Here is a 113075-nt window from a genome sequence, read left to right as displayed (position 1 = left end):
GCCACCAGGGGCGCCGGGCGCTCATGCGTCGGCCTGCTTCCGCTGGACGCGGATGTAGATCAGGCCGAAGACCAGGGCGAGGATGATCAGCAGGTTGCCGACCGCCGCCGCGGGGCCGAAGTCGGGCAGCATCGAGCCGAAGCCGAGCTGGTAGGTCCAGGTCGCCAGGGTCGTCGACGAGTCGGCCGGACCGCCCTTGGTCATGATCCAGATGATGTCGAACACCTTCAGCGTGTAGACGAGCCCGAGCAGGATCGTGATCGCCGACACCGGGCGCAGCAGCGGCAGCGTGATCCGCCAGAACTGCTGGGCGCCGGTCGCGCCGTCGAGCGAGGCCGCCTCGTAGAGGTCCTGCGAGATGTTCTGCAGACCGGAGTAGAGGATCACCAGGTTGAACGGGATGCCGATCCAGATGTTGGCGATCAGCACCGCGATCAGCGAGGTGGACGGCGAGGTCAGCCAGTTGATCTGCCCGATCCCGAACGACTCGAGGAACGCGTTGACGATCCCGGAGTCGCTGTTCAGCATCCACGACCAGGTCGAGGCCGAGACGATCAGCGGCAGCAGCCACGGCACCAGGAACAGCGCCCGGAGCGTGCTCGCGAGCGGGAAGCGCCGGTAGAAGAAGACCGCGAGCGCGAGCCCCAGCGTGAACTGGAAGACCAGAGAGACTCCCGTGAACACCGCGGTGTGCAGCAGCGCCGGGCCGAAGGTCGGGTCGCGGAAGACCTGCACGTAGTTGTCGAACCAGACGAACGGGGCGTTGCCCTGGACGAAGGAGCGGACCGTGTAGTCCTTCAGGCTCAGCTCGAGGTTGCGGTAGAGCGGGAAGGCGTAGAACACGAGCAGGTAGACGACGAGCGGGGCGAGGAACGCCCACGCCGCGAGCTGCCCGCCCGGCCGCCGCCGCTTCCTCGGCGCCGGAGCCGCGACGGCCGCGACCCCGGGCTCCGCCTCGCGGCGCAGCAGCCGCCCCGTCTCAGTGGCCGTCGTCATCGTTCCTCCCACATGCTGGTCGAGCAGCCCCGCATCGCGCCCCACATGCTGGTCGAGTAGCCCCGCAGGGGCGTATCGAGACCCACCACCGCACGAACCTCGGGCCTGCCGACCGCCCCTCCGACGCCGGCAGATCTCGAGCCGCCCGCTGCGCGGCCTACGCGATCAGCAAGGGGCTCCACGACACTCATCACTGCGTCGCGGACTCGGCCGCCGACTGCGCCGCCTTCAGCGCGTCGGCCGGCGACTGCGAGCCGCTCAGCGCGGTCTGCACCGCGGACCAGAGCTGCTCGGAGATCTTCGGGTACTTCGTCCCGAGGTCGTCCGAGGTGCGGCCCTTCGCGGCCTGGACGGCCTCGACCCAGGGCTCGAGGTCGGCGTTCCCGGCGACCTGCGCCTCCTGCGCCGCGGCCGTCGGCGCGATGTACGACAGCGTGTTATCGGTCGTCACCAGGTTGTCCGTCGAGGTGAGGCACTCGGCGATCGCGGTCGACGTCTCGTAGCGCGCCTCGTCCTTCTGCACGGGCAGGGTGAGGAACTCGCCGCCGGTCGGAGCGGGGGCCGAGCCGCCGTCCTTCGCCGGGATGGTGAGGATGCCGTAGTCGATGCCGGAGGCCTTGGCGTTCGCGAGCTGCCAGGTGCCGTTCTCGCCGAAGGCGTACTCGCCGGTCTCGAACTCCTGCCAGCTGGTGGTCTGCGTGTTGCCGATCACGGAGTTGGGCGCGTAGCCCTTCTCCAGCCAGTCGGTCCAGAGCGAGACCGCGTCCACGGCGGCGTCCGAGTCGAGCTCGGTCAGCTCGGCGCCGGATCCCCAGAACCACGGCAGGAACTGGAAGGTGCCCTCCTCGGTGCCGATGCCCGAGAACGTGATGCCCTTGCCGCCCGAGGCGGTGACCTTCTCGAGCGCGGCGGTGAGGCTCGCCCAGTCGGTGATCGAGGAGACGTCGACGCCGGCCGTGGCCAGCACGGTCTTGTTGTAGTAGAGCGCCAGCGTGTTCGCGCCGATCGGGACGCCGAAGGTGTCGCCGCCGACCTCGCCCGCGGCCAGGATGTTGGCGTCGATGTCGCCGGTCTCGAGGCCGTTCTCGGCGGTGGTGGTCAGGATGCCCGACTCGGCGAGCGTGGAGACGACCGGGTTGTCGACGAGCAGGATGTCGGGCGAGCTGCCCTGCTGCCCGGCGAGGAGTGCCTTGTTGGTCAGGTCGGTGGTGTCGTAGCCGGTGCGCTCGACGGTGACGCCGGCCTCGGTGCCGCAGGAGTCGATGAGCTTCGCCCAGTCGGACGACTCGTCGAACTGGGGGTAGGGGTCCCAGAACGTGTAGGTGCCGCCGGCGGCGGAGGAGTCGCCTCCCGAGCCTCCCGCGCAGCCGGTCAGTGCTGCGGCTGCGGTCCCGAGCAGGACGGCGGCGGCGAGGCCCCGAGTGTGCTTCCTCTTCATCGCGGATGTTCCCTTCGTCGTTGACGGGTGGTGGTGGTCGGTCTCGGCGACCGCCGGACCGAAACTACTTTCTGCGGGTTCAAAGTAGACACGGCGGGAAGGTCGAGTCAAGAGTTGTCGCATTTTCGGTGTTTTCGGTTCGCGGGATCCTGTGCGAGGATCGTCCAGGGCGCACCGGCGTCCCGCGGAAGGAGGACGTCATCGCGCCGCGCAAGCCCACGGGCACCATCACGCTGACCGACGTCGCCCGCGAGGCCGGCGTCTCCATCGCCACCGCGTCGAAGGCGCTGAACGGCCGCGACCAGGTCCGCGCCGAGACCCGCCAGAAGGTGCTCGACGCCGCCGCCGCGCTCTCCTTCACGCCGAACCCGTTCGCGCAGGCCCTCAACTCGCGCCGCACCGGCACGATCGGGATGCTCACCAACGACCTCGACAACCGCTTCGTGCTGCCCGTGCTGCTGGGCGCCGAGGACGCGTTCGGCGCCGGCTCCACCTCGGTGTTCCTCTGCGACGCCCGCGGCGACTCGATCCGCGAGCAGCACCACATCAAGAACCTGCTGGCCAAGCGCGTCGACGGCATCGTCGTGCTCGGCCGGACGACCAACCCGCGCCCGTCGATCACGGCGACGATCCCCGTCCCGGTCGTCTACGCCTATGCGCCCTCCGAGGACGAGCGCGACTCCTCGTTCACCCCCGACAACACGCTCGCAGGCGTGCTCGCCGCCCGCCACCTGATCGAGCGCGGGCGCACCCGCATCGCGCTGATCAACGGCGAGCCCAGCTACACCGCCGCGCACGACCGCGCCCGCGGCGTCCAGCGCGCGCTGACGGAGGCGGGGCTCCCGCTGGTCGGCGGCGACGTGCTCTACGGCCAGTGGTCGGAGAGCTGGGGCCGCCAGTGCGCCGAGTCGCTGCTCGCCGCGCACCCGGACCTCGACGCCGTCATCTGCGCGAGCGACCAGATCGCCCGCGGCGCCCTCGACCACCTGCGCGAGAGCGGCCACCCCGTGCCGCGCGACGTCGCCGTCGTCGGCTTCGACAACTGGGACCTCCTCGTCGAGGCCGCCCGCCCGCCGCTCACCAGCATCGACATGCAGCTCGAGGCCCTCGGCCGCGCCGCCGCCGAGGAGCTCTCCCACGCCATCCACGGCCGCGCGACGCCCGGCGTCCGCTCGATGCCCGTGCGCCTGGTGCCCCGCGAGTCCTCCGGCTGATCGCGTGCGGGTCCGGCGGGGGAGCCCGGCGGGCGGGGTCTCGATACGCCGCGTCCCGCGGCTACTCGACCAGCATGCAGGGACACCCCCGCACACCATGCGGGTCGAGCGGCCCGCCCCCACCATGCTGGTCGAGCAGCCCGCCCCGCGGGCGTATCGAGACCCGCCCACTCCGACCGATCGGAACATGTCGCGCCTGGCCGAAGGGCGCAGCCGACCCACATGGCATCATGCGCTGGTGAGCGCCCCCGACCTGAACGCGGATGTCCTGGCTCCGTTCCGAGACTCCGGCATCGATCGACATGTCACCCTGCTGCTCGGTGCCGGTGCATCGACGTCATCGGGGCTGCCCGGGTGGGACGAGCTCGCCGTTCGGCTTCTCCTGAAGAGCGGGGCCGTCTCCTCGGAGACCGCCGCGCTGGAGCTCGTGCAGCGGCAGGACCCGCTCCTCGTCGCTGAAGCTGCCAAGAACACGCTGGACCGGTGGGACCACCGCGTCAGGGCTGCGCTCTACCAAGGGCTGCAGGATCTGTCGCCCTCATCGCTGCATCTCGCGGCCGCCGGCCACGCCCTCGCCGGGAGAACCGGCGAGACCACGGTGGCGACGTTGAACTTCGATGTCCTCCTCGAGGACGCCATCGACATCGAAGGGACGGCGGAAGGCCGCGTCGACGACGAGGTGTCCTCGACCGCGTACGTCGTGCACCACCTGCACGGGATCGCCTCTCCTTCTCGGAGCAGGGGCGTCGTCCTGACCCTCTCCGACTACAACGAGCTGCTCGGCGACCACGACTGCTGGCAGCAGCGCTTGCTGAGCAGGGCGGCGCAGGAAGGCGCCATCGTCATCGCTGGAACGTCCTACCGCGATCCGGACGTCCGGCGGTGGCTTCACGTCGCTCTCGCCGACTCGCCGGTCGGCAACGCGGCGCTGGTGCTTCTCGCACGCCAGGCCTTCGGCGTCTCGAGAGAGCGATTCGACGAGATCAAGAGCGCCCTCGCCGGGCAGTGGAGAGCTGCCGGAATGCAACCGATCCTTCTCGAGGACTTCACCGATGCTGCGCAGATCATCCGCGAGCTGCGTCACCTGCATCGTCCTCGGTACCGCTCGCCACAGCAGCGGGCGACCGAGCTGTGGAGTCTCCACGCCGCCGACTTCCACGTTCGCCAGCCGGAGTACTCCGATGCGCTCGACGACGACGCGCGGATGCTTCGCGACGCCTTCGACGTCGAGCACGTCGGCGCCAGCCTGTGGCTCGCGGACGGAGCAGGCAGCGTCGGGCGGTACGCGTCCCAGGACCGGACCTACCGTGCAGCGTGCGACATCCGCCTCGTGCCGAGCGGACACGACAGCGCCTGGGTCGCCGGCCGGACCCTCGGTGCGGAGAGCATCGTGTTCCAGAACCTCGACCCGGCCGGAACGAATCGCTGGGGCACGGTGCTCGCCCTTCCGATCAGGGTGTCGTTCGCGGGTCTGCCGGATATCGCAACCGCGGTGCTGAGCGTCGGCCTCCCCGGCACCGCAGAGGCGTTCTCCATGTCGAAGGCGATGTGGTTCGAGCAGGTGCTGGACATCGCGAACGCGTGGAGCGAACGGCTGAGCGACTCCCTCGTGCGAGCTTCCTCACGCAACTACGATCGACAGAGGACAGGGAGACAGCGATGACGAACAGCAGCAGCAACTCGTTCCAGAGCCTCGGCAACGGCGGCTTCCGGGTCAGCGGCGCGCGCATCAGCCCGACCACTGGCCGATACGTCACCCGCAGCAGTGCTTCCGTCGGGAAGTCGGCTGCGTCTCCCTCCCAGCCGAAGACGCAGCCGACTCCGAAGTAGCAGGGTCGGCCGTCCGCGGACGTGCGGACACAGCCCGGCACGAGCGCGACCGCCGACGAAGGCCCGGACGCCGTCAGCGCTGCGACACCGGCGAGATCACCAGCTCGTCGATGCGGACGTGGGCGGGCGAGTCGAGGACGAACTCGACCGCGCGGGCCACGTCGTCCGGCGAGAGCATCGCCGCGCGCGCGACGTCGTCGGGCACCTGCGGCCGGTGGCGGAGGAAGTCCGTCGCGACGTCGCCGGGGCAGAGGTGGCAGGCGCGGATCTCGGAGGCGGCCTCCTGCGCGTTCAGAGTGCGGGCGATCTCGGCCAGCGCCTTCTTGCTCGCGCTGTAGCCGACCCCCGCGATCGGGGCGAACGCCCAGGCCGAGTAGGAGGAGACGAGCACCACCGCTCCGGCGTGCGCCCTCAGCTCGGGCAGCGCCGCGTCGATGACGCCCACCGGCCCCAGCAGGTTGGTGCGCACGATCTCCTCGAGCTCGCTCAGCCGCTGGTCCCCCCAGGTCCGCCGCGGGGAGTTGAGCCCGGCCGCGAGGACCAGCGCGTCGATGCGGCCGGTCGCCGCCAGCACCGCGTCCCGGGCAGCGGGTACCGCCTCCCGGTCGCTCACGTCGAGGGGGACGACGAGGGCGTCCCCGCCGGCACTGCCGATCCGCTCGGCGACGGCGTCGAGGCGCTCGCGGGACCTGCCGCTGAGCGCCACCGTCCAGCCCGACGCCGCCAGGCGCTCGGCCGACGCGGCCCCGATCCCGGAGCCGGCTCCCGTGATCCAGGCGACTCTGCGAGCGACTTCGGTGTCCATGGGGCGTCCCTTCGATGCTACGGTGACGATCGATTAATCATACTAATAGGAGGCTGCCGTGCTCATCGATCTCACCGGTCTGGTCGTCGTGGTCACCGGAGGCGGGCGCGGCATCGGCCGCGCGATCGTCGACCGCTTCCTGGCGGAGGGCGCGCGGGTCGCCGCCCTCGATCTGGCCTTCCCCTCCCCCTCGGGCGACGCGCAGCAGCTGGTCTGCGACGTCACGGATCCGGCGTCCGTGCGGGCGGCGATCGACGCGGTGGTCGAGCGGTTCGGCCACGTCGACGTCCTGGTCAACAACGCCGGCATCAACGTCGAGGGCACCGTCGAGACCCTCGATCCGTCGCGCTGGGACGCCGCGTTCGACGTGAACGTCCGCGGCACCTTCCTCGTCTCGCAGGCCGTCGTCCCGGTGATGAAGGCGCGCGGCGGCGGTCGCATCATCAACGCCGCCTCGTTCGCGGCGATCGTCCCGAGCATCGGCGCCGCCGCCTACGGAGCCTCGAAGGCGGCGGTCGTGCAGTTCACCCGGGTCCTCGCCGGCGAGCTCGGGCCGTGGGGCATCACCGTCAACGCCTACGCGCCGGGGATGATCCCCACCGCGATGAACGGCTTCGCGGACATGCCGGAGGCCGCGAAGGCACGGCTCCTCGACACGCTGACCCTGCGCCGCTGGGGCACGCCCGACGACATCGCCGACCTGCTCTGCTTCCTCTCCAGCGACGCCGCGAGCTACATCACCGGCACGCTCGTCGACGTCAGCGGCGGCAAGCTCGCCACGCAGATCCCCAGTCGCGCGTACGAGGGCCTCGCACCCGCGGAGTGATGCGGTCGGCGCCTGAGGACACCCCTGCCCGCCTCGGCTCAGGCCGTCCCTCGGCCGGTCGACGTCGTCCGGATCTCCTCGGCGGTGTCGCGGACGAGCGTGCGCGCCGCGCTCTCCGCGAGATCGGCGTCCCCGTCGGCGATCGCCGCCGCGAGCCGCCGATGCTGGTCGACCGCACGATCGGTCGCGGCGGTGAAGGTCGGAACGCCGCTCCCGTACCTGCTGTCCAGCGCCGCGGCGATGGTGCCGAGCAGCTGCGCGAGCACCGCGTTGCCCGACCCCTCGACCAGGATCCGGTGGAAGCTCTGATCGGCGCTCGTGAATCGGGGCAGCGATCGCGCCTCGGCCGCGAGGGCCAGCTCCGCCGCCGCGGCCGACAGCTCCTGCTGCCGGGCGGTCCGGCCGCTCGCCGCGAAGAGCCGGGCCGCGGCCGGCTCGACCGCCTCGCGCAGCAGGAGGAGCTCCTGCAGCTGCGTCTCGCTCGCCGGCCCAGCCGCCCGCCACTGGATCACGTCGGGATCGAGGAGGTTCCACGAGCTCTCCGGCTGGACCTGCGTCCCCGCGCGCGGCCTGGCCCGGATCATCCCCCGCGCCTCGAGAGCCCGGAAGGCCTCGCGCACCACCGTGCGCGACACGTCGTACCGGCGGCCGATCTCCTCGGGCACGATCTGCGAGTCCGCCGGCCGGACCCCCGACGCGATCTCCCGCCCGAGCCCTTCGGCGACCCGGCGCTGCAGACGGGTCCCGGAGCCGGCGGCCTCGAGGGCGGAGTCAGCGGGCATGATGCGGCTCACGATACCCGCCCGGTCCGCGCACCCCTGCCGGACGACCAGCCGCAGCCCGCGCACCTCATGCCGGCCGACCAGCCGCAGGCCGCGCGCTTCATGCCGGCCGAGTAGCCGCGGAAGGCGGCGTATCGAGACCCACCCTCCAGGCCACGGTGGATCTACTTGGAAGAGACGCCCGCAGACATGCTGGTCGAGTAGCCCCGCAGGGGCGTATCGAGACCCACCACCGCATGAACGTCGGTCTCCTCCCGCCCTGCGCTGGCGCCGGAGGCGCCCCCTCCGCTCGATACGCCCGCCCCACGGGCTACTCGGCGCCCCTACCGGGAGCAGGCGATGAGCGGCAGCGTGATGCGGATGTCGTCGTTCGCGTCGGTCCTCCGACCTTTCCGCCCCGGGACGACGAAGTGCCAGGTGAGCTGGACGATTCCCGTGGTCTTCGCCACCCAGAGCGAGGAGTAGTCGACGAAGGAGAAGTCCGTGGTCAGCTGCACGGTGCCGTACTGGGTCGTGTCGGTGCTGTAGTCGGGCGACACGGCCGCACCGTCGATCTCGAGCCGTGCGTACTGCGGACCGTGAGTCCTCGGGTCGCGGGTCTGCCCGTACTCGCCGCCGGCCCGATAGAGGAAGGTGTAGGTCGTCCCCGCGACGACGGGCAGCGCGGCCCGGAACCAGACCTCCAGGTTGAGCCCCTCATAGGACGCTGCATCGTCCGCCTGCTGGAGGAAGTAGACGTAGCCGTCCTTCTCCTCGATGCCGGACGCCCCCTGGTAGGCGTAGCCGTTGTCGGTGCGCCGCCACTGGGCGGGATCGGTGACCGACGGGCAGGGGGCAGGAGACGCCGATGCGGCCGGAGCCGCCACCGCCAGGGCGACGACGGGCACCGTCCAGACCCCTCCGGCGACGAGCGTCCGCCGTTCCACTGCGCTTCGACCGTCGGAGGTCGTCGGGCGATCGTCGTCGTGCGCCATCAGTGCGTCTCCCGTGGTGTCGAGGTACGACCGCTGCCACGGTCGGCGACGGCGTACCTGCACACCAGGGTGAGGCCCTCCCGCCGCACCAGAGAAATCGCGGGCGGCGGAAGCACAGCGATGACGGGTTCACGTCGGTGTTGACGGAATCCGTGCCCCCCGACGTCTCGAGTGATCCAGCCGCAGCAACGCTGAACCATGCGTGTCGAGCAGCCCCGCGTCACTCCCCCCGGAGGAGCCCGGCCTGCCGACCGTCGCGCGCGAAGACCGGGACGACCGCGAGCGGCGCCTCGGCGACGATCCACTGCCCACCCTCGTGCTCGGCGCCGGTGCTGATCTCGGTCCAGCGGGAACCGGCCGGGAGGTACACCCTGCGGGAGACCGCGCCGGCCGCCGTGACCGGGGCGACGAGGAGATCCGATCCGAAGAGGTACTGGTCGCCGATGTCCCAGGCGGCGGGATCGCCGGGGAACTCGTGGAACAGCGCGCGCATGACCGGCTGCCCGAGCTCGTGCGCCTCGCGCATCACCTCGCGGGTGTACGGTCGCAGCCGCTCGCGGAGCTCCAGGAGCGCGGTGAGGATCGGGGTGACCTCGTCGCCGAAGCTCCAGATCTCGTTCGCGGCGCCGGTCGCCGCACGCCGCGAACCGTCGGCGGCGTGCACCGGCGCGGACGGCGCGCGGTCGCCGTGCAGCCGCATCACGGGGCTGAAGGCGCCGAACTGGAACCAGCGCACCAGCAGCTCGCGGAACGCCGGATCCGTCGGATCGCCGCCGGCGAAGCCGCCGATGTCGGTCGTGAACCACGGAATGCCCGCGACGCCCATGTGGATACCCGCGGTGATCTGGTGCCGGAGATCCGCGAAGGTCGAGTGGATGTCGCCCGACCACACCAGCGCACCGTAGCGCTGGCTGCCCGCCCAGGCGGTGCGCACGAGATTGACGATCTCGGTCTCGCCGCTCTCGCGCTGTCCCTCGAAGAAGCCGCGGGAGAACGCCTGCGGGTAGAGGTTGCCGACCTGCACGGTGGGGCCCGCCGCGTAGCGGTAGTTGTCGAAGTCGTAGACGCCGTACTCGGGCTCGGCCTCGTCGAGCCAGAACAGCCGGATGCCGTGCTCGGCGTAGTTGCGGCGGCACGCCTCCCAGACGAAGCGGCGGGCGGCCGGGTTCGTCGCGTCGTAGAAGGCGCTCGGGCCCTCGAACTGCATGTGCAGGTCGAGCCCCCGCTCGGCCTTGACCAGCAGGTTGCCCTTCTTCATCGCGACGTAGTTCTCGGACTCGACCGAGACCTGCGGCCAGACGGACACCATCAGCTCGATGCCCAGCTCGCGGAGCTCGGCGACCATCGCGGACGGGTCGGGCCAGAACTCCTCCTCGAAGCGGAAGTCGCCCATGTGCGGCCAGTGGAAGAAGTCGGCGACGATGACGTCCATCGGCAGACCGCGCCGCTTGTGCTCGCGGGCGACCTCGAGGAGCTGCTCCTGGTTCCAGTAGCGCAGCTTGCACTGCCAGAAGCCCAGTCCGTGCTCGGGCATCATCGGCACGTGGCCGGTCGCGTCGGCGTAGGCCCGGGTGATGTCGGCCGGGGTCTCCCCCGCCGTCACCCAGTAGTCGAGCTGCTTCGACGACTCCGCGAACCACTCGGTGCGGTTGGCCGCGAAGGTGGCGCGGCCGACCGCGGGGTTGTGCCAGAGGAAGCCGTAGCCGCGGCTCGACAGCACGAAGGGCACGCTGGACTGCGAGTTGCGGTGCGCGAGCTCGAGCGTGCAGCCCTTCAGATCGAGGATGTCCTGCTGGTACTGCCCCATCCCGTACAGCTTCTCGTCGGGCGCCGTCTCGAAGAGCGCGGTCAGCCGGAAGTCGCCGCCGAGGTGCGGCCGCTGCTCCCGGGCGCGCAGCTTGAGCGCTCCCCCGCTCCCGAGCTCGGAGAACAGCAGATCGCCGCGGCGGTCGTAGAAGGAGAGGGAGCAGGAGAGCTCGTGATAGCCGGTCTGGTAGCCGTAGCCCTCCTGCTGCTCGAGGACGACAGTGAGGCCGCCGGATCGCAGCGTCGCCCGCGCGCCCTCGATCGTCACCTCCGGCTCGATCCTCTCGGGGCTCACGAGCGCCCAGTCGGTGTCGAGCACCTCGCCCGAACGGACCGCGCGGACGCGCACGCTGTCCCTCCCCCACGGCTCGACGACGATCGTCTCGCCGTCCCCCCGCCAGACGAGGCGGACGTCGTCGAGCTCGAACGCCTCGGTATCCATCTGCTCCTGCTTCCTCGAGGCCGTCACGGCGCTCAGTCCTTGACCGCGCCGGCCGTGACGCCGGCGGCGACGTAGCGCTGCGCGACGATCAGCAGCACGGCTGCGGGGATGGAGGCGATCACAGCGGTCGCCATGATCCCGTTCCAGTTGGTGGTGGTGGATCCGATGTAGCGGTAGAGCCCGAGGGTGAACGGCACGATGCCGTTGCCCGAGGTGAGCGAGTTCGCATTGAGGAAGTCGGCCCACGCGAACAGGAAGGAGAACAGCCCGGCGGTCACGATCGAGTTGCGGCTCAGCGGGATCACGATCGAGACGAAGGAGCGCCAGTTGCTCGCCCCGTCGATCCGGGCCGCCTCGATCAGCTCGTCGGGAATGCCGAGCATGAACGCGCGCAGGATGATCACCGCGAACGGGACCGAGGCGGTCGCGTCGGCGAGGATCAGGCCCGGGTAGGTGTTGAGCAGCCCGAGCGCGTTGTAGATCGCGAAGAGCGCCGTGACCAGCACGATGCCCGGGATCATCTGCGCGAGCAGGAAGACGAACATCACGGCACCGGTGCCGCGCACCCGGAACTTCGCCATGGCGAACGCCGCGGGCAGTGCGATCGCGAGGGTGAGGATCACGCAGCCGATCGAGATCACGAGGCTCGTGACCAGGTTCGGCAGCTGGGTCGAGAACGCCTGCACGTAGCCGTCGAGAGTGGGATCGCTGGGGAACAGGCTCGGCGGCGTCTGGATGAGGTTCTGCGGCTTGGTCAGCGAGACGTTGACCATCCAGTAGAGCGGGAAGAGCAGGAATCCGCAGAGCACGATCGCGATGGCGACGTCGATGCCGCGGCGGAGCGGAGTGGTGATCTGGTTCATCCGAGGTCCTCCTTACGCTGGGCGCGGATGTAGATCAGGCCGAAGACGAGGGCGACGATCACGAGGATCTGGCCGGCCGCGGCTCCGACGCCGAACTGCAGGTCGGTGAAGGACTGCTCGTAGGCCCAGGTCGCGAGCGTGTGCGAGCTGTTCGCCGGACCGCCCTTGGTGAGGATCCAGATCACGTCGAAGACCTTGATCGTGTAGACGAGGCCGAGCAGGAGCGTGACCGAGGTGACGGGGCGCAGCAGGGGCCAGGTGATGCTCCAGAAGGTGCGCCAGCGCGTGGCGCCGTCGAGCGCGGCCGCCTCGTAGAGGCTCTCGGGGATGCCCTGCAGTCCGCCGTGCAGCAGCACCATGTTGAACGGGATGCCCAGCCAGATGTTGGCGATGATGACCGCCCAGAGCGAGACGGACGGGTCGGTCAGCCAGCCCACCTGCGTGCCGATCGCGGCGTTCAGGATGCCGAACTGCTGGTCGAAGATCCAGCGCCAGGCCGTCGCCGAGACGATCAGCGGCAGCAGCCAGGGCAGCAGGATCAGCGAGCGGAAGGTGGCCGAGAGCGGGAACCGGCGGCTGAAGAACAGCGCCAGCGCCATGCCGATCGCGAACTGGCCGACGAGCGAGACGACGGTGAAGACCACCGTGTGCCAGGCGATGCTGCCGAAGATCGGATCCGTGACCACGGTGACGTAGTTGCCGAATCCGACGAAGGGCGCGTCGCCCGTGACGAAGGCCGAGGGGCCGAAGTCCTGGAAGCTCAGGACGACGCCGCGGACGATCGGGTAGACGAAGAAGACGGCGAGGAAGATCACCACGGGAGCCATGAAGGCGGCGGCGGCGAGCCTCAGGTGGGAGCGGGGCCGACGGCGGGCGGGCGGCCGGGTGGCCGCCTCGCCCGCGACCGGCGCCGTGAGCACGGCAGGGTCGGTCATGCGCTACTTCTTCAGGCTCGCGGCGGCGTCGTCGAGCGCGGCCTGCGGCGTCTTCGAGCCGGTCAGCGCCTCCTGGATCGCGGTCCAGATCGCCTTGGAGGTGTCGGGGTAGGCGACGCCGAGGTCGCTCGTGCGGCCCTGCGCGACCGAGATCGCCTCGACCCACGGCTGGAGCTCCGGGTTCTCGGTCGCCTGCTCGGCGGCCGCGTCGGCGTACGGCATGATGTACGACTGGCCGGCCGCCCACGCCTTCAGGCTGTCGGGCGCGATGACGCACTGGGCGAACTCCGCTGCGAGCGCCTGCTTGCTCGCGTCACTGGTGACGACCTCGACGAACTCGCCGCCGAGGGGGCTGGGTGCCGCTCCGCCGTCCGCCGCGGGGATCGGCACGACGCCGTAGTCGATGCCGGCCTCGTCGAGGGCCGAGAGCTGCCAGGTGCCGTTGACCATCATGCCGAGCTTGCCGGCGAGGAACTGGTCGCGGACGTCCTGCTGGTTCGCGTTGACGTTGGACTGCGAGGCCGACCCGCTCTTCACGAGGTCGGTCCAGAGCGCGAGAGCAGAGACCGCGTCGTCGGAGGAGATGTCGTCGAGGGTGGCGCCGGAGCCCCAGAAGAACGGCAGGAACTGGAAGGTGCCCTCCTCCGTGCCGACCGCCGAGAAGCCGATGCCGGTCACGTCGCCCGAGGTCAGCGCGGCGGCGGCGGAGGTGAGCTCGGCCCAGGTCGTGGGCGGGGTGACGCCCGCGGCCTCGAACAGCGCCTTGTTGTAGAACAGCGCGAGGGTGTTCGAGCCGATCGAGGAGCCGTAGGTCTTGCCGTCGAGCTGGCCGGCGGCGAGGACGTTGGGCAGGACGTCGGCGGTGTCGAGCCCCGAGGTCTCGTTGTCGACGAGGAGGCCGGTGTCGGCGAACTTCGCGATGTTGGGATTGTCGAGGACGACCAGGTTCGGCGTGGTCTTCGATGCCGCCGACTGCAGCAGCTTGGTGGTCAGGTCCGGGTCGGACGTGCGCTCCAGGGTGATCCCGGTCGAGGCCTCGCAGCCGGCGAGCAGCTGCCCGTACGGCGAGGCTGCGTCGTACTGGGTGAAGCTGTCCCACAGGGTCAGCGACTTCGACGAGGAATCGGACCCTCCCCCGGCGCTGCAGGCGCTGAGGGCGACTCCGGCGAGGAGGACGAGGGAGGCCGCGCCTGCGGCCCGTCGGATGCTGTTCTTCACGGTATTCCTCTCTGAATACGGTCGGGTCGAGCGATGCGCTCGCGCCGGGAAGCCCTCCGGCGGCGCCCGCCGGGGGCGTCCGTCCTGAGATCGTGGCGAGCCTAATCGAGTTGGAGAACCGGTTCAATAGATTTCGGAGAACCGGTTCTCCGACGGCGCGAGAAGGAGGTCGAGAGGACCGGGAGCAGGGTCAGCCGCGGGCGAGGCGCCAGGAGGCGACGACGCTGCGGCCGCCCCCGACGGCGAAGGGAGCCGTCGTCCCGAGGTCGACGAGAACGGCGGGCAGGAGCTCCGTGACCCCCGGCGCGGCCGTGCCGGCCAGCTCGTCGAGCACCAGGTCGACCGCGCGCGAGACCATCTCGTCACCGGGCAGGTCGATGACGGTCACCGGGCGGTCGGCGTGCCGCATCACGGCCTCCGGCGCGATCGTGATGATCGAGCAGTCGCCCGGGACAGCGAGCCCGAGCTCGGACAGCCGCTGCAGGAACGGCTCGAGCACGCCGGGACCGTGCGTCACCACCGCGCTGAGGCCGGGCAGCAGCTCCTGGGCCCGCTCGAACCAGTCGTCGACGTGCTCGGTGCTCGGGATGACCGCCCCGCGGACCCCGCGGATCCGGCACTGATCGAGGAAGCCCTCGCGGAACCGCAGCGCGAAGGCGTAGCCGCTCTCGTAGGCGTCGGGGCCCATCCCGAGCACCGCGATCTCGGCGTGCCCGAGGTCGGCGAGGTGGTCCACCGCCACCCGCGCGGCGCTGTCGAAGTCGAGGTCGATCGCGCTGAACGGGCTGCCCTCGCCGGGATAGCCCACGAGCGCCGTCGGCAGACCGATCCCGGCGAGGATCGGCAGGCGCGGGTCGTCGCGGCGGATGTCCATCACCACGAGCGCGTCCGCGAGCACGTCGCGCGCGAGCTCGCCCTCGCCGGTGCCCATCATCAGCAGGTCGAAGCCGCGCGCTCTGGCCGCGTACATGGCAGCGCGCACGAAGCGCATGAAGACGTCGACGTCGGTCTGCCGTGATTCGGGGTCGACGGAGGCGAAGAAGCCGAGGATGTTCGTCCGCCGCAGCGCGAGGGCCCGCGCCATCGGGTCGGGCCGGTAGCCGAGCCGCGCGACGCTCTCGAGGACGCGCAGCCGGGTCGCCTCCGGCAGCTTCTTGTTGCCGGACAGCACGTACGACACCGTGCTGCGGGCGACCCCCGCATCGGCCGCGACGTCCCGGATGGTCACCATGGCCTCAGCGTATCGAGCGCGGAAACCCGCGCGTCGCGCTCCGAGGAGCGGCCGATCGCGGAGCTACTGTGGGGCGACCACTCCGAGAACACCCGGGGATGCGCGGGCGAGGAGGCGGACATGGCCACGATCGGCGACGTGGCGAAGGCGGCCGGCGTCTCCCGCAGCACCGTGTCGTACGCCCTGTCCGGCAAGCGCTCCATCTCTCTCGACACGCAGCAGCGGATCGAGCGGGCCATCCGCGAGCTCGACTTCACGGTCAACGCCGGAGCCCGCGCGCTGGCCACCCGCCGCACCATGGCGCTCGGGCTGCTCGTGCACTTCGACCCGGACGAGTTCGCCCCCGCGATGCTCGAGTACATCCTCCCGATCACGACGCGGGCGAGGGAGCTCGGCTACGACATCCTGATGGTCACCGAGCCCGACGGCGCCGCCGCGCTGACCCGAGTGGCGAGCTCGGGGATGGTCGACGGGCTGCTCCTGCTGAGCGTCTCGACGGAGGACGACCGTCTCCCGGCGCTGAGGGCGGCGAGGCAGCCGGGCGCTGCGATCGGGGTACCGCTGGACGCCGCGGGCGTCGACGTCGTCGACCTCGACTTCGGCGACGCCGCGCGGGTCCTCGTCGGGCACCTCGCCGGCCTCGGTCATCGCAGGATCGGCGTGATCACCCCGCCCGCCCACGTCTTCGAGCGCGGCGGCACCTACGGCGTCCGCTTCCGGGACGCCGCCGTGCAGGCCGCCGCCGCCCTCGGCCTCGACCTCGCCGTGCAGCCCGCCGGTGCGACCGCGCAGGCGATGGAGCCGATGATCACGCGGTTCCTCGACGAGAACCCGGGTCTCACCGCCCTGGTCGTGCACAGCGACCGGGCCGTCGCGATGCTCCCCTCGATCCTCGGCCGCCGCGGCGTCGCGGTCCCCGAGCAGCTCTCCGTGGTGAGCCTGTACTCGGGTGAGTTCGCCCGGGACTTCTCCCTGCCCTACACCTACGTCGAGACGGGACCGTCCGAGCTGGGCGCCCGCGTCGTGGAGCGCCTGGTCGAGCGGATCGAGCACCCGGAGCACGCGGAGGACCCCGCCGTGCGGCTCCTCGACGCCCGGCTCGTCGACCGCGGCAGCGCCGCCCCGCTCTGAGGCGGGTCTGGACCGTGCCCTTGTGCGTCGACGGGCGAGGACCGTACTGTCGTCGAACCGGTTCGAAGCACTGACGCTCTCGACCTCGGCGAGGCGCACCGCCCTCGCCGGCCGGCCCGCCGCACAGAAAGCGATCACTGTGACAACGATGTCCCTCCGGAGGCGCGGAGCACGCACGCTCGCCCTCTCCCTGAGCGCCGCGACCCTCGCCGCCCTCGCCGTCGCTCTCCCGAGCGCCCCGGCCGCCGTCGCGGCCGACACGTCCATCCCCGCCGAGGCGCTGCTGCTGAAGTACGACTTCGAGCAGGGCCAGGTGAACGGCGCGACCGTCACCGACCAGGGCTCGAAGAAGCTGAACGGCACCGTCGTGAACAGCGCCGGAGCCGCCTACGTCGAGGGCCGGACCCCCGGGACCACGGCGATCGACCTGCCCGGTGGAGCCGCGGACTCGACGACCGCTCCGTACATCACGGTGCCGAACGGCCTCTTCCAGGGCGTGAGCGCGACCACGGTCTCCGCGTGGACGAAATGGTCCGGCAGCGCGGGCTTCCAGTGGCTCTGGTGCCTCGGCATCAGCCCGGACGCCGCCTCCGCCTTCTCGCCCTCGTTCACCGACGGCGACGGCAGCGCCCGCGCGATCGTCAAGCAGCTGCGGGGCGGCGGCGAGGCGGGCGTCTCGAGCACCACCCCGCTGCAGAAGGACCAGTGGGTCAACGTCACCGCGACGATGGACGGCACCTCGATCGTCCTCTTCGTCAACGGCCTGCAGGTCGCGACGGCCCCCGCCTCCGTCGACCTGGCGGCGCAGCTGTTCTCGCCGTCGGCCTCGAAGAGCGGCAACATCGGGCGCGCGCTCTGGAACGTGCACCCCTACTACGACGGCGCCATCGACGACTTCCGCGTCTACGACCGCGTCTTGACCGCCGACCAGATCCGCGGGCTCGCGGGCAGCACGGCGCCGACGCTGACGGGCCTCGTCTCGAGCACCGTCCAGGTCACCACCGCCCTCGGCGTCGCCCCGGTGCTGCCCGGCGTGCCCGGGCGCTACTCCGACGGGATCGACCGGACGGCCCCCGTCACCTGGGACGCCGTCGCCCCCTCCTCCTACGCCGCGCGCGGCTCGTTCACCGTGAAGGGCACGGTGACGGAGACCGGCGACCCCGTCACCGCGACCGTCGCCGTCCGCACCGCCGGCGAGCTGACCGTCGACCTCGGAGCACCGACCGGCGACTTCATGGGCGGCGCCTCCGGCACGCTCTACGGCGTCTACGGCAAGGGCCTCCCCTCCGACAACCTGCTCGAGGGCATCGATCTGCGCACCGTCTCGACGAGAGCGCAGGACGGACCGCAGCACCCCGGCGCCGACGCGCTCGACGTGGCGCGGGCCGTCGCCGACACCTCCGACGGCGACACCTACATCTACATGACGGACATCTACCGCGGCTTCCCCTACGAGTGGCCCGGCAGCACTCCCGAGGCCAAGCTCGACGACTACCTGGGCAAGATCGGCACCCAGGTCGACCAGGTCCTCGCCCTGCCCGAGGAGTACCAGGACAACATCGTCTTCGTGCCGTTCAACGAGCCCGAGGGCAACATGTTCGGCGACGGGCAGTGGAGCTACAACGGGACGAGCTGGCTGAACGATCCGACCGACTTCTTCGCCGCCTGGGACCGCGCGCACGCCCTCATCAAGGGGAAGATGCCGGACGCCCGCATCGCCGGCCCGAACACCAGCGTCCTCTTCAACCAGGTCCGCGGCTTCATCAGCCACACCCTCGAGGCCGGCACCCTGCCCGAGGTGATGACCTGGCACGAGCTCAGCGCGCCCGGCGAGATCCGCAAGAACGTGGACCGCTACCGGGAGTGGGAGGACGAGCTCTTCGCCGGCACCGAGTACGCCGGGAAGCACCTGCCCGTCAACCTCAACGAGTACGCCTTCAATTACCACACCTCCGTTCCCGGGCAGATGATCCAGTGGATCAGCGCGCTCGAGGACAAGAAGGTCGACGGCGACATCGCCTACTGGAACATCGACGGCAACCTCAGCGACTCCGCGGTGCAGGCGAACCGCGCCAACGGCCAGTGGTGGCTGCTGAACGCCTACGCGCAGATGAGCGGTGAGACCGTCGCCGTGACCCCGCCGAAGCCGGGCGAGAGCTACACCCTGCAGGGCGTCGCCACCCTCGACACCGGCCTGAAGCAGGCCAGGACGATCTTCGGCGGCTCCGGCGGGCCGCAGACCGTCGGCTTCGACCGCATCCCGGCCGCGACCTTCGGCTCGAAGGTGCACGTCTCGGTCCGCGAGATCCGCTGGACCGGCCAGGTCGGCGACTCCGGAGCGCCGCAGGCGGTGAAGGAGTTCGACGTCTCGCCCGTGAACGGCAGCGTCGTGCTCGACTTCGGCGGCTCGCTCCCCGCGCTCGACATCGACTCGGCGTACGAGGTCGTCCTGACCCCCGGCGCCCACGCGACCTCCCCCTCCTCGTCGCCGGTCGACTTCCGCCAGAAGTACGAGGCCGAGGCCGCTCCCTTCACGGGTCAGCGCTTCCTCAACGGACCCGAGGGCTCGCCCAGCAACGTCGGCGGCTTCTACACCTCCGGCGGCCGCAACATCGGCGGCTTCCGCACGGGCGGCGACCTGAAGGTGGACTTCCAGGTCACGGTCCCGAAGGACGGCGAGTACGACCTCAGCGTGTTCGGCAACTCGCAGAACACCTTCGCCGCCAACGCGGAGCAGGGCCCGATCAACACGTTCCTCACCGTCGACGGCGCGGCCGAGCAGGAGATCTTCCTCCCTCTCGCGTACAAGTTCGTCGTCTGGGACCACGTGGACACCAAGGTGACGCTCACCGCCGGAACGCACACGATCAGCCTCTCGGCCAAGAACCTCGCCGGGACCAAGGGCACGAAGGGCGACGGAATCGTCGACAAGATCGAGCTGTCGCTGCCCAGCGCCGCGGCCGCCTCGACGATCTACGAGTCCGAGCTGAGCACGCTCGGCGAGGGCGCGACGGCCGACTACTCCCGCACCGGCGTCTCCGGCTCCGGCACCGCGAAGCTCACCACCGGCGCGAGCAGCGTCGTCTGGGCCTACAGCGCGAAGGACGCGCCGTCCGCGGTCACCGTCGACACCCTCGCCGGCGGCACCGGCGACCTCCGGGTCAACGGCGTGAGGATCGGAGCGGTCAGCACCAGCAGCACGAGGCAGATCTTCCTCTCGGGCGGCGTCAACAAGATCGAGGTCGTCGGCACCGGCGGCACACTTCTCGTCGACCGCGTCGTGATCGGGAAGGCCGTCTCGCCCCAGCCGACCGTCTCCTACGAGGCGGAGGCGGCGACCATCACCGGTCCCGCCGTCGTCCGCGATCTCTCGCTGGCCTCCGGCGGAAAGGCCGTCGGCCAGATCGGCGGCGGTCGTGACGGAGCGTCGAAGATCGTCTTCGGCGACGTGCAGGCGGCGGCCGACGGCTCGTACGCCCTGACGCTGCGCTACTCCAACGAGGAGCAGTCCCCCGCGACGCACTACAACCCCGACCCGATCGCCCGCCACGCGGACATCACGGTCAACGGAGTCACGCAGCGCGTCCTGTTCCCGCACACCTTCCACCAGAACCAGCTCTGGGACCTCAGCGTGCCCGTCACGCTGAAGAAGGGCGCGAACAGCATCGAGATCACCTCGAAGGAGCTGCCCGGCTTCGACGGAGTCACCTACCTGTCGGACACCTTCCCCGGCGTCCAGCTCGTCTCGCAGTACGCGCCGAACATCGACAGGATCTCGGTCACCCCGCTCGTCGCCTCCACCGGCGCGCTCTCCGTGGCGACCACGTCGACGACGCGCTGCGTCGCCGGGAAGGTCGTGCTGACGACGACGGCGAAGAACACCGGCTCCTCGCCGATCGACATCGTGATGACGTCGGCGTTCGGATCGAAGACCTTCACCGCGGTCGCGCCGGGCAAGAACGCGACCGGCGCCTTCACCACGCGCCAGGTGTCCCTCGACGCCGGCTCGGTGACGGTCGAGTCGACCGGCGCCGTCGACGGAGCGACGCTCACCGACCAGCAGAAGCCCGCGTACGCGGCGGCGTCCTGCCGCTAGTCGCACCTCGAGCGGGGTGGGGCGCCGGATGCACGGTGCCCCACCCCGCTCGACCCCTCCCGCTCAGCCCGAGACAGGACGGCGACGACGCCGCCTCGAGAACGGAGAACACCCGCATGCAGAACCACACCTCCACCACCCGATCCCTGCTCACCCGCGGCGCCGCCGGACTGGCCGGTGGCCTGCTCCTGCTCGGCGTCGCCGGCACCGCGTTCGCCGACGAGCAGCAGGGCGCCGACGACGTCGACGTCAACGTGCAGATCGCCCCGCTCACCGGTGGCGGCGCCCTCTCGATGACGGTCGCGAGCGACTCCACCGCCCTGACCGAGAACGGCTCCACCAGCGTCGTCCGCCAGTTCACCGGCACCCTGCCCACGGTCACCGTGACCGACACCCGCGACGCCGCGGACATCCCGGCCGGTGCCGGCTGGTACGTCCTCGGCACCGCCAGCGACTTCACCTCGTCGACCGGCGACACGATCGGCGCGGAGAACCTCGGCTGGGCGCCGAACCTGATCGACGGCGGCGACTCCGGCCTCGTCGCCGAGGGCGATGTCGTCGACACCGCCATCGACGGCGGCCCCGACGGCGTCGGCCTCGTCGACCAGGAGCTCCTCGCGATCACCAACGACTCCGCCGGAGTGGCGGAAAAGGGCTCCTGGACCGCGAACGCGGCCCTGACCCTCAAGACGCCGACCACCATCGACGCCGGCGACTACAGCTCGACGCTCACCCTCTCGCTCTTCGAGTGACCCGGCGCACGCCGGCCGAGCAGCCGCCGGCGTGCGCCTTCCATGCTGGTCGAGCAGCCCCGCCAGGGGCGTATCGAGACCCGCCGTCACCAGCAGAGCAGGTCTGCGAACTCAGGTGCAGACGGTGGTGGATCTACTGGGAAGAGACGCCCGCAGACATGCTGGTCGAGTAGCCCCGCAGGGGCGTATCGAGACCCACCGTCCTCAGCAGGGCGGGTCTGCAGACTCGACGTTCCGACGCTGGTGGATCTCGATACGCCCGCTTCGCGGCCTACTCGATCCGCATGCAACAGCGGCGTCTCGAGACCCGCCCCGCTCCCTACTCCGGCATCGAGAAGTCGGCGAAGTCGAAACCCGGCGACACCAGGCAGCTCACCACGGCGTCCTCCGCCGACGGCAGCGTCCGCTGCCACACGTCCGCCGGCACCAGCGCCTGCACCGGCAGCCCCTCGAACGCCGAGCCGAGGACCACGGTCTCGCCGTCCTCCGGCTCCTCGCCGAGACCGCCGTACTGCAGCGCCACCCGGCCGGGCCCGTTCCAGATCCACGTCTCCGCCGAGGACACCCGGTGCCAGGCCGACGCCTCGCCCGCCGGCAGCAGGAACACGATCAGCGTCGCCGCCGGCCGCTCCCGCACCGAGCCGTCCGCGCCGACGAGCGTCAGCCGCTCCGGCGACTCCCACGTCCGCCGGTACCAGCCGCCCTCGGGATGCGGCTCGAGCCCCATCGTCTCGGCGAGCGCCGGACGCCGCACCCGCTCGAGCACCCGCCCGTCCACGCTCAGCCGGTCGACGAACCCGCTCACCTCCGCGCCTGCCATCGGACCTCCCCGGAGATGATCGTGGCGAGGGCGGTCCCCTCGCCGGCCTCGACGACCGCGGCGAGCACGTCGTCGGACGAAGAACCGGACACCCCCAGCACCGCGAGGTCGGCGAGCGCCCCCGGCACCAGCGTGCCGAAGGACCCCGCCGCCCCCATCGCCACCGCGCCGCCGAGCGTCGCCGCCGCCAGCAGCCGCGCGTGCAGATCGCGCCCCACGTATCCCTGCGCCCGCGCGATCCGGCACAGCTCGGCCACATCCCCGAGCAGGTCCAGCGACGGCGTCGACGACAGCGAGTCCGTCCCGACCGCGATCGCGTTCCCCTCGCGCAGGTAGTCGGCGACCGGTGCTTCGTCGAGCCCGATCACCGCGTTCGAGCGCGGACACAGCGCCACAGAGGTCCCGGTGCGCCGCAGCGTCGCGCGATCGTCCGCGTCCACGTAGATCCCGTGCGCGATGTGCACGTCGTCGCCGAGCGCACCGATCGTCTCCGCGTACGCCACCGGCCGCAGCGCGCTGCCGCCGTTGCGCAGCAGGTGGAAGGCGTCGTAACCCCAGCGGCGCCACTGCTCCGCCAGGTCGCCGCGGCCGTGCATCGTGTACTCCGCCTCCCAGGCCGACTCGGCCAGGTGCAGGTGCCGGCGCACGCCGAGCTCCTGCGAGAGCCCGGTCAGGTCGCTCAGCACCGGGGTGTCCAGGGAGTACGGGGCGTGCGGCGAGAGTCCGATGCGCGTCACGCCGGAGGTGCGCACCAGCTCGGCGGTGATCGCGCGCCCGCTGCCGCGCCAGTCGTCCTCGAGGAGGCTCATCAGCTCCCAGTAGGCGATCCCGTGCACCCGGCCGTCCTCGAGCACGCGCAGCGCGTCGAGGTCGGTGACGATGTCGGCGATCGCCGTCGTGCCGGTCGAGACCGCGATCTCCAGTCCGGCGGCCGCCGAGGCGCCCCAGTCGTGCGGCTGCTCGTAGACCTCCTGGAAGGCGCGCGACCAGTCCTCGAAGCCGGCGTACCGGCCCTGGCCGACCGCGGACATGCAGGTGTACTGCAGGTGCGAGTGCGCGTTGACGAGGCCCGGGACGATCGCGCCCGGCCACTCCCGCACCGCCGGCGACTCGTCGCGGAGCCCCTCCAGCACCTCGTCCCGCGCCCCGACCGCGACGATCCGCTCGCCGCGCACGGCGACCGCCCCGTCCCGCACCGGCTCGCCCGCCACCGGCAGCACCCACGGCGCGCTGTGCACGGTGAGCACCGACATCGAGCTCCCGGCGCTCTCGCGCCCGAGCGACACCGCGCCGCTCACGGGATCCACGCCGACGGCATCAGTCCGCTGAGACTCGCCGTGCTCGCCGCGACCGCCAGCAGCACCGCCGCGCCCGTCACCGTCCAGTCGACCGGCGTGTAGCGGATCTCCCGCAGCCAGGTGCGCTTGCGCGTCCCGAAGCCGCGGAGATCGAGGGCGTCCACCGTGTCCTCCGCGTCCACGAACGACGTGATGGTGACCGGCACCATCAGCGGCGCCACCTCGCGCAGGCGCCGGATCGGATTGCGGGTCTGCGTCCGCTCGTAGCCGCGCAGCCGCTGGGCCGCGGCCGTCTCCTGCAGGTTCGAGGCCGCGCTGGGCAGGAACTTGAAGGTGAGGTCGATCCCGTAGGCGAAGCGCGCCGGCACCCCGAGTCGCGCGAACGCGACCGCGAGGTCTCCCGGGCGGATGGCGAACGCGAGCGGGAAGCCGACCGCGACCAGCGTGAGGAAGCGCAGCAGCAGGTTGACCGCGTACGACACCGCCCCCTCCGTGATCGCCAGCCCGACGACCGGCACCGTGAACAGCGTCGCGCCGGCCTCCGGCTCGCCGCTGCCGGTCGCGCCGACGATGAGCCCGTTGATCCCCGCGAAGACCAGCACGAACACGGCCACGACGGCCCAGTTCGAGCGCACCTCGCGGAACGGGATCCGCGCGCTGAGGTAGTACGCGAAGGCGACCACGGCGAGCGCCGCCATCCAGCGCAGATCGCGCACCTGGCTGGCCGTGACGACGAACATCACCGGCACCAGGATCAGCACGCGCGGATCCCGGCGGCCGAGGAAGGAGTCACCGCCGAGGTATCGAGGCGAGACCTCCATCCCGGGCGCCCGTCAGCGTCCGGCGAGGTTCTGCAGCGGCTTCCAGACCCGGTCGAGCACGGGCACCAGGATCACCGCGGTGATGCCGGTGGCGAGGATCGCCAGGAGGTAGGAGCCGAAGAACCAGTACTGGAAGGTCTGGCCGAGGAACAGGAAGTCGGTGGCGGTGAAGAGCAGCCCGACGACGACCGCGGCGACCGCGATGGCGGCGGCCCAGACGAGCTGGCGGCCGGTGGTGCGCGGCTCCTTGGCGTAGTAGCCGATCAGTCCGGCGAGCAGGCCGACGAGGCCGTTCGCGATGCTCCAGTTCCAGTAGGTGAGGAAGCCGTAGCCCATGATCTGGTCGACGATCGCGTTGCCGACGGCGCCGGTGAAGAAGCCGGCGACCGGTCCGAAGCGCAGGCCCACGAAGGGGATGATCGCGATCGCGGGGCGGATCGAGATCATCGTCCCGGGGATCACGAAGCTCAGGGCGCCGAGCGCGCCGTAGAGGGCGGCGCCGACGGCGCCGAAGACGATCGTGCGGGAGGAGACGGCCCAGGGGCCGGTCTTCGCGGCGGTGGAGGTGGTGGCGGTCACGGGTGTGTCCTTTCGAGGGAGGGAGAGGAGCTGCGGGGATCGGCGGTGCGTCCGGCGTGGGGGGTGCTGCCGGAGTCCTGCTGCGCACGGCGGAGGTGCCGGGCGAGGTCGAGCGGGCGCGGGAGGCGGCCGCTCGCGGGTCCGTGGTGCCGGGCGGCGCGCACGAAGTCGGTCTCGCGCAGCACCGCGCGGGAGTGGCCGGGGTCGACGCCCGGGCCGTGCCAGAGCGCCGCGTCGTGCACGACCTCGGCGGGGCTGGCGTCGGCGACGATCCCGCCGCCGTCGACGACCACCACGCGGTCCGCCCGGGCGAGCGCCATGTCGACGTCGTGGGTGATGAAGTACACGCTGTCGATCCCGTCGATCGCCCAGACCGCGTCGAGGAAGTGGCGGGAGGAGCGCTCGTCCTGCCCCGCCGTCGGCTCGTCGAGGATCAGCGTCCGCGGCCGCAGCGTGAGGGCGAGCGCGACGGCGAGCCGGCGCTGCTGCCCGAAGGAGAGCGTCCGCGGCGGCCGCTGCAGGATCCCCGGCACGTCGTCGAGCGACACGGCGCGCAGCGCAGCGTCGGCGATCGCGGGGATCTCCTCCGCCGGCACCCCGAGGTTGCGCGGCCCGAAAGCCAGCTCCGCCTCGACCGTCTCGCTGAAGAGCGCCTGGCCGGGATTCTGGAAGAGGTAGCCGCAGGTCGAGACGAGCTCGGCCGCGGTCAGCTCGTGCACCGGCCGGTCGTCCAGCAGCACGCGTCCGCGCGTCGGCGCGACCAGACCGACGGCCGCGCGCATCAGCGTCGACTTGCCGGCGCCGTTGCGGCCGAGGATCGCCACCCTCTCCCCCGCGTGGAAGCGCCGATCCACGGCGGCCACGATCGTCCGCGCGCCGTAGCCGAGCTCGGCGCCGTCGAAGTGCAGGCGGGCAGCACCGGCCGGGGCCGGACGCGCCTCCTCCTCGGGCGACTCCTCTCCCGCGGCGCCGGCGAGCAGCGCCTCGAACGGAAGCTTCACCGACTCGGGCGACGCGACCTCGAGGAACCCGGCGACGTCGCCCGAGTAGACGACGCGCCCCTCCTCCAGGTACACGACGCGGTCCGGCTCGAGCGCGAGCACCTCGTCGACGCGGTGCTCGACGATCACGGCCGCCCCGCCGCCGTCGACGTAGGCGCGCACCGCCCGCAGCAGCACGTCCGCCGCGTCGGGATCGAGGTTGGCCAGCGGCTCGTCGATGACGATCACCCGCGGATCGAGCACGAGGATCCCCGCGAAGGCGACGAGCTGCAGCTGCCCGCCGGACAGCTCGTGCGGCGGCGTCGCGAGCAGAGCGGTCAGCCCGAGCCGCTCGGCGACCCGGTGCGCGCGCTCGCGGATCTCGGCGGGCGGCGTCCCGCGGTTCTCCAGCCCGAACGCGATCTCGGCGAGCACGCTGTGCCCGACGACCTGCTTGCCCGGATCCTGCAGCAGCGTGCCGACGACCTCCGAGATGTCGCGCAGCGCGAGCGGAACCGCGTCCCGCCCCTCGACCTCGATCCGCCCGGTCACCTCGGCGCGGTAGGAGCGCGGCACCAGTCCGTTCAGCACCCGCAGCAGCGTGCTCTTGCCGCAGCCGGACGGGCCCGCGACCAGGACGACCTCGCCGCTCGACACCGAGAAGCTGGCGTCGACCAGCGACGGATGCTCCGCATTCCGGTAGGTCACGCCGACGCCGTCCAGGCGCAGCAGCTCGGTCACGAGCGCGCCCCGTCCCGCTGCGGCGCGGCCCGGCGGCCGGTCGAGGCCCAACTGCCGAGGAAGTCGCGCTGGGCGCTGCTCGGCGCGTCGATCCGCAGCCCGAGCGCGTCGAGCTTCGCGCGCGCGACCCGGTCGTCCACCTCGGGCGGGAGCAGGTGCACGGCAGGAGCGAGGCTCCCCGCCTCCCGCGCGAGCAGGTCGACGGCGGCCACCTGGACGCCGAAGGACAGGTCCATGATCTCGATCGGGTTCCCCTCACCGGCGGTGCAGTTGATGCAGCCGCCGTCGTCGAGCACCACGATCGAACGGCCGTTGGGCAGCGTGAAGCTCTCCAGCGCGTGGCCGATGCTCTGCCGGGTCGCGCCCGCGGCGAGCGCCGCGTCGATCGCGATCTCCTGCGCGACACCGCCTGAGACGGCCACGGCCGCCCCCTCCGGCAGGGCGAGCAGGTGCTCCACGTCGACGGTGTGCGCGATGCCCGTCGCCGAGATCAGCAGGTCGGCGCTGCCGGCCGCCGACTCCAGGGCGTCGACGTCGTAGCCGGCGAAGACCGCCTCGAGTGCGCGGACCGGGTCGACCTCCGCGATCGTCACGCGGGCGCCGAGCGCGCGGGCGTGCTGGGCGACCCCGCGGCCGACCGGTCCGAAGCCGGCGACGACGACGTGCGCGCGGTCGAGCGGAGTCGCGAGCAGGTCGAGCATGGTCAGGAGCGTCGACTGCCCGGTGCCGTGCCGGTTGTCGAAGAGGGTCTTGCAGCGCGCGTCGTTGACCGCGAGCACCGGGATCCGCAGCGCGCCCTCGCGCTCCATCACCCGGAGCGGGCGCAGGCCGCTCGTGGTCTCCTCCGTCGCGCCGCGCAGGGTCTCGAAGACGGCGGGCCGGTCGGTGTGCGCGAGCCGGGTCACCGACGAGCCGTCGTCGACCAGGATGTCCGGGCGCCGGTCCAGCAGTCCGAGCGCGAACGCGCGGTCGTCGGCGGCGCTCGCGTCCGAACGGGCGAAGACCGCGATCCCCGCGTGCTGCAGGGCGGCCGCGGTGTCGTCGTGGGTGTTGGAGGCGCCGCACATCACGCTGACGTCGGCGCCGGCCGCCGCCAGCTCGAGCGCGAGCGTCGCCGTCTTGGGCTCGAGCACGAGCACCAGCCCGATCCGCAGGCCCCGCACGGCGCCGCTCTCGCGGAGCTGTCCGGCGATCCCGCGGGTCACCGGCATGAAGCGCGCGGCCCAGTCGATCTTGTCCTGCCCCTGCCGCCGGAGCGAGGGGTCCCGGATCGGCGCGGTCATCGGAGCAGCTCCCGCGCGAGGGCGCGGTCGGCGCGCTCGTGCAGATCGCCGGGCGACGGGTCCTGCTCCCGGGCGGCCTCGACCGCGGCCGCGAAGCGCGCGGACAGCTGCTCGCGCGTGCGGCGGACCGAGCCGTCGGCGACGTCGCGCGCCACCAGGAGGAAGAGCTCGCGCCCGGCGTCCGCGATGCGGTCGATCCCGGGGCGGCCGGAGGAGGGGTCGGTGCGGGCGGTCACGGCCGGGCGCTCCTCCGCCGCGTCGACCAGGAGCAGAGGACCGCCGGTGCCGAGCAGCGCCGCGGTGACCGGCGACCGGAGCTCGCCCGTTGCGAACGCGATCGTCGCATCCCGCAGGTCCGCCGAGTCCGCTGTCTGCACCGTCAGCCCGAGCTGGGCCATCTCGACCAGCGCGATCGGATCGTCGCCCACGACGATCACGCGAGCGCCCGTCGCGGCGGTCCTGCTCGCCAGCTCGACGGCGAGCGGCCCGGTCCCGAGAACGGCGACCCGGGTGTGCGCGAAGGAGAGGTTGGAGGCCGCGGCGACCGCGCGGAGCACGGCCTGTGCCCACGCGGTGCGGGTCAGCGCTCGGACGACCCGGGAGTCACCGGACGCGTCGGCCGCCGTCGCGGGCAGCGCGGCGCGGCGCAACGGGGTGAGGGTGGCGTGCATGACGCTCCAGGGGAGTCGGCGGTTCTAAGCGGTTAGCGTGACCATAGTCGCGCCCTGTTTCCCCCACCCGCCCGTTTATTACGCCCATGTGAAACATTCGTCGGCGGGCCGACCACGCCGACCGGCGTCCGGCGCAGATCATGCTGATCGAGCGGCCCGCACATCCCGAGCCGATCATGCTGATCGAGTAGCCCGCGCAGCGGGCGTCTCGAGATTCCCCCACCCCCCTCCCTTAGGCTGACCGGATGTCAGCCCGCCCCCGGCGCCCCACCCTCGCCGATGTGGCCCGCTCGGCCGGCACCTCCGCCACCGTCGTCAGCTACGTCGTCAACAACGGCCCGCGCCCCGTCTCCCCCGAGCTCCGTGCCCGCGTCGAGACCGCCATCACCGCGCTCGGCTTCCGCCGCAACACCCTCGCCGAGGCGCTCAGCGTCGGCCGCTCGAACCTGGTCGGCCTGCTCGTCCCCGACTCCTCGAACGCCTTCTTCGGCGAGCTGGCGCGCGAGATCGAGCACGAGGCCCGCCGTCGCTCGCTGCTGACCCTCCTCGGCAACACCGAGTACGACCCGGAGGTGGAGCGCGGCTACGAGCGCACCTTCGCCGATCTCCGCACCGCCGGCATCCTCCTGATCACCATCGACCCGGCCAGCACCGCCGACACCGCCCCCCGCGTCTTCCTGCACTCCGCGGCCCCCACCGACACCGAGCCGAGCGTCGTCTTCGACGACGAGCAGGGCGTCCGAGCCGCGGTCGAGCACCTGCTCTCCCACGGCCACGAGGACGTGCACTGCGTCACCGGCCCCGACGACTTCGGTCCCTCGGGCCTCCGCGCCCGCTTCTGGGCGGAGGCGAGGGGAGGCGCCGCAGGCCGCCTGCACCGCGTGCCGATGGACCGCGTCTCGGCCGAGGCCGCCCTCCGCACGATCCTGCACACCGAGCGTCCGCGGGCTGTCTTCGCCACCACCGACGAGCACGCCCTCGCCCTCCTCCGCGCCGCCTCCCAGGAGGGGATCCGCGTCCCGGCCGAGCTCGCGATCGTCGGCTTCGACGGCATCCGCGAGGCACTGCTCGGCGGTGTCCGCGTCACCACCGTCGCCGTCCCCGTCCGCGAGATGGCCCGCATCGCCTTCGAGCTCCTCGACGAGACCCTGGCCGACGCCCCCGTCCGCCACGTCCGCCTGCCGACCACCCTCGTCCTCGGCGAGACCTGCGGCTGCACCCCCACCCCCTGACGCCGGATCCACGGGGAAGAGTGGCCCGCGGACACGCTGGTCGAGTAGCCGCGCAGCGGCCCCTCCATGCTGGTCGAGTAGCCGCGCAGCGGCGTATCGAGACCCACCGCCCGATGAAGGCCCGGTCTGCAGACTCGTCCTTCTGGCGCCGGTGGATCTCGATACGCCCGCTCCGCGGGCTACTCGATCAGCATGAAGTGCGCCCGACAGTCCGGATCCGCAGACCACGGCACCCGATCCGGACGCAGAACATCAGCCAGGCGTCACTCTCAGCGCCCCTCGGCGACGACGCACGTCCTCGGCTGATGTACCGCCGCCGCCACTGCGCAGAACATCAGCTGAGACGGGGGCCCCTCCGCTGACAGCGGAGGCCGGGTGCTCTCAGCTGATGTTGTGCGCGCAGCACCCCTCCACGCCAGTCGGCCGGCCACGCAGCGCCCCTTCCACGTCGGCCGGCCGGCCGCGCAGCACCCCTTCCACGTCGGCCGGCCGGCCGCGCAGCACCCCTTCCATGCTGGTCGAGTAGCCGCGCCAGCGGCGTATCGAGACCCGCCGCCCTCAGCCGATCGCCGCCAGCCGCCCCACGACGCCCTCGCCCAGCCGCGCCACGTACCCCTCCGGGTCCGGCCCCTGCGGCGCGAGCTCGACCAGCGAGATCCCCAGCGCCGCGTACTCCTCCATCGCCCGCACGAACCCGTCCGGGTCGCCGACCGGGTCGCCGCCGCCGATGATCGTCTTCGTGATCGCGTCGTAGTCGCGCCCGAGGTCGTCGCAGTGGCGGCGCAGCACGTCGAGCTTGTGCGCGACCCCTTCCGCCCCGATCGCGAACAGGTTGCAGGCGTCGCCGTACTCCGCGACCAGCCGCAGCGTCTTCTTCTCGCCGCTGCCGCCGATCAGGATCGGCGGCCCCGGCCGCTGGATCGGCTCCGGGTGGTTCAGCGTCTCCGCCAGCTGGAAGTGCTTCCCCGTGTACGGCCCGTCGTTCTCGCTCCACATCTGCTTGCAGATCTGCAGCGTCTCCTCGAGCCGCTCGAACCGCTCCTTCAGCGCCGGGTACGGCACGCCGAGCCCGAGGTGCTCCCGCTCGTACCAGGCCGCGCCGATCCCGAGCATCGCCCGCCCGCCCGACAGCACGTCGAGCGTCGTCACGATCTTCGCCAGCAGTCCCGGGTGCCGGTAGGTCACGCCCGTCACGAGCAGCCCCAGCCGCAGCCGCTCCGTCCGCCCCGCGACGAAGCCGAGCGAGGTGTACCCCTCGAGCATCGGATCCTCGCTCGTCGCGAACTGCTCCATCTGGAAGTAGTGGTCCATCAGCGTGAACCACTCGCAGCCGACGTCCTCCGCCGTCCGCGCCGTCGCCCCGAGGATCGGCGCGATCCCGGCACTGCCCCCCGGCAGCGTGAAGTTCATGAAATGAACTCCCACCTTCATGCGAGCCCCTCCGTCCCGTCGCGAGGCGACCTTTGAACCGACTCGATGTGCGTTCCGACCTGCATGCGCGCGCTCCTGACTCCTCGGAGGCGGATGGTGCCCGGCGGGACTCCGCCGTCTCCACGCCCGCTCCCCTGCTGATGACTCGATCCGAGCCTCCCACGCGCCGCCGCCGGTCGGGCCCGCACTCCGCGGACTCCCATCCACGCAGTGGTCGGAACGCGCCACCCGGCGATGACGGCCGCCACGGCGGAGCACTGCCCCCCCTACCGTGGTGAAACGTTCCACGGGTCGGCCGCTCCGCAACCGCAGAAGCAAGGCCCGGCCGCCGCCCGCCCGTCCCCCGCCCGCCCGTCAGTTCCACGTCGACCACAGGAGTTCGCACCATGTCCGCAGAGCGCGCGCGATTCCCAGGACTGCTTCCCGAGACCGTCCGCCGGCGGACCCGCGTCGGACTCGTCGCCGGCGGGCTGGGCGCCTACTGGCCCCAGTTCCCCGCCCTCCTGCCCCAGCTGCAGGAGTCGGCCCGCTACGTCTCCGGCCGCCTGGCGGAGCTCGACGTCGAGGTGACCGATGCCGGCTTCATCAGCGACGCCCACGGCGCGGCCTCGGCGGCGGAGGCGCTGCGCCGGGCCGATCCCGATCTCCTCGTGGTCTTCCTCACCACCTACCTCACCGCGTCGATGGTCCTGCCCATCGCGCAGCGGACGGGCGCTCCCGTCCTGATCATCGATCTCCAGCCCACGGCGGCGATGGACCACGAGAGCTTCGGCACCGGGGAGTGGCTCGCGTACTGCGGGCAGTGCTCGGTACCCGAGATGGGCAACGTGTTCCGCCGCGCCGGCATCCCGTTCCGCTCCGTCTCCGGCCACCTGCGCGACGAGAGCGCGTGGGAGCGCATCGGCCGCTGGATCGGCGCCGCTCACGTCCGCGCCGCGCTGCGCCACGGCAGGCACGGCCTCATGGGGCACCTCTATCCCGGGATGCTCGACGTCTCGACCGACCTCACCACGGTCTCGACGACCTTCGGCTCGCACGTCGAGGTCCTCGAGTTCGACGACCTGCGCGTCCGTGTCGAAGCGGTGACCGACGCCGAGGTGGAGGAGCGCATGGAGCTGGCGCGGTGCGTCTTCACAGTCGACGACACCGTCGAGGAGGAGGACTTCTCCTGGGGCGCGAAGGTCTCGGTGGGCCTCGACCGGCTGATCGAGGACTTCCGGCTCGACTCGCTCGCCTATTATCACCGCGGCCTGAACGGCGAGCAGCACGAGCGACTCGGCGCCGGCATGATCCTGGGCGCGTCGCTGCTCACGGCCCGCGGTCTCCCGGTCGCGGGCGAGTACGAGCTGCGCGCGTCGCTCGCGATGCTGATCGCCCAGCGCCTCGGAGCCGGCGGCTCCTTCACCGAGATCCAGGGCCTGAACTTCGTCGACGGCGTGGTCGAGATGGGCCACGACGGACCCGCGCACCTCGCGATCTCCTCCGGCCCTCCGCTGCTGCGGGGCCTCGGGGTCTACCACGGCAAGCGCGGCTGGGGCGTCTCGGTCGAGCTCGACGTCCGTCCCGGCCCGGTGACCGTCTTCGGCCTCGGGCAGGAGCGCGACGGCTCCTACGTCTTCGTCGCCTCCGAGGGCACCGTGGTGCCCGGCCCCCTGCTGCGGATCGGCAACACCACGTCCCGCGTCGACTTCGGCGGTGATCCGGGGCTCTGGGTCGACGAGTGGAGCGCTTCGGGCGTCGACCACCACTGGGCGCTGTGCGTCGGTCACCGCGCCCGCGACCTCCAGGCCGCCGCCGAGCTCCTCGGCGTGGCCTTCCGCCGGGTTCAGCTCTGACCTCGGCGCCCATCGACGGCGCACGACCACCTCGTTCAAGGGAGAACAGTCCAATGGCACGTTTCGGAGCGACCTCCACCACCGGTTGGAAGGCCACCGTCTCGGTGGCGATGTCGAACTACATCGAGGCCGGCTCGATCATCGCGATCGCCACCAGCCTCGGCTTCTGGCAGGCGGAGTTCGGCATCGACGACACGGCTGTCGGCCTGCTCGCGGCCGTCAGCGCGAACGCGTTCGGAGCCGCGGTCGGCGCGCTGATCGGCGGTCCGCTCTGCGACCGCTACGGCCGCAAGTTCATCTACACCTACGACCTGATCCTCTACATGGTCGGGATCCTGCTGGCGGCGTTCGCCTTCGACGTCTGGATGCTGGGGGCCGCCTTCGTCCTCACGGGGATCGCGGTCGGCGCCGGCGTCCCCGCGTCCTGGACGTACATCGCGGAGGAGGCACCGGCCGGCCGGCGCGCGAAGCACGTCGGTACGGCGCAGCTCGCCTGGTCGATGGGGCCGGTCGTCGGCTTCGCACTGGCGACCGTGCTCGCCCCCCTGGGCCTGCTGGGCAGTCGACTCGTCTTCGTCCACCTGTTCCTCGTCGCGTTCGTCGTCTGGTGGATCCGCCAGGGACTCCACGAGTCGGTCCTCTGGAAGGAGTCGAACAGCCGCGCACTGCGGACCCGCGCACCGCGTCGCGGCCTCCGGGAGCTGCTCTCGAGGCCGACGAACGTCAGGGCCCTGGTCTTCCTCTTCGGGATCTACGGATTCTGGGGGGTGTGCGCCGGTCAGATGGGGATCTTCATGCCCCGGGTCTACGCCACGGCGGGAGTCGCCGACCCCGTCGCCCAGAACCTGCTCCAGGTGCTGCTCTGGAGCTGCACCGTCCTCGCGACCTGGCTGGGCTTCATGCGATTCGGAGACCGGGTGAGCCGCAGGCTGCTCTACACCGCCGGTGCGGCCCTGGGGATCGTCGCGTGGGTCCTGCTCGTGTTCGCCGAGGTCACGCTCCCGGTCCTCCTGCTGTTCGCGGTCTGCTGGGGAGTCTCCGCGGGCACCGGCGCGCAGGCGTTCTACAGCTTGTGGGCGAGCGAGCTGTTCGCCACCCCGTACCGCGCGAGCGCGCAGGGAGTCCTGTTCTTCGCCGCCCGCGTCGCAGTCGGGGTGCTCAGCTACTACTTCCCGACGGTGCTCGCCGCCCACGGCGTCCCCGTGGTCGGTCTCATCATGATCGCGCTGCTGCTGATCGCCCTCACCGTCGGTGCGATCTGGGCCCCGCAGACCAGAGGGAAGACCCTGCAGCAGATCGAGTTCGACCGCTACGGAGAGCTGATCGCCGCCGCCCCCCGCGCCGGCGAGACCGCACGTCCGACCCTCGGCTAGACGCCGTGTCTTCCGACGGACCATCGGCGCTGCGCTTCGACCCGTCTCCTCAGGGAATGTGGTCGTGCTGGTCGTGAGTGGTCTGCGGCGCGCGGAGTCCCCGCCAGAAGGGCTCGTGTGGTGAGTGCTCGATGATGAGCGACGGAAGGATGGCTACGGCGCCTGCACCTCGAAGGAGGATGTCATCAAGCGACGCGACGACGTCGAGCACGGATCTCGGATCGAACTGCCCGGCCAGACGCTTCGCCTTCGTCCGGACGTTGTTCGGCGTCGGTCCGGCGTCGATGATCGAGTGGTTCCACAGCCGACTGTGGTGAGCACACCTGTTGCGCAGATACACGAGCGCCCGAACTCGGTATGCGAATCCCGCCTGAGCGATACCGAGGCTCGAGGCGACTGCGCCGGCCAGCGACCCGGAATCACCGCGTTCGATGCACTTCGACAGCGTGCCGAACGACCAAGCGTCGACTGCAGACCAGATCGGCAGCGCATCGAAGCGTGCAGTCCCCACCTCGCGAGTGTTCGCTGTGAACCGCAGAATGTGCCTCTCCCGACAGCGTTCGATGTCTCGGAGGCACGCCTCCGCGGTCGGCTCCACAGAGGGAGCATCCGAGTAGAAGGCGGCCGAGAGATACGACCTGTAGGGGCCGTGTCGATCGGCGATGACATGAGCGGTGTGGCTGCGGAGGAGGATCTCGGCGTGCGCGAGCTGCGCGCTGAGCGACTGCCTCAGCTCTTCGTCTGCGTCGTAGATCCTCCGGATCCCTTCGAAGGAGGTGTCCTGGACGAACATGTCGTCGCCGTCCTGTGGGGCGCGCTGAAAATACCTGGCATAGCCGGAGAACCGGTAGTAGTTCTGCGCCGCTAGGAATCTCTCGCAGGCCGCTGGGTCACCGATGGCGAGGTCGCGCTGGCGAAGCAACTGAACCTGCTGCGCCCACGAAAGGCTCGGCTTCAGAGCCACTGCAGTACCCCGATACCCATAAAAAAGGCCCCTCCCATTTGAGCTTCAAGGAGAGGCTTGGGAGGGGGTCGATTGGTTCGACTTTACCAGGTGCCCACGCGGCGCGGACTGTCGGACCGGTACCGGCGCGGAACGTCGAGTCCTTGGCGTCCGACGCAACAAGATGCTGCCGCTGCCCGTCACCGCGGCGCGTACCGCGTCAGCACTGCGCCCTCCGGCAGTGGCTCGCTGTCGAGGAAGCGCAGCTCCGGTCGGAACCCCGCAGCGAAGTACGGCGTCCCGCCGCCGAGGACGAACGGCTGCGTGTAGAGCCGGTACTCGTCGATCAGCCCTGCCGCGCCGAGTGCGGCGGCCAGCGTCGGCCCGCTCACCTCGATCGCACCCTCGGTCTCGGCCTTGATCCGCCGGAACGCGTCGACCGCATCGGACGCGATCAGCCTCACGCCCTCGGGCACCTCGGTCACCGTCGACGAGAAGACGACCTTCGGAGTCTCGACCCACGCCTGGGCGAAGTCCTCGGCGACCTCGTCCCACTCCGGATCCGGCCGGCCCCAGTACGCCATCATCCGCCACATGCGGGTGCCGTAGACCGACAGGGCGGCGGCGCGCTGCCCGTCGTTGAAGACCCGGTGCAGCGCGGGCCCTGGCGCGGGGAAACCGGAGATGTCCCCGTCCGCCGCCGCGACGAACCCGTCGACCGACACGAGCATCCCGTAGCTGACGAACCCCATCGGAGCCTCCTGACCGGCGCGACCCCGGCGTCGCACGCCCCGATGCTAGCCACGCACTCGCGGCACCCGGAAGAGGAGACGCCCGGAAGAGGAGACGTGCGAACGAGTCCTACGCCCCGACGCGGAACCGGCGCCCGCCGAACTCCACGACGTCGCCGACCGCCAGCTGCCGCCCGCGCCGCCGGTCCACCTCGCCGTTCACGCTGACGAAGCCGTCCGCGACGGCCTCCTTCACCTCGCCCCCGGAGTCGAGGATCCCCGCGAACTTCAGGAACTGCCCGAGCCGGATGCTCTCCCCGTCGAGCGCGACCTCCTCGACCGGATCCTGTGCAGCCACGAGCGTCAGACCGCCGGGATGTCCGCGAAGCGGGAGAAGTGGCCGTGGAAGCCCACGGTCACCGTGCGGGTCGGACCGTTGCGGTGCTTGGCGACGATGAGGTCGGCCTCGCCCGCGCGCGGGTTGTCCTTCTCGTAGGCGCTCTCGCGGTGCAGGAGGATCACCATGTCGGCGTCCTGCTCGATCGAGCCGGACTCGCGGAGGTCGGAGATCGCCGGCAGCTTGTCGGCGCGCTGCTCCGGTCCACGGTTCAGCTGCGACAGCGCGATGACCGGCACCTGCAGCTCCTTCGCGAGCAGCTTCAGCGCACGGGAGAACTCGGAGACCTCCTGCTGGCGGCTCTCGACCTTCTTGCCCGAGGTCATCAGCTGGAGGTAGTCGATGACGACCATCTTCAGGCCGATGCGCTGCTTGAGCCGGCGGCACTTCGCGCGGATCTCGACGAGCGTGAGGTTCGGCGAGTCGTCGATGTAGAGCGGAGCGTCGTTGATGCGGCCCCGGGTCGAGGCGATGGTCGTCCAGTCGCGCTGGTCGACCGTGCCCTTGCGCATGTGCTGCAGCGGAACGGACGCCTCGGCCGAGAGCAGGCGCATCGCGATCTCGCTGCGCCCCATCTCGAGCGAGAAGAAGATCGTCGCCATGTTGTGCTTGATCGCGGCGGCGCGGGCGAAGTCGAGCGCGAGCGTCGACTTTCCGAGCGCCGGTCGCGCCGCGACGATGATCATCTGGCCGGGGTGGAAGCCGTTGGTGAGGTCGTCCAGGTCGGCGAAGCCGGTCGGCACGCCGGTGAAGGCGCCGTCCTTGTGCGCCGCGGCCTCGATCTCATCGATGGCGACGGTCACCGCGTCGGTCAGCGGGACGTAGTCCTCCGCCGTCTCGGACCCGGTGACGTTGTAGATCTCGGCCTGCGCCGTGTTGACGAGGTCGAGCACCTCGCCCTCGCCCTGGTAGCCCATCTGCGCGATGCGCGTGCCCGCCTCGACCAGGCGGCGCAGCAGCGCGCGCTCGGCCACGATCGACGCGTAGTAGCCCGCGTTCGCCGCGGTCGGCACCATCGCGGTGAGCGAGTGCAGGTAGTCGGCGCCGCCGGCGCGCTGCAGCTCGCCCTGCTTGGTCAGCTCGTCGGTGACGGCGATGACGTCGGTCGGCTCGCCGTGCGAGTAGAGCGCCAGGATCGCCTCGAAGACGATCTCGTGCTTGGGGATGTAGAAGTCGGTCGCCTTGACGCTCTCCACGACGTCGGCGACGGCGTCCTTCGAGAGCAGCATGCCGCCGAGCGCCGACTGCTCCGCGAGCAGGTCGTGCGGGGGCGTGCGCTCGTTGCTGCGCGGGGAGTCCCCTCGGGAGTCCCGCCCGTCTCGTCCGTCCGAGCCGGGAACCGCCAGGTGCGCGATCGTCATGCCTTCGCCTCCTCCTGTCGGGTGCCTCGCGGAACGGGTGGCGACACGGTCGAGCCGCCTGTCGCGAGTGCCGGACACAGGTCTACGCCCGACCTCCGACAGCGGCCGCTCGGCGCCCGCCCCGCTCCCCTCGCGGGGCGCTGCGCCACACTACGGACCGCCCGCCGCCGGGGTCAAACCACCCTGTGGAGAGAACTGTGGAGAACGAGCGGGAAACGCCGCACCCGCTGTGGGCAACATGTGGACAACCCTGTGGGAACTCGACTGTCGGACAAGTTTTTTCGACGACCTGACCAGGCTTTTCCCGCTTTCCACAGGTGTGTGGGGAAAAGAGTCTCCAGACCACATTGAAGGTTGCCCTCCCGCGAGGGTGTATGTGGATGGAGCTGTGGACAACCGCAACGACGAAGGGCGGTGCGAGGGGACCGTGAAGTCCCGTCGCACCGCCCTCCGCGGCGTTCTCGCGGCCTTACTTGGCCGCGACCACCTGCAGCTTCACGGTGGCCTGGATGTCGTCGCGCAGACGCACCACGGCCTCGTGCTCGCCGACGTTCTTGATCGCGTTCGAGATCACGATCTTGCGCTTGTCGAGCTCGCCGTAGCCGGCCGCCGCCACCGCGGTCGCGATGTCGGAGGTCTTGACGGACCCGAAGAGGCGCCCGTCCTTTCCGGCCTTGACGGTCAGCTTCACGCGGTTGGCCTCGAGGACCTGCTTCGTGTGCTGAGCCTCCTCGATGGTCTTGTGCTCACGAGCGGCTCGCGCCGACTTGATCTGCTCGACCTGCTTCTCGCCACCGCGGGTCCACGCGACGCCGAAGCCCTGCGGGATGAGGTAGTTGCGGGCGAACCCGTTCTTCACGTCGACGACGTCGCCGGCGGAGCCGAGCCCGTCGACCTCGTGGGTCAGGATGACCTTGGACATCTTCTACCTACCTTCCGCTGCCGGCGTAGGGCAGGAGCGCCATCTCGCGGGCGTTCTTGACGGCGCGGGCGATGAGGCGCTGCTCCTGGACGGAGACGCCGGTGATGCGACGGGCGCGGATCTTGCCGCGCTCGGAGATGAACTTGCGAAGGGTCGGGACGTCCTTGTAGTCGATGACGCCCACGCGGACCGACTTCGCGGGGGCCGCGTTCTTCGCGCCCTTGCCGCGGATCGGCTTGCGGCGGTCGCCGCTGCTCTTTCCAGCCATAGTGGTTTCCTTAGATTCTGGTTCGCGTCCGTCGGCACCCCTCTCGGGGCGGGGACGCGTGATTCAGGTGAGGGCGCGCTCGAGCCGGAGGCTCAGAACGGCGTCTCGTCGTTGTAGCTGCCCGGCGTGCTCCACACGTCGCCACCGGCCGGAGCGCTGGGCGCCCACGGCTCCTCGGCCTGGCCGCCACCGCGGTTGCCGCCGCCGTTTCCGCCGGAGCCCCCCTGGTTGCCGCCGTTGCCGCCGCCGAAGCCGCCCTGGCTCGCGCCCTGGTTGCCGCCGCCGCCGCCGACCTGACCGCGTCCACCGCCGCCACCGGCTGCGCGCGTGACCTGAGCGGTCGCGTAGCGCAGCGAGGGGCCGATCTCGTCGATCTCGAGCTCGATGCTGGTGCGCTTCTCGCCTTCCTTCGTCTCGTAGGAGCGTTGCTTCAGGCGGCCGGTCGCGACGACACGGCTGCCCTTGGTCAGCGTCCCCGCGACGTTCTCGGCGAACTCGCGCCAGACGGAGGCCCGGAGGAACAGCGCTTCGCCGTCCTTCCAGTCGTTCGCCTGACGGTCGAAGGTGCGCGGCGTGGAGGCGATGGTGAAGTTCGCGACCGCGAGCCCGCCCTGCGTGTAGCGCAGCTCGGGGTCGGCGGTGAGGTTCCCCACCACGGTGATGATCGTCTCGCCGGCCATCAGCGTTACGCCTTGGGAGCGGCCGGAGCCTTGGCAGCCTTGCGGGCGGCCTTCTCGTCGGCGAGCTTCTTGGCGGCGGCGACCTGGGCGATGCCCTCTTCGGCGCGGAGCACCTTGGTCCGCATGACGGCCTCCGACAGCTTCAGCTGACGGTCGAGCTCGTTCGCGGCGGCCGAGGTCGACGTGAAGTCGACGATGGCGTAGATGCCCTCGGACTTCTTGTTGATCTCGTACGCCAGACGACGGCGGCCCCAGACGTCGACCTTGTCGATGGATCCACCATCGGTGCGGATGACGTTGAGGAACTTGTCGAGACTCGGAGCGACGGTGCGCTCATCGATCTCGGGATCCAGGATGACCATGAGTTCGTACTGATGCGTCACTAACCCACCTCCTTCGGACTGAACGGCCACGGTATTTCCGTGACAGGAGGGTATGTAGCATCTGCCCACTCCCGCGGACGCGAGTGCGTCTGGTCATGGACAACCTGACGACCCTACCATCCGCGGGGCTCCGAGCCCAGGGCCGATCCGGCGGGATCCGCGGTCGCCCGCCGGATCCCGCCGTCACCGGGACGCGCTACCGCTGGATGAACGCCAGCAGGTCCGGGTTGATCACGTCCGCGTGGGTCGTCAGCATGCCGTGCGGGTAGCCCTCGTAGATCTTCAGCGTCGAGTCCTGCAGCAGCTCGTGCTGCTTCAGCGCCGCGTCCTGGTACGGCACGACCTGATCGTCGTCGCCCTGCAGCACGAGCACCGGCACGGTGATGGCCTTCAGGTCCTCCGTCTGGTCCGTCTCCGAGAACGCCTTGATCCCCTCGTAGTGCGCGAGCGCACTGCCCGTCATCCCCTGCCGCCACCAGTTGTCGATCACCGGCTGCGAGACCTCCGCGCCGTCGCGGTTGAAGCCGTAGAACGGACCCGACGCGACGGCCTGGAAGAACTCGGCGCGGTTCGCGGCGAGCGCCTCGCGGAACCCGTCGAAGACGCTCATCGGCGTGCCCTCGGGGTTCGCCTCCGTCTGCACCATCAGCGGCGGCACGGAGGAGACGAGGACCGCCTTCGCCACGCGGCCCTGCGGCTGGCCGTACTGCGCGACGTAGCGCGCGACCTGGCCGCCGCCGGTGGAGTGGCCGATGTGGACCGCGTCGTGCAGGTCGAGGTGCCGCACCACGGCGTCGACGTCGCTGGCGTAGTGGTCCATGTCGTGTCCGGTGCCGACCTGGGCCGACCGCCCGTGGCCCCGGCGGTCGGTCGCGATCACGCGGTAGCCGTGTGCGTGGAAGAAGAGGAGCTGCGCGTCCCAGTCGTCCGAGGACAGCGGCCAGCCGTGGTGGAACACGATCGGCTGCGCGTCCGCGGATCCCCAGTCCTTGTAGTAGATCTCGACGTCGTCGTCCGTGGTCACATACGGCATGGTCGTACCTCCGTGCTCGGGTCGGCCCGGGGCACGCCCGAGTCGACGTCAGCGTGCGCTCCTCCCCGAAGCAGGGGAGAAGTGGCTCCACGATAGGCCTGCCGCGTCGCGACACGGAGGGATCGCTCCGAAGTTCGAGAACCGTTCAGACGGTACTCCGGAGGACGGGACGGATCTGGTGCCGGACGGCGCGGAGGGACAAGCTGAGCGCATGACGACGCAGCAGACGATCGACCCCTCCGTCCCGCCGAGCGGCCCCGGCTGCGTCGAGTGCGAGCAGTCCGGCTCGTGGTGGCTGCACCTGCGCCGCTGCGCGCTCTGCGGGCACATCGGCTGCTGCGACGACTCGCTGAACCGGCACGCGACCGCGCACTTCCACGAGACCGGCCACTCGGTCATCCGGAGCTTCGAGCCCGGCGAGGAGTGGTTCTGGGACTACCGGACGGACGACTACGCCGACGGTCCGCGTCTCGCCGACCCGCAGAGCCACCCCGCCGACCAGTCGACGCCCGGACCGGCGGACCGGGTGCCGCGCGACTGGCAGTCCGTTCTCACGGACCGGGACTGATCGGCTACCGATCCCGCGCGACGACGCTCAGCGCGCCGCCCACCACTCCTTCAGCCGCCGGGCGGCCTCCTCCTCGCCGAGCGGTCCCTCCTCGAGCCGCAGCTCGAGCAGGAACTTGTAGGCCAGCCCGACCTCGCGCCCCGGCGGGAGATCCAGGATCGCCATGATCTGCGTGCCGTCGAGGTCGGGCCGCTTCGAGGCGAGCTCCTCCTTCTCGGCGAGCTCCGCGATCCGCTGCTCCAGGTCGTCGTAGGCGTGCGCCAGCCGGTCGGCCTTGCGGGTGTTGCGGGTGGTCACGTCGGCCCGGGTCAGGATGTGCAGCCGCTCGAGCAGCGGACCGGCGTCGGTGACGTAGCGGCGGACGGCCGAGTCGGTCCAGGCACCCTCGGTGTAGCCGAAGAAGCGCAGGTGCAGCTCGATCAGCCGGGCGACGTCCGCGATGGTCTGCTTGTCGAACTTCAGCGAGCGCAGCCGCTTGATCGCGAGCTTCGACCCGACGAGGTCGTGGTGGTAGAAGCTGACCGCTCCGCCCGGCTCCAGCCGCCGGGTGGCCGGCTTGCCGATGTCGTGCAGCAGCGCGGCGATGCGGAGGGTGACGTCCGGCGCCGCGCCGGGGTTCCGCTGCCCCTCCAGCGCGATCGCCTGCTCGAGCACCGTGAGGCTGTGCACGTAGACGTCCTTGTGGTGGTGGTGCTCGTCCTGCTCCAGGCGCAGGGCCGGCAGCTCGGGGAGGAAGTAACCGGCCAGACCGGTGTCGACCAGCAGCTCGAGTCCGGCCCGCGGCGAGGCGGTTACGAGGAGCTTCCGCAGCTCCTCCTGGATCCGCTCCGCGGAGACGTCGTCGATGCGCGGGGCCAGCTCGGCCATCGCCCACTCGACCTCGTCGGTCGTCCGGAAGCCGAGCTGCGAGGTGAACCGCGCGCCGCGCAGCATCCGCAGCGGGTCGTCGCCGAAGGAGAGGTCGGCGGCGGCCGGCGTGCGCAGCCGGCCCGCGAGCAGGTCCTCCACTCCCCCGGCCGGGTCGACGAGCACGATCTCGGGCAGCCGCAGCGCCATCGCGTTGACGGTGAAGTCGCGGCGCACGAGGTCGCCCTCGAGGCTGTCGCCGAACTCGACCTCGGGCTTGCGGCTGACGCCGTCGTAGCTGTCGCTGCGGTACGTGGTGATCTCCACCGTCTCGCCCGCGATCCGCGCGCCGATCGTGCCGAACGCGCGGCCGATGTCCCAGTGCGCCTCGGCGATCGGAGCGACGATCCGCACGATGTCGTCCGGCCGCGCCGAGGTCGTGAAGTCGAGGTCGTGCACGCCGTGGCCGAGGAAGGCGTCGCGGACCGGGCCGCCGACCAGCGCGAGCTCGTGGCCCTGCGCGGCGAACGCCTCCGCGAGCCGGGCCACCGTCGGTGTCGCCGCGAGCGCTCGGAGGGTCTCGAGGGCGGTCTGGACGCTGTGCATCCGGCAGATCCTACCGGGGAGGCGTGACCGGGCCGCGGTGCGCGCCGAGCCGCAACCGCCTCGACCGGTTACGACTGCTGAGCGACTCCGCAGCGCATCCCGCGGTCGATCAGCCGACCGCCGGGGGGCCTGCCCGTAGAATCACCCGCATGGAGGCCGAGTGAGTTCGATGCGTCGGCACGACCTCACCCCCTCCGATCGTCCCCGCCCCCGGCGAGCGGTCCCGCAGCTGCTCCGCTCCGCCGGTGCCGCTGCGCTGTCGATCGCGCTCCTCGGCGGCGCCCTCCCCGCGGCGGCCGCCGCCGAGCGCACGGCCCTCGAGTCCGGGCAGGCCACCGTCACCGCGACGGTCGGCGCCGCGAACGACGGCGTCCTCCTCCCCGGCCAGGACCTCCAGCTCGCGATCTCGGTGCGCAACGGCACCACCGAGTCGATCGACGGCGCACGGGTCGAGGTCGCGATCGACGAGGACACCCTCGACTCCCGGGCCGAGCTGGCGGAGTGGCTCGACGGCGAGTCCGAGGACGAGGGCACGAGCACCGGCGACGGCGCCGACGTGCGACTGCTGCCCTCCAGCTCGGCACAGGTCGGCGTCACCGTGCCGGCCGCCTCGCTCCCCTTCTCGATGGACTTCGGCCGAGACCCCGAGGCCTTCGGCAGCCACGCGATCTCGGTGACCGTCACCAGCCCCGGCGGCACCGTCGCGACCGGCCGGGGCGTCGTCGAGCTGACGACCGGCTTCCCGAGCGAGCAGGAGACCGGCGTCAGCGTCCTCGTGCCGCTCACCGTCCCCGACACCGCCGACGGCCTGCTCTCGGCCGAGACCCTGCAGGACTACACCCAGACCACCGGCACGCTCTCCCGCCAGCTCGACAGCGTCGACGGCCGCGCCGTCACCCTCGGCGTCGACCCGCGCATCCTGGCGTCGATCCGCGTCCTCGGCGACACGGCACCGGAGTCGGCGACCGCCTGGCTGGAGCGGCTCCAGTCGGTGCCGAACGAGGTCTTCGCCCTGCCCTACGCCGATGCGGACGTCGCCGCCCAGGCCCAGGCCGGCCTCTCCACGCTCCTCGCGCCGACCTCGTTCGAGTACGCGCTCGATCCCGCGCTCTTCGCGCCGACGAGCACGGGCACGCCGACCCCCACGGCCGTGCCCGACGACTCGACCACGCAGGACCTCCCCGACCGCCCGACGACGGAGTCGCTCCTCGCCTTCGACTGGTCGCCCACGGTCGGCAGCATCGCCTGGCCGGACGACGGCACGGTCCGTGCGGCGGATCTGGGCGTGTATGCCACGGGCGGCATGACCCGCACGGTCGTCTCCTCCGCAGGCCTCGTCCTGCCCGACGGCGTCTCGACCACCACCCGCGCCACGGTCGACGACCACGACGTGATCGTCGCCGACAGCGCCCTCTCCACCGCCTTCGACGCCGCCGTCAGCGCGAGCACCGACTCGGAGTGGCGCGCGAGCATGGCCGACCTCACCGCCGACCTCGCGCAGGTGCAGCGGGAGGACGAGTCGCCCGACGTGGTCCTCGCACTCGATCGCGGCGCGGCGATCGACGGCGTCCGCCTCGCCCAGACCCTCGACGCCGTCGACGCCCTGCCCTGGGCCGAGGGCTCGTCCCTCGCTGCCGCCCTCACGTCGTCGGCCACGGAGGACGCGACGGTCGTCGACTCCCCCGAGTCGGAGCAGCGCCTCGAGGGCGTCTCGGACCTGCTGACCGCGGCCGCCCGCGTCGAGTCGTTCTCGGCCGTCCTCACCGAGCCGGAGCTGCTCAGCGGCAAGCGCCGCAACGACCTCCTGGCCCTGCTCGCCGTGACCTGGCGCGAGGACGCGACCGGCTGGCAGGAGGCGGTGACCGCGAGCCGCGAGCAGGCCGACACGACGCTCTCCTCGGTCGCCATCGAGAGCTCCGACAGCGTCACCCAGCTCTCGCGCGACTCGAGCATCCCCGTCTACGTCCGCAACGACCTGCCCTGGCCCGTGACGGTGCGCATCCAGGCCTCGACCTCGAACGCCGTCCTCGACATCGACGAGTCCTCGGTCGAGCCGACCGCGATCGACGCCCGCTCCCAGGGCCGCGTCCTCATCCCGGTGAAGGCCCGCGTCGGCAACGGCGAGACCGAGCTGCGCATGCAGCTCACCGCGCAGGACGGCACGCCCATCGGCACGCCCACCGGCATCGTGACCAACGTCCGCGCCGACTGGGAGACCGTCGGCACCCTGGGCATCGGCATCCTCCTCGTCCTCGTCTTCGGCGCGGGCATCCTCCGCAACATCCGCCGGCGCCGCCGCGGCGACACCCCCGGGGAGGACGAGGAGGACCCGAACGCCCCCCTCGCCGTCCAGCCGGGCCTCGACGACGATCGAACGGATCCCCGTGGCTAGCTTCTCCCTCGGTCGCGCGAGCGCCGTCCTCGCCTCCGGCACGATGGTCTCGCGGGTCCTCGGCTTCGTGATGTCGCTGGTCTTCACCCAGACCATCGGCCTCGTCGGCCAGGGCGCCGACGCCTTCACCGTCGCCAACGGCCTCCCGAACACGATCTACGCGATCATCGCGGGCGGTGCGCTCAACGCGGTCCTCGTGCCGCAGATCGTGCGCGCCGGTCTCCAGGCCGACGGCGGTCAGCGCTACATCAACAAGCTGCTGACCCTCGCGCTCCTCGTCCTCCTCGGTGCCGCGGTGATCGCGACGCTCGCCGCACCCCTGCTGATCCAGCTGAACGCCTCGCAGTACGGACCGGAGCAGACCCGCCTCGCCGTCACCTTCGCCTACTGGTGCCTGCCGCAGGTCTTCTTCTACGGGCTGTACACGATCCTCGGCGAGGTGCTCAACGCGCGCGGCTCCTTCGGTCCGTTCACCTGGACCCCGGTCGTGAACAACGTCGTCGCCATCGGCGGGCTCCTGGCCTTCCAGCAGCTCTTCGGCTCCGACGGCGGAGGCGACCGCGTCGCCACGCAGTGGACGCCGGAGATGATCGCCGTCCTGGCCGGCTCCGCGACCCTCGGCGTGGCGCTCCAGGCGATCCTGCTCGTCTTCTTCTGGAAGCGGGTCGGGCTGCGCTACCGTCCCGATTTCAACGTGCGCGGCGTCGGCCTCGGCCGCGCCGGGAGGATCGCCGGCTGGACCTTCGCGACACTGCTGCTGACGGTCGCCGCGGGCTTCATCGAGAACAACACGGTGAGCGGCCCCTCGGGCGACGATGCCTCGGCCACAGCGCTGCAGAAGGCCTGGCTCGTCTTCATGCTCCCGCACTCGGTGATCGCCGTCTCGATCGCCACCGCGTACTACACGAAGATGAGCGGCCACGCCTCGCGCAACGAGATGAAGGACTTCCGGAGCGACATCTCCACCTCGATCCGGGTGGTCGGGCTCTTCCTGTTCTTCGCCACAGCGGCCCTCGTGGTCTGCGCCCGCTCCTTCGCGACGATCTTCGCGCCGACCGATCCCGTCGCCGCTGGGCAGATGGCCATGATCATCACCGCGTACGTCATCGTGCTGCCGCTGTTCTCGACGCTCGCGATCGTGCAGCGCGGGTTCTACGCCCTCAACGACGGCCGCTCGCCGTTCCTCTACACGCTGGTGCAGACCGCGATCATCGTCGTCGGCTGCGGGATCGCCTTCCTCCTCCCCGACGACTCGACCGCGTTCTTCGTCGCGCTCTCGATCTCGGCGGGTGTCGCCGTCCAGGCGCTGATGGCGTGCCTGATGCTCCGGAAGAAGCTCGGCGGCTGGGGAGGAACGCGCATCGCGTTCCGCTTCGCCACCTACGCCGCCGCGACCCTCCCCTCGATCGGCGCCGGCTTCCTGGTGATGTTCGTCCTCGCCCAGGCGGACGACTACCCGGCCGCCGGCTGGCCGCAGGCCCTCATCTCGATGGTGCTCACCGGCGTCGTCATGGCCCTCGTCTACTTCGGCCTGCTCTGGGTCCTCCGCGTCCCGGAGCTGCGCGCGATGGCAGCGCCGCTGCTCCGCCGCCTCGGGCGCTGACGCGGCACGGGACGCCCGCGCGTTCCTGAGAGCCCCCGTCGCGACACTGGGACGTCACCGGACCGGTGGTGCGCCCTCGGGCGCGACGTGGAAGGGTGGGGGCGTCCTCCGGCAGAGCCGCCTCCCCCACCCCCCTCCCGCCGATCCGGAAGGCGCGATGCGCTCCACCTTCGTCCTCCTCCGCGTGCTCGTCGCGGCCGCCGTCCTCACCGCGACCACGGTGAGCTTCCTCGACTCCCACGCCTTCTGGGTCGAGGCCCGCTTCCGCGACCGCGCCACCCTCGCCGCCAACTTCTTCAGCTACATCACCGTCGAGGTCTGCCTGCTCGCGGTGGTCGTCCTGCTGATCGGCGCCGTCGTGCTCGCGCGCGGCGCGCTCCCGGAACCGCGCTGGTTCGCCTGGCTGCGCGCCGGGGTCGTCACCTACATGGTCGTGATCGGAGTGGTCTACAACCTGCTCCTGCGCGGCACGGTGGTCACCGGCGCCGGGGCCGGCCAGGACTGGACCAACGAGGTCATGCACGTCGTGGCGCCGCTCGCCCTGATCCTCGACTGGCTCTTCGCGCCCGGCCGGCGCCGCCTCTCCTGGGCCGCCGTCCCCGCGCTGCTCGCCTTCCCGGTCGCCTGGTTCGTCTACACGATCATCCGGGCGCCCCTCGTCTACGACCAGATGAAGCACGAGCAGGTCTGGTACCCGTACCCGTTCCTCGATCCTCGCCTGGCCGATCCGCCGATCGTCCCCGGCGGCATGATCGCGGTGGTGTTCTACGTCGTCGCGATGACGGCGGTCTTCGCCTCGGCCGGCTGGCTGACGGTCCTGATCTCGCGCCGGTCGATCGGGCAGCGCGGCACTCCTGCGGGCTCGGCGGAGAAAGAGCCGGTCAACGCAGCTTTCTGAGCCGTCCCGCGGAGAGCCGTCCGGCGACCCTGACCGCGGGCCGAGTGCCCCGGACGCCACGGAATAGCCCCCGCCTAGGATGTGTTGTAGCCCCTGGAGCCCGGGAACGACAGAGCGAGCGGGACCGGCTCCGCGGATCCGCTCCCAGCACCGGATCCGGGCAGACCACCCCCTCCGGCGGACCGCCGGTACAGCCCCGCTCAGCACAGACCTCGAGGAGTTGCCGTGCGCGACATCGTCATCATCGGATCCGGCCCCGCAGGCTGGACGGCCGCCATCTACGCGGCGCGCGCCGATCTGCACCCGGTGGTCGTCGCCTCGTCCGTCGAGATCGGCGGCGACCTGATGAACACCACCGACGTCGAGAACTTCCCCGGCTTCCCGGACGGCGTCCTCGGCCCGGAGCTGATGACGGCCATGCAGAAGCAGGCCGAGAAGTTCGGCGCGGAGACGTTCTACGACGACGTCGTCTCCCTCGACCTCGAGGGCGAGACCAAGACGATCCACCTCGGCTCCGGCGAGAGCATCGAGGCGAAGACCGTCGTCGTCGCCACCGGCTCCGCGTACCGCAAGCTCGGCCTGCACGACGAGGACCGCCTGTCGGGACACGGTGTCTCATGGTGCGCCACCTGCGACGGCTTCTTCTTCAAGGGCAAGACCATCGCCGTCGTCGGCGGCGGCGACTCCGCGATGGAGGAGGCGACCTTCCTCACCAAGTTCGCCGAGAAGGTCTATGTCATCCACCGCAAGGACTCGCTCCGCGCCTCCAAGGTCATGCAGAAGCGCGCCCGCGACAACGAGAAGATCGAGTTCGTCTGGAACACCGAGGTCACCGGCATCACCGGTGAGAACCACGTGAACGGCGTCAAGCTGCGTGACACGGTCGACGGCACCGAGTCGAAGCTCGAGCTCGACGGCCTCTTCATCGCGATCGGCAACGACCCGCGCACCCACATCGTCCACGGCAAGCTCGACCTGACGACCGACGGCACCATCGCCGTCACCGGCCGCTCGTCGCAGACCTCCGTGGCGGGCGTCTTCGCCGCCGGCGACGTGATCGACCCGACCTACCGTCAGGCCGTCACCGCCGCCGCGTCGGGCACCGTCGCCGCCCTCGACGCCGAGCACTACCTCGCCGCCCTCACCGATGGCATCGCCAGCACCGAGGGAACCCCGGCCGCCGAGCTCCTCACCCTCTAGTCCTCCCACCACCCCAGCACTCGAGTCGGCGCCGCCGGCTCACGAAGGAGAAAATCGTCATGTCCACCGCGAAGAGCGTCACCGACGCATCGTTCCAGGCCGATGTCCTCGACTCCGAGAAGACCGTCCTGGTCGACTTCTGGGCCGAGTGGTGCGGCCCCTGCCGCATGGTCGCCCCGATCCTCGACCAGATCTCGGCCGAGCACGGCGACAAGATCGAGATCGTCAAGCTGAACGTCGATGAGAACCCGCAGATCGCCGCGAAGTACCAGATCACCTCGATCCCGGCGATGAAGGTCTACCAGAAGGGCGAGGTCGTCAAGACCGTCATCGGCGCCAAGCCGAAGCCCGCTCTCGAGGCCGACCTCGCCGCGTTCCTCTGAGTTCGACTCCCGACGGTTCGACCGTCTGACGAAGCCCCTGCGCCCCTCTGGCGCGGGGGCTTCGTCGTTGCCGGCCGCTCCTCGTGTTTCACGTGAAACGGCCGCAGAAGGCAGGCCACGGGCCGCGCAGTGGCGTCCCGCTCCCCCGGTCCTCCCGGACCCCGCCGAGTAGTCTGGATCGATCCGGCTGACGGTCGGAGACCCTGTCCATCGAGCGGAGCGACATCACCGTGATCAACGCCGGCACCAACCTCGACCCCTGGTACGACTCCTACGCGGAGCGCACGGCCGGCCTCGCGGCCAGCGAGGTCCGAGCACTGTTCGCCGTCGCCTCCCGCCCCGAGGTGGTCTCTCTCGCCGGCGGCATGCCGTTCGTCTCCGCCCTCCCCCAGGACCTCGTCACCGACGCGATGGCCACCGTCATGCGCGAGCAAGGACCCGTCGCGCTGCAGTACGGCTCCGGTCAGGGCGTCCCGGTGCTGCGCGAGCAGATCCTCGAGGTGATGGCGCTCGAGGGCATCTCGGCCAGCGCCGACGACGTCGTAGTGACCACCGGCTCGCAGCACGCCCTCGAGCTCGTCTCGAAGCTGTTCCTCGATCCGGGCGACGTCGTCCTCTCCGAGGGCCCGAGCTACGTCACCGCGATGGTGATCTTCCGCTCCTACCAGGCCGAGATCGAGCACGTGGCGATGGACGAGCACGGCCTGATCCCCGAGGCGCTGCGCGAGCACATCGCCCGCGTGCGCGCCGCGGGCAAGCGGATCAAGTTCCTGTACACGATCCCGACCTTCCACAACCCTGCGGGCGTCACGCTGAGCTGGGACCGGCGTGTCGAGATCCTCGAGATCTGCAAGAGCGAGGGCATCCTCGTGCTCGAGGACAACCCGTACGGCCTGCTCTACTTCGAGGACGTGCCGCCGAAGGCGATGCGCTCCCTCGAGGAGGACGGCGTGATCTACCTCGGCACCTTCTCGAAGACCCTGGCGCCCGGCTTCCGCATCGGCTGGGCGCTGGCACCGCACGCCATCCGTGAACGGCTGATCCTCGCGAACGAGGCGGCGGTGCTCAGCCCCTCGTCCTTCAGCCAGCTCGTGATCTCGCAGTACCTCTCGACGGCGGACTGGCGCGCGCAGATCGACACCTTCCGCGGGGTCTACCGCGAGCGCAAGGAGGCGATGATCCGCGGGCTCGAGACGCACCTCCCCGGGCTCTCCTGGACGAATCCGAACGGCGGCTTCTACGTCTGGGTCACCCTCCCCGAGGAGCTCGACTCCAAGGCGATGCTGCCGCGCGCGGTGAAGGAGCTGGTCGCCTACACGCCCGGCACGGCCTTCTTCGGCGACGGCGACGGCCGGCAGAACATCCGGCTGTCCTTCTGCTACCCGACCCCTGAGCGCATCGGCGACGGCATCCGCCGCCTCGCGACGGTGATCAACGGCGAGCTCGACCTGCTGTCCACCTTCGCCGACGCCCGCGTGCGGAGAAGCGCCGACGTCGATCAACGCGACGCCGTCCTCCCGCCCCAGATCTCCTGACTCCGTGATCCGCGAACGACAGAAGGGCCGGTCATGACCGATTTCTCCACCCTGGACCGCACCCTCGACATCGTCGTGATCAGCGGCGGCATCAGCCACGAGCGCGATGTCTCGCTGCGCTCCGGCCGCCGGGTCGCCGACCGGCTCTCCGCGCTGGGGCACCGCATCACCCACCGCGAACCGGATGCCGCTCTCCTGACGGCGCTGCTCGACCAGCGTCCCGATGTGATCTGGCCCGCGGTCCACGGAGCGAGCGGCGAGGACGGCGCGCTGCTCGGCCTGCTCGAGGCGGCCGGCTTCCCCTACGTCGGCTCTCGCACGGACGCCGCCCGCCTCGCCTGGTTCAAGCCGACCGCGAAGACGCTCGTCGCGCGGGCCGGCATCGCCACTCCCCGCTCGATCACCCTCCCCCGCGAGACGTTCCGCGAGCTCGGCGCCGCAGGCATCCTCGACCAGGTCCGTGCGCACCTTCCCGGCCCGCTCGTCGTCAAGCCGGCGCAGGGCGGCTCCGCCCAGGGCGTGAGCATCGTGACGGAGACCGACGAGCTTCCGCGTGCGATGGTCGACGCCTACACCTACGGCGAGGTCGCGCTCATCGAGCAGCAGATCATCGGCACCGAGGTCTCCGTCGGTGTCCTCGACCTCGGCGACGGCCCCTTCGCCCTCCCCCCGGTCGAGATCGCCCCGGTGGCGGGCCGCTACACCTTCGAGGCCCGCTACAACGCGGGCGAGACCCGCTTCTACACCCCGGCCCGCCTCTCGAACGAGGTCCTCGCCGAGGTCTCTCGCGTCGCGGTCGCCGTCCACGAGCTGCTCGGCCTCCGCCACCTCTCCCGCATCGACTTCATCGTCGACCCCGACGGCCTCCCCTGGTTCTTCGACGCCAACGTCCTCCCCGGCATGACCGAGACCTCCCTCATCCCCCAGGCCATCGAGGCCTCGGGCCGCTACCTCGGCGACGTCTACTCCACCCTCGCCCGCCTGGCCCTCACCCCCTGACCGCCCCGTTTCACGTGAAACATCCGGGCCCGCACCCGCGGTCGTCCGGAGCGTCAGCCATACCGCCGTTTCACGTGAAACGCTCCCCGCACATGCTGGTCGAGTAGCCGCCTGTGGCGGCGTATCGAGACCCACCCGCCTCCCTCCAGAACGTCAGCAGTAGGGGGGGCCGGTCTCGATACGGCACTGCGCGCCTACTCGACCAGCATGCTGCCGCCTGCGAAGTACCGCACGAGTCCAGGCTCTTCCGCAGGCCTCGGTCCTACTGAACATGCTGGTCGAGTAGCCGCCCACGGCGGCGTATCGAGACCAACCTCCTGACAACAGTGGCCACCAGCGTCAGCGGACCGGTGTCGATACGGCGCTGCGCGCCTACTCGACCAACATGTCGCTGACCGCAGTGAGCCGCCGACAGACAGGCTCCTGCCCGGACCTCCGCCGACCGAACGTCCTGATCGCCCTAGCACGGGCGACAACAACATGCTGGTCGAGCAGCCGCCACCGGCGGCGCATCGAGACCCACCCGCCGAGCTGCAACCTCCACTGCAACCGATAGCTCGGTCTCGATACGTCGCTACGCGCCTACTCGACCAGCATGTGCATGCTCTCGGGCAGCCAACCGGGAGAGACGTCAGCGCCCCACGCACGTGCGTCCCACTACCATGCTGGTCGAGTAGCCGCCGACGGCGGCGTATCGAGACCCGGCCCGGCGCTCACACCGTTTCACGTGAAACGGCAACGCACCTTACGGCACCAGCGATACCTCAGTCGGCTCGCCGATCTCCGCCAGGATGCGGTTCAGATCGTGGATCGTCGCGAAGTCGATGACCACCTGCCCCTTGCGGGCTCCGAGCGTCACCTTGACCCGAGTGTTCAGGCGATCGCCGAGGTGGTCCGCCACCGTGCTGAGGTGCCCGGCATGACCGCCCTGCTCCTCCTCCGGCTCGCGCACACTGGCCTTCGGAGCCTTCAGCTGCGCGGCAGCCGCCTCAGCGGCCCGGACCGACAGGTCCTCGTTGACGATCTTGTCCGCGAGCCGGCGCATGAGCTCCGGCGTCTCCACGGACAGCACTGCGCGCGCGTGCCCCGCGCTGAGCACGCCGGCGGCCACCCGTGCCTGCACGTCGGCGGGGAGCCGCAGCAGGCGCAGCGTGTTGGAGATCTGCGGCCGCGATCGCCCGAGGCGCGTCGCCAGTGCCTCCTGCGTGATGCCGAAGTCGCTCAGCAGCTGCTGGTACGCCGACGCCTCCTCCAGCGGGTTCAGCTCGGCGCGGTGCAGGTTCTCCAGGAGCGCGTCCCGGAGCATGTTCTCGTCCGCCGTGTCCTTGACCACCGCGGGGATGGTCTTCAGGCCGGCGGCCTTGGAGGCGCGGAAGCGCCGTTCCCCCATCACCAGCTCGTACTTCGCGCCCTTGCGCCCGGTGACGGGCCGCACCACGATCGGCTGAAGCACCCCGAACTCGCGGATGCTGTGCACCAGCTCGGCCAGCTCGTCCTGGTCGAAGACCGACCGGGGCTGCGACGCGTTCGGCACGATCTCCGACAGCGACAGCTGCGCGAGCCGTGCGCCGGGGACCTGCAGCAGCTCGTCCTCGGCGTTCGCCGCACCGACCTGATCAGGGAAGAAGACGTCGACAGGCCGCGAACTGGTGTCGTCGCTGACCGGGATCAGGGCGCCGATGCCCCGGCCGAGTCCTGTGCGCTTGGTCGCCATCAGCGGTCCTCTCCATCGGGCGTCGCCGCCGGGGTCTTGGGTACGCCGCGGCGCGCGATCTCCGCCGCCGCCTCGAGATACGCGAGCGAGCCGGACGACTGCGGGTCGTAGCTGATCACGCTCTGTCCGTAGGACGGCGCCTCCGAGATCCGCACGTTGCGAGGGATCACGGCGCGCAGCACCTCCTTCGGGAAGTGCTCGCGCACATCCGCCGCGACCTGGTTGGACAGGTTCGTCCGCCCGTCGAACATCGTCAGCAGGATCGTCGAAACCGCCAGGTTCGGATTGAGGTGCCGCTCGATGAGGTCGATGTTCTTCAGCAGCTGACTGAGCCCCTCGAGCGCGTAGTACTCGCACTGGATCGGGATCAGCACCTCGCGTGCCGCGACGAACGCGTTGATCGTCAGCAGCCCCAGCGACGGCGGGCAGTCGATGAAGACGTAGTCGAACGGCTCGTCCATCCCCTTGAGCATCCGGTCCAGCGCCCGGCGGAGCCGCTGCTCGCGCGCCACGAGGGAGACCAGCTCGATCTCGGCGCCGGCGAGATGGATCGTCGCCGGAACTCCGTAGAGCGACGCGAACTCCGGGCTCTTCTGCACGACGTCCGCGAGGGGCGTGTCGTTCACGATCACGTCGTAAACGCTCGCCGTCTCGGCCCGGTGCTCGATCCCGAGCGCCGTCGACGCGTTGCCCTGCGGATCCAGGTCGATGACCAGCACCTTCGCGTCGCCTCGAGCGAGCCCCGCGGCCAGATTGACGGTGGTCGTGGTCTTGCCGACGCCGCCCTTCTGGTTGGAGATCGTGATGACGCGCGTCGTCTCGGGCTTCGGCAGCGGCTGCGCGTTCAGCAGCGCACGCCGACGCGTCATGTCCGCGATCTCGCGAGCGAGCGGGGTCGAGGCGTCGAATCCTCCGGTCAGTCCGGCGGGGTCGGATCGTTTCACGTGAAACCTTCGCTCAGCGGGTGGAAGTGGGGCAGCACCGAGGGACCGACAGTCGAGGATTCAGGGGATCGCGTGCGACGTCGTGGCGATCATCCCACTGTAGCTCGGACGACCCTCGTCACCTCGGAGAGCACGCCGTCGCCGAGCACCACGACCTCGGGCGGGGAGAGCCTGAAGCGGCGGATCTGCTTCGCCGCGGCCTCGATCTCCTTCTCGGCGTTGATGCCCTTCAGCAGGACGAGCTCGCCGCCCGGCCGCAGCAGCGGCGCCGTCAGCGGAATCAGCTTCGAGAGAGCGCTGACCGCTCGCGCCGTGACCTGATCCAGCGGCTCCGCCAGCCGGACCTCCTCGGCGCGGGCCCGAAGAACCGAGACATTCTCGAGTTCGAGCGCGTCGACCTGCTCCTGCAGCCACAGCACCCGGCGCTCCATCGGCTCGATCAGCACGAACCGGACGTCCGGCCGCACGATGCCCAGCACGACGCCGGGAAGGCCGGCACCACTCCCGACATCACCCACGAGCCCCGGACGCAGGAGAGGGGCCACCAGGGCGCTGTTGAGCACGTGCCGCGTCCACAGGCGCGGGAGCTCCAGCGGACCGATGAGGCCGCGCTCCTCCCCCTCGCTGGCGAGCGCCTCCGTGAAGCGCCGCAGGACGGGCAGTCGCTCACCGGCGATCGCGGCGGCGGCAGCGGGCTCCGGCTCGAGGGTCGGCTCCACGGCGCTCAGCCGCGGGTGATGACGGTGTGGCGCTCGCGGGCCTCGCCGCGCGACTCCGACACGAAACCGCGCTCGCCGACCATGTCGTGGACCAGCTTGCGCTCGTAGGACGACATCGGGGGCAGCGACGCCGACGTCGCGCCCTCCTCGATGCGCTCGATCGCCCGGTCGACCAGCTGGGCCAGCTCGGCCTCGCGGGCGTCCCGGGAGCCGCCGATGTCGAGGATGAGCCGCGAGAAGCCGCCCGTCTTCGTCTGCACCGCGAGACGCGTGAGCTCCTGCAGCGCCTGGACCGCGTCCGGGCGGGAGAGCACGCGCAGGTTGGTGTCGCCGGACGCCGTGACCGACAGGTAGGCCCGGCCGTTGCGGACCTCGATGTCGATGTCGCCGTCGAGGTCGCAGATGTCGAGGAACTCCTCGATGTAGTCCGCGGCGACGTCGCCCTCCTCCTCGAGCTGGGACAGCGTCGGCGCGGCACCGCCGTCGGCGGAGGAGGCCCGCGGAGCGAGCTCCTCGTCGGCCGGAGCCTGCGCGTCCGGGGCCGCCGGAGCACCGGTGAACATCTGCGTCGAATCGGTCATTCTGGGGGCCTACTTCTTTCCGGCTTGCTTCTTGGAGCGGTTCTTGCTGACGGGCTGCGCGCGCTGCACGACCTTCTTCTCGACGAGCGTGACGGTGCCGGCGTCGGTCGTCTCCTCGACGAGCTTGCCCTTGCGGCGCAGACGCTCCTCGCGGGCCTTCGCGGCCTCGCTGCCGGGGGTCGGCATGTTCCGGATGACGATGAACTGCTGGACCATCGTCCAGATGTTCGAAGTCAGCCAGTAGAACATGACGCCGAGGGGGAAGGCGAAGCCCGAGAAGGCGAAGACGAGCGGGAGGATGTAGAGCAGGATCCGCTGCTGCTTGAACGTCGGCGAGGCCTTGGCCTCGGGCGACATGTTCTTCGAGACGATCTGCAGCTGGGTGATGAACTGCGAGGCGGTCATCAGGACCACCATGACGACGGCGATGACGACGACGAGCTCCTGGCCGCCCTCCGCGAGCGCACCCTGGATCGACTGGTGCAGCGGGGCGATGCCGAAGAGGTTGGCCTCACCGAACTGGCGGGCGAGGACGTCGTCCAGCGGACCGACGCCGCGCTGGCTGTGCTGCGCCGAGTTCAGCACCGAGAACAGGCTGAAGAAGATCGGCATCTGGATCAGCAGCGGGAGGCACGAGGCGAGCGGGTTGGTGCCCGTCTTCTTGTAGAGCTCCATCGTCTCGCGGGACATCGCCTCGCGGGACAGCTGGTCGCGCTTGCCCTTGTACTTGTCCTGGATCTTCTTGAGCTGCGGCGCCACCTCCATCATGCGGCGCTGGCTCTTGATCTGCTTGACGAAGATCGGGATGAGCGCGGCGCGGATGACGAGGACCAGCCCCACGATCGACAGCACCCAGGTGATGCCGGCCGCCGCATCGAGGCCGGTGAAGGTCAGCAGCTGGTGGAAGGCGACGAGGAGCAGCTCGACCACCCACTTGAGGGGCCAGAGAATCGTGCCGAGGAGGTCCATGGGAGGGGGTCAGTCCTTTCGAGGGCCCGCGACGAACCCGAATCGCGTCACGGCGAAGCGGGTCCGGCCGGGAGCCGGTCGGTGCAGGGGGATCGAGGTCGGCACGTCGTCGACGCCGCCGGCCGCCCACGGGTGGCAGCGGAGGAGTCGGCGGGCACCGAGGACGGACCCGAGGACGAGCCCGTGGAGCTGGACCGCCTGGAGTGCGTAGGAGGAGCACGACGGGTAGTAGCGGCAGACGTCGCCGTACAGCGGCGAGATCACCGCCCGGTACACGACGAGCAGCAGGATGCCGATGTTGCGCGGCAGCAGGAGGAGGAACCAGCCCAGGCGGGCGGCCCAGGAGGCCGCGCGCGACGATCCGGGAGCGGTGGCTACCGGCGCGGTCGTCGACGGAGCGGCCGTCACCGGAGCGCCTCGCCCGTGCGGACGGCGCGCGCACGGGTGACGGCGGCGACCACGTCCTGCCGCAGCGCGGACCACGGAGCGTCGGCGCTGCCGGGCAGCGCCCGCACGACCACGTCGGTCCCGGACTCCAGCTGCGGCACGAGCTCGAAGGCGACGGCCTTGAGCCGGCGCCGCACGGTGTTCCGCTTCACGGCCGTCCCGACCGTCTTGGCCACGATGAAGCCGAACCGCACCGGTGCGTCGCCGGAGGACCTCCGGACATACGTGACGGTGTGCGGTCCTGTGGACCGCACACCGCGACGGACGACTGCCCGGTACTCGCCACCGAGGACGATGCGATGGGCTCTGGCCAGCACCGCTGGACGGAATCGCTAGGCGCTACGCCGAGAGCTCGGTGCGGCCCTTGGCGCGGCGAGCGCTCAGGATGCCGCGACCGGCACGCGTGCGCATGCGCAGACGGAAGCCGTGCACCTTGGCGCGACGACGGTTGTTCGGCTGGAAGGTTCGCTTGCTCATAGTCAGATCTCCACGTACGGGTTCCGCGGTGCGAGCGGGGCTCCACGCCGGTGGCGGGGGCTCCGGTTCGTCCGGGAAGAGGGGGTGCCCGGGTGCCGATCGGCCCGATCCGCGAGGACCGTGCTCCCGACGCCGGGCAGGCGTCAACTGACTTAAACTACGTCCTCCGCCGCCACCGGTCAAATGTGCGCCGGGCGAAACCTCGATTCTGCACACGGGACGCGGTGTTCCGCGCATTGACACGCGGATGTCGCTGTGGTGGATTTGTCTCCCGTCGGCTCCGTTGGCTACGGTGTTGAGCCGCAGTTATCCACAGGCGCGAACCGCCCCCTCCCGCGTGATCGCGGGGATCCGGCGAGGCCTGTGGAAGCGCCTGTGCAGGGATCGGGCCCCGGATCTCCGCTGGAACCGAGGGTCCGCCGTGACGGACGACAGCCCGAGGCGGCGGCCAGGATTTCGAGAGCGACCGAGGACCGGAGACAGATGCCTGACGACACGTCGATGATCGACGCGTGGAACGTGATCCGCGGCGAGCTGTCGCGGGACGAGCGCATCACCGCGCCGATGTACGGCTTCGTCTCGCTGGTGGAGCCCAAGGGCATCATGGCGGGCACCTTCTATCTCGAGGTCCCGAACGAGTTCACCCGCGGGATGCTCGAGCACCGCGTCCGCGTGCCGCTGCTGAGCGCGATCGGCGCCCTCGACGACTCCTTCGGCGTCTCGACCTTCGCCTTCGTGGTGAACCCCGACATCGAGCACGAGCCGATGAACTCCCCGTCGTCTGAGTCGCTGAACCCGTTCGAGCCGGTCACCGGCTCCTCCGCCACGGTCGCTCCCCCGGTGCGGGTGGTCGAGGAGCTGCGGACCGTGCCGGCCACCGACACCCGGCTGAACCCCAAGTACAGCTTCGACAACTTCGTCATCGGCGGCTCCAACCGATTCGCCCACGCCGCCGCGGTCGCCGTGGCCGAGGCGCCGGCGAAGGCGTACAACCCGCTCTTCGTCTACGGCGACTCCGGCCTCGGCAAGACCCACCTCCTGCACGCCATCGGCCACTACGCGATGAGCCTCTACCCGGGCATCCGCGTGCGGTACGTGTCGAGCGAGGAGTTCACCAACGACTTCATCAACTCGATCGCGAACAACCGCGGCAACGCGTTCCACGGCCGGTACCGCAACGTCGACATCCTCCTCATCGACGACATCCAGTTCCTGCAGGGCAAGGCGGAGACGCAGGAGGCGTTCTTCCACACCTTCAACCAGCTGCACGACCACAACAAGCAGGTCGTGATCACCTCCGACCTGCCGCCGAAGGCGCTGACCGGCTTCGAGGACCGCATGCGCTCGCGGTTCGAGTGGGGCCTGATCACCGATGTGCAGGCGCCCGACCTCGAGACCCGCATCGCGATCCTCCGCAAGAAGGCCGTCAGCGAGAAGCTGCTCGTCCCGGACGACATCCTCGAGTTCATGGCGTCGAAGGTGTCCAGCAACATCCGCGAGCTGGAGGGGACGCTGATCCGCGTCACCGCGTTCGCGAGCCTCAACCGCACGCCGGTCGACATGGCCCTGGTGCAGACGGTGCTGAAGGACCTGATCACGCTCGACGAGGACAACGTCATCTCGCCGGTCGACATCATCAATCACACCGCGGACTACTTCAAGCTGACGGTCGACGACCTGTACGGCTCGTCGCGCTCGCAGGCCGTGGCCACCGCCCGTCAGATCGCGATGTACCTCTGCCGCGAGCTGACCAACCTCTCGCTGCCCAAGATCGGCCAGCTGTTCGGCAACCGCGACCACACCACCGTCATGTACGCGAACAAGAAGATCTCGGAGCTCATGAAGGAGCGCCGCAGCATCTACAACCAGGTCACCGAGCTGACCACCCGCATCAAGACCAACCGCTGACGCCCGAGCCGCGGCTGCTCCCTCTCTCTCCGGTCGAGCAGCCGCGCGCGCACGCCGGCCGAGTAGCCGCGCAGCGGCGCTTCCATGCTGGTCGAGTAGCCGCGCAGCGGCCCCCATGCTGGTCGAGTAGCCGCGCAGCGGCGTATCGAGACCCCCGGTGACGCCGGATCTCGATACGCGCCCTCCGGCCGCTACTCGATCAGCATGGGACGCCCACCGCTCCCCTCTCTCCACCACCCGCACAGCGGCCCCCACATGCTGGTCGAGTAGCCGCGCAGCGGCGTATCGAGATCCACCCTCCCGGTGACGCCGTCTCCCCCTACGCCCCCGCACCACCCCGCCACGCCCGCCCTCGTTCGCCACATCGAACGATTCCGGTCGATTTCCACACGTGTGAGCAACCTGTGGATAACTGTGGACAACCGCCCTCGACCTGTGCGCTCCGAGCCCCCGCCTGTGCACTCGCGACCACCCGCCCGGATCCCTCCACAGGCCGTCCACGACCGCGCTCACACTCCGTCCACAGGTCGACTCCCTCCGCATCGCAGTCGTGAGTAGGGCTCCCGGACGTTTTCCACAGTTTCCACACGTGTTAACACTGTTAACGCAGTTCTCTCTTTAATCAGGGGCGGACCGGCAACCTCTCCACAGGGCTCGGCTGCGCCGGGAGGGCGTCGTGCTTCCGGGCACGTCGAAGCTGACGAGTACGATGGGCGTCGGTCTTCGTCCACGACTCGTCAGGGGTGTTCTCGTGAGGTTCCAAGCCAACCGCGATGTCTTCAGCGAGGCGGTGTCGTTCGCGGTCAAGCTGCTGCCGCAGCGCACGACCCTGCCGATCCTCTCGGGCATCCTCATCGAGGCGACCGCCGAGGGCCTCACGCTCTCCTCGTTCGACTACGAGGTCTCCGCGCAGACGCAGATCGCCGCCGACGTCGAGGAGACCGGCACGGTCCTCGTCTCCGGCCGACTGCTCGCCGACATCGCCAACCGCCTCCCCAACGCCCCGGTGCGCGTCGCGACGGAGGAGTCGCGCGTCTCGGTCTCGGCCGGCTCCGCGCACTTCACGCTCCTGCAGATGCCCGTGGAGGAGTACCCGAGCATCCCCGAGATCGACGCCTCCACCGGCCTCGTCCCCGCCGACGCGTTCTCCGCCGCGATCTCGCAGGTCGCCGTCGCCGCCTCCAGAGACGACGTCACCCCCGTGATCACCGGCGTGCAGCTCGAGATCACCGAGAACACCATCGGCCTGGTCGCCACCGACCGCTACCGCGTCGCCGTCCGCGAGATCGACTGGGACAACGGCGACAACGCCGCCCCCAGCCAGCCGCTGACCGCGCTGGTCCCCGCGCGCACCCTGCAGGAGGTCGGCAAGACCTTCAGCCACTCCGGCACCGTCTCGGTCGCGATCACCCAGCGCGACGAGCGCGAGCTGATCGCCTTCACCGCCGACCGCAAGACGGTCACGTCGCTCCTGATCAAGGGCAACTTCCCGCCCGTGAAGCGCCTCTTCCCCGCCTCGGTCGAGAACTACGCCGTGATGGCGACGAGCGACCTCATCGAGGCCACCCGCCGCGTCTCGCTCGTCCTCGAGCGCGAGGCCGCCCTGCGCTTCAGCTTCAGCAGCGACGGGCTCACCCTCGAGGCCATCGGCTCCGAGCAGGCTCAGGCGTCCGAGAGCATCGACGCCATCGTCACCGGAGTCGACGTCGTCGTGTCGCTGAAGCCGCAGTTCCTGCTCGACGGCCTCGCCGCCGTGCACTCGGAGTTCGTGCGCATCGCGTTCACGAAGACCGAGAACCCCAACAAGCCCGGACCGGTCCTGATCACGGCGCAGACCTCGCGCGAGCAGCCCGGGAGCGACAGCTACCGCTACCTGCTCCAGCCGAACCTGCTCCTGCGCTGACCGCTCCTCCCCGATCGCAGCGCCGCGACCGCCCTGCTCCCGACGAGCACCCGCCCGCCGGACATCGAATCCCAGGAAGGTTCACCATGCACATCGGACTCGTCGGACTCGGCAAGATGGGCGACAACATGCGCTCCCGCCTGCGGGAGAAGGGCGTCGAGGTCACCGGTTACGACCGCAACCCGGACGTCTCGGACGCCGCCTCGCTCGACGAGATGATCGCCGCCCTCCCGGCGCCGCGCATCGTCTGGGTCATGGTCCCCGCCGGCGCCATCACGGACGCCGTCGTCACGGACCTGTCCGAGAAGCTCAGCGAGGGCGACCTGGTCATCGACGGCGGCAACTCCCGCTTCACCGAGGACTTCAAGCACGACGCGCTGCTCAAGCCCAAGGGCATCCACTACATCGACGCCGGTGTCTCCGGCGGCGTCTGGGGCCTCGAGAACGGCTACGGCCTGATGGTCGGCGGCCCGAAGGAGCTCGTCGAGTACGCGATGCCCGTCTTCGACGCGCTGCGCCCCGAGGGCCCCCGCGAGGAGGGCTTCGTCCACGTCGGCGAGGTCGGCGCGGGCCACTACGCGAAGATGGTGCACAACGGCATCGAGTACGCGCTGATGCAGGCGTTCGCCGAGGGCTACGAGCTCCTCGACACCCGCAAGGACATCATCAAGGACGTCACCGGCACCTTCAAGGCGTGGCAGCGCGGCACGGTCGTCCGCTCCTGGCTCCTCGAGCTGCTCGTCCGAGCGCTCGAGCAGGACCCGGAGTTCGAGCACATCGAGGGCTACGTCCAGGACTCCGGCGAGGGCCGCTGGACCATCGAGGAGGCCATCAACAACGCCGTCCCGGTCCCCACGATCAGCGCCTCGATCTTCGCGCGGTTCGTCTCCCGCCAGGAGGACTCCCCCGCCATGAAGGCGGTCGCGGCGCTCCGCAACCAGTTCGGCGGGCACAGTGTCAAGGCGGTCGACTGAGCGCAGCTCAGTCGACCGGTGAGGCCGGTCCCTGCCCGGCCTCACGGCGGTCGGCTTCTCGAAGCTGTGGCGTCATGCAGAGCCGGTCGCGGACGGCGACCTGCGGCCCGCCGCCACCGTGAGGCAGGGATGCTCTCACGGCGGCGGCGGGCCTCCGGCCGCCTGCACCCTGCGCGGGGGAGTTCGTCGACTCCTGGTGTGCTCGGTGGGGGACGCGCGTCCTTCGGGCGACGCGGTGGCTTGCTGGGTCGCGTCCTACGGACGGCGGAGTTCCATGCTGGTCGAGTAGCCGCGGAGCGGCGTATCGAGACCCACCGTCGCAGGGACGGCGGCCGCCCGAGTCGCCGTTCTCGGGGCCGCGGTCATCGCCCCCGGCATGCTGGTCGAGTAGCCGCGCAGCGGCGTATCGAGACCCTGCGTCGTCGAGACGGAGGTCGTCGGGCCGCCGTCAGCCGGTGCTGCGGCCATGGTCGCCCTGCATGCTGGTCGAGTAGCCGCGCGGCGGCGTATCGAGACCCCGCGCCCGGCGCAGGAGCATCGGGCAGAGTGGAGACGGAGGAGGTGAGCGCGTGCAGGTGACGCAGCTGGCGTTGAGCGACTTCCGCAACTACGCCTCCGTGGACGTCGCGCTCGCGCCGGGCCCGAACCTCTTCGTCGGGCGCAACGGCCAGGGCAAGACGAACCTGGTCGAGTCGCTCGGCTACCTCTCCACCCTCGGCTCGCACCGGGTGTCCACCGATCAGGCGCTGATCCGCGCGGGGCAGGACAGTGCGGTGATCCGCGCCCGCCTGCGCAACGGGGACCGCGACCTGCTCGCCGAGGTGCAGATCAACCGCTCCTCCGCGAACCGCGCGCAGATCAACCGCGGCGGCATCAAGCCGCGCGAGCTGCCCCGCTTCTTCTCGAGCGTCCTCTTCGCGCCGGAGGACCTCCTCCTCATCCGCGGCGACCCGTCCGCGCGCCGCCGCTTCCTCGATCAGCTGGTCGTCCTCCGCTCCCCGCGGATGAGCGCCGTGCAGGCGGACTACGAGCGGGTGCTCCGTCAGCGCAACTCGCTCCTCAAGTCCGCGCGGGCGAGCGGCGTCCGCGATCCCGCGAAGCTCGGGACGCTCGACATCTGGGACGAGCGCCTCGTCGCCCTCGGCACCGAGATCATCCAGTCGCGGCTGACCCTGGTCGACGAGCTGAGCGGCCCGGTGCGCGCCGCCTACGAGGCGGTCGCCGGAGCGGACCAGCGCCCGGTCCTGCGCTCGCGCCTGAGCATCGAGGGAGCGGTCGACGACGACGAGGAGCCCGTCGCGACGGCCGAGGCCTCCGCGGCGCCGGCGGAGCTGGCCGCGGCCTTCTCCGCGGCCCTGCTCGCCGTGCGCCGACGAGAGCTCGACCGCGGGATCTCGCTGGTCGGGCCGCACCGCGACGACGTCCAGTTCGAGCTCAACGACCTCCCGGCGAAGGGCTACGCCAGCCACGGCGAGAGCTGGTCGTTCGCTCTGGCGCTCAAGCTCGGCGCGGCCGAGCTGCTCCGGCGCGACTCCCCCATGGGCGACCCCGTGCTGATGCTCGACGACGTCTTCGCCGAGCTCGACGCCCGCCGCCGCGAGCGGCTCGCCGCCGTGGTCGCCGACTACGAGCAGGTGCTGATCACGGCCGCGGTCTTCGACGACGTGCCCGCGGCGCTGGCGGCGCACACGGTCCGGATCGAGGCGGGCCGCATCGTCGAGTCCGACGCGGTCGTGGTCCCGGAGACGCCTCTGACCGCGCCCGAGACGGCCGCGCTCGAGTCGGCCGCCGCCGAGTCCGCGGCCGAACCGGACCCCGAGCCCGCGCGGAAGCCGGAGCAGGACTCGGTGCCCGAGCCTGCGCCGGTGCCCGTCTCCGAGCCCACCCCGGACCCCGACCGTGGCTGACTCCCCCCGCCGCGGCGCTCCCTCCCCCGCTCCCGACTCCGAGGCGGCGCGCGTCTACCAGCACCTCAAGGAGGTCTTCGGCGGCGACGCCCCCCGCCGGGTGCGCAAGACCGTCGACCGCGCCGAGCCGAAGGGCGACGCGGCCTCGTTCGGCGGGGGCCGCGATCCGCACGACCTCGGCGACGTGCTCTCCTCCCTCACGGTGAAGCTCGGCTGGACCGCTCCCCTCGCCCAGGGCGATCTGATGTCGTCCTGGACGGCCATCGCCGGCGAGGAGACGGCGAAGCACTCCACTCCGGTCGGCGTGGTGGACGGCGTGCTCACAGTGGCGTGCGAGTCGACGGCCTGGTCGACGCAGCTGCGTCTGATGCGGATCGAGATCATGAACCACATCGCGGTGAACCACCCGGACGCGGGGATCACCGCGATCCGTTTCCAAGGGCCCGACGTCCCGAACTGGAAAAAGGGCCCCAGGTCGATTCCAGGGCGTGGTCCGCGCGATACCTACGGCTGAGGACGCATTTTCGGTCGACCCCGGAGAAATCGTTCGTCAGATCGCCACTGAGCGCCGCGCGACCGGCCGCCGCGCGATAGAATGGAGGGCCGCCGAACCGCAGCGTCGACCCCGTGCGCGAGATCTCCAGATCCGCCTGCGCGCCGCGACGGACCGTCAGAGGAGAACTCCACAGCTATGACACCCGAGCCGACCGACTCCACGTCAGCCCCCGCAGCGAACGACCTGGACGCGAACGGCTCCACCGGCCCCTCCGCTCCGGTCGCGGCCGCTCCCGCCGAGGCGGCACGGGGCGAGGGGATGTCGACGAAGTCCTCCGGCGACTACGGCGCGAACCAGATCCAGGTCCTCGAGGGCCTCGAGGCGGTCCGCAAGCGCCCCGGCATGTACATCGGCTCGACGGGCCCGCGCGGTCTGCACCACCTGGTCTACGAGATCGTCGACAACGCCGTCGACGAGGCGCTCGCGGGCTACTGCGACAACATCGAGGTCGTCATGCGCGCCGACGGCGGCCTGACCGTCGTCGACAACGGCCGCGGCATCCCGGTCGACATGCACCCCACCGAGGGCATCTCGACCGTGGAGCTCGTGCTCACCGTCCTGCACGCCGGCGGCAAGTTCGGCGGCGGCGGCTACGCCGTCTCCGGTGGTCTGCACGGCGTCGGCTCGTCCGTCGTCAACGCCCTCTCCACCCGACTCGAGGTCGAGGTGAAGCGCCAGGGCGCTTCCTACAGCATGACCTTCGCGGACGGAGTGCCGGAGGCGCCGCTCGCGAAGGGCGGGCCGAGCGACGAGACCGGCACCACCATCACCTTCTGGCCGAACGCCGAGATCTTCGAGACCGTCGAGTTCGACTACGAGACCCTCCGCGCCCGGTTCCAGCAGATGGCGTTCCTCAACAAGGGCCTCCGCATCGCGCTGACCGACGAGAAGGAGATCGAGTTCGACGGCGAGGGGGAGAACGAGACCTCCGGCCCGCGCAGCGACGTCTTCCTCTACGAGAAGGGCCTCGTCGACTACGTCGAGTACATCAACTCGCTGAAGAAGTCCGATCTCGTGCACTCCGAGATCATCGACTTCGAGTCCGAGGACACCGAGCGCCGCATCTCGCTCGAGGTCGCGATGCAGTGGACGACGGCGTACACCGAGAGCGTGCATACCTACGCGAACACGATCAACACGCACGAGGGCGGCACGCACGAGGAGGGGTTCCGGGCGGCGCTGACGACGCTCGTCAACAAGTACGCGCGCGCGAACAACCTGCTCAAGGACAAGGACGAGAACCTCTCGGGCGACGACATCCGCGAGGGCCTCACCGCCGTCGTGTCGATCAAGCTCGGCGAGCCGCAGTTCGAGGGCCAGACCAAGACCAAGCTCGGCAACACCGAGGCCAAGGCGTTCGTGCAGCGGGTCGCCGGCGAGCAGCTCGCCGACTGGTTCGACCGCAACCCCAACCAGGCCAAGGACATCATCCGGAAGGCGATCCAGGCGGCCTCCGCGCGGATGGCCGCCCGCAAGGCGCGGGAGACCGCGCGTCGCAAGGGCCTGCTCGAGGGCGGCGGCATGCCGGGCAAGCTCAAGGACTGCCAGTCGAAGGACCCGTCGATCTCCGAGATCTTCATCGTCGAGGGCGACTCGGCCGGCGGCTCCGCCGTCCAGGGCCGGAACCCCGAGACCCAGGCGATCCTCCCCCTCCGCGGCAAGATCCTCAACGTCGAGAAGGCCCGCCTCGACCGCGCCCTCGGCAACAACGAGGTCCAGGCGATGATCACGGCCTTCGGAGCCGGCATCGGCGAGGACTTCAACCCCGACAAGGCGCGGTACCACAAGATCATCCTGATGGCCGACGCCGACGTCGACGGCCAGCACATCACGACGCTGCTGCTGACGCTGCTGTTCCGCTACATGCGCCCGCTGATCGACCTCGGCTACGTCTACCTCGCGCAGCCGCCGCTCTACCGCCTCAAGTGGTCGAACTCGCCGCACGAGTACGTCTACAGCGACCGCGAGCGCGACGCGCTGCTCGCGCACGGCGCCGCGTCGAACAAGCGCATGCCCAAGGAGAACGGGATCCAGCGCTACAAGGGCCTCGGCGAGATGGACTACAAGGAGCTGTGGGAGACCACGATGGACCCCGCCACGCGGACCCTCCTCCAGGTCACCCTCGACGACGCGGCCGCCGCCGACGAGATCTTCTCGACCCTGATGGGCGAGGACGTCGAGTCCCGCCGCTCCTTCATCCAGAAGAATGCGAAGGACGTGAGATTCCTCGACATCTAGAAGATGGCGAGGAATCTCACGTCCTTCGAAAGGCGGCAGCCCGGCGGTCCAGTGGACCGCCGCCGCGACCACTTCGAAGACGTGACGGCGACCCTCAATGGGTCGCATTCCCGAGAAGCACCACGCAGCGGCCTCAGCGGCCGACGACGAGAACACTGACACCCAGCGCGACCCGCCCCCGTCACGACCCGGGGCCCGGACCCACCTGAGAAGACAGAGATCATGGCAGACGAATCAGACACCCCCACCGGACCGGACGACGGCGAGGACATCGTCACCGAGACCGGTGTCGTGATCCACGGGCACGACAAGATCGAGCCGGTCGACCTCCAGCTCGAGATGCAGCGCTCCTACCTCGACTACGCGATGAGCGTCATCGTCGGCCGCGCGCTGCCCGAGGTGCGCGACGGCCTGAAGCCCGTGCACCGCCGCGTGATCTACGCGATGTACGACGGCGGCTACCGCCCCGACAAGGCGTTCTCCAAGTGCTCCCGCGTCGTCGGCGACGTGATGGGCCAGTTCCACCCGCACGGCGACTCGGCGATCTACGACGCACTCGTCCGGCTCGTCCAGCCGTGGAGCCTCCGCTACCCGCTGGCGCTCGGCCAGGGCAACTTCGGCTCCCCCGGCAACGACGGCGCCGCGGCCCCCCGCTACACCGAGACCAAGATGGCGCCGCTGGCCCTCGAGATGGTCCGCGACATCGACAAGAACACCGTCGACTTCCAGGACAACTACGACGGCCGCACCCGCGAGCCGGCAATCCTTCCTGCGCGCTTCCCCAACCTGCTGGTCAACGGCTCGGTCGGCATCGCGGTGGGCATGGCCACCAACATCCCGCCGCACAACCTCCGCGAGGTCGCCGCCGGCGCGAAGTGGGCGCTGGAGAACCCGGAGGCGTCGCGCGAGGAGCTGCTCGAGGCGCTGCTGCAGCGCATCAAGGGCCCCGACTTCCCCACCGGGGCGCAGATCCTCGGCGTCCGCGGCATCCAGGACGCGTACCGCACGGGCCGCGGCTCGATCACGATGCGCGCCGTCGTCTCGATCGAGGAGATCCAGGGCCGTACCTGCCTCGTCGTCACCGAGCTGCCGTACCAGGTGAACCCGGACAACCTCGCGATCAAGATCGCCGAGCTGGTCAAGGACGGCCGCGTCTCCGGCATCGCCGACATCCGCGACGAGACCTCGGGCCGCACCGGCCAGCGCCTCGTCGTCGTGCTCAAGCGCGACGCGGTCGCGAAGGTCGTGCTGAACAACCTCTACAAGCACACCCCGCTGCAGGAGAACTTCGGCGCGAACATGCTCGCGATCGTCGACGGCATCCCGCGCACGCTCTCGCTCGACGGCTTCATCCGCGCCTGGGTCGACCACCAGGTCGAGGTCGTCGTCCGCCGCACCCAGTACCTGCTCGACGAGGCCGAGGCGCGGATCCACATCCTGCGCGGCTACCTCAAGGCGCTCGACGCGCTGGACGAGGTCATCGCCCTCATCCGCCGCTCCCCCACGGTGGAGGAGGCCCGCGACGGCCTGATGGAGCTCCTCGACATCGACGAGGTGCAGTCGCGCGCCATCCTCGACATGCAGTTGCGCCGGCTCGCCGCGCTCGAGCGCCAGAAGATCATCGACGAGCACGACAGGATCCAGGCCGAGATCGAGGACTACAAGTCGATCCTCGCGAGCCCGGAGCGCCAGCGGACGATCATCTCGGACGAGCTCGACGAGATCGTCGACCGCTTCGGCGACGACCGCCGCACTGAGATCCTCTTCGGCTTCGACGGCGATATGAGCGTCGAGGACCTGATCCCCGAGGAGGAGATGGTCGTCACCGTCACCCGCGGCGGCTACCTCAAGCGCACCCGCAGCGACTCCTACCGCGCCCAGCACCGCGGCGGCCGCGGCGTGCGCGGCGCTCAGCTCAAGGCCGACGACATCGTCGAGCACTTCTTCGTCACCACGACGCACCACTGGCTGCTGTTCTTCACGAACACCGGCCGCGTGTACCGCGCCAAGACGTACGAGCTGCAGGAGGTCAGCCGCGACGCGAAGGGCCAGCACATCGCGAACCTCCTCGCGCTGGAGCCCGGCGAGCAGATCGCGCAGATCCTCGACATCCGCGACTACGAGGCGGCCCGCTACCTCGTCCTCGCCACCCGCGACGGCCTCGTCAAGAAGACGGCGCTGATGGAGTACGACACCAACCGCTCCGGCGGCATCATCGCGATCAAGCTCCGTGAGGGCGACGAGCTCGTCTCCGCGCTCCTGGTCGACGAGGACAGCGACGTGCTGCTCGTCTCGCGCAAGGGCATGTCGATCCGCTTCACCGCGTCCGACCAGGCCCTTCGCCCCATGGGCCGCTCCACCTCCGGAGTGATGGGCATGTCGTTCCGCGGCGACGACCGACTGCTGGACGCCAACGTCGTCAGCGACGAGGGCTACGTCTTCGTCGTGACCGAGGGCGGCTACGCGAAGCGCACCGCGGTCGACCAGTACCGGCTCCAGGGCCGCGGCGGTCTGGGCATCAAGGTGGCCAAGCTCGAGGAGAAGCGCGGCGACCTGGTGGGCGCCATCATCACCGGGGAGGACGACGAGGTGCTCGTCGTCCTCGCCAGTGGCAAGGTGGTACGCTCTGCCGTGGCCGAGGTACCGGCCAAGGGTCGCGACACCATGGGAGTCGTCTTCGCACGATTCGCAGACGACGACCGCATCATCGCACTCGCCAAGAACACCGAACGCAATCTCGACGCCCAGGACGAGGATCCCGACGCCGCGGCGTCGGCCGAGTCCGAAGCGGTGTCGGAGGAGGATGAGTCCGTCGATGAGTAGCACGGTCGCCGAGAAGCTCGCCAAGAAGTCCGCGAAGAGCCCGGCGGCGAAGCAGGTCAGACTCAAGCTGGTGTACGTCGACTTCTGGTCGGCCGTCAAGCTGTCGTTCCTGCTCGGTCTGACGCTGGCGATCATCACGATCGTCGTCGTCTACCTCGTCTACACGGTGCTCGCGCAGACCGGCGTCTTCGACGAGGTCAACGGCCTCGTCCAGGACATCGCCGGCGCGGAGGCGTTCGACCTCAACACGATCATCTCGCTGCCCCAGATCATGGGCTTCGCGGTCGTCGTCGCGGTGCTGAACACCATCGTCACCACCGCCCTCGGTGCGATCGTGGCGCTGCTGTACAACCTCAGCGTCAAGATCACCGGCGGCCTGCTGGTCGGCTTCACCAACCAGTAGGGCGGAGCGGCCGATTGGGATTCTGACCCGGTGTCGGGTAGAGTCACATCTGGCCATTTCGGGGGTATAGCTCAGGCGGTTAGAGCGCTTCACTGATAATGAAGAGGTCCCAGGTTCAAGTCCTGGTACCCCCACGTGCCGAACGGCCCGACATCGCGAGGTGTCGGGCCGTTCCACTCTCGCCGGCGTTCCATCGCCGGTCCGGGGCCTTAGCTCAGTTGGTAGAGCGCCTGCTTTGCAAGCAGGATGTCAGGAGTTCGAATCTCCTAGGCTCCACACTCGAACCCGTCCGCGGGTCCTCCTCACCCGCTGTGCGTGCCGTGCCGCGGTCGGCGTGCTCTGGCGGCGAAGTCGTCGAGAGCCGCCAGGACCTCCACGGCCTCGAACGATCGGTTCCTGCGTCCCGCTCGCGACGGGGTTCGGCGGTCAGTGGGCGATGACGCAGATCAAGGGATAGCCGGGTAGCCCTTGATGAGAGCTCTCCGAACTGCGAGCAACCCGTCCTCCGGCGGGAGGCGGCGGGGTCAGCGGGGCTGGCAGGCCAGGCCGAGGAAGTTCTCGACGGAGAGGGTCTCGGAGGTGCCGTCGCGGATGTCGCCGACGATGATCTCGCCGACGGACAGGGTGTCGAACTGCTCGGCGGTGAAGACCACGGGGCGCCCGATGACCGAGCCGCCGACCGCGTAGGCGCCGAGGGTGAGGTCGACGCCGAGAGGGAAGCGCTCGATCTCCCGGTCGGCGGGCCAGACGGTGCGGCCGGCGAGGTCGGTGGCGCCGATGTCGTCGACGGGCTCCGGGGCGACCCAGCGGGTGATCCGCCGCGCGCGATCACCGATCAGCAGGGGAGCGGTGTCCTCGACGGCGAGGTCGAGGCCGTCGACGGCTCCGGAGCAGACGACGACGACGCCCAGGACCTCGGCGCGCTGTCCGCCGCGGCCGATGCCGACGGTCGCCTCGGAGACGGGCTCCGTCGCGCAGCCGGACAGCGCCAGCGACGCCGTGGCCGCCAGCACGACCGCGACGCTGGCGACTCGACGACGATGCGGCACGAGGTCACCCTACGGCGAGGGCGAGCGCGGAGAGCGCCTGGGGGAGTGACGGCGCCCCCTCCGCACGGAAGACCGCGCGGCCGTCGGCGTCGCGGACCACGACCGTGGGGGTGGAGCGGATGTCCGCGGCTTCCGCTGCCTCGGGCGCGAAGGCGACGTCGAACTCGCGGATCTCCGCAGCGGGGACCAGCTCCGCCGCGCGCTCGAGCACACTGCGGCCCGCGTTGCAGGCGCCGCAGAACGCGGACGTGTAGAGCTCGACGATCACAGGGGAGACAACGCCGGGCGGCACCGCGCGATTCCCGGGATGGATCTCGATACGCCCGCTGCGCGGGCTACTCGATCAGCATGGAGGTCGATCCACATCGGATGTGACGCCGTGAGGCGCTCTGCATGCTGGTCGAGTAGCCGCCGGAGGCGGCGTATCGAGACCCGCCGCGGTCAGCGCAGCGTCCAGGCCTCGTTCATCGTCAGCGCGACGTCGATCAGCTCGACCCGCTCGAGTCCCTCGACCTCGGCCAGCGGGAACCACGCCGCGGCGTCCGTCGAGCCATCGACCTCGTGGGTCAGCTCGCCGCCGGTCACGCGGGCGCGGTAGACGACTCGGATCGCGTGCAGCGGGCCGGCGTCGGGGTCGCTTCGGCGGTGCGCGGGGATCACGTGCGAGTCGACGCCGATCAGCCCCTCGAGTTCGGCGTGGTAGCCGGTCTCCTCGAAGATCTCGCGGACGGCCGCGTCGGCGGGCGACTCGCCCTCGTCGATGCCTCCGCCGGGAAGCGTCCACGCCTCCCAGGGTCCCTGGCTCCAGTGCGCGAGGAGCATGCGCTCGCCGTCGATGATCACGCCGTACGCGGCGACCCGGATGTCCACCTCAGCAGCCTAACCGCGGACCGCGCACCACCGGACACGCGTGAGGCCCGGACCCGCAGTGCGGTGTCCGGGCCTCACGCGGCGACTCAGGAAGCGGTCGACGCCGGCGACTGCGCGGCGCTGGCCGGCTCGTCCTCGGCGACCCACAGCTCGTCGTCGGCGCGGAACGTCTGCCAGACGGCGTAGCCGATGCCGCCCACGGCGACGAGGGCGGCGCCGATCGCGAAGACCGTGCCGACCTTGTTCTTCTTCTTCGGGGGGGTGGTGAGCTCCTCCCAGCGCGCCTTCGAGATCTCGGCGAGCTTCGCGCGGTTCTTCGAGTCCTTGGCGGCCTCGAACGCGGCTGCGGCGGTGCCGCCGACAGCGGCGAAGGTCGGGAGGACCTTGTGCTTGTAGGCGTCGCGTGCGGAGGAGTACGTGCCCTCGACGGCGGAGACCCCGTTGTCGTAGACGGGCTTCACCCGGCTCGAGTAGGCGTCCTTGACGGCCGGCACGACCTCCTTCTTCGCGTACTTGGTCGCGTGGCGGCGGCTCTTCTCGAGAACGGAGGCGGCGTGCGCCAGCACCTCCTGCTGCTCACTCCAGACCGCCTCGGCGTTCTTGCGGAGGCGCTTGAGATCCTTCTTGTGCTTACGTGACAGACCCACTTGGTCCTCCATCGGCTACGAGCGGCGAACAACGGCTCAATACTGCCACTCATCCCGCGGCCCGCGCATCGCGCACCCAGCGCATTGACACCCGGCGTTGCGGAGCCCTACAGAGCCGCTGTGCGAGAATCCACCCATGCCTTTGCACACCGCAGTCGCGACGTTCCACACGACCAAGGGCGACATCGTCGTCAACCTCTACGGCAACCACGCGCCGAAGACGGTCCGCAACTTCGTCGGTCTCGCGACCGGCGACATCGAATGGACCCACCCGGCGACGGGCGCCAAGACGAAGGAGCCGCTCTACAACGGCACCGTCTTCCACCGCATCATCCCCGACTTCATGCTCCAGGGCGGCGACCCGCTCGGCCAGGGCATCGGCGGCCCGGGCTACCAGTTCGACGACGAGATCAACTCAGAGCTCGACTTCACCCAGCCCTACATCCTCGCGATGGCGAACGCCGGCAAGCAGGCGGGGCGCGGCACCAACGGCTCGCAGTTCTTCATCACCGTCGCGCCGACCACCTGGCTCCAGGGCAAGCACACCATCTTCGGCGCCGTCGCCGACGACGAGTCCAAGAAGGTCGTCGACGCCCTGTCGGCCGTGGCGACCGACGGTCGCGACAAGCCCCTCGAGGACGTCGTCATCGAGAGCGTCGAGATCACCGAGGTCTGACCGCCTCTCCACCACTCATCGAGGGTCGGGTCCGTCTGGGCCCGGCCCTCGTTCTCTCTCCCGGAGGAACGTCCGTGACCCAGGTCCCGCCGAGCAGCAGCACCTACACCTGCTACCGCCACCCCGATCGCCAGAGCTTCGTGCGCTGCCAGCGGTGCGGTCGCACGATCTGCGGCGAGTGCCAGACCCCGGCCCCGGTCGGCGTCATCTGCCCGGACGACATGGCGCAGCAGCGCAGCGAGGCCCCGCGCGTCCGCGGACCGCTCGTGTCGCGGGTCCGGGCGATGACACGGGCCGACCAGCCGACCGTCACCTACGCGATCATCGCGCTCTGCGTCCTGGTCTGGATCCTCGAGGTGCTCCCCTTCATCGGGAACACCGTGCTCAACGCGATCGCCTACTTCCCCGCGTACACGCTGCCCGGCTTCGGTGCGGGCTTCGAGCCCTGGCGGATGATCACGTCGATCTTCGCGCACAGCACGTCCCTCTTCTTCGTGGTGCCCTTCCACCTCCTGCTGAACATGTACACGCTGTGGGTCTTCGGCATGGCGCTCGAGCGGATGCTCGGCCGCGGGCGCTACCTGACGCTGTTCCTCCTCAGCGGCTTCGCAGGCTCGGTCGGCGTCCTGCTCCTCTCCAGCCCGCTGACGCCGGTGATCGGTGCCTCGGGCGCCATCTTCGGGCTGATGGGCGCGTACCTCGTGATCCTTCGCCACCTCGGCGGGCAGGCCTCGCAGCTGCTGGTGCTGGTCGGGCTCAACCTCGTGATCGGCTTCCTGCCGGGGATGAACGTCGCCTGGCAGGCGCACGTCGGCGGCCTGGTCGCCGGTGCTCTCATCGGGCTGGTCTTCACCCGGACGCGGCAGCGCTCGCAGCGACGCACCCAGAACCTTCTCGTCGGGCTGATCGGCGTCGGCCTCGTGGCGATCACCGTCGGGGCGTACGTCCTGGCCTGAGGCCCCGCGGCACGGGCCGGGAGCCTGTCCACAGGGCGTTCTCCACTGTCCACAGCAGCTGTCCACAGCTGGGGACGAAGTTATCCACAGAGTTGTTAACACTGGGGAGAACTACGCCGTTGTCATTCGGAGCGGCCGGTGAGACGGCCTCCGGATCGGCGATCCCGCCCCGTCCCGCCGCCGATGCGCGCCCGATCACGCTCCGCATCCGCGGACTGGCGCGGGGTCCGAAGTTGTCCACAGGAGTTTCAACACCTGGGGATAATTACACGCGTGTAGTTCGCCGTCGAGGGGCGGAGACGACCGTGGCGTCGAGGTCCTCGTCGAGGAGGATCGACGGGTCGAATCCCACGTCCGCGAAGAGTGCCGCCGTCCGCTCCGCCTGCTCTCTGCTCGTCTCGATGACCACCGCGCCGTCGTCGCTCAGCCAGGGCAGGACCTCCGCCGCGATCCGGCGGTGCAGCGCCAGGCCGTCGCCCCCGCCGTCGAGAGTCGACGCCGGCTCGTGCAGGCGCGCCTCCGGTGGCATCAGGGCGATCGCGGCGGTCGGCACGTACGGCGCATTGACCACGACGAGGTCGATCCGACCCCGGAGATCCTCGGGGAGGGCGGCGAACAGGTCGCCTCGGTGGACCGTCGCGAGTCCCGCCAGGGTTCGCCGGGCGCACGCGACCGCGGCGGGGGAGAGGTCGGCCGCGTGGAGGGTGAGGCCGTCGCGCTCCTCGAGAAGGGCTCGCCCGATCGCTCCGACACCGCAGCAGAGGTCGAGGACGGTCGCGGGCCCCCGCCCGTCCAGCAGCGCGAGCGCCGCGTCGACGACGGCCTCGGTGCGCCGTCGGGGGACGAAGACGCCGGGCGAGACCGGGATGCGCAGCCCGCGGAAGGCGACCCAGCCGAGGATCTGCTCGAGCGGCTCCCCGGCCTCACGGCGACGCAGGAGCGCGTCGAGGCGGTCGGAGCCGGCCGCCGCCTCGTGCAGGAGCTCCGCCTCCTCCTCCGCGAAGACGCAGCCCGCCGCACGCAGGCGCGCGACCGACGATGCGAGGGCCGGCGGGAGACCCGATCCCGGGGACGACGAACGCCCCGTCGGCGGACCGGACGGGGCGTCGTTCATGCGGGCGTGATCAGCGCCAGCGCGTCGTCATGAGGAAGCCGATGAAGGCGATTCCGAAGCCGATGAGGATGTTGGCGTTGCCGAGATCCGGCACGGGGAGCGTGCCCTGGCTCACGTAGAAGACGATGATCCACGCGAGGCCCAGCAGCATGAACCCGAACATGACGGGCTTGAACCACACCGGATTGGGTGCATCCTCACCGGTCCGGGCCTCGTCGCGCTCGGGCTTCGGGCTCTTCGTCGCTCGTGCCATGCCTTCCACTGTACCGGGAGACGGCCGCCGACCGGGAGCGCGAGGCCGGGGGATGCCGTGCAGGCGCGCAGGAGCGGCTGTGCGGAACGCGCCAGGGGCCGCGGAGCCCGTCGGACGGGCGCGCCCCGCGCCTAGACTCGTCGCATGAGTGCCCCGTCGCCCGCCGCCGCCCCGCTGCGACCGCGCGACCGACGAGAGCGCACACGGCGACCGCGCCGCCGCCTGACGTTCTTCGGCGTCCTCGGCGAGCTGCTCATGACCGCCGGAGCGCTCGTCCTGCTCTATCTGGGCTGGCAGCTCTGGTGGAACGACGCGGTGATCGCCGGCCAGCAGACCTCCGAGGCCGCGGAGCTCCGGCAGAGCTGGGGTGACGCCGCCCCCGCGCCGGAGCCCTCGACGGCGCCGAGCGAGACCCCCGCCGGCTTCGGCGATCCGGTGATCGCTCCGGTGGCGGCACTCGACACCTCCTTCGGCAACCTCTACATCCCGCGCTACGGCGAGGGCTGGGTCCGCACCATCGCGGAGGGCGTGGACGCCGAGAACGTCCTCGACGAGGGCAGCATCGGTCACTACCCGGGCACGCAGATGCCGGGCGAGGCGGGGAACTTCGCCCTCGCGGCGCACCGGAGCGCCTACGGCGGCGGCATGCACTTGATCGACCAGCTCCAGCTCGGCGATGCGATCTACATCGAGACGGCGGACGGCTGGTACACCTATCGGTTCCGGAACCTCGAGTACGTGCAGCCCTCGGAGATCCAGGTCATCGACCCCGTCCCATGGACGACGGGCGCTGTCGCGACCGACCGGCTGATCACCCTGACGAGCTGCAACCCGCTCTACTCCACCGCCGAGCGGATCATCGCCTACGGCGTCTTCGAGTCCTGGCAGCCGCGCTCCGCGGGTGCGCCGGCCGAGATCGCCGCGTCTCTCGCGCAGGAGGGCTGACCGTGTACGCGGCACTCTGGCGGGTCCTGCCCGGACCCTGGTGGCTCCGGCTGCTCCTCGTGATCGTCCTGGTGGTGGCGGTGCTCGCCGCACTCGCCGAGTGGGTCTTCCCCTGGGTGCAGTCACTCGTGCTCGATCAGAACGTCACCGTCGGGACGTGAGCCGGCCCCCGAGGCGGTCGCCGCGATGACGCGGGTCCTGGTCGTCGACAACTACGACAGCTTCGTGTTCACACTCGTCGCCTACCTGCGCGAGGCGGGGGCGGAGGTCGACGTCGTCGAGGGAGCGGAGCTGTCTCCGCGCGACGCGATCGAGCGCGCGGCGGGGAGCGACGGGATCGTGCTGTCGCCCGGGCCGGGCCGACCGGAGGACGTCCCCACGTCGGTGGCGCTCGCGCGGCACGCCCTGGCCGAGGCGCAGCCGCTCCTCGGGGTCTGCCTCGGGCACCAGGTGCTCGCGCACGCCCTCGGTGCGCGGGTCCGCGAGGCTCCGGAGCTGATGCACGGCCGGACCTCGGCGGTCGTGCACGACGGCGATCCGCTGTTCTCCGGGATCCCGTCGGGGTTCACGGCGATGCGCTACCACTCGCTCGCCGTCCAGCGCTCGACACTGCCTGCGGAGCTCGCCGTCATCGCGGGGACCGCCGAGGGGGTCGTGATGGCGCTGCGCCATCGGACCGCCCGCGCGGTCGGCGTCCAGTTCCACCCCGAGTCCGTCCTCACCGAGGGCGGTCGTCGGCTGATCTCGAACTGGCTCCTCGAGACGGAGCTGCCCCGTCCGACCCGATAGGCGCGGGAGCGGAATGCGGAGCCCGGTCGTTCCGAGCGCTCGGCGCACCGCTTATCGGACCGGGTGATCAGGCCCATTCACCGCTTATCGACGCCCCATTCACCCCTCCCGGTCCGAGAGATCACCTGTGCGGGTCACCCCCTGATGGGGGGCTGAGATGAGCGTCAGAAGGGGTGCGATCCGCGCCATCGACGCGCTATGAGAGCGCGCACTCTTTTGGAGATCGGCGCCACGACAAGGAAGTGCCGCTCGCGGGCCTTCGCGATCCCCCCGAGCGGGTGGCGTGATTTGACGGAGCACTGGCGGATGATGCGAGGGGCATGACGGGCATAATCGGAGGGCGCCGGTTAGGGGACCGGTGCCGTCGAGAAGAGAATTCCGAGGCATCACATGGTGGAATCGATTTCTTGGGCTTATTCCGGAATTCGCGAGCTCGAGACACTGGGCCCACGCATCGTCGTCAAGCCGGGCACTGTTCCGCGCATGGCGGGCTCCGGTTTCACCGCGGCCGGCATCAGCGTCGTGCTCCTGACGACCTCGCCTCTGCGGGTCCTCCGGGGGACCTGGGGCGCCGACGACACGTCGATCCTGAGCTTCAGCTTCCTGATCGAGGGCGCGGTCCGGCTCGTCGGGCCGGACCGGACGGTGCTCCTGCGGCCCGGCTCGATCGCCTATCAGCCGGGGACGACCACCTTCACCACCGAGTCGACGATGCCCGTCACCTCCCTCCAGATCACCATCCGCGCGGACGAGATGCGCCGCTACGGCTTCGACCTCGGCTCGAACGTGTACGCGCTCGATCCGGACGCCCGGTCCACCCGGGCGGCCTTCGCCTTCACGACGGCGTTCGCGCTCGCGGCGGAATCGGGCACGGGACTCCCGTCCGACCACGAGGTCGACGGCTTCGGTCACGTGGTCAAGCAGCTGCTCGTGAGCGCCTTCCTCGCGTCGGCCGGCTCCCAGCCCGGGGCGACGAGCGTGCGCGCGGCGACCCTCGGCCGAGCGCGGACCGTGATCGACCGGACCCACCGGACCCCGCGCTGCACCCCGGAGGCGGTCGCGGACGCGGTCAACGTGTCCACGCGCTCGCTGCAGCGGCTCTTCGAGGATGCGGGGACGACGGTGGCGAGCGAGATCGAGCGCGCCCGGGTCGCCAGCGCCGTCGAGCTGCTCCGCCGCCGCCCGCGCGAGGTGCCGCTCGAGGCCATCGCTGCGGCGTCGGGCTTCTCGTCCGCCGACCACCTCCGCCGGGCCCTAAAGCGCCGCGAGGGTCTCACCCCGAGCGACATCCGCGGGCGGGTGGGGACGCCGATGGAGGCCGGCTCGCCGGACGAGGGTGTGCTGCGGCTCGCGCCGCCGCTCGCGGACGCCGCCCGGCGCGCGTAGGACGCCCGAGTCCGGCGCCCACCGCCCGGGCCGTCCTTGCTGATCGAGTAGCCCGCGCAGCGGGCGTGTCGAGATCCACCAGCGCCGGAAGGGCGAGTCTGCGGACCTGTCCTGCTGACGACGACGGGTCTCGATACGCCCCTGCGGGGCTACTCGACCAGCATGTACGCCCGTGCGGGGTTACTCGACCAGCATGGGTGCGGGCGTCTCTTCCACGGTGGGTGCCCCGCGAGATCCCCTTGTCGGGGCTGGCGGGTCTCGATGCGCCCCTCCGGGAGCGAGGGTCAGCCGGCGCAGAAGCCGAGCTCGACGGTCGAGCCCTGGGGGACGTCGCCCGGGGCGATCGACTGGGTGGTGATCGGCGGGTTGGCCCGGACGGACTCGCAGGTCTCGTCGGGAGCCTCCTCGCCGATCAGCTGGAGCTGCTCGGACGCCAGGGTCGCGAGGGCGGTGCTCAGCGTCTGGCCGACGAGGTCGGGCAGGGTCACCTGGCCCGAGGAGACGACGAGGTCGACCGGCGTCCCCGGGGCGAGTTGCTGGCCGCCGGCAGGAGTGCTGGAGAGCACCACGTCGCCCGGCACGGTGGGCGAGTTCTGGCGCGTCTGCGATCCCTCCGAGAAGCCGGCCCCGGTGAGGGCGGCGATCGCCTCCTCGAGGGTCGACCCCGCCGTCTCCGGGACGGCCACCGGCTGGGCGCCCTGGGAGACGTAGACCCGGATGACCGTCTCGGGCGCGACGATGGTGCCCGAGCCGGGGTCGGTGCGGATCACCTCGCCGGCCGGGACCGTATCGCTGAACTCGGCGAGCTGACTCGCCACCAGGTCGAGCTCGGTGAGCGTCGACTGCGCGCTGTCGTAGCTGGTGCCCGTCAGCACGGGGACCTCGCGCGACTGCGAGGGCAGCGTGGTCGTCGGCTGGAGCGTGAGCACCCAGATCACCAGCGCCGCCACGATGACGGCGAGCACGACGATCGACGACCAGATCCAGAGCACCGGCGGGCGGCGCTGGGTGCGGACGATCGAGTTGTCCTCCGCGAGCTGGCGCAGCGCGAGCTCGGAGTCGTTCATGCCGCCGCCGCTGCGTGCGGCGAAGAGAGACGTGGTCAGCTCGTCGATCGGGCGGTGGTCGGGGAGGCGGCCGGCCGCGGCGTCGCGCAGGTCGTCGCGGAACTCGGCCGCTCCCTGGAAGCGCTCGTAGCGGTCCTTCGACAGCGCTCGGGCGACGACGCCGTCGAGGGCGGGCGAGACGGCGGGATTGATCGAACTGGGCGCCGGGGGCGTCTCGCTGACGTGCTGGTAGGCGACGGCCACCGGAGTGTCCCCGCGGAAGGGAGCGCGGCCGGTGAGCAGCTCGAAGAGGACGATGCCGGCGGAGTAGAGGTCGCTGCGCGCGTCGACCTGCTCGCCCTTCGCCTGCTCCGGCGAGAAGTAGGCGGCGGTGCCGAGGATGGCGGTGGTCTGCGCCACGGTCGCGGCGGAGTCGGAGACGGCGCGGGCGATCCCGAAGTCCATCACCTTCACCTGGCCCGAGGGGGTCAGCATGATGTTGCCGGGCTTGATGTCGCGGTGGACGACCCCCGCGCGGTGCGAGTACTCGAGCGCGGTGAGGATGCCCTCGGTGATGCGGACGGCCTCGTCGACCTCGACGGGTCCCTCCGCGATGACGTCCTTCAGCAGGCGCCCCTCGATGTGCTCCATCACGATGAACGGACGGCGCGACTCCGCGCCGGTGTCGTCGAGCGAGACCTCCTCGCCGGCGTCGAAGACGCGGACGATGGTCGGGTGCGACATGCGGGACGCGGACTGCGCCTCCTGCCGGAAACGCAGGCGGAACGCGGAGTCGGAGGACAGCGAGAGCTTGAGCTCCTTGATCGCGACCGTGCGCCCCAGGCGGGTGTCGGTGCCGAGGTAGACCTCGGACATCCCACCGCGACCGAGCCGGGGCCCGACCTGGTACCGTCCTGCGATCAGGCGTCCCTCATCCGTCACGCGCACGCTCCCGCCCTGTACTTCCGTGTGGCACGGCCCCCGGGGAGCCACGGCAAGTGTACCCGGGCGCCTCCCGGCAGCCCGGCGCGCGGCGCCGGGTCCTCGATGCGCAGACCGGAAGGCCGCTGAAAGCGAGGAGCCCGCCCTCCGGTGCCGCGGTCGCGGTCGGAGGGCGGGCTCATTCGAGCGGTAAGGGTCAGCGCTCGTCGGGGGCGTTCGAGGCCGGCGCCGACGAGGTCGGGGTGGCCGTCGCCGTCGGGGTCTGCGTCGGGGTAGGAGCCACGACGGGGACCGAGAGGGTCGGCGAGGCGGGGGACTCGGGCTCGCCGCAGAGCACCGTGTAGGTGATGTCGATCGTGCCTGCGGACTCGCCGGCCTGGATCGTCGCGGTGGTCGACGTCGACGGGTTGGTGCTCGTCACTGTCGCGCCCTCGCCGGAGACTGTCACCCGGTAACCGGTCACGGAGGTTCCGCTCGGGCACTGGTTGTAGTTGCTCCAGGTGACGTTGAACGTCTCGCCGGGCTCGACGCTCGACGCGGCGGGGGTGACCGTCGGGACGGCGGTCGGAGCGCCGGGGACGGCGACCTCGGTGTAGGTCGTGACGACGATCGTGGTGCCCTTGATCACGTTGGCGGTCGGGTTGACCTCCTCGACCGTGCCGATCTGGTCCGAGCTGGGAGCGCTGGAGCCCTCCTCGCGCTGGACGCCCATCCCGAGCTCGGTGAGCTCGGCCTCGACCTCGTCGAAGGGGCGGCCGACGTAGTCGGAGGAGTTGATGACCACGATGTTCGAGCTCGGCGTCGCCGACGGCGTCTGCGAGGGGGACGGCGCCTGCGACGGGGGCTGGCTCACCGTCGGGCTCGGCGTCGGCTCGGCCTCGGTGCCGCCGTTGCTGGTCAGCGCGAAGATCGTGCCGCCGATCACCACGGCGAGGATCACGATCAGGGCCACGAGCGGCCAGGTCCAGGGGCTGCGCTTGCGCGGCTCCTCGGCCTCGATCGTCTCGTCCAGGGCGCCCGTCGGCGGGTTCGCCGCGAAGGCGGTCGTCGCTCCGGCGCCCAGGATCGTCGTCGCCTGGGTCGTGTTGCCCGCCGCGGACGGAAGGACGGTGGTGGCCTGCGTGTTGGGCAGGTCGGCGGCGACGGCCGGCACCGCGAGGGCGGCACCGCGGACGTCGCCCGAGCGCAGGGCCTGCGCGGCGCGGGCGAGGTGCGCGGCGGTCGCCGGCCGGTCGACCGGCTTCTTCGCGATGCAGGAGTAGACCAGGTTGCGCACGGGCTCGGCGACCGTGACCGGGAGCTCCGGCGGGGTGTCGTTGATCTGGGCCATCGCGATGGCGACCTGCGACTCGCCGGTGAACGGCCGGCGGCCCGCCAGGCACTCGTACGCGACGATGCCCAGCGAGTAGATGTCCGTCGCGGGGGAGGCGGGCTGTCCGCTCGCCTGCTCCGGGGAGAGGTACTGAACGGTGCCCATGACCTGGCCGGTCGCGGTGAGCGGGACCTGATCGGCGATGCGGGCGATGCCGAAGTCGGTGATCTTGACGCGGCCGTCGGGCGTGATCAGGAGATTGCCGGGCTTCACGTCGCGGTGCACCAGTCCGGCGGCGTGTGCTGCGTGCAGGGCCAGCGCGGTCTGCGCCACGATGTCGAGGACCTTGTCCGTCGACAGCACGCGCTCGCGCTCGAGGACCGTGGAGAGCGCCTCGCCGGGCACCAGCTCCATCACGAGGTAGGCCGAGCCGTCCTCCTCGCCGTAGTCGTAGACGTTGGCGATGCCCTCGTGGTTGACGAGCGCGGCGTGCCGGGCCTCGGCGCGGAAGCGCTCGAGGAACCCGGGGTCGCCGAGGTACTCGTCCTTGAGGATCTTGATCGCGATCGTGCGGCCGATGACGAGATCCGTCGCCTGCCACACCTCTCCCATGCCGCCGATGGCGATCCGGGACTGCAGTTCGTAGCGTCCCCCGAAGGTGAGGCCTGATGTGGGTCTCATTTGTTCAGCACCGCCTCTAGTACCTGTTGTGCGATGGGTGCGGCGATCAGGTTGCCGTACCCGGTCTGGCCGAGCCCCCCGCCGTCCTCCACGAGGACGGTGATGGCGTACTGCGGATCGTCCGCAGGAGCGAATCCGGTGAACCAGAGGGTGTACGGGTCGTCCCCGCCGTTCTCAGCGGTGCCGGTCTTACCGGCCACCGTGACGCCACCTATTGTTGCATTCGTCGCCGCGCCGCCCTGGACGCTGGCGACCATCATGGCCTTCACGGCGTCCGCCGTCTCGGTGCTCACGGCCCGGCCGAGCGACTTCTCCTCGAAGCGCTGCAGCACGCTGAGGTCCTGCGAGCGGATGACGTCGACGAGGTTCGGCTGCATCACCTCGCCGCCGTTCGCGATCGCCGCGGAGACCATCGCGATCTGCAGCGGGGTCGCCCGCACCTCGTACTGGCCGAAGGCGGTCAGCGCCGTCTGCGCGTCGTCCGTGGTCTGCGGGTAGGTGCTCGCCTCGACCGACATCGGGATCTCGAGCTCGGTGTCGAAGCCGAACTTCTCCGCCTGCGCGCGGATCGCGGCGGCACCCAGCTCGACCCCCATCTCGGCCATCGGCACGTTGCAGGAGAGCGAGACCGCCGTGGCGAGGGTCACCGTGTCTCCGGAGCCGCAGAGGCCGCCGCCGGAGTTGGTCACCTGCGAGCTCGAGCCCGGCAGGGTGTACGCCTGGACGTTCGGGAAGCTGGAGTCGGGCGTGAAGCGGCCGGACTCGAGGGCGGCCGAGGCGACGACGAGCTTGAAGACCGAGCCGGGCGGGTTGAGCGAGCCGCCGATGGCGCGATTGATGAGCGGATCGGTCGGGTCGTCGTTCAGCGCGCGGTACGCCGCGAGGACGTCATCGGTGTCGTGCGACGCCAGGGCGCTCGGGTCGAAGGTCGGCTTGGAGACCATCGCGAGGATGCGGCCCGTGGCCGGCTCGGTGACCACGACCGCTCCGGTGTAGTCGCCGAGGGCGTCGAACGCGGCCTGCTGCGCGACCGGGTCGATCGAGAGCTCGACCGAGGCGCCCTTGGGGTCCTGGCCGGTGACGAGGTTGTTGATCTCGTCGAAGAACTGCGAGTTCGAGGTGCCGGAGAGGTAGTCGTTCAGCGAGCGCTCGATGCCGGTGGTGCCCTGGTTCAGGGTGAAGTAGCCGGTCACCGCCGAGTAGAGCGGTCCGTTCGCGTACTGGCGCTGGAACTTGTAGATGTCGTCCGACGGCGTCGAGGAGGCGATCGGCTCCCCGCCGGCGAGGATGACGCCGCGCTCCGTCGAGAAGCTCTCGTACAGCGTCCGGGTGTTCCGGGAGTCCTCGGAGAGGGTGTCGGCCTGGAGGACCTGGATGGTGGAGGTGGACACGAAGAGGGCCACGAACATCGCCAGGACGACGAAGCTCACGCGCTTGAGTTCTCGGTTCATCGGGGAGTCACACCACCAGACGCGGCTGATTGCGCACTGTGTCGGACAGGCGGAGCAGGACGGCGACGATCATCCAGTTCGCGACGAGCGACGAGCCGCCGGCCGCGAGGAACGGCGTCGTGAGGCCGGTGAGCGGGATGACGCGGGTGACGCCGCCGATGACGATGAAGCACTGCAGGGCGATCACGAAGGAGAGCCCGACGCCGAGGAGCCGGCCGAAGTCGTCCTGGCCGGCGAAGCCGATCCGGAAGCCGCGCGAGACCAGCAGGAGGTAGAGGCCGAAGATCGCGAAGAGGCCGGCGAGGCCGAGCTCCTCGCCCAGGCTCGCAATGATGTAGTCCGACTGCGGGACCGGGGTGATGTCGGGCATGCCCTGGCCGAGGCCGGTGCCGAGCAGGCCGCCGTGCGCGAGGCCGAACAGGCCCTGCACGAGCTGGTAGCTGCCGCCGGGGTCGGCGCCGTAGCGGTCGGAGCTGAAGGCGTCGAGCCAGTTCGCGAAGCGGTTGCCGACGTAGCCGAGGGTCTGGCTGGCGAGGATCGCGCCGCTGAGGAAGAGCCCGACGCCGATCAGCACCCAGCTGGTGCGGCCGGTCGCCACGTAGAGCATCACGAGGAACAGGCCGAAGTAGAGCAGCGCGGTGCCGAGGTCGCGCTGGAAGACGATGACGCCCATCGTCACGGCCCAGACCACGAGGATCGGACCGAGGTCGCGCAGCCGCGGGAAGCGCATCCTCAGGAAGGTCTTCCCGACCATCGAGAGCGAGTCGCGGTTGCGGACGAGGTAGCCGGCGAAGAAGACCGCGAGCGCGATCTTGGCGATCTCGCCGGGCTGGAAGCTGAAGAAGTCGCCGATGCCGATCCAGACGCGGGCGCCGCTGACCTCCTTGCCGATGAACGGCAGGAGGGGGAGCAGGAGCAGCACGATCGCCGCGAATCCGGCCACGTAGGTGTAGCGGAAGAGGACGCGGTGGTTGCGGATCACCAGCAGGACGACGATCGCGGCGACGATCGCCAGGCCGCTCCAGATGATCTGCCGGACGGCGACCGACTCCCAGCCCGTCGCGCCGTCGGCGATGTCGATCCGGTAGATCTCGGCGACGCCGAGCCCGTTGAGGACGGTGGCGATCGGGAGGAGGAAGGGATCGGCCTCGGGCGCCGCGAAGCGCAGCACGACGTGGACGACCAGCACGAGACCGGAGAGGCCCGCGCCGAGCGAGACGAGGGTGGTGTCGACCGCGCCGAGGGCGCCGAGCTGGACCAGGACGATCGCCGACGCGTCGATCAGGCACGCGCCGATCAGCAGCAGCAGCTCGAGATTGCGCAGGCGCTGGCGGAGGAAGCGCGGGCGCTCCCGGGTGGCGGGGGGAGTGGCGGTGGCGGTCACGGTGCTCCGTTCGCGTCCGTCAGGCGCTCGACGATGTCGACGGCGCCGGCGTAGGAGTCGGCGCTGATCGTCTGCTCGAGCTGCTCGACGTCGTAGTCGCGGAGGGAGTCGAGGGGGATCCCCGTGTCCTCCTTCACTCCGGAGAGCGAGAGCGGCCCGACCGACTGCTGGATGCCCTGGTAGATGATGACGTTCTGGCCGTCGGTGCCGACGTAGAAGCGCGACTGCGTCCAGTCGTAGGCGAGCAGGACGCCGAGGAAGCCGGCGATCAGCACGAGCGAGAGGCCGACGAGCCAGGTAATCCGGCGGCGCAGGTGCCGGCGGCGGTCCTCCTCGATCAGCTCGTCGAGGTAGTCCTCGGACGCGGGCTCGAAGTGGGTCGGGCCCTGGGCGGCCGGGGCGCGGGTGTGCAGGCGGAGGCCGGGGATGCGGATCCGGTTCTGCGAGTCGTCCGTGCTGAGCGGCGTCGGCGCGGCGGCGGAGCCGACGATCACGGGCTCGGCCGTCGGCGCGAGGATCTGCGCGGTGTCGCCGGCGCCCGGGACGTCGAGGATGACGACGGTCACGTTGTCCGGTGCGCCGTGCGAGAGGCTGTCGCGGATCAGGCGGTCGGCGACCTGCTGCGCCGTCTCGTCCCGGGAGAGCTCCTTCTGGATCTCGTCGTGCGGGACGACGCCGGAGAGGCCGTCGGAGCAGATCAGCCAGCGGTCGTTCGGCTCGGTCTCGAGGGTGAGGGTGTCGATCTCGGGATTCGTGTGCACGTCGCCGAGGACCCGCATCAGGACGGAGCGGCGCGGGTGCGTCATCGCCTCCTCCTCGGTGATGCGGCCGGAGTCGACGAGGCGCTGGACGAAGGTGTGGTCCGTGGTGACCTGCTCGAGCTTGCCGTCGCGCAGCACGTAGATCCGGGAATCGCCGATGTGCGCGATGGCGACCGACTCGCCCACGCGGACGATCGCGCTGACGGTGGTGCCCATGCCGGTGAGCTCGGGGTGGTCGACGACGGCGTCGGCCAGCATCGTGTTCGCGGCGAGCAGCGTGCGCTTGAGCTCGTCCTCGGCCTCGTAGGTGGAGGCGTAGGTGCGGTCGGCCTGCGCGATGCGCTTGATCGCGATGGAGGAGGCGACGTCGCCGCCCGCGTGCCCGCCCATCCCGTCGGCCACGACGAAGAGCTGCCGGCCCGCATAGCCGGAGTCCTGGTTGTTGGAGCGGATGCGGCCGACGTGCGAGACGGCGGCGCTCTCGCGCGTGACGCCCGTCTCCGCGGCGCTGTCGGGTGTGGCTGCCACGCGCTACGACCGCCGCAGCTCGAAGGTCGTCGTGCCGACCTTGACCGGGGTGTTAAGCGGCACCTTGGTGGGGGCGCCGACGCGGCGGCCGTCCAGGAACGTGCCGTTGGTGGAGTCGAGGTCCTGGATCATCCACTCGTCGTTCCAGATCAGCAGGCGCGCGTGGTGCGTCGAGGTGTAGTCGTCGCGGATCACCAGCGCCGACTCCGAGGAGCGGCCGATCGTGAGCGGCTCGCCGTTGAGCTCGAGCTCGGTGCCGCGCTTGGGGCCCGAGGTGATGACGAGGCGCTGCGCGGTGTGCACGGTGGCGACGCCGCCGGAGTCGGTGCGCTCCTCGCGGGGGCGCCGCGCGGAGGGGGCCGACGGCTGGGGCGCGGGGGCGGGGACCGCCGCGGCGGCCACGACGGGCTGCGCGGCGGTGACGAACGGAGCGGCGTCCTGCCCGGCCGCGGGCTGCTGGCCCGCGGGCAGCTTGCGCACCCGCTGGCCGAACAGGTCGGAGCGCAGCGCGTAGACGATGCCGAACACGAAGAACCACAGCAGCGCGAGGAACGCGATGCGCAGGAGGAAGAGAGTGAGCTCGCTCATAGCCGGTCGTCCCAGAATCCCTCGGAGGAGCGCCCGGACGGACCGGACGGCGAGCGGTCGGCGCGCGCGGGTGCGGCGCCCTGGACGACGCGGAAGACGATCCGCGTGCGTCCGATCGAGATGGTCTGCCCGGGCGAGAGCGGCGCCTGGGTGACGGGCTTGCCGTCGAGCTTGGATCCGTTGGTGGAGCCGAGGTCGTGGACCTGGGCGCGGACGCCGTCCCAGAGGATCTCGACGTGCTTGCGCGAGGTGCCGGAGTCGTCGACCGTGATGTCGGCGTCGCTGCCGCGCCCGATGACCGTCCTGGACTTCGTGATCGGGTAGCGCTTGCCGTCGATCTCGAGCGCGGGCGTGGAGGCGACGACGCCCTTGACGCTGCGCGAGTCGACCTCGACCATCCCGGCGCTGAGCGACTCGTCGGCGGCGAGCGAGATGTCGATCGGGCCGGAGAAGCGGAAGCCCTGCTTCTTGGCGTGCTCGGTGGCGACCGTGGTGAGCTCGTCGATGAGCGTCGGGCCCATCCGCTCCATCCGGTCGAGGTCGGCGGCGGACATGCGCAGGGTCAGCTGGTTGGGCACGAGGATGCGGTCGCGGGTGACCACGGCCGCCGTGGTGTCGAGCTCGCGGCGGAGAGCGGAGGCGAGCTCGACCGGCTGCAGACCCGACTTGAAGGTCCGAGCGAAAGCGCCGTTGACGACGCGCTCGAGTCCCTTCTCGAAGTTGTCCAGAATGCCCACAGTCTTCCGATCTTCCGTTTCTTCGCCTCTCGGCGGTCGCGTTGGGATCGAGGTGTCTGCGCGCCCGGTCCGCTTCCGATCTCGTGTCTGCGCCGCGCACGGCTACGGGCATGTTACTGGGATGCTCTGGATACGGCCTCCCCGAGCGGGATTCGGGGTGCGGACCGCGCCCGTCCGGACGCAGGGCTCCGGCTCGCGGGACGTCGTCCGGCACGCTCGAATGCGCCGATCTCGCGAGCCGAGGACCGTTCCGCGAGCCCGAGGTGGCCTGCGACGGCCGTGCTCGCACGGCCCGGTTTCCGGTGTCGGCCGCGGGGGTGCTAGTCTTTCTCGTCGGTGCTTCGGTGCCGTTGGTGAGCGCGAGTGGCGGAATAGGCAGACGCGCACGGTTCAGGTCCGTGTGCCCGAAAGGGCGTGGGGGTTCAACTCCCCCCTCGCGCACCAGAGACACAGCCCCCGATCGGAATCCGGTCGGGGGCTGTGCTGTTCACCGGGGGCTGTGTCGTTCCCGCGGGCCGTGTCACTTCCGGGCTGTGGTCAGGCACGGCTCGACGACGCGACGCGGGCCGGTCATCGCGCGCCGGGATCGCCTCCACCGCGGCATGAGCTTGATCCGAGATGCCGACCATGGCAGTGTGACCGGTGCGTCAAGCGTCCGCCGCACTCAGTGCGGCAAGTCCTACAGCCATCTCGTCCGCGAGGTGGCTGTAGTTGTTTCCGCGTCGATGGTTCCAGGGAAGGAATCGCTTGCTGCTCTGCTGCATCGACGAGTCCGGGGATGAAGCGGCGCTCAGGACGTCGACGGATCCGCCTGTACTGGTGATCGCCGGCCTGGTCGTCGAGCATCGGATGGCGAAGTCCTTGATCTGGCGGTTCCTCCAGATCAAGAAGAAGTACAACACCAGTCTCAGTGCCGACGAGGCGAAGCTCTCGGACGTCATCCGCTTCGAGATGAAGGGGAGCGAGCTCCGGAAGGACATCCGCTCCGGGTCCAGGCGCCCGCGTCGTCGCGCCTTCGGAGTTCTCGACGATGTGCTCGAGCTGCTGGAGGAGCACCACGTGACGATCGTCGGCGATGTGAGCGTGAAGGGCGAGAAGCCTCTGCGGCGGTGGGTGTACTCGGACTCCATCGCGTGGATCACGGAGCAGTTCGAAGTCGCCTTGCGAGCTGCGGAGACACCGGGACAGGTGATCCTCGACGCCCGCACGAAGAGCAAGAACGTGCCGAGTGTTCACCGGATCACGACCAAGCGCTTCAAGTCGGGCGGAGACTCCTTCCCGCACCTGGTGGAGTCGCCGCTGTTCGGCCACAGTGATGCGCACGTCGTTCTGCAGCTCTCGGACATCGTCGTCTCCGCTCTGCTCTTCCCCATGGCCTGCGCGGGGTACTGCTCCTCCCTCCTCGACAACGTCCACATCACCCCGGAGTTCGAGGCCGTTCGCCTGCGGTACGGAGCGCGATTGAGGCTGTTGGAGCACCGCTACCTCGGACCGGCAGGTGAACGGGCTGGGGGCGTGCGAGTGACCGATCACATGAACCGGCAGCCGACCCTGGGTCTGTACCAGGAGGTGCCTTTCTCCTACCGGGGTCGTGCATTCGCCTCCTCGTCCGCGGACACGTCGGACGATCCCGGTTCCGTCGAGACCACAGGGCGATCGGGGGAGCAGGGCGAAAGCCGATGACGGCCGTCAGGGAATGCCGACGACGCCGGGACACCGGGGGAGGGGCGCGTGTTCACCGGGCGGATGCCGCGGGCGGGCACTGTCGGCGCATGATCGCTCTCCGCGCCGACGTCGGCGGCCTCGACTCGAGGGCGCTGCCCGAGCTGCTGCGCCGACTCCGCCGGCACCGGCACGTGCAGGTGGGCGGGCGTCAGTGGATCGCGGTGCTGCCCGAGGTCGGCTCGGTGCTCCTCACGGACGGCGCCGAGCTGGTGCTCGACGTGCTGGTGGAGCGCCGCGCGCTGCTGCCGATCGTCATCGACGCCCTCGAGGCGGAGCTGCGGCGCGACGGCTTCCGCGAGCGGCTCGCCCTCCGCTGGTCGACCCCCGACGCGGTCCCGGTCCCCTTCCGCTGACGCCCGGCGCCCCCCGCGAGATGCCACTTGTGCACGCTTTTCACGGCGTGTCGCGTGCACAAGTGGCATCTCGCGAGAGGGAAGGACGGGGTCAGCGGCGGGTGAGTTCGACGACGGGGATGGTGCGGGTGGTCTTGGCCTCGTAGCCCTTGAAGCCTTCGGAGGCGTCGGTGAAGCGCTTCCAGCCGGCGTCGCGCTCGGCGCCCTCGAGGGTGCGGGCGCGGACGGGGACGGTGCCGTCGTCGGGGGTCTCGATCACGGTGTCGGGGTTCGCCTCGAGGTTGTGGAACCAGGCCGGGTGCTTCGGGGCGCCGGCGGCGGAGGCGGCGATCAGCCAGACGTCGTCGGAGGGGTGCAGGCCCATCAGCGGGGCGATGCGCTCCTCGCCGGATCGCGCGCCGGCGTGGTGCACGAGGACGAGGCTGCGGCCGAAGCCCGCGGTCGTCACCGTCCCGCCGTTCGCGCGGAACTCCGCGATGATCTGCTCGTTGAAGTCGGCCATGCTCGTGCTCCTCGACGTCGGTGTCAGGCGCGGGCGCCGAGGGCGTCCGTCCGCGAGCCGGGGCCGGACGCGGGAGGCGGCTCCGAGCCGCCGACCGCCGCCGCGGGATCCGCGAGCGCGCGACGCCAGGGTAGCTCCGCGGCCCCCACCAGCTCCAGCCTCGAGCGCAGCGCCGCGCGCTCGATCCGGACGCCGCGGGCGAGGTCGCTGAGGGCGCGCGCCGAGACGCGGGCCGCCAGGCGCTCGCGGTCGACGGTGAGCAGCGAGCCGAGGAAGCCGCCCAGGACGACCGCGGTCGGGTTGAAGAGGTTGATGTAGGTCGAGAGGCCCTCGGCGAGCAGGTCGACCTGGCGGGCCACCTCGCCGAGGACGGCGGGGTCGCGGGAGGTGCCGAGCGCGATGTCGAGCTCGTCCTGATCGAGGACGCGGGCGCCGAGCACGTCGAGGAGGGAGCGCATCCGGACCTCGGCCTCGAGGCAGCCGTGCCGACCGCAGCCGCAGAGGCGGCCGTTCGCGGCGACGAGGGTGTGGCCGAGCTCGGCGGCGAACCCCGAGGAGCCCTGCAGGGGGACGCCGCCGATGATCACGCCGCCGCCGATGCCGCTGGCGCCGCCGGTCACGTAGACGACGTCGGCGACGCCCCGTGCGGCTCCGAACAGCGACTCGCCGATCGCGCCGAGCGTGGCGTCGTTGCCGACCGAGACGGGGAGGTCGAGCGCGCGGCTGAGCTGCGACGCGAGGTCGACGTCGCGCCAGCCCAGGTGCGGCGCGCGGTGCACGAAGCCCGAGTCGGCCTGCACGAGGCCCGGCACGGCGACGCCGGCGCCGAGGAGGACGCGATGGGTCTCCCGCTCGGCGCGGAAGCCGGCCACGATGCCGCTGACCACGCGGACGACGGTCGCCGGGCTCGCCGGCTTCGGGGTGTCGAAGCGGACGCGGCGGAGGAGGTCCCCGTGCAGGCCGACCAGGCCGACGATGATCGCGTCGGTGTCGAGGTGGACGCCGACCATCGCGAAGGTGAGGCCGGGGACGACGGTCGCGCTCGGGCGGCCGATGCGGCCGTCGGAGGCGGTGGTCTCCTCCTCCACCCAGCCGATCTCGCTCAGCTCGCCGACGAGGTTGGCGACCGCCGAGCGGTTCAGGCCGGTCAGGCGGCCCAGCTCGGCGCGGCTGATCGGTCCGGAGCGGTGCACCAGGGTCGCGATGGCGGCGAGGTTGTGCCGACGGAGCAGAGCGTTGCTCGATGCTCCGACTGCTCCTGCCATGCTGCTCAGCCTCTCGTCGGCGCGATGGGGCACCGGTCCGGGGATGCGCTCGGGCGCGGGCCCTCCGTGGAGAGAGCACGCGCCCGAGCACGGTGCAGGGAGGAGAGAAGGCTAGCGCCCGCCCGCCCTCCTCTTGTTGAAGATGTCGAACGCGACGGCCAGCAGGAGCACGAAGCCCTTGATCGCCATCTGCCACGCGGCGTCGACGGAGAGGATCGACAGGCCCATGTTGAGCACGCCCATCACCAGACCGCCGATGACCGCGCCGACCACCGTGCCGACGCCGCCCTGGACGGCCGCGCCGCCGATGAAGACCGCGGCGATCGCGTCGAGCTCGTAGTTCTGACCGGCGGAGGCGACGGCGCCGCCCGCGCGGGCCGTGCTGACGATGCCGGCGACACCCGCCAGCGCGCCCATGTTGACGAAGATGAAGAAGTTGACCCACTTCGTCTTCACGCCCGACATCATCGCGGCGAACAGGTTGCCGCCCATCGCGTAGATGTGGCGGCCGAAGACCGTCCGGCCGAGCACGAAGCTGTAGGCGAGGATCAGCACCGCGAGCACGATCAGGATGATCGGCGTGCCGCTGTAGCCCGCGAGCAGCCAGGCGAGGGCCATGATCGCGACGACCGCGACGACAGCCTTCACATAGAAGGACGCGATCGGCTCGCGCGGGAGCTCGAGACGGCGCAGCGTGGCGCGGGTGCGCACCTGCTGCACGACGAGGGCGACGCAGACGAGCAGCCCCAGCACCAGGGTGAGCGCGTCGCGGCCGGCGATGCCGCCGAGCACGCCCGGCAGCCAGCCCGCGCCGATCGCGGTGAACTCGGTCGGCAGGCCGTTGATCGTGCCGCCGGTGAGCAGGACCAGGGTGAAGCCGCGGAAGATGAGCATGCCCGCGAGGGTCACGATGAACGCCGGTATCCCGACGAAGGCGACCCAGAAGCCCTGCCAGGCGCCGACGGCGGCGCCGGTGACCAGGGCGACGATGACGGCGGCCCACCAGGGCAGGCCCCAGTTGTTCATCGCGATCGCGGAGATGGCACCGACCATGGCGACGACCGAGCCGACCGAGAGGTCGATGTGGCCGGCGATGATCACCATCACCATGCCGATCGCGAGGATCAGCACGTAGGCGTTCTGCTGGATCAGGTTGTTGACGTTGCCCGGCAGCAGCAGCCGGCCGTTCGTCAGGACCTGGAAGAGCAGGATGATGATCGCGAGGGCGGCGAGGATGCCGTACTGGCGGAGGTTGATGTTCAGTCGGCGCGCCCGCTTGGGCGGCGTCGACGGCGTGCTCGCCGGCGTTCCGCTCGGGGCTGTCGTGGTCGTGGCGCTCATCGGGCCTGTTCCTTTCCGGCGGTCATGTAGTGCATGAGGTGCTCCTGAGTGGCGTCGGCACGGTCGATCTCGCCCGTGATGCGCCCCTCGGAGATGGTGTAGATCCGGTCGGCCAGCCCGATCAGCTCGGGCAGCTCGGACGAGATGACGACGACCGCCTTGCCCTGGGCCGCGAGCTCGTTGATGATGCCGTAGATCTCGTACTTGGCCCCCACGTCGATGCCGCGGGTGGGCTCGTCGAGGATCAGCACGTCCGGGCCCGAGAAGATCCACTTCGAGAGGACGACCTTCTGCTGGTTGCCGCCCGAGAGCTTGCCGGTGACGGCGGAGACGCTCGGGGCCTTGATGTTCATCTTCGAGCGGTACGAGTCGGCGACCTTGTACTCGCGGTGCTTGTCGATCACGCCGAGGCGGGCGAGTCGCGAGAGCGCCGCGGCCGACACGTTGACGGTGATGTCGCCGATGAGGTTGAGGCCGTAGCGCTTGCGGTCCTCGGTCGCATAGGCGAGGCCGTTGCGGATCGCCTCCTCGACGGTGCGCGTCTGGATCTCCTTGCCGTCCTTGAAGACGCGGCCGGAGATGCCGGTGCCGTAGCTGCGGCCGAAGATGCTCATCGCGAGCTCGGTGCGCCCGGCGCCCATCAGCCCCGCGAAGCCGACGATCTCGCCGGCCCGCACGGTGAAGGAGGCGTCCTCGACGACCACGCGGTTGATGTCGACCGGGTGGTGCACGGTCCAGTTCTCGACGCGGAGCTTCTCCTCGCCGATCTGCGGATCGCGCGGCGGGAACATGCTGTTGAGGTCGCGGCCGACCATCGCGCGGATGATCCGGCTCTCCGAGGCGTCCTCGCCGGCCATCGCGAAGCTCTCGATGGTGCGGCCGTCGCGGATGATCGTCACCGTGTCCGCGATGGCGCGGATCTCCTTCAGCTTGTGGCTGATGATGATGCAGGTGATGCCCTGGCGGCGCAGCTGGTCGATCAGGCCGAGCAGGTGGTCGCTGTCCTCGTCGTTGAGCGCGGCGGTGGGCTCGTCGAGGATGAGGAGCTTCACCTCCTTCGCGAGGGCCTTGGCGATCTCGACGAGCTGCTGCTTGCCGACGCCCAGCTCGAGGATCTTCGTCGCCGGGCTCTCGGCGAGGCCGACCCGTGCGAGCAGCTTGGCCGCCTCCGCGTTGGTGGCGTTCCAGTCGATGACGCCGCGGGTGGACTTCTCGTTGCCGAGGAAGATGTTCTCGGCGATCGAGAGGTAGGGGCTCAGCGCGAGCTCCTGGTGGATGATGACGACGCCGTCGGCCTCGCTGTCGTTGATCGAGCGGTACTGCGCCTGGTGGCCCTCGAACTCGATCGAGCCCTCGAAGCTGCCGACGGGGTAGACGCCCGAGAGGACCTTCATGAGCGTCGACTTGCCGGCGCCGTTCTCGCCGCAGATGGCGTGGACCTCGCCCGGCTGGACCGAGAGCGAGACGCCGTCGAGGGCGCGGACGCCGCCGCCGAACTCCTTGACGATGTCGCGCATGATGAGGATGGGACTGGCCAACAGGGCCTCACTTCACTGTGCAGAGGATGGGCTTCGAGGGGAAGAAGGGGGAGAAGGGCGGGGTGGGGGAGGATCACTCCTCCCCTGCCCCGCCCGACCGATCAGAGTCCGACGTCGCCGGCCTTGAGGAAGCCGGAGTCGACGAGGACCGACTGCACGTCGTCCTTGACGACGACCTGCGGCTCGAGGAGGTAGGACGGGACGACCTTCTCGCCGTTGTCGTACGTCTCGGTGTCGTTGACCTCGGGCTCCTCGCCCGCGACGATCGACTGCACCATCTGGAAGACGCGGTCGCCGAGGGTGCGGGTGTCCTTCCAGACCGTCATCGACTGCTCGTCGGCGAGGATCGCCTTGACGTTGGCCTTGTCGGCGTCCTGCCCGGTGATGATCGGGTAGTCGGCGCCGGGCGCGTAGCCGGCGGACTTCAGCGAGGCCTCGATGCCGATCGCCAGGCTGTCGTTGGGGGAGAGCACCACGTCGACCTTCTGGTCACCGGTGTAGAAGGAGGAGAGGCGGTTGTCCATCTCGGACTGCGCCTTGTCCGAGGCCCAGCCCTGGATGCCGATCGAGGCCCAGTCGTCGTCCGAGGCGGGGGACTTGCCGGACGGCACGACGAGCTTGCCGCTCTCGATGTAGGGCTGCAGGACGTCCCAGGCGCCGGAGAAGAAGAACTTGGCGTTGTTGTCGTCGGGGCTGCCGGCGAAGGGCTCGAGGGTGAAGGGACCCGCGGCGTTGGCGAGGTCGAGGGTCGACTCGATGTACTGGCCCTGGAGCTGGCCGACCTTGTAGTTGTCGAACGTCGCGTAGTAGTCGACGTCGGCGGTGCCGTTGATCAGGCGGTCGTAGGCGATGACGGTCGCGTTCTGCTTCTTCGCCTCGGCGAGGACGGGGGCGAGCGCCTCGCCGTCGATGGCCGCGACGACCAGGATCTTCGAGCCGCCGGCGATCTGGTTCTGGATCTGCGAGATCTGCTGGTCGGTCTTGTTGTCGGCGTACTGCAGGTCGACGGTGCAGCCGTCGCCCTCGAGCTGGGACTGGAGGCCCTCGCCGTCGTTGATCCAGCGCTCGAGGCTGCGGGTGGGCATCGAGATGCCGACGGTGCAGTCGCCTTCGGCGCCCGCGCCGGCAGCGGCGCCACCCGAGTTGGCGGGGCTGGCGGAGCAGGCCGCGAGGCCGAGGGAGATGATGCCGGCGGCGGCCAGCGTGGTGATGCTGCGGGAGAACTTCATGGAGTGCATTCCTCTCTGAAAGCAGTGTCCGAGGATGAGGACGGCGCGAGAGCGTGCAGGTGGGAGCACGTCGTCGTGTCGTCGCCCGGGAGGGGCGGGGAGCCCCGAGGGGCTTTGTCCACGGAGACAACATATTGCGCGTGCACCGGTCTGTAAAGCGCGACGGGAGATCGATCCGCGGCGTTGCCGAACCGTGACCTTCCCCCGGTGCCTCCGCGCCAGTGCTGGGTGAGACCGCTCTCAGGAGGAGACATGAAAGAGGGGACCCCGGGCACGAGCCGAGCTCGTTCCGGGGTCCCCGTGTTCTGCAGCGCCGTCGTCAGAGCCAGCGGCGCAGGCCCGGCCGCTCCAGGACGCCGGCCAGGGTGCGGTTCCGGGTCCGCAGGATGCGGACGAGGAGACCGGTCGCGGAGATCTGCGAGCAGGTCGCCGCGAAGGCGAGGACGAGGCCCGAGAGCAGCGCCATCACCGGGTACTCGTCGATGAGCTGATCGGCCGACCAGTACATCAGCAGCGTCGCGAGCGAGGCGAGCGCGGCCGGCGCGGTGAGGATCCCTGCGATCAGCGCGACGCCCAGCCCGATCTCGACGAGCGGCGTGACGAAGCCGAAGAGGCCGGCCTGAGCGTGCAGGATCGTCGACGCGAAGAGCTGGAAGTAGTCGGGCACCCGCCCGTTCTCCGCGGCGCCATCGGCGACGAGGAGGATGTCGGAGGCCCCGAATCCGGATCGCAGCTTGATCGCGCCCTCGTTGATCCAGAGCAGGCCCAGAGCGACGCGGACGGCGGTGCCCAGGGCCGCGGCCGCCCAGCGCCACCCGGGCCGCGTCACGAGAGCTTCGCCGCGCCGAAGACGGCCTTCGCCTTGTCGCAGTGCACGACGACGTAGGTGTAGTCGGCGGCGTCGCCCACGTCGAAGCTCTGGGTCTTCGTGTCGTAGGAGACCGGGCCCAGCTCGACACCGGCGCTCACGGCCTTCTCGTCGGTCCCGTTCGTCAGGTAGAGGTGCAGGTCCGGGCCCTCGTCGGAGGAGAAGCCGCTGAGGTCGACCGTCTTTCCCGACACGGTCGCGGTGCCGGCGACCTTCTTGCCGTTGAGGCCCTCGAACGCGCCTTCGCGGCTCTCGCCGGCCGGCGCGACCGTCGACGGCGCCGTGGTCTTCGCGGCGGCGGAGCTGGAGCTCGTGGACGACTGCGAGGCGGTTCCGGTGGCCGGCGCGCAGCCGGTCAGGACGCCGGCCACGAGGACGACTCCGGCGATCGCCTTGGGGAGCAGGTGACGGGACATGGGGTGTTCCTCTCGTTCTGGCTCTCCGGGTCGGGGTGACCGGGAGAGCGGAAGGGCGACCGGAGGGGAGCCGGTCGCGACCTCGGACGGGCCGCAGCGGAGTGTGGGAACGGCGCGGCCCGCCCGAGGAGTGCGGGAAGGGTCAGTTGACCTTCGAGATGGCGCAGGACTTGAAGCCCGAGTTCGCGTTGACCTGCACGTTGTAGGAGTGCCCGGCCTCGAACGTGTAGCCCGATCCGACCGGGCAGGCGTACTGCTCACCCGGTGAGGCGACGTCGCTCTGCGCGGAGTAGCCGTTGATCAGCACCTGCGAGGTGGTGAAGGACTTCTTCCCGCCGCTGAAGATCGAGTCGAGGCTGCTGCTGTTGATCACGTACGGGGTCGCGGGGTTCTTGGCGGACGCCGAGGTGCCGAACGACTCGTTGGCGCCCGGGCTCAGTGCCGAGCCCCACTTGTTGCCGAAGATCCAGTACTGACCGTCGACCACGAGCGTGGCCGAGGCGTAGGCGCCCGAGTCGGGGCTGTCCGGGCCGGTGTTGCTCACCTGGAGGAGGAAGTACGGAGCCGGTGCCGGCGCGGCCGCCCCGAAGAGCGCGACGCTGAAGGCGCCGGGGACGGCCGAGGCGTCGCCCCAGGCCGCGGGCGCGTAGTCGTTGTTGAGCGACCACTGCATGACGCCGGTCACGTGACCGTAGAGCTCGGGCTTCGCCTTCATCGCCTTCCACTGCGCGGCGAGGTCGGCGAGCACCGCGGCCTGGTCGTAGGCGGCGGCGCCGGATCCGCCGAAGACGTTGTTCGCGGTCCCGCTGGCGCCGGCGTTGCTGACCTGGCCGATCACGATCTCGGTGCTCTCGCTGATGCACAGCGAGGTGGCGGCGGAGCAGTCGGGCCGGACGGCGCTGTTGAGCGCGTGGCTGATCGTGCTGAAGAAGCCGGGGTCCTTCTCGGCGGCGCCGCCGACCGTCCAGCCGCCGGTGTTGTAGGTCTGAGCGAGCAGGTAGTCGACCGTGCCGCTCTTCAGGAGCGGACCGAACTGGTCGTTCGCGCCGTCGTGGACACCGGAGGTGAGGGTCAGGTTCGTGGGCGCGGCCGGGTCCACCTCGGTCCCGCTGCTCAGGTAGACCTGCGGCGCGACGGCGAGGGAGAGGCCCGCGCCCTTCACGGTCGCGCCGAGGGCACTGATCGTCGGGGCGTCGATGCCGTTCTCGAGGTCGAGGTCGACGCCCGTGATGCTCCCGCCGGAGAGCTTCGCGTTGTAGTCCTCGATCTGCGCGAGCAGCCGGGAGCCGACGGCGCTCGCCGTGCCGGTGTTCACGGTGTCCCGGGTGACGGTCTGCCCGCCGAGGCTGAGCAGGTTCACCGTGCCCTTCGCCTCCTGGTCGATGACCTTCTGCATCGCCGCGAGGGTCGCGGGATCGGCCGTGCTGCTCGCCGGGTCGGCGAAGGCGAACACGATCACGTTCGAGGCGGCGATGCCGGCCGGATCGATCTGCGCCAGCGAGCCGGTCGCTCCGAGCTGGAGGTAGGAGACGCGGAGGTCGGGGACGGCGCTCGCGGTGTCGGCGACGGCGGCCGGTGCGGCACCGCCCACGGCGACGGCGCTCGGAACGGCGACCGCGGCGGCGAGGGCGGCGGCGGCCAGGAGGCGGCGGCGGAGTCGTGGTCTCATTCTCGGGTGTCCCTTTCGTGGGTGGGGAGGGCGAGCGACGGTCGCGGCGGACGACGATCTGAACCGGCCTCGTGGGCGGCAGAGCGGTTTCGCGGGGTCGACATCGATGGTGAGCCGACCGCGCGGCGTCCCGAAATCTCTGGCACGGATCATCGGAGATGGCGGGAACGGCTGATGAGGCTCAGTGATCCATGTCCGGAACCTGAAAGTGCTCTTCGTTCATGAGGACGTATATAAAGGTCGATGCTTGCGTATAGAAAGACATCCATCCGCGGAAAGACGGGGAATCGAAGATGGCGGAGATCAGCTGATTCGGCGGGGAATCACTCAATTGGCGCCGGACTTGAATTCGGCGCCCTCTCTCCTGTTACACTCACCGCTCGGTCACCCCGCAGCAGTCCCCGTTCACCGTGCGGATGAGCAGGTGGTGGCTTTGAGAATTCACATGTCCTGCCGTCGCGGACGTGTGGCGAGCGGATCCCGTTCCGGGGCGCTCGTAGCCGATCCTCGAGATGGAACAGCAGTGATGAAAGAGACCCTCCCGTCCACGGACTCCCCCCTCAGGCCGAGCTCGCCCTGCCGCATCGATCGGCAGCGCTTCAGCGGTCCGGGCGCCGAGAAGGCGATCAGCGAGTGGATGGGAGTCGGTGAATTCCATCCGCGCAGTCGAGAGGCGTTCGAGGCGGAGTCGGAGCGCGTGATCATCGATCAGGTGAGTGCTCAGCGGCTGACTGCCCGCGCCAATTACTTCACCTCTCCGGATTCGAGCTCCCTCGGATTCCCGAGAAGCAATCGCATCGAGATCGTGGCCCTCATCGAGGGCGAGTGCTTCATCTCCGTCGGCACTCAGCGCTATCGCCTCACCAGGGGCTCCATCGCCATCGCGGGCGGCGGCGAGCCCGTGTCCTCGGAGACCTACGACGTGACCGAGTGCGTCTTCATCAGCATTCCGGTCGATCAGCTGAGCGAGCGCTTCCGGGCCTCGGTCCCGCTCTACGGAGTGGAGGTGATCTCGCCGCCGCGACTGATGCGCCTGTTCCAGACGCTCTCGCACGAGCTCGCCTCGCACGACTCGATCTCGCCGGACGCGTTCCGCACGCAGCTCGCGCAGCTGACCGGGCTGATCGAGGCGTCGCTGGCGAACCGGTCGCACCTCGCCGTCGGCGACCTCGATCGCATCAAGCTCTCCCGGGAGCACGTCGAGGGCTACGTGCGCGACCACCTCGCCCAGCGCGATCTCACCGTCGGCACCCTGGCCGAGGTCTTCCACACCAGTCCCCGCACGATCCACCGGCTCTTCGCGAGCGACGGACCGACCCTCTCCGAGTACATCCGGACCAGTCGCCTGACGGCGCTCGCCGCGGAGATCAGTGCGGCCGACAACCCCGACGGCTTCGAGGTGCTCGCCGCCCGGTGCGGACTGCACGAGTACGTGACCGCCGCACGGCTGTTCCGCAAGGAGTACGGCCTGACCATGCGCCAGTTCTGGAAGGCGTACCGCCTGCGCTGAGGCTCGCGGCGCACCTCGGGCTCGTAGAATCACCTTCGGCTCGCCGGAACGCCGCGATCGTGCGTGCCGGAGCCGATCTCGCGAGCCGAGGGTGGGGGCCGGAGCATGACGAAGGGCCGCCTGCGCGTGCTGCTGGGAGCGGCGCCCGGCGTCGGCACGACGTCCACGATGCTCGAGGAGGGCGGCCGGCTCGCCGCCGAGGGCCGCGACGTCGTGATCGCGGTCGTCGAGACGCACGGCCGCGCCGAGACCGCCGCGAGGATCGCGGGCCTCGAGGTCGTCCCGCGGCGCGCGGTGCTGCACCGCGGTGCGCGACTCGAGGAGATGGACCCGGCGGCGGTGCTCGCCCGCCGACCGGACATCGCGCTGGTCGACGAGCTCGCGCACACCAACGCTCCCGGCTCGTCGCACCGGAAGCGCTGGGAGGACGTGGCGGAGCTCCTCGACGCCGGCATCACCGTGCTCACGACCGTCGACATCCAGCACATCGCCTCGCTGAACGACGTCGTCGAGGCGATCACCGGGGCGCGGCCGCACGAGACGATCCCCGACGCCGTGCTCCGCGCCGCCGACCGGATCGAGCTCGTCGACCTCGCTCCGCAGGCGCTGCGCGACCGGCTCGCCGCGGGCCGCGTCTTCCCGCCCGAGCGGATCGACGCCGAGCTCTCGCACCGCTTCCGCCTCGGCACGCTCACCGCGCTGCGCGAGCTGGCACTGCTCTGGCTGGCGGACGAGGTCGACAGCGCGCTCCGCGACTACCGCGGCGAGCACGGCATCGACAGCACCTGGGCCGCCCGCGAGCGCGTGGTCGTGACGCTGACCGGCGGCTCGGAGGGCGAGACTCTGCTGCGGCGCGGTGCGCGGATCGCCGCGCGCGCCTCCGGCGGCGACCTGCTCGCCGTGCACGTGCTGACGCCGGACGGACTGCGGACGCCGCGCCCCGAGGTGCTCGCGGCGCAGCGCGCGCTCGTCGAGTCGCTCGGCGGCAGCTACCACCAGGTGGTCGGCGAGGACGTGCCGCGCACCCTCGTCGCGTTCGCCCGCTCGGTGGACGCCACGCAGCTGGTGCTCGGCGTGAGCCGGCGCAGCCGCCTCGCCGCGGCGCTCACTCCGGGGATCGGCGCGACCGTGATCCGCGAGTCGGGTGACATCGACGTCCACATCGTCAGCCATTCGGCCGCCGGTCGCGCGGCGGTGCTGCCGCGCCTCGGCGGAGCCCTGACGCTGCGGCGCCGGCTCCTCGGCACGGCCCTCGCGCTGGTCGGCGGGCCGCTGGTCACCTGGCTGATGGCGAGCCTGCGGAGCGATGAGTCGATCACCAGCGACGTGCTCTCGTACCAGCTGCTCGTCGTGCTCGTCGCGCTGGTCGGCGGGCTCTGGCCCGCGCTGTTCGCGGCCGTCCTCTCGGGGCTGACCCTCGACTACTTCTTCGTCGATCCGCTCTACACGGTCTCCGTCGACGAGCCGCTGCACGAGCTCGCGCTCGCGCTCTACGTCCTGAACGCGGTGCTGGTCAGCGCCGTGGTGGACAGGGCGGCCCGGCGCTCCCGCGCGGCGAAGCGGTCCGGAGCCGAGGCGGAGCTGCTCGCGACGATCGCGGGCGGGGTGATCCGCGGCCAGGGTGCGCTGCAGGCGATCCTCGAGCGCGCGCGCGAGGCGTTCGGCCTCACCGGCGTCCGGCTGGTGCGGGACGGCGCGGTGGTCGCCGCGGACGGCGAGCCGGCCGCCGCGGGCGAGCCCGTGCGGATCCCGGTGGGCGCGCAGGCGGAGCTCGAGCTGCACGGCCGCGAGCTGGAGGGCAGCGAGCGGCGGCTGCTGCAGGTGGTCGCCGCGCAGCTCGACTCCGCGCTCGAGCGGGAGGCGCTGAGCGAGACGGCGAGCTCGCTGGCTCCGCTGGCCGAGACCGACCGGATGCGCAGCGCCCTGCTCTCGGCGGTCAGCCACGACCTGCGCCGGCCGCTGGCGGCCGCCACCGCCGCCGTCTCGGGGCTGCGCTCGCGCGACGTGGAGTGGAGCGAGGGCGACCGGGCGGAGCTGCTCGCGACCGCGGACGAGAGCCTCACCACCCTGGGCGCGCTGGTGACCGACCTGCTCGACGTGACCCGGCTCGAGGCGGGAGTGCTCGCCGTGTCGCTCGCGCCGCTGGACGCCGCCGATGTCGTGCTGCCCGCGCTCGACGAGCTGGGGCTCGGTCCGGCGGAGGTCGACCTCGACCTGGATCCGGACGGGCCGGAGCTGCTCGCCGACGGCGTGCTGCTGCAGCGGGTCGTGGTGAACCTCCTGGCGAACGCGGTGCGCCACGCGCCGGAGGGGACCCGGGTGCGCGTGTCGACCAGCGTCTTCGGCGGCACGGCGCAGATCCGGATCGTCGACCACGGCCCCGGGATCGAGCCCGAGCGCCGGGAGGAGGTCTTCGTGCCGTTCCAGCGCCTGGGCGACGACGACAACACGACCGGGCTGGGGCTGGGGCTCGCGCTGTCGAAGGGGTTCACCGAGGGGATGGGCGGGACGCTCGAGGCCGAGGACACCCCGGGCGGCGGGCTGACGATGGTGGTGACGCTGCCGGTGGTGGCGGACGACGCGGCCGCCCGGACCGATGCCGCCCGGAACGATGCCGCCGAGCCCGATGCCGCCGAGCGGCGGGCCGCGGGAGCCGATGCTTCGGGAGGAGCCGCATGAAGATCCTGATCGCCGACGACGACCCGCAGATCCTGCGCGCGCTGCGGATCACCCTGACCGCCCGCGGTTACGACGTGGTCACCGCGGGCGACGGGACCGAGGCGATCAACCGCGCCATCGACGAGCGGCCGGACCTCTACATGATCGACCTCGGCATGCCGCGGCTCGACGGGGTCGAGGTGATCCAGGCGCTGCGCGGCTGGACGAGCGCGCCGGTGCTGGTCGTCTCGGGGCGCACCGGCTCGGCGGACAAGGTCGGCGCCCTCGACGCGGGGGCCGACGACTACGTGACCAAGCCGTTCTCGATGGACGAGGTGCTCGCGCGCATCCGGGCCCTGTCGCGACGCGTGCAGCCGGCCGAGGGCGAGCCGACGGTGCGGATCGGCGACGTGACCGTCGACCTCGCGGCGAAGAGCGCGATGCGCGACGGCGCCGCGGTGCGGCTCACGCCGACGGAGTGGCAGGTGCTGGAGATCCTCGTGCGGAACGCGGGCAAGCTGGTCACCCGGCGCTCGCTGCTCGACGAGATCTGGGGGCCGACCCACGTGACCGACACCGGCTACCTCCGGCTGTACCTCGCGCAGCTGCGCAAGAAGCTCGAGCCCGATCCCGCGCACCCGCGGTTCCTGCTGACGGAGGCGGGGATGGGCTACCGCTTCGTGCCGGGCGAGGACGCGGCGGCGCGGTAGCGGTGTCGGCGACGCCGGATCAGGACGCCTCGACGTAGGCGGCAGCGGCCTCGCGGAGGATCTGCGACGTGCTGACGCCGCGGCTCTTCGCGAGCCGGCTCACCTTCTGGTCCAGCCCTCTGGTCGAGCGCACCTTCCACACCGGGCCGGCGGGCTCCCCGCCGTCGAGCCGTGGCCGACCCCTGGCGATGGTCACGGCGTCCTCGAGCGTTGCGGCGCCGATCGCCGCCAACAGTGCGGCCCGTGCTCCGGTCCGCTGATCGACCGCGTCCGTGCTCGACGCGGCGCGTGCGCCGTCGATCTCGAGGGAGTGAGGCGGTGGGGAGTCGGACGGGGGACGCCGACGAGACAGACTCCTCAACAAGGTCCGGAACCAGGAACTCTCCTCCGATCGGCGTCCCGGAATCGTCCTCGCCCGAAGAACGGCGGCACGCTTGCGGGAGTCCACTTCGCGGAAGGAGCAGCTCATGGTCGTCCCCGACAGCGCCATCGGCGTGGCGATCCTGCTCGCGCTGGTCGTGCCGGGCGTGCTCTACGCAGCGGTGCGGCTCTGGCTCAGGGGCTTCCGATGGACCGACCAGAACGTGAGCACTCGCGTCTTCGATGCGGTCCTCGTGAGCGTCGTCCTCGATGCGGTGTACCTCGTCGTCCTCGGCGACGATCTGGTGGCCTTCGCGAGCGACCCACGCGCCTCCTTCGAGCGGGAGCCCCGGCTCGTCGGCGGCTACCTGCTGGGGCTCGGGGTACTGATCCCGTCCGCGGCGGCGTTCGTTCTGCACTTCAGGCCGCGGTGGTGGCGCCCCGACTGGCGATGGCTCGCACGCCCGCAGTGGCGCTGGATCCGCTTGCCGGTCGGACGGGCTACGGCGTATGAGAGCATCCCGACGGCATGGGACAAGGTCGCGCAGACCATGGTCGATACCTGGGTGAAGGTGCAGCTTCCCGACGGTCGCCGAGTCGGCGGATGGATGTCGGTGAAGAGCTTCGTCTCGACCTATCCGCAGTCTCGCGACATCTTCGTCGAAGTGCAGTTCGAGGTCCTGGCCGACGGGACCTTCGGTGGAAGGATCGAAGGGAGTCGCGGCGTCTGGGTATCGGTCCCGGAGGGAGCCGTCGTCGAATGGCTCGACGCCGCTCGTCCTCAGCAGAAGGAGGGATCGCATGTCGGATCGGACCACGACCACTGAAGGGGCGCTCGCCAGGGGTCAAGCACCTGTGCACGGCCACCCCGCACCCGCGGTGGCACCGAAGACGCCGTCGGGGATCTACACGCCGCCGGCGCTGCTCGGCATCCCTTCGCCGCCGATGCCGACAGGCGCTTCCTCACCTCGATAGCAGTGGATCGGCTCGCGGGCTGCTGTCGGAGGCGCGGGGGACAATGGACGGACCCCAGGAGAAGGAGACCACCGTGGATCAGCCGCGCATGAACGTCGAGTCGTTCAACCTCGATCACCGCACCGTCGCCGCGCCCTACGTGCGCCTGGCCGACGCGAAGACGCTCCCGGCCGGGGACCACCTCGTCAAGTACGACGTGCGCTTCACTCAGCCCAACCACGGCCACCTCGAGATGCCGACCGTGCACTCGCTCGAGCACCTGTTCGCGGAGAAGTCGCGCAACCACTCCGACCGCGTCGTCGACTTCTCGCCGATGGGCTGCCAGACCGGCTTCTACCTGATCCTGCAGGGCGAGCCCGAGCTCGCCGAGGTGCTGGACCTGGTCGAGTCGACCCTCCGCGACATCACCGAGGCCACCGAGGTCCCCGCCGCCAACGAGACGCAGTGCGGCTGGGGAGCGAACCACTCACTCGAGGGCGCTCAGGACGCGGCGCGCACGTTCCTCGCGCGGCGCGACGAGTGGGAGCAGGTCACGGCGTGAGCGCGGTCGAGGCGATCGTCCTCGTCGCGATGGACGAGGAGGCCGAGCCGTTCCTCGCGGCGGCGGGCGCCGCCCCGGAGCCGGTCGCGGTGGGCAACGCCCTGCAGTGGTCGATCGAGGTCGGCGGCCACTCGGTGCTGCTCGTGCGCACCGGCGTGGGGCTCGTGAACGCGGCCGGCGGGCTGACGGCGGCGGTCCTCCGGGTGGGGGGCGCGCCGCTGGTGATCAGCGCCGGATCGGCGGGCGGACTCGGTGCCGAGGTGCGCGTCGGCGACGTGGTCGTCGGCGACGAGTACGTGCAGACCGATGCGGACGCGCAGGCGTTCGGCTACGCGATGGGGCAGGTGCCGGGGATGCCGGCGCGCTACTCCGGGCACGCGCCGGCGCTCGCCGCGGACCTCGACGCGGCGATGCCGGGCGGTGCAGCGATCACGGTGCGGCGCGGGCTGATCGTGTCGGGCGACGTCTTCGTCTCGGGCGACCATGTGGCGCGGGTGCGCGGACTGTACGACGGGGCGCTGGCGACGGACATGGAGTCCGTGTCGCTCGCGCAGACCGCGTACGTGCACGGGCTGCCGTTCGTGTCGGTGCGCGGCATCTCGGACCTCTGCGAGCCCGGGTCGTTCGAGGCGCACGTGGACGACGCGGCGGACCGCTCGGCCGCCGTGGTGCGGGTGCTGCTGGACGCGGTGGGGTGACCTGCGGCGCGGGGTGGTCTGCGGAGCCGGGGTGCTGGGGGTGGTGGGTCTCGATACGCCCCTCCGGGGCTACTCGACCAGCATGATGACGGCAGTCCGGGGCTGCTCGACCGGCATGATGACGGCAGTCCGGGGCTGCTCGACCGGCATGATGACGGCAGTCCGGGGCTGCTCGACCGGCACGATGTCAGCACTGCGGGGCTGCTCGACCAGCACGGGGGCATCGACTCGTTCGGGTTTCTTTCACGGGGATGTCGATGTGGGCGGGCGCCGTTCGACGGGATAGTAGGAGGGCGCAGAGGGCGCCCGCGAATCCCGAGGAGAACACCGTGAAGTACATGCTGATCATGCGCGCGACCGATGCCGCCAAGGCCGCCTACGAGGCGATCCCGTTCGACGAGATCATCACCCGGATGGGGCAGTACAACGAGGCGATGATCACCGCCGGCGTCCTGCTCGCGGGCGAGGGGCTCGCCGACGACGTCGCGACCTCGGGGTTCGTCGTCGACTTCGCCTCCGAGCCCGCCGCGATCACCGACGGCCCCTACGGCGAGACGCACGAGCTGTTCAACGGCTTCTGGATCATCCAGGTGTCCTCGAAGGAGGAGGCGAAGGAGTGGGCGCTGCGCTGCCCGCTCGTCCCCGGCAACAAGCTGGAGGTGCGCCGCGTCACCGACGAGAGCGACTTCGCGGACTTCGCCGACAACGAGTACCTCCAGAAGGAGGCCGGCTGGCGCGAGGACGAGAAGGCCCGCGCCGAGAACGGCTGACATGACGCCGGCGCCTCCCGGGGAGGAGACCCGGGCGCGGGTCGACGCCGTCTGGCGGATCGAGAGCGCGCGCATCGTCGGGACGCTCGCCCGGGTGACGGGCGACGTCGGCCTGGCCGAGGACCTGGCGCAGGAGGCCCTCGTCGAGGCGCTCGAGCAGTGGCCCACGACCGGCGTCCCGTGCAACGCCGGGGCCTGGCTGACGGCCGTGGCGAAGCGCCGGGCGATCGACGGCTGGCGGCGGCGGACGGCGCTCGACGAGCGCTACCGCCTCCTCGCGCGCACCCTCGAGGAGAGCGTCGACGACGAGTGGCGGCCGATCGAGGACGACGTGCTCCGGCTGGTCTTCACCGCCTGCCACCCCGTCCTCTCGCGGGAGGCGAGCATCGCGCTCACGCTCCGGCTCGTCGGCGGGCTCGGCACGGAGGCGATCGCGCGGCTGTTCCTGGTGCCGGTCGCGACCGTCCAGCAGCGCATCGTCCGGGCGAAGAAGTCGCTCGCGGCGTCGGGCGTGCCGTTCGAGGTGCCGGACCCGGCGGAGTGGCGGGCGCGGCTCGACGCGGTGCTCGGGGTCGTCTACCTGATCTTCACGGAGGGCTACGCCGCGACGTCGGGCGATCGCTGGCTCCGCACGGAGGTGGCGGGGGAGGCGCTGCGGCTCGGGCGGGTGCTCGCCGCACTGCTCCCGCGCGAGCCCGAGGTGCTGGGGCTGCTCGCCCTGATGGAGCTGCAGGCCTCGCGGTTCGCGGCGCGGACGGCGCCCGACGGCTCGCCGGTGCTGCTCGAGGATCAGGACCGCACCCGCTGGGACCGCGGGCAGATCGAGCGCGGCCGGGAGGCGCTGCGCCGCGCCGACCGCGTGGGCAAGGGCCGCGGGTCCTACGGGCTGCAGGCGGCGATCGCCGAGTGCCACGCGGTCGCGCCGAGTGTCGCCGCGACCGACTGGGAGCGCATCGTCCTGCTGTACGAGATCCTCGGGCGGGTGTCGCCGAGCCCGGTCGTCGAGCTCAACCGCGCCGTCGCGGTGTCGATGGCGACCGGTCCGGCCTCCGCGCTGCTGATCGTCGACCGGCTCGCGTCCGAGGGCGCTCTGCGGGCCTCGCACCTGCTGCCGAGCGTGCGGGGCGAGCTGCTCGCGCGCCTCGGCAGGCGGGAGGAGGCGCGTGCCGAGCTCGCGACGGCCGCCGCGCTGGCCGGCAACGAGCGCACCCGCGCCCTGCTGCTGGCGCGCGCGGCGTCGCTCTGACGCCGGGCGCACCGACTCCTCAGAAGTCGTCGTAGCGGAGGGTCGAGTACGACGACTTCTGGAGAGCGGAGGAACGGTCAGCGCTCGGTGACGACGCCCGCCTCGACGTGCCAGTGGCGGGTCAGCTGCACGGTCTCGAGCATGCGGCGGTCGTGGGTGACCAGCAGCAGCGTGCCCTCGTAGGCCTCGAGCGCCTGCTCCAGCTGCTCGATCGCGGCGAGGTCGAGGTGGTTGGTCGGCTCGTCCAGCACGAGGAGGTTCGTGCCGCGCGCCTGCAGCAGCGCCAGGGCGGCGCGGGTCCGCTCGCCGGGCGAGAGCTCGCCGACGGGGCGCGAGACGTGGTCGGCCTTGAGGCCGAACTTCGCCAGCAGGGTGCGCACCTCGGCGGTCGGCCACTCCGGGACGAGCGCCTCGAAGGCGTCGGCGAGCGGCACGTCGGCGGCGAGCATCCCGCGCGCCTGGTCGATCTCGCCGATCGCGACGCTCGCGCCGAGCGAGGCGCCGCCCTCCTCCGGGGCGGAGCGGCCCAGCAGCAGTGACAGGAGCGTCGACTTGCCGGCGCCGTTGGGGCCGGTGATTCCGATGCGGTCGCCCGCGTCGACCTGCAGCGAGACCGGGCCGAGGGTGAAGGTGCCGCGCCGGGCCACGGCGCCGTTCAGCGTCGAGACGACCGAGCTCGAGCGCGGGGCGCTGCCGATCGTGAAGGCCAGCTGCCACTCCTTGCGCGGCTCCTCCACCTCCTCGAGCCGGGCGATGCGGCTCTCCATCTGGCGGACCTTCTGGGCCTGCTTCTCGCTCGACTCGGCCGAGGCCTTGCGGCGGATCTTGTCGTTGTCGGGCGCCTTCTTCATCGCGTTGCGGACGCCCTGGCTCGACCACTCCCGCTGGGTGCGGGCGCGCGAGACGAGGTCCTCCTTCTTGTCCGCGAAGTCCTCGTACTTCTCGCGGCGCTGGCGGCGCGCGGTCTCGCGCTCCTCCAAGAAGGCGTCGTAGCCGCCGCCGTAGACGGTGGTGGTGCCCTGGGCGAGGTCGAGCTCGAGCACGCGGGTGACGCTGCGGGCGAGGAACTCGCGGTCGTGGCTGACGAGCACCACTCCGCCGCGCAGACCGCGGACGAACGCCTCGAGCCGCTCGAGGCCGTCGAGGTCGAGGTCGTTGGTGGGCTCGTCGAGCAGCACGACGTCGAAGCGGGAGAGCAGGAGGGCGGCGAGGCCGACGCGAGCGGCTTGGCCGCCGGAGAGCGAGGTCATCAGGGAGTCGGCGGCCACACCGCTCGTGCGCCCGGTCGCGTCGAGCGCGAGGCCGAGGTCGGCGAGGACGACGGGGGTCCGCTCGTCGAGGTCGGCGGCGCCGCTCGCGAGCCAGCGGTCGAGGGCAAGCGCGTATCGGTCGGCGATGCGGCCGTCGGGGTCGGGCTCGGCCAGCGCGGAGGCGGCCTCGTCGAGCTCGGCCGAGGCCTCCGCGGCGCCGGTGCGCCGGGCGATGTAGGCGGCGACGGTCTCGCCCTCGCGGCGCTCGTGCTCCTGCGGCAGCCAGCCGACGAAGGCGTCGCCGGGCGCGAGCACGACGCTGCCCTCGAGCGGGGCGGTCTCGCCGGCGAGGATGCGCAGGAGGGTGGACTTGCCCGCGCCGTTCGCGCCGACGACGCCGACCACGTCGCCCGGGGCGACCGTGAGATCGAGGCGGTCGAACAGGGTGCGGTGCGCGTAGCCTCCGGAGAGGCCCTTGGCGACGAGGGTGGCGGTCACCGCTCCAGCGTAGGCGGGCGGGCCGCCGGCACCGGCCCCCGGTCGCTAGACGGTCTGATTGCACGCGAGTCTAGGATGGCCGGATGAGCGAGACGACGGTCCGGGGCGGCGCCGGCTACTGGTACCCGGACGAGTCCTCGACGCGTCGTGCCGTCGAGGTGCTCAGCGCGATGCGCGGGTACCGCGTCTCCGAGGTGGCGATGCGCCGCCGCACGCGCGAGAAGATGGCGATGGGCGAGACCGACCTGATCGCGATCCAGTTCCTGCTGCGGCGCCAGCGGGAGGGCGACCTCGTCAGCGCCAAGGACCTCGCCGCGCACCTCTCGATCTCCTCCGCGTCGACCACCGTGCTGATCGATCGGCTCGTCCGCAGCGGGCACCTGGTGCGGAAGCCCCACCCGAGCGACCGCCGCGGCATCGTCGTCGAGGCGACGGTCGACAGCGACCAGGAGGTCCGCGAGACGCTGCAGGAGATGCACCGCCGGATGCTCGAGATCGCGGAGGACCTCGATGCCGGCGAGGCCGAGGTCGTCGTCAACTTCCTCCGACGGATGGGTGCCGCGGTCGACGAGATCGACGCCGACGCCACGGCGGACGACGAACCCGGGAAGTAGCTAGACCTTCTAGTAAAGAGCCGGACTAGGGATAGGCTGGCGGCATGGGTCAATTCCTCTACGGCACACCGCCGGCCGTGATCGAGATCGAGGACCGGACCCTCGCGCACCTGCAGATCGTCGTCTACGCGAAGTTCCGGCGCGACGAGCGCTTCAGCCTCACCCTCGACTCGATGCCCGAGGGTGCTCGCGGCCGCCACTCGTTCTGGATGAACCCGAACATCGCGCTGCAGTTCCACTTCGCCGGCAGCCGCCAGCCCACGATCAACCCGTCCTGGGTCGAGGTGCTGATGGACGCGGCGAACGGCGGCGGCGGGCTGCGCCTGCTGCCCGAGCCGCACGCCTGACCCGCGCCGCGGATCCGCTCCCGGCGGCGTCCGGCGACCTCCCGCCCCGCGCGTCTCCTAGGGTGGATCCGTGCGCCCGGGGGTGGGCGCGACGAGGGGGAGCACATGCGCGCACGAGTTCTGGGAGGCGCACTGCTCGCGCTGGTGGCCGCGGGGGTGCTCACCGGCTGCTCTGCGCCGACTCCGGCGCCCACGGTGACGGTCTTCGCCACCGCGACGCCGACGCCTGATCCGACCGTCACGGCCGCGCTCCCGCAGTCGACCGCCACGGTCTTCGTGCCGGTGCCGGAGGCGACCGTCACCTTCACTCCGAACGACGTGCCGGTGATCCCGGAGACGGCCTTCGCCGTCGACAACGGCGCGGTCCCGGGAGCGACCGGCGAGCCGGCCACGAACGGCGCGGGGGAGATCATCACCTACACCGTGGTCGCGGGCGACTCGTTCTTCGACATCGCCCAGCGCTTCGGGATCCCCGTGCAGCAGCTGCTGCGGATGAACCCCGGGGTCGCGGGGGCAGGCGAGGCGGTCTACATCGGCAACGTCATCAACCTCGACGCGAACTCCCTGGGCTGAGCGCCGACGCCGGGGCGGTCGCCGGCCGGTCGCCCGGGGCCGCTCCGGCTGCCGGCGAGGCGCCGGCCGCTACTCCGACTTCGGCAGCAGGTGGAAGGCGAGCGCGAGCGACGCCGAGATCATCAGGATCCCGCCGAAGAAGAGGAACCCGGCCAGGTCGGGCAGCAGGAACGAGTTGCCGAGCACCAGGATGCCGCCGAGGAAGAGCACGAAAGAGAGGACGACGCCCAGACCAGTCATGCCCTCATCGTACGGGGCGCAGGACGGGAAGGGCGCCCGGCCTCAGGGCAGCAGGAGCGCTCGCAGCTCGCCCGCGCCCGAGGCCACCGCGATGGTGCCGACCGCCTCGAGCGGGGAGCCGTAGCCCCACTCGACCATGATCGTCGGCACCCCGTGCGCGGCGGCGCCGTGCACGTCGTGCTCGCGGTCGCCGACCATGACCGGCGTGGAGAGGTCGACGCCGATCTCGCGGAGGCGGCGCAGCGCCTCCTCGACGACGTCCGCCTTGGCGCTGCGGACCTCGTCCTCGGAGGCGCCGCAGATGATCGTGAAGTACTGCGCGAGGCCGTAGTGCTCGAGGACCCGGCGCG

Annotated in this window: 108 protein-coding genes and 3 tRNA genes (2 of these 111 only partly in view); 48 read left to right on the top strand and 63 right to left on the bottom strand. The window is 70.9% G+C overall.

Features of this window, described 5'->3' with window-relative positions; all coding sequences use genetic code 11:
* From EDF22_RS17800 to EDF22_RS17790, 3 genes are all read right to left on the bottom strand, one after another.
* A protein-coding gene (locus EDF22_RS17800; RefSeq protein WP_123447302.1) for a carbohydrate ABC transporter permease crosses the window boundary here: on the bottom strand, window positions 1-25 show its 5' end (the start). The gene continues 794 nt to the left of window position 1, outside the view; 25 of the gene's 819 nt are visible here — the first part of the coding sequence; it begins with the start codon at window positions 23-25; its stop codon lies off the left edge, out of view.
* On the bottom strand, window positions 22-996 hold the full coding sequence (locus EDF22_RS17795) for a carbohydrate ABC transporter permease (RefSeq protein WP_123706153.1): 975 nt from the start codon (window positions 994-996) through the stop codon (window positions 22-24). The genes EDF22_RS17800 and EDF22_RS17795 overlap by 4 nt, the downstream gene beginning before the upstream one ends.
* Before the next feature lie 190 nt (window positions 997-1186).
* On the bottom strand, window positions 1187-2434 hold the full coding sequence (locus EDF22_RS17790) for an extracellular solute-binding protein (protein ID WP_123706152.1): 1248 nt from the start codon (window positions 2432-2434) through the stop codon (window positions 1187-1189).
* A 128-nt stretch (window positions 2435-2562) separates the two neighbouring features.
* Between EDF22_RS17790 and EDF22_RS17785 the strand changes: the two genes are divergently transcribed.
* The 3 genes from EDF22_RS17785 to EDF22_RS20985 all read left to right on the top strand — a co-directional run bounded on the left by EDF22_RS17785 (window position 2563) and on the right by EDF22_RS20985 (window position 5478).
* On the top strand, window positions 2563-3648 hold the full coding sequence (locus EDF22_RS17785; protein WP_311316361.1) for a LacI family DNA-binding transcriptional regulator: 1086 nt from the start codon (window positions 2563-2565) through the stop codon (window positions 3646-3648).
* A 238-nt stretch (window positions 3649-3886) separates the two neighbouring features.
* Window positions 3887-5311: an SIR2 family protein gene (locus tag EDF22_RS17780; protein WP_185039088.1), complete on the top strand. Its 1425-nt coding sequence runs from the start codon at window positions 3887-3889 to the stop codon at window positions 5309-5311.
* A complete protein-coding gene (locus EDF22_RS20985; protein ID WP_185039085.1) occupies window positions 5308-5478 on the top strand; it encodes a hypothetical protein in 171 nt (56 codons plus the stop codon). The genes EDF22_RS17780 and EDF22_RS20985 overlap by 4 nt, the downstream gene beginning before the upstream one ends.
* Window positions 5479-5551: 73 nt before the next feature.
* Here the strand turns inward: EDF22_RS20985 and EDF22_RS17775 are convergent, their stop codons facing one another.
* A complete protein-coding gene (locus EDF22_RS17775; RefSeq protein WP_123706149.1) occupies window positions 5552-6283 on the bottom strand; it encodes an SDR family oxidoreductase in 732 nt (243 codons plus the stop codon).
* A gap of 58 nt (window positions 6284-6341) precedes the next feature.
* Between EDF22_RS17775 and EDF22_RS17770 the strand changes: the two genes are divergently transcribed.
* A complete protein-coding gene (locus EDF22_RS17770; RefSeq protein WP_123706148.1) occupies window positions 6342-7109 on the top strand; it encodes an SDR family NAD(P)-dependent oxidoreductase in 768 nt (255 codons plus the stop codon).
* A 38-nt stretch (window positions 7110-7147) separates the two neighbouring features.
* Here the strand turns inward: EDF22_RS17770 and EDF22_RS17765 are convergent, their stop codons facing one another.
* The 7 genes from EDF22_RS17765 to EDF22_RS17735 all read right to left on the bottom strand — a co-directional run bounded on the left by EDF22_RS17765 (window position 7148) and on the right by EDF22_RS17735 (window position 15360).
* Window positions 7148-7891 (bottom strand): FadR/GntR family transcriptional regulator, encoded by a 744-nt coding sequence (locus EDF22_RS17765; RefSeq protein ID WP_148059230.1) that lies wholly within the window; start codon window positions 7889-7891, stop codon window positions 7148-7150.
* Between the two features lie 323 nt (window positions 7892-8214).
* Complete coding sequence (locus EDF22_RS17760; RefSeq protein ID WP_148059229.1) at window positions 8215-8817, bottom strand: hypothetical protein; 603 nt, start codon at window positions 8815-8817, stop codon at window positions 8215-8217.
* A 268-nt stretch (window positions 8818-9085) separates the two neighbouring features.
* Window positions 9086-11113, bottom strand: coding sequence for a TIM-barrel domain-containing protein (locus EDF22_RS17755; protein ID WP_123706145.1), 2028 nt, complete (start codon window positions 11111-11113; stop codon window positions 9086-9088).
* A gap of 32 nt (window positions 11114-11145) precedes the next feature.
* The gene (locus EDF22_RS17750) at window positions 11146-11976 is read right to left on the bottom strand and encodes a carbohydrate ABC transporter permease (RefSeq protein ID WP_123706144.1); all 831 of its coding nucleotides are present in this window, start codon (window positions 11974-11976) and stop codon (window positions 11146-11148) included.
* Entirely contained in the window at window positions 11973-12911 is a 939-nt protein-coding gene (locus tag EDF22_RS17745; protein WP_123706143.1) for a carbohydrate ABC transporter permease, read from the bottom strand. Before EDF22_RS17745 ends, EDF22_RS17750 begins: the two co-directional genes overlap by 4 nt.
* A gap of 3 nt (window positions 12912-12914) precedes the next feature.
* Entirely contained in the window at window positions 12915-14129 is a 1215-nt protein-coding gene (locus EDF22_RS17740; protein ID WP_123706142.1) for an extracellular solute-binding protein, read from the bottom strand.
* Window positions 14130-14319: 190 nt separating this feature from the next.
* Window positions 14320-15360, bottom strand: a complete 1041-nt coding sequence (locus EDF22_RS17735; RefSeq protein WP_123706141.1) for a LacI family DNA-binding transcriptional regulator — start codon at window positions 15358-15360, stop codon at window positions 14320-14322.
* Between the two features lie 120 nt (window positions 15361-15480).
* Here EDF22_RS17735 and EDF22_RS17730 point away from each other — a divergent pair, with 120 nt between their 5' ends.
* From EDF22_RS17730 to EDF22_RS17720, 3 genes are all read left to right on the top strand, one after another.
* Entirely contained in the window at window positions 15481-16491 is a 1011-nt protein-coding gene (locus EDF22_RS17730) for a LacI family DNA-binding transcriptional regulator (protein ID WP_123706140.1), read from the top strand.
* A gap of 148 nt (window positions 16492-16639) precedes the next feature.
* A complete protein-coding gene (locus EDF22_RS21370; protein ID WP_123706139.1) occupies window positions 16640-20587 on the top strand; it encodes a LamG-like jellyroll fold domain-containing protein in 3948 nt (1315 codons plus the stop codon).
* Between the two features lie 116 nt (window positions 20588-20703).
* Window positions 20704-21339 carry a hypothetical protein gene (locus tag EDF22_RS17720; protein ID WP_123706138.1) on the top strand — a complete coding sequence of 212 codons (636 nt, stop codon included), beginning with the start codon at window positions 20704-20706 and terminating at the stop codon, window positions 21337-21339.
* Window positions 21340-21658: 319 nt separating this feature from the next.
* On the opposite strand, the gene EDF22_RS17715 is transcribed toward EDF22_RS17720, so the two are convergent.
* Genes EDF22_RS17715 through EDF22_RS17685 form a run of 7 tightly spaced genes read right to left on the bottom strand, consistent with a single transcriptional unit; the run spans window position 21659 to window position 28532 of the window.
* Complete coding sequence (locus EDF22_RS17715; RefSeq protein WP_260303539.1) at window positions 21659-22144, bottom strand: cupin domain-containing protein; 486 nt, start codon at window positions 22142-22144, stop codon at window positions 21659-21661.
* Complete coding sequence (locus EDF22_RS17710; RefSeq protein WP_260303538.1) at window positions 22141-23466, bottom strand: amidohydrolase family protein; 1326 nt, start codon at window positions 23464-23466, stop codon at window positions 22141-22143. The genes EDF22_RS17715 and EDF22_RS17710 overlap by 4 nt, the downstream gene beginning before the upstream one ends.
* Complete coding sequence (locus EDF22_RS17705) at window positions 23454-24278, bottom strand: energy-coupling factor transporter transmembrane protein EcfT (protein ID WP_123706136.1); 825 nt, start codon at window positions 24276-24278, stop codon at window positions 23454-23456. Before EDF22_RS17705 ends, EDF22_RS17710 begins: the two co-directional genes overlap by 13 nt.
* A gap of 12 nt (window positions 24279-24290) precedes the next feature.
* Window positions 24291-24857, bottom strand: coding sequence for an ECF transporter S component (locus EDF22_RS20980; protein ID WP_123447291.1), 567 nt, complete (start codon window positions 24855-24857; stop codon window positions 24291-24293).
* Entirely contained in the window at window positions 24854-26578 is a 1725-nt protein-coding gene (locus tag EDF22_RS17695) for an ABC transporter ATP-binding protein (RefSeq protein ID WP_185039082.1), read from the bottom strand. The genes EDF22_RS20980 and EDF22_RS17695 overlap by 4 nt, the downstream gene beginning before the upstream one ends.
* The gene (locus EDF22_RS17690) at window positions 26575-27861 is read right to left on the bottom strand and encodes an adenosylhomocysteinase (RefSeq protein WP_123706134.1); all 1287 of its coding nucleotides are present in this window, start codon (window positions 27859-27861) and stop codon (window positions 26575-26577) included. Before EDF22_RS17690 ends, EDF22_RS17695 begins: the two co-directional genes overlap by 4 nt.
* Window positions 27858-28532 (bottom strand): hypothetical protein, encoded by a 675-nt coding sequence (locus EDF22_RS17685; RefSeq protein ID WP_123706133.1) that lies wholly within the window; start codon window positions 28530-28532, stop codon window positions 27858-27860. Before EDF22_RS17685 ends, EDF22_RS17690 begins: the two co-directional genes overlap by 4 nt.
* 245 nt (window positions 28533-28777) lie before the next feature.
* Here EDF22_RS17685 and EDF22_RS17680 point away from each other — a divergent pair, with 245 nt between their 5' ends.
* Complete coding sequence (locus tag EDF22_RS17680) at window positions 28778-29764, top strand: LacI family DNA-binding transcriptional regulator (protein WP_123706132.1); 987 nt, start codon at window positions 28778-28780, stop codon at window positions 29762-29764.
* Between the two features lie 558 nt (window positions 29765-30322).
* On the opposite strand, the gene EDF22_RS17675 is transcribed toward EDF22_RS17680, so the two are convergent.
* The gene (locus EDF22_RS17675) at window positions 30323-31195 is read right to left on the bottom strand and encodes an LLM class F420-dependent oxidoreductase (RefSeq protein ID WP_123706131.1); all 873 of its coding nucleotides are present in this window, start codon (window positions 31193-31195) and stop codon (window positions 30323-30325) included.
* 386 nt (window positions 31196-31581) lie between these two features.
* Here EDF22_RS17675 and EDF22_RS17670 point away from each other — a divergent pair, with 386 nt between their 5' ends.
* The gene (locus EDF22_RS17670) at window positions 31582-33030 is read left to right on the top strand and encodes an L-fucose/L-arabinose isomerase family protein (protein WP_123706130.1); all 1449 of its coding nucleotides are present in this window, start codon (window positions 31582-31584) and stop codon (window positions 33028-33030) included.
* A 53-nt stretch (window positions 33031-33083) separates the two neighbouring features.
* Window positions 33084-34403, top strand: coding sequence for an MFS transporter (locus EDF22_RS17665; RefSeq protein WP_123706129.1), 1320 nt, complete (start codon window positions 33084-33086; stop codon window positions 34401-34403).
* Window positions 34404-34452: 49 nt separating this feature from the next.
* On the opposite strand, the gene EDF22_RS17660 is transcribed toward EDF22_RS17665, so the two are convergent.
* From EDF22_RS17660 to EDF22_RS17620, 9 genes are all read right to left on the bottom strand, one after another.
* On the bottom strand, window positions 34453-35367 hold the full coding sequence (locus tag EDF22_RS17660) for an Abi family protein (RefSeq protein ID WP_260303537.1): 915 nt from the start codon (window positions 35365-35367) through the stop codon (window positions 34453-34455).
* 179 nt (window positions 35368-35546) lie between these two features.
* On the bottom strand, window positions 35547-36098 hold the full coding sequence (locus EDF22_RS17655) for a dihydrofolate reductase family protein (RefSeq protein ID WP_123706128.1): 552 nt from the start codon (window positions 36096-36098) through the stop codon (window positions 35547-35549).
* 109 nt (window positions 36099-36207) lie between these two features.
* Window positions 36208-36435: an RNA-binding S4 domain-containing protein gene (locus EDF22_RS17650; RefSeq protein WP_123706127.1), complete on the bottom strand. Its 228-nt coding sequence runs from the start codon at window positions 36433-36435 to the stop codon at window positions 36208-36210.
* A 5-nt stretch (window positions 36436-36440) separates the two neighbouring features.
* The gene (gene dnaB / locus EDF22_RS17645; protein WP_123447283.1) at window positions 36441-37835 is read right to left on the bottom strand and encodes a replicative DNA helicase; all 1395 of its coding nucleotides are present in this window, start codon (window positions 37833-37835) and stop codon (window positions 36441-36443) included.
* A gap of 469 nt (window positions 37836-38304) precedes the next feature.
* Complete coding sequence (gene rplI, locus EDF22_RS17640; protein WP_123447282.1) at window positions 38305-38757, bottom strand: 50S ribosomal protein L9; 453 nt, start codon at window positions 38755-38757, stop codon at window positions 38305-38307.
* A gap of 7 nt (window positions 38758-38764) precedes the next feature.
* On the bottom strand, window positions 38765-39025 hold the full coding sequence (rpsR, locus tag EDF22_RS17635; protein WP_056039813.1) for a 30S ribosomal protein S18: 261 nt from the start codon (window positions 39023-39025) through the stop codon (window positions 38765-38767).
* 92 nt (window positions 39026-39117) lie between these two features.
* Window positions 39118-39705, bottom strand: a complete 588-nt coding sequence (locus EDF22_RS17630; protein WP_123706126.1) for a single-stranded DNA-binding protein — start codon at window positions 39703-39705, stop codon at window positions 39118-39120.
* A gap of 5 nt (window positions 39706-39710) precedes the next feature.
* A complete protein-coding gene (gene rpsF, locus EDF22_RS17625) occupies window positions 39711-40088 on the bottom strand; it encodes a 30S ribosomal protein S6 (RefSeq protein ID WP_123447279.1) in 378 nt (125 codons plus the stop codon).
* 196 nt (window positions 40089-40284) lie between these two features.
* Entirely contained in the window at window positions 40285-41121 is an 837-nt protein-coding gene (locus EDF22_RS17620; RefSeq protein WP_123706125.1) for an alpha/beta fold hydrolase, read from the bottom strand.
* A 211-nt stretch (window positions 41122-41332) separates the two neighbouring features.
* Here EDF22_RS17620 and EDF22_RS17615 point away from each other — a divergent pair, with 211 nt between their 5' ends.
* Window positions 41333-41689 (top strand): UBP-type zinc finger domain-containing protein, encoded by a 357-nt coding sequence (locus EDF22_RS17615; RefSeq protein WP_123706124.1) that lies wholly within the window; start codon window positions 41333-41335, stop codon window positions 41687-41689.
* Window positions 41690-41716: 27 nt separating this feature from the next.
* Here the strand turns inward: EDF22_RS17615 and EDF22_RS17610 are convergent, their stop codons facing one another.
* On the bottom strand, window positions 41717-43141 hold the full coding sequence (locus tag EDF22_RS17610) for a CCA tRNA nucleotidyltransferase (protein ID WP_123706123.1): 1425 nt from the start codon (window positions 43139-43141) through the stop codon (window positions 41717-41719).
* A 169-nt stretch (window positions 43142-43310) separates the two neighbouring features.
* Here EDF22_RS17610 and EDF22_RS17605 point away from each other — a divergent pair, with 169 nt between their 5' ends.
* From EDF22_RS17605 to EDF22_RS17575, 7 genes are all read left to right on the top strand, one after another.
* Entirely contained in the window at window positions 43311-45533 is a 2223-nt protein-coding gene (locus tag EDF22_RS17605; RefSeq protein ID WP_123706122.1) for a DUF6049 family protein, read from the top strand.
* Window positions 45526-47136, top strand: a complete 1611-nt coding sequence (murJ, locus tag EDF22_RS17600; protein WP_260303536.1) for a murein biosynthesis integral membrane protein MurJ — start codon at window positions 45526-45528, stop codon at window positions 47134-47136. The genes EDF22_RS17605 and murJ overlap by 8 nt, the downstream gene beginning before the upstream one ends.
* A gap of 157 nt (window positions 47137-47293) precedes the next feature.
* On the top strand, window positions 47294-48034 hold the full coding sequence (locus EDF22_RS17595; protein ID WP_123706121.1) for a Pr6Pr family membrane protein: 741 nt from the start codon (window positions 47294-47296) through the stop codon (window positions 48032-48034).
* Window positions 48035-48259: 225 nt separating this feature from the next.
* Window positions 48260-49234: a thioredoxin-disulfide reductase gene (trxB, locus tag EDF22_RS17590; RefSeq protein WP_123706120.1), complete on the top strand. Its 975-nt coding sequence runs from the start codon at window positions 48260-48262 to the stop codon at window positions 49232-49234.
* A 59-nt stretch (window positions 49235-49293) separates the two neighbouring features.
* Entirely contained in the window at window positions 49294-49617 is a 324-nt protein-coding gene (trxA, locus tag EDF22_RS17585) for a thioredoxin (protein ID WP_123447267.1), read from the top strand.
* Between the two features lie 233 nt (window positions 49618-49850).
* A complete protein-coding gene (locus EDF22_RS17580; RefSeq protein WP_185039115.1) occupies window positions 49851-51152 on the top strand; it encodes a PLP-dependent aminotransferase family protein in 1302 nt (433 codons plus the stop codon).
* A gap of 33 nt (window positions 51153-51185) precedes the next feature.
* Window positions 51186-52151: a D-alanine--D-alanine ligase gene (locus EDF22_RS17575; RefSeq protein ID WP_123706118.1), complete on the top strand. Its 966-nt coding sequence runs from the start codon at window positions 51186-51188 to the stop codon at window positions 52149-52151.
* Window positions 52152-52896: 745 nt separating this feature from the next.
* Here EDF22_RS17575 and EDF22_RS17570 read toward each other — a convergent pair.
* From EDF22_RS17570 to rpmH, 8 genes are all read right to left on the bottom strand, one after another.
* The gene (locus tag EDF22_RS17570; protein ID WP_123706117.1) at window positions 52897-53865 is read right to left on the bottom strand and encodes a ParB/RepB/Spo0J family partition protein; all 969 of its coding nucleotides are present in this window, start codon (window positions 53863-53865) and stop codon (window positions 52897-52899) included.
* A complete protein-coding gene (locus tag EDF22_RS17565; RefSeq protein WP_123706250.1) occupies window positions 53865-54734 on the bottom strand; it encodes a ParA family protein in 870 nt (289 codons plus the stop codon). The genes EDF22_RS17570 and EDF22_RS17565 overlap by 1 nt, the downstream gene beginning before the upstream one ends.
* Window positions 54735-54898: 164 nt before the next feature.
* A complete protein-coding gene (rsmG, locus tag EDF22_RS17560; protein WP_123706116.1) occupies window positions 54899-55528 on the bottom strand; it encodes a 16S rRNA (guanine(527)-N(7))-methyltransferase RsmG in 630 nt (209 codons plus the stop codon).
* A 5-nt stretch (window positions 55529-55533) separates the two neighbouring features.
* Entirely contained in the window at window positions 55534-56109 is a 576-nt protein-coding gene (locus EDF22_RS17555; protein ID WP_243732904.1) for a R3H domain-containing nucleic acid-binding protein, read from the bottom strand.
* A 9-nt stretch (window positions 56110-56118) separates the two neighbouring features.
* Window positions 56119-57078, bottom strand: coding sequence for a membrane protein insertase YidC (yidC, locus tag EDF22_RS17550; protein WP_123447263.1), 960 nt, complete (start codon window positions 57076-57078; stop codon window positions 56119-56121).
* A 9-nt stretch (window positions 57079-57087) separates the two neighbouring features.
* Window positions 57088-57486 (bottom strand): membrane protein insertion efficiency factor YidD, encoded by a 399-nt coding sequence (yidD, locus tag EDF22_RS17545; protein ID WP_397460176.1) that lies wholly within the window; start codon window positions 57484-57486, stop codon window positions 57088-57090.
* The gene (rnpA, locus tag EDF22_RS17540; protein WP_123447262.1) at window positions 57483-57842 is read right to left on the bottom strand and encodes a ribonuclease P protein component; all 360 of its coding nucleotides are present in this window, start codon (window positions 57840-57842) and stop codon (window positions 57483-57485) included. Before rnpA ends, yidD begins: the two co-directional genes overlap by 4 nt.
* 22 nt (window positions 57843-57864) lie before the next feature.
* The gene (gene rpmH, locus EDF22_RS17535; protein ID WP_055784512.1) at window positions 57865-58002 is read right to left on the bottom strand and encodes a 50S ribosomal protein L34; all 138 of its coding nucleotides are present in this window, start codon (window positions 58000-58002) and stop codon (window positions 57865-57867) included.
* A gap of 483 nt (window positions 58003-58485) precedes the next feature.
* On the opposite strand from rpmH, the gene dnaA reads away from it, so the two are divergent.
* The 10 genes from dnaA to EDF22_RS17485 all read left to right on the top strand — a co-directional run bounded on the left by dnaA (window position 58486) and on the right by EDF22_RS17485 (window position 70990).
* On the top strand, window positions 58486-59910 hold the full coding sequence (dnaA, locus tag EDF22_RS17530) for a chromosomal replication initiator protein DnaA (protein WP_123706115.1): 1425 nt from the start codon (window positions 58486-58488) through the stop codon (window positions 59908-59910).
* A gap of 751 nt (window positions 59911-60661) precedes the next feature.
* Entirely contained in the window at window positions 60662-61813 is a 1152-nt protein-coding gene (dnaN, locus tag EDF22_RS17525; protein WP_123447260.1) for a DNA polymerase III subunit beta, read from the top strand.
* A gap of 86 nt (window positions 61814-61899) precedes the next feature.
* Complete coding sequence (gene gnd, locus EDF22_RS17520; protein WP_123706114.1) at window positions 61900-62787, top strand: phosphogluconate dehydrogenase (NAD(+)-dependent, decarboxylating); 888 nt, start codon at window positions 61900-61902, stop codon at window positions 62785-62787.
* A gap of 569 nt (window positions 62788-63356) precedes the next feature.
* Window positions 63357-64694 carry a DNA replication/repair protein RecF gene (gene recF / locus EDF22_RS17515; protein WP_123706113.1) on the top strand — a complete coding sequence of 446 codons (1338 nt, stop codon included), beginning with the start codon at window positions 63357-63359 and terminating at the stop codon, window positions 64692-64694.
* The gene (locus tag EDF22_RS17510; protein ID WP_123706112.1) at window positions 64687-65208 is read left to right on the top strand and encodes a DUF721 domain-containing protein; all 522 of its coding nucleotides are present in this window, start codon (window positions 64687-64689) and stop codon (window positions 65206-65208) included. The genes recF and EDF22_RS17510 overlap by 8 nt, the downstream gene beginning before the upstream one ends.
* Before the next feature lie 300 nt (window positions 65209-65508).
* Entirely contained in the window at window positions 65509-67488 is a 1980-nt protein-coding gene (gene gyrB / locus EDF22_RS17505) for a DNA topoisomerase (ATP-hydrolyzing) subunit B (RefSeq protein ID WP_123706249.1), read from the top strand.
* A gap of 222 nt (window positions 67489-67710) precedes the next feature.
* The gene (gene gyrA / locus EDF22_RS17500; protein ID WP_123447256.1) at window positions 67711-70311 is read left to right on the top strand and encodes a DNA gyrase subunit A; all 2601 of its coding nucleotides are present in this window, start codon (window positions 67711-67713) and stop codon (window positions 70309-70311) included.
* Window positions 70304-70714, top strand: a complete 411-nt coding sequence (locus EDF22_RS17495) for a DUF3566 domain-containing protein (protein WP_123447255.1) — start codon at window positions 70304-70306, stop codon at window positions 70712-70714. The genes gyrA and EDF22_RS17495 overlap by 8 nt, the downstream gene beginning before the upstream one ends.
* Before the next feature lie 60 nt (window positions 70715-70774).
* Window positions 70775-70848: transfer RNA gene (locus EDF22_RS17490), tRNA-Ile, on the top strand.
* A gap of 69 nt (window positions 70849-70917) precedes the next feature.
* Window positions 70918-70990, top strand: a tRNA-Ala gene (locus tag EDF22_RS17485).
* A gap of 248 nt (window positions 70991-71238) precedes the next feature.
* Here EDF22_RS17485 and EDF22_RS17480 read toward each other — a convergent pair.
* The 4 genes from EDF22_RS17480 to EDF22_RS17465 all read right to left on the bottom strand — a co-directional run bounded on the left by EDF22_RS17480 (window position 71239) and on the right by EDF22_RS17465 (window position 73280).
* Window positions 71239-71763: a hypothetical protein gene (locus EDF22_RS17480; protein WP_133961335.1), complete on the bottom strand. Its 525-nt coding sequence runs from the start codon at window positions 71761-71763 to the stop codon at window positions 71239-71241.
* Between the two features lie 4 nt (window positions 71764-71767).
* Window positions 71768-72055, bottom strand: a complete 288-nt coding sequence (locus EDF22_RS17475) for a thioredoxin domain-containing protein (RefSeq protein WP_260303534.1) — start codon at window positions 72053-72055, stop codon at window positions 71768-71770.
* 149 nt (window positions 72056-72204) lie between these two features.
* Window positions 72205-72633 (bottom strand): NUDIX hydrolase, encoded by a 429-nt coding sequence (locus EDF22_RS17470; protein ID WP_123447252.1) that lies wholly within the window; start codon window positions 72631-72633, stop codon window positions 72205-72207.
* Between the two features lie 86 nt (window positions 72634-72719).
* Window positions 72720-73280, bottom strand: coding sequence for a hypothetical protein (locus EDF22_RS17465; RefSeq protein ID WP_123706109.1), 561 nt, complete (start codon window positions 73278-73280; stop codon window positions 72720-72722).
* Window positions 73281-73416: 136 nt separating this feature from the next.
* Between EDF22_RS17465 and EDF22_RS17460 the strand changes: the two genes are divergently transcribed.
* Window positions 73417-73956, top strand: a complete 540-nt coding sequence (locus EDF22_RS17460) for a peptidylprolyl isomerase (RefSeq protein ID WP_123447250.1) — start codon at window positions 73417-73419, stop codon at window positions 73954-73956.
* Window positions 73957-74030: 74 nt separating this feature from the next.
* Entirely contained in the window at window positions 74031-74912 is an 882-nt protein-coding gene (locus EDF22_RS17455; protein ID WP_123447249.1) for a rhomboid family intramembrane serine protease, read from the top strand.
* A gap of 265 nt (window positions 74913-75177) precedes the next feature.
* Here EDF22_RS17455 and EDF22_RS17450 read toward each other — a convergent pair whose 3' ends face one another.
* Window positions 75178-76026, bottom strand: coding sequence for a putative protein N(5)-glutamine methyltransferase (locus EDF22_RS17450; RefSeq protein ID WP_123706108.1), 849 nt, complete (start codon window positions 76024-76026; stop codon window positions 75178-75180).
* 10 nt (window positions 76027-76036) lie between these two features.
* Window positions 76037-76279 carry a cell division protein CrgA gene (locus tag EDF22_RS17445; protein ID WP_123447247.1) on the bottom strand — a complete coding sequence of 81 codons (243 nt, stop codon included), beginning with the start codon at window positions 76277-76279 and terminating at the stop codon, window positions 76037-76039.
* Between the two features lie 144 nt (window positions 76280-76423).
* On the opposite strand from EDF22_RS17445, the gene EDF22_RS17440 reads away from it, so the two are divergent.
* The 4 genes from EDF22_RS17440 (at window position 76424) to EDF22_RS17430 (ending at window position 79399) form a co-directional block, all read left to right on the top strand.
* Window positions 76424-77224: a class E sortase gene (locus EDF22_RS17440; protein ID WP_123447246.1), complete on the top strand. Its 801-nt coding sequence runs from the start codon at window positions 76424-76426 to the stop codon at window positions 77222-77224.
* 2 nt (window positions 77225-77226) lie between these two features.
* The gene (locus EDF22_RS20975; RefSeq protein ID WP_164874570.1) at window positions 77227-77385 is read left to right on the top strand and encodes a hypothetical protein; all 159 of its coding nucleotides are present in this window, start codon (window positions 77227-77229) and stop codon (window positions 77383-77385) included.
* 25 nt (window positions 77386-77410) lie between these two features.
* Window positions 77411-78013: an aminodeoxychorismate/anthranilate synthase component II gene (locus EDF22_RS17435; RefSeq protein ID WP_123706107.1), complete on the top strand. Its 603-nt coding sequence runs from the start codon at window positions 77411-77413 to the stop codon at window positions 78011-78013.
* 483 nt (window positions 78014-78496) lie between these two features.
* Entirely contained in the window at window positions 78497-79399 is a 903-nt protein-coding gene (locus EDF22_RS17430; protein WP_123706106.1) for a helix-turn-helix domain-containing protein, read from the top strand.
* Window positions 79400-79683: 284 nt separating this feature from the next.
* Here the strand turns inward: EDF22_RS17430 and pknB are convergent, their stop codons facing one another.
* The 7 genes from pknB to EDF22_RS17395 form a co-directional block, all read right to left on the bottom strand.
* On the bottom strand, window positions 79684-81321 hold the full coding sequence (gene pknB, locus EDF22_RS17425) for a Stk1 family PASTA domain-containing Ser/Thr kinase (protein ID WP_243732903.1): 1638 nt from the start codon (window positions 81319-81321) through the stop codon (window positions 79684-79686).
* Window positions 81322-81583: 262 nt separating this feature from the next.
* The gene (locus tag EDF22_RS17420) at window positions 81584-83380 is read right to left on the bottom strand and encodes a protein kinase domain-containing protein (RefSeq protein ID WP_123706105.1); all 1797 of its coding nucleotides are present in this window, start codon (window positions 83378-83380) and stop codon (window positions 81584-81586) included.
* A complete protein-coding gene (locus EDF22_RS17415) occupies window positions 83377-84831 on the bottom strand; it encodes a penicillin-binding protein 2 (protein WP_123706104.1) in 1455 nt (484 codons plus the stop codon). Before EDF22_RS17415 ends, EDF22_RS17420 begins: the two co-directional genes overlap by 4 nt.
* Before the next feature lie 7 nt (window positions 84832-84838).
* Complete coding sequence (locus EDF22_RS17410) at window positions 84839-86215, bottom strand: FtsW/RodA/SpoVE family cell cycle protein (protein ID WP_123706103.1); 1377 nt, start codon at window positions 86213-86215, stop codon at window positions 84839-84841.
* Entirely contained in the window at window positions 86212-87504 is a 1293-nt protein-coding gene (locus EDF22_RS17405; protein ID WP_123447238.1) for a Stp1/IreP family PP2C-type Ser/Thr phosphatase, read from the bottom strand. The genes EDF22_RS17410 and EDF22_RS17405 overlap by 4 nt, the downstream gene beginning before the upstream one ends.
* Window positions 87505-87507: 3 nt before the next feature.
* Window positions 87508-88092, bottom strand: a complete 585-nt coding sequence (locus EDF22_RS17400) for an FHA domain-containing protein (protein ID WP_123706102.1) — start codon at window positions 88090-88092, stop codon at window positions 87508-87510.
* A complete protein-coding gene (locus EDF22_RS17395) occupies window positions 88089-88829 on the bottom strand; it encodes a DUF3662 and FHA domain-containing protein (protein ID WP_123447236.1) in 741 nt (246 codons plus the stop codon). The genes EDF22_RS17400 and EDF22_RS17395 overlap by 4 nt, the downstream gene beginning before the upstream one ends.
* A gap of 357 nt (window positions 88830-89186) precedes the next feature.
* Here EDF22_RS17395 and EDF22_RS17390 point away from each other — a divergent pair.
* From EDF22_RS17390 to EDF22_RS17380, 3 genes are all read left to right on the top strand, one after another.
* Window positions 89187-89273, top strand: a tRNA-Leu gene (locus EDF22_RS17390).
* Window positions 89274-89576: 303 nt separating this feature from the next.
* Complete coding sequence (locus EDF22_RS17385) at window positions 89577-90512, top strand: DUF3800 domain-containing protein (protein ID WP_185039079.1); 936 nt, start codon at window positions 89577-89579, stop codon at window positions 90510-90512.
* An 89-nt stretch (window positions 90513-90601) separates the two neighbouring features.
* Window positions 90602-90907 (top strand): hypothetical protein, encoded by a 306-nt coding sequence (locus EDF22_RS17380; protein WP_123706100.1) that lies wholly within the window; start codon window positions 90602-90604, stop codon window positions 90905-90907.
* A 91-nt stretch (window positions 90908-90998) separates the two neighbouring features.
* Here the strand turns inward: EDF22_RS17380 and EDF22_RS17375 are convergent, their stop codons facing one another.
* The 8 genes from EDF22_RS17375 to EDF22_RS17340 form a co-directional block, all read right to left on the bottom strand.
* Complete coding sequence (locus EDF22_RS17375) at window positions 90999-91409, bottom strand: nitroreductase/quinone reductase family protein (protein ID WP_123706099.1); 411 nt, start codon at window positions 91407-91409, stop codon at window positions 90999-91001.
* 23 nt (window positions 91410-91432) lie between these two features.
* Entirely contained in the window at window positions 91433-92674 is a 1242-nt protein-coding gene (locus EDF22_RS17370; RefSeq protein WP_123706098.1) for an ROK family transcriptional regulator, read from the bottom strand.
* Window positions 92675-92785: 111 nt separating this feature from the next.
* Window positions 92786-94015 (bottom strand): multiple monosaccharide ABC transporter permease, encoded by a 1230-nt coding sequence (gene mmsB / locus EDF22_RS17365; RefSeq protein ID WP_123447231.1) that lies wholly within the window; start codon window positions 94013-94015, stop codon window positions 92786-92788.
* Entirely contained in the window at window positions 94012-95532 is a 1521-nt protein-coding gene (mmsA, locus tag EDF22_RS17360) for a multiple monosaccharide ABC transporter ATP-binding protein (RefSeq protein WP_123706248.1), read from the bottom strand. The genes mmsB and mmsA overlap by 4 nt, the downstream gene beginning before the upstream one ends.
* A 122-nt stretch (window positions 95533-95654) precedes the next feature.
* Window positions 95655-96782 (bottom strand): multiple monosaccharide ABC transporter substrate-binding protein, encoded by a 1128-nt coding sequence (gene chvE, locus EDF22_RS17355; protein WP_397460175.1) that lies wholly within the window; start codon window positions 96780-96782, stop codon window positions 95655-95657.
* 319 nt (window positions 96783-97101) lie between these two features.
* The gene (locus EDF22_RS17350; protein WP_185039076.1) at window positions 97102-97611 is read right to left on the bottom strand and encodes a DoxX family membrane protein; all 510 of its coding nucleotides are present in this window, start codon (window positions 97609-97611) and stop codon (window positions 97102-97104) included.
* A complete protein-coding gene (locus EDF22_RS17345) occupies window positions 97608-98066 on the bottom strand; it encodes a DM13 domain-containing protein (RefSeq protein ID WP_123447228.1) in 459 nt (152 codons plus the stop codon). Before EDF22_RS17345 ends, EDF22_RS17350 begins: the two co-directional genes overlap by 4 nt.
* Before the next feature lie 142 nt (window positions 98067-98208).
* Complete coding sequence (locus EDF22_RS17340) at window positions 98209-99735, bottom strand: hypothetical protein (RefSeq protein WP_123706096.1); 1527 nt, start codon at window positions 99733-99735, stop codon at window positions 98209-98211.
* A 445-nt stretch (window positions 99736-100180) separates the two neighbouring features.
* On the opposite strand from EDF22_RS17340, the gene EDF22_RS20970 reads away from it, so the two are divergent.
* The 3 genes from EDF22_RS20970 (at window position 100181) to EDF22_RS17325 (ending at window position 104613) form a co-directional block, all read left to right on the top strand.
* Entirely contained in the window at window positions 100181-101245 is a 1065-nt protein-coding gene (locus EDF22_RS20970; RefSeq protein WP_123706095.1) for a helix-turn-helix domain-containing protein, read from the top strand.
* Window positions 101246-101350: 105 nt separating this feature from the next.
* Window positions 101351-103924 carry an ATP-binding protein gene (locus tag EDF22_RS17330; RefSeq protein WP_123706094.1) on the top strand — a complete coding sequence of 858 codons (2574 nt, stop codon included), beginning with the start codon at window positions 101351-101353 and terminating at the stop codon, window positions 103922-103924.
* Window positions 103921-104613, top strand: a complete 693-nt coding sequence (locus tag EDF22_RS17325) for a response regulator (RefSeq protein WP_123447224.1) — start codon at window positions 103921-103923, stop codon at window positions 104611-104613. Before EDF22_RS17330 ends, EDF22_RS17325 begins: the two co-directional genes overlap by 4 nt.
* A 19-nt stretch (window positions 104614-104632) precedes the next feature.
* On the opposite strand, the gene EDF22_RS20965 is transcribed toward EDF22_RS17325, so the two are convergent.
* A complete protein-coding gene (locus tag EDF22_RS20965; protein ID WP_185039073.1) occupies window positions 104633-104809 on the bottom strand; it encodes a ribbon-helix-helix protein, CopG family in 177 nt (58 codons plus the stop codon).
* A gap of 271 nt (window positions 104810-105080) precedes the next feature.
* On the opposite strand from EDF22_RS20965, the gene EDF22_RS17315 reads away from it, so the two are divergent.
* The 3 genes from EDF22_RS17315 (at window position 105081) to mtnN (ending at window position 107187) form a co-directional block, all read left to right on the top strand.
* Window positions 105081-105800, top strand: coding sequence for a DUF6338 family protein (locus EDF22_RS17315; protein WP_123706092.1), 720 nt, complete (start codon window positions 105081-105083; stop codon window positions 105798-105800).
* Window positions 105801-106036: 236 nt separating this feature from the next.
* Window positions 106037-106489, top strand: coding sequence for an S-ribosylhomocysteine lyase (locus EDF22_RS17310; protein WP_123706246.1), 453 nt, complete (start codon window positions 106037-106039; stop codon window positions 106487-106489).
* Window positions 106486-107187: a 5'-methylthioadenosine/S-adenosylhomocysteine nucleosidase gene (gene mtnN / locus EDF22_RS17305; protein ID WP_123706091.1), complete on the top strand. Its 702-nt coding sequence runs from the start codon at window positions 106486-106488 to the stop codon at window positions 107185-107187. Before EDF22_RS17310 ends, mtnN begins: the two co-directional genes overlap by 4 nt.
* Window positions 107188-107256: 69 nt before the next feature.
* On the opposite strand, the gene EDF22_RS20960 is transcribed toward mtnN, so the two are convergent.
* A complete protein-coding gene (locus EDF22_RS20960) occupies window positions 107257-107403 on the bottom strand; it encodes a hypothetical protein (RefSeq protein WP_185039070.1) in 147 nt (48 codons plus the stop codon).
* A 113-nt stretch (window positions 107404-107516) separates the two neighbouring features.
* On the opposite strand from EDF22_RS20960, the gene EDF22_RS17300 reads away from it, so the two are divergent.
* Both EDF22_RS17300 and EDF22_RS17295 read left to right on the top strand, forming a co-directional pair.
* Window positions 107517-107957: a YciI family protein gene (locus EDF22_RS17300; RefSeq protein ID WP_123706090.1), complete on the top strand. Its 441-nt coding sequence runs from the start codon at window positions 107517-107519 to the stop codon at window positions 107955-107957.
* 1 nt (window position 107958) lies between these two features.
* Window positions 107959-109203 carry an RNA polymerase sigma factor gene (locus EDF22_RS17295; protein ID WP_123706089.1) on the top strand — a complete coding sequence of 415 codons (1245 nt, stop codon included), beginning with the start codon at window positions 107959-107961 and terminating at the stop codon, window positions 109201-109203.
* 77 nt (window positions 109204-109280) lie between these two features.
* On the opposite strand, the gene EDF22_RS17290 is transcribed toward EDF22_RS17295, so the two are convergent.
* Window positions 109281-110951, bottom strand: coding sequence for an ABC-F family ATP-binding cassette domain-containing protein (locus EDF22_RS17290; RefSeq protein WP_123706088.1), 1671 nt, complete (start codon window positions 110949-110951; stop codon window positions 109281-109283).
* An 83-nt stretch (window positions 110952-111034) separates the two neighbouring features.
* Here EDF22_RS17290 and EDF22_RS17285 point away from each other — a divergent pair, with 83 nt between their 5' ends.
* The 3 genes from EDF22_RS17285 to EDF22_RS17275 all read left to right on the top strand — a co-directional run bounded on the left by EDF22_RS17285 (window position 111035) and on the right by EDF22_RS17275 (window position 112485).
* Complete coding sequence (locus EDF22_RS17285; RefSeq protein ID WP_123706087.1) at window positions 111035-111565, top strand: MarR family winged helix-turn-helix transcriptional regulator; 531 nt, start codon at window positions 111035-111037, stop codon at window positions 111563-111565.
* A 44-nt stretch (window positions 111566-111609) separates the two neighbouring features.
* Window positions 111610-111912, top strand: a complete 303-nt coding sequence (locus tag EDF22_RS17280) for an ATP-dependent DNA ligase (RefSeq protein ID WP_123447216.1) — start codon at window positions 111610-111612, stop codon at window positions 111910-111912.
* Between the two features lie 105 nt (window positions 111913-112017).
* A complete protein-coding gene (locus EDF22_RS17275; protein WP_123706086.1) occupies window positions 112018-112485 on the top strand; it encodes a LysM domain-containing protein in 468 nt (155 codons plus the stop codon).
* 69 nt (window positions 112486-112554) lie between these two features.
* Here the strand turns inward: EDF22_RS17275 and EDF22_RS20955 are convergent, their stop codons facing one another.
* Both EDF22_RS20955 and EDF22_RS17270 read right to left on the bottom strand, forming a co-directional pair.
* Window positions 112555-112725 carry a hypothetical protein gene (locus EDF22_RS20955; protein ID WP_164874567.1) on the bottom strand — a complete coding sequence of 57 codons (171 nt, stop codon included), beginning with the start codon at window positions 112723-112725 and terminating at the stop codon, window positions 112555-112557.
* Between the two features lie 42 nt (window positions 112726-112767).
* Window positions 112768-113075, bottom strand: partial view of an HAD hydrolase-like protein gene (locus tag EDF22_RS17270; RefSeq protein WP_123706085.1) — the 3' end only. The gene runs 388 nt beyond the window's last position; only the last 308 of its 696 coding nucleotides appear in the window; its start codon lies off the right edge, out of view; the stop codon is at window positions 112768-112770.

Origin of the sequence: Rathayibacter sp. PhB127, assembly GCF_003751665.1 — a bacterium.
GTDB classification, from domain to species: domain Bacteria; phylum Actinomycetota; class Actinomycetes; order Actinomycetales; family Microbacteriaceae; genus Rathayibacter; species Rathayibacter festucae.
Note: the sequence above shows the minus strand (reverse complement) of the source record. Positions and strands in the feature narration are given on the sequence as shown.

What these genes read in the sequence shown, in the direction of transcription:
- EDF22_RS17795 (WP_123706153.1), bottom strand. Translation starts at nt 996, where the DNA reads ATGACGACGGCCACTGAGACGGGGCGGCTGCTGCGCCGCGAGGCGGAG.
- EDF22_RS17790 (WP_123706152.1), bottom strand. Translation starts at nt 2,434, where the DNA reads ATGAAGAGGAAGCACACTCGGGGCCTCGCCGCCGCCGTCCTGCTCGGG.
- EDF22_RS20985 (WP_185039085.1), top strand. Translation starts at nt 5,308, where the DNA reads ATGACGAACAGCAGCAGCAACTCGTTCCAGAGCCTCGGCAACGGCGGC.
- EDF22_RS17775 (WP_123706149.1), bottom strand. Translation starts at nt 6,283, where the DNA reads ATGGACACCGAAGTCGCTCGCAGAGTCGCCTGGATCACGGGAGCCGGC.
- EDF22_RS17765 (WP_148059230.1), bottom strand. Translation starts at nt 7,891, where the DNA reads ATGCCCGCTGACTCCGCCCTCGAGGCCGCCGGCTCCGGGACCCGTCTG.
- EDF22_RS17755 (WP_123706145.1), bottom strand. Translation starts at nt 11,113, where the DNA reads ATGGATACCGAGGCGTTCGAGCTCGACGACGTCCGCCTCGTCTGGCGG.
- EDF22_RS17750 (WP_123706144.1), bottom strand. Translation starts at nt 11,976, where the DNA reads ATGAACCAGATCACCACTCCGCTCCGCCGCGGCATCGACGTCGCCATC.
- EDF22_RS17745 (WP_123706143.1), bottom strand. Translation starts at nt 12,911, where the DNA reads ATGACCGACCCTGCCGTGCTCACGGCGCCGGTCGCGGGCGAGGCGGCC.
- EDF22_RS17735 (WP_123706141.1), bottom strand. Translation starts at nt 15,360, where the DNA reads ATGGTGACCATCCGGGACGTCGCGGCCGATGCGGGGGTCGCCCGCAGC.
- EDF22_RS17730 (WP_123706140.1), top strand. Translation starts at nt 15,481, where the DNA reads ATGGCCACGATCGGCGACGTGGCGAAGGCGGCCGGCGTCTCCCGCAGC.
- EDF22_RS21370 (WP_123706139.1), top strand. Translation starts at nt 16,640, where the DNA reads ATGTCCCTCCGGAGGCGCGGAGCACGCACGCTCGCCCTCTCCCTGAGC.
- EDF22_RS17720 (WP_123706138.1), top strand. Translation starts at nt 20,704, where the DNA reads ATGCAGAACCACACCTCCACCACCCGATCCCTGCTCACCCGCGGCGCC.
- EDF22_RS17705 (WP_123706136.1), bottom strand. Translation starts at nt 24,278, where the DNA reads ATGGAGGTCTCGCCTCGATACCTCGGCGGTGACTCCTTCCTCGGCCGC.
- EDF22_RS17690 (WP_123706134.1), bottom strand. Translation starts at nt 27,861, where the DNA reads ATGACCGCGCCGATCCGGGACCCCTCGCTCCGGCGGCAGGGGCAGGAC.
- EDF22_RS17685 (WP_123706133.1), bottom strand. Translation starts at nt 28,532, where the DNA reads ATGCACGCCACCCTCACCCCGTTGCGCCGCGCCGCGCTGCCCGCGACG.
- EDF22_RS17680 (WP_123706132.1), top strand. Translation starts at nt 28,778, where the DNA reads ATGTCAGCCCGCCCCCGGCGCCCCACCCTCGCCGATGTGGCCCGCTCG.
- EDF22_RS17675 (WP_123706131.1), bottom strand. Translation starts at nt 31,195, where the DNA reads ATGAAGGTGGGAGTTCATTTCATGAACTTCACGCTGCCGGGGGGCAGT.
- EDF22_RS17670 (WP_123706130.1), top strand. Translation starts at nt 31,582, where the DNA reads ATGTCCGCAGAGCGCGCGCGATTCCCAGGACTGCTTCCCGAGACCGTC.
- EDF22_RS17665 (WP_123706129.1), top strand. Translation starts at nt 33,084, where the DNA reads ATGGCACGTTTCGGAGCGACCTCCACCACCGGTTGGAAGGCCACCGTC.
- EDF22_RS17655 (WP_123706128.1), bottom strand. Translation starts at nt 36,098, where the DNA reads ATGGGGTTCGTCAGCTACGGGATGCTCGTGTCGGTCGACGGGTTCGTC.
- dnaB (WP_123447283.1), bottom strand. Translation starts at nt 37,835, where the DNA reads ATGACGATCGCGCACCTGGCGGTTCCCGGCTCGGACGGACGAGACGGG.
- rplI (WP_123447282.1), bottom strand. Translation starts at nt 38,757, where the DNA reads ATGTCCAAGGTCATCCTGACCCACGAGGTCGACGGGCTCGGCTCCGCC.
- rpsR (WP_056039813.1), bottom strand. Translation starts at nt 39,025, where the DNA reads ATGGCTGGAAAGAGCAGCGGCGACCGCCGCAAGCCGATCCGCGGCAAG.
- EDF22_RS17630 (WP_123706126.1), bottom strand. Translation starts at nt 39,705, where the DNA reads ATGGCCGGCGAGACGATCATCACCGTGGTGGGGAACCTCACCGCCGAC.
- EDF22_RS17620 (WP_123706125.1), bottom strand. Translation starts at nt 41,121, where the DNA reads ATGCCGTATGTGACCACGGACGACGACGTCGAGATCTACTACAAGGAC.
- EDF22_RS17615 (WP_123706124.1), top strand. Translation starts at nt 41,333, where the DNA reads ATGACGACGCAGCAGACGATCGACCCCTCCGTCCCGCCGAGCGGCCCC.
- EDF22_RS17610 (WP_123706123.1), bottom strand. Translation starts at nt 43,141, where the DNA reads ATGCACAGCGTCCAGACCGCCCTCGAGACCCTCCGAGCGCTCGCGGCG.
- EDF22_RS17605 (WP_123706122.1), top strand. Translation starts at nt 43,311, where the DNA reads ATGCGTCGGCACGACCTCACCCCCTCCGATCGTCCCCGCCCCCGGCGA.
- EDF22_RS17595 (WP_123706121.1), top strand. Translation starts at nt 47,294, where the DNA reads ATGCGCTCCACCTTCGTCCTCCTCCGCGTGCTCGTCGCGGCCGCCGTC.
- trxA (WP_123447267.1), top strand. Translation starts at nt 49,294, where the DNA reads ATGTCCACCGCGAAGAGCGTCACCGACGCATCGTTCCAGGCCGATGTC.
- EDF22_RS17575 (WP_123706118.1), top strand. Translation starts at nt 51,186, where the DNA reads ATGACCGATTTCTCCACCCTGGACCGCACCCTCGACATCGTCGTGATC.
- EDF22_RS17570 (WP_123706117.1), bottom strand. Translation starts at nt 53,865, where the DNA reads ATGGCGACCAAGCGCACAGGACTCGGCCGGGGCATCGGCGCCCTGATC.
- EDF22_RS17565 (WP_123706250.1), bottom strand. Translation starts at nt 54,734, where the DNA reads ATGACGCGTCGGCGTGCGCTGCTGAACGCGCAGCCGCTGCCGAAGCCC.
- EDF22_RS17555 (WP_243732904.1), bottom strand. Translation starts at nt 56,109, where the DNA reads ATGACCGATTCGACGCAGATGTTCACCGGTGCTCCGGCGGCCCCGGAC.
- yidC (WP_123447263.1), bottom strand. Translation starts at nt 57,078, where the DNA reads ATGGACCTCCTCGGCACGATTCTCTGGCCCCTCAAGTGGGTGGTCGAG.
- rpmH (WP_055784512.1), bottom strand. Translation starts at nt 58,002, where the DNA reads ATGAGCAAGCGAACCTTCCAGCCGAACAACCGTCGTCGCGCCAAGGTG.
- dnaA (WP_123706115.1), top strand. Translation starts at nt 58,486, where the DNA reads ATGCCTGACGACACGTCGATGATCGACGCGTGGAACGTGATCCGCGGC.
- gnd (WP_123706114.1), top strand. Translation starts at nt 61,900, where the DNA reads ATGCACATCGGACTCGTCGGACTCGGCAAGATGGGCGACAACATGCGC.
- gyrB (WP_123706249.1), top strand. Translation starts at nt 65,509, where the DNA reads ATGTCGACGAAGTCCTCCGGCGACTACGGCGCGAACCAGATCCAGGTC.
- gyrA (WP_123447256.1), top strand. Translation starts at nt 67,711, where the DNA reads ATGGCAGACGAATCAGACACCCCCACCGGACCGGACGACGGCGAGGAC.
- EDF22_RS17495 (WP_123447255.1), top strand. Translation starts at nt 70,304, where the DNA reads ATGAGTAGCACGGTCGCCGAGAAGCTCGCCAAGAAGTCCGCGAAGAGC.
- EDF22_RS17460 (WP_123447250.1), top strand. Translation starts at nt 73,417, where the DNA reads ATGCCTTTGCACACCGCAGTCGCGACGTTCCACACGACCAAGGGCGAC.
- EDF22_RS17450 (WP_123706108.1), bottom strand. Translation starts at nt 76,026, where the DNA reads ATGAACGACGCCCCGTCCGGTCCGCCGACGGGGCGTTCGTCGTCCCCG.
- EDF22_RS17445 (WP_123447247.1), bottom strand. Translation starts at nt 76,279, where the DNA reads ATGGCACGAGCGACGAAGAGCCCGAAGCCCGAGCGCGACGAGGCCCGG.
- EDF22_RS17440 (WP_123447246.1), top strand. Translation starts at nt 76,424, where the DNA reads ATGAGTGCCCCGTCGCCCGCCGCCGCCCCGCTGCGACCGCGCGACCGA.
- EDF22_RS17435 (WP_123706107.1), top strand. Translation starts at nt 77,411, where the DNA reads ATGACGCGGGTCCTGGTCGTCGACAACTACGACAGCTTCGTGTTCACA.
- EDF22_RS17430 (WP_123706106.1), top strand. Translation starts at nt 78,497, where the DNA reads ATGGCGGGCTCCGGTTTCACCGCGGCCGGCATCAGCGTCGTGCTCCTG.
- pknB (WP_243732903.1), bottom strand. Translation starts at nt 81,321, where the DNA reads ATGTCCGAGGTCTACCTCGGCACCGACACCCGCCTGGGGCGCACGGTC.
- EDF22_RS17420 (WP_123706105.1), bottom strand. Translation starts at nt 83,380, where the DNA reads ATGAGACCCACATCAGGCCTCACCTTCGGGGGACGCTACGAACTGCAG.
- EDF22_RS17415 (WP_123706104.1), bottom strand. Translation starts at nt 84,831, where the DNA reads ATGAACCGAGAACTCAAGCGCGTGAGCTTCGTCGTCCTGGCGATGTTC.
- EDF22_RS17400 (WP_123706102.1), bottom strand. Translation starts at nt 88,092, where the DNA reads ATGAGCGAGCTCACTCTCTTCCTCCTGCGCATCGCGTTCCTCGCGCTG.
- EDF22_RS17380 (WP_123706100.1), top strand. Translation starts at nt 90,602, where the DNA reads ATGATCGCTCTCCGCGCCGACGTCGGCGGCCTCGACTCGAGGGCGCTG.
- EDF22_RS17375 (WP_123706099.1), bottom strand. Translation starts at nt 91,409, where the DNA reads ATGGCCGACTTCAACGAGCAGATCATCGCGGAGTTCCGCGCGAACGGC.
- EDF22_RS17370 (WP_123706098.1), bottom strand. Translation starts at nt 92,674, where the DNA reads ATGGCAGGAGCAGTCGGAGCATCGAGCAACGCTCTGCTCCGTCGGCAC.
- mmsB (WP_123447231.1), bottom strand. Translation starts at nt 94,015, where the DNA reads ATGAGCGCCACGACCACGACAGCCCCGAGCGGAACGCCGGCGAGCACG.
- mmsA (WP_123706248.1), bottom strand. Translation starts at nt 95,532, where the DNA reads ATGCGCGACATCGTCAAGGAGTTCGGCGGCGGCGTCCGCGCCCTCGAC.
- chvE (WP_397460175.1), bottom strand. Translation starts at nt 96,782, where the DNA reads ATGAAGTTCTCCCGCAGCATCACCACGCTGGCCGCCGCCGGCATCATC.
- EDF22_RS17345 (WP_123447228.1), bottom strand. Translation starts at nt 98,066, where the DNA reads ATGTCCCGTCACCTGCTCCCCAAGGCGATCGCCGGAGTCGTCCTCGTG.
- EDF22_RS17340 (WP_123706096.1), bottom strand. Translation starts at nt 99,735, where the DNA reads ATGAGACCACGACTCCGCCGCCGCCTCCTGGCCGCCGCCGCCCTCGCC.
- EDF22_RS20970 (WP_123706095.1), top strand. Translation starts at nt 100,181, where the DNA reads ATGTCCTGCCGTCGCGGACGTGTGGCGAGCGGATCCCGTTCCGGGGCG.
- EDF22_RS17330 (WP_123706094.1), top strand. Translation starts at nt 101,351, where the DNA reads ATGACGAAGGGCCGCCTGCGCGTGCTGCTGGGAGCGGCGCCCGGCGTC.
- EDF22_RS17325 (WP_123447224.1), top strand. Translation starts at nt 103,921, where the DNA reads ATGAAGATCCTGATCGCCGACGACGACCCGCAGATCCTGCGCGCGCTG.
- EDF22_RS17315 (WP_123706092.1), top strand. Translation starts at nt 105,081, where the DNA reads ATGGTCGTCCCCGACAGCGCCATCGGCGTGGCGATCCTGCTCGCGCTG.
- EDF22_RS17310 (WP_123706246.1), top strand. Translation starts at nt 106,037, where the DNA reads ATGAACGTCGAGTCGTTCAACCTCGATCACCGCACCGTCGCCGCGCCC.
- EDF22_RS17295 (WP_123706089.1), top strand. Translation starts at nt 107,959, where the DNA reads ATGACGCCGGCGCCTCCCGGGGAGGAGACCCGGGCGCGGGTCGACGCC.
- EDF22_RS17285 (WP_123706087.1), top strand. Translation starts at nt 111,035, where the DNA reads ATGAGCGAGACGACGGTCCGGGGCGGCGCCGGCTACTGGTACCCGGAC.
- EDF22_RS17280 (WP_123447216.1), top strand. Translation starts at nt 111,610, where the DNA reads ATGGGTCAATTCCTCTACGGCACACCGCCGGCCGTGATCGAGATCGAG.
- EDF22_RS17275 (WP_123706086.1), top strand. Translation starts at nt 112,018, where the DNA reads ATGCGCGCACGAGTTCTGGGAGGCGCACTGCTCGCGCTGGTGGCCGCG.
- EDF22_RS20955 (WP_164874567.1), bottom strand. Translation starts at nt 112,725, where the DNA reads ATGACTGGTCTGGGCGTCGTCCTCTCTTTCGTGCTCTTCCTCGGCGGC.